106 protein-coding genes, 1 tRNA gene and 9 pseudogenes (2 of these 116 running past the window's edge) are annotated in these 114,959 nt (G+C 57.5%); 56 read left to right on the forward strand and 60 right to left on the reverse strand.

The genetic code is table 11. The features are described from left to right. On the reverse strand, positions 1-1,465 hold the 5' portion of the coding sequence (locus ACZ1GU_RS13865; RefSeq protein ID WP_472648541.1) for a DUF305 domain-containing protein. It extends 659 nt beyond the left edge of the window; only the first 1,465 of its 2,124 coding nucleotides appear in the window; the start codon lies at positions 1,463-1,465; the stop codon falls past the left edge of the window. Positions 1,466-1,827: 362 nt separating this feature from the next. Between ACZ1GU_RS13865 and ACZ1GU_RS13870 the strand changes: the two genes are divergently transcribed. Beyond that, positions 1,828-2,847 (forward strand): serine hydrolase, encoded by a 1,020-nt coding sequence (locus ACZ1GU_RS13870; RefSeq protein WP_472648542.1) that lies wholly within the window; start codon positions 1,828-1,830, stop codon positions 2,845-2,847. 94 nt (positions 2,848-2,941) lie between these two features. On the opposite strand, the gene ACZ1GU_RS13875 is transcribed toward ACZ1GU_RS13870, so the two are convergent. Next, on the reverse strand, positions 2,942-3,223 hold the full coding sequence (locus ACZ1GU_RS13875; protein WP_472648543.1) for a hypothetical protein: 282 nt from the start codon (positions 3,221-3,223) through the stop codon (positions 2,942-2,944). A 259-nt stretch (positions 3,224-3,482) separates the two neighbouring features. Between ACZ1GU_RS13875 and polA the strand changes: the two genes are divergently transcribed. Both polA and ACZ1GU_RS13885 read left to right on the forward strand, forming a co-directional pair. Continuing rightward, entirely contained in the window at positions 3,483-6,326 is a 2,844-nt protein-coding gene (gene polA / locus ACZ1GU_RS13880) for a DNA polymerase I (protein WP_472648544.1), read from the forward strand. Between the two features lie 63 nt (positions 6,327-6,389). Then, positions 6,390-7,478 (forward strand): mechanosensitive ion channel family protein, encoded by a 1,089-nt coding sequence (locus ACZ1GU_RS13885; protein ID WP_472648545.1) that lies wholly within the window; start codon positions 6,390-6,392, stop codon positions 7,476-7,478. A gap of 6 nt (positions 7,479-7,484) precedes the next feature. Here ACZ1GU_RS13885 and ACZ1GU_RS13890 read toward each other — a convergent pair whose 3' ends face one another. Then, complete coding sequence (locus ACZ1GU_RS13890) at positions 7,485-9,791, reverse strand: CDC48 family AAA ATPase (RefSeq protein WP_472648546.1); 2,307 nt, start codon at positions 9,789-9,791, stop codon at positions 7,485-7,487. Between the two features lie 56 nt (positions 9,792-9,847). Between ACZ1GU_RS13890 and ACZ1GU_RS13895 the strand changes: the two genes are divergently transcribed. The 4 genes from ACZ1GU_RS13895 to ACZ1GU_RS13910 all read left to right on the forward strand — a co-directional run bounded on the left by ACZ1GU_RS13895 (position 9,848) and on the right by ACZ1GU_RS13910 (position 12,563). Beyond that, on the forward strand, positions 9,848-10,096 hold the full coding sequence (locus tag ACZ1GU_RS13895; RefSeq protein ID WP_472648547.1) for a hypothetical protein: 249 nt from the start codon (positions 9,848-9,850) through the stop codon (positions 10,094-10,096). A 210-nt stretch (positions 10,097-10,306) separates the two neighbouring features. Further along, a complete protein-coding gene (locus ACZ1GU_RS13900; RefSeq protein WP_472648548.1) occupies positions 10,307-11,029 on the forward strand; it encodes a CoA transferase subunit A in 723 nt (240 codons plus the stop codon). An 11-nt stretch (positions 11,030-11,040) separates the two neighbouring features. Next, entirely contained in the window at positions 11,041-11,892 is an 852-nt protein-coding gene (locus tag ACZ1GU_RS13905; RefSeq protein ID WP_472648549.1) for a hypothetical protein, read from the forward strand. A gap of 11 nt (positions 11,893-11,903) precedes the next feature. Next, the gene (locus tag ACZ1GU_RS13910) at positions 11,904-12,563 is read left to right on the forward strand and encodes a CoA transferase subunit B (RefSeq protein WP_472648550.1); all 660 of its coding nucleotides are present in this window, start codon (positions 11,904-11,906) and stop codon (positions 12,561-12,563) included. 4 nt (positions 12,564-12,567) lie between these two features. On the opposite strand, the gene metK is transcribed toward ACZ1GU_RS13910, so the two are convergent. From metK to hisS, 7 genes and pseudogenes are all read right to left on the reverse strand, one after another. After that, positions 12,568-13,785: a methionine adenosyltransferase gene (gene metK, locus ACZ1GU_RS13915; protein ID WP_472648551.1), complete on the reverse strand. Its 1,218-nt coding sequence runs from the start codon at positions 13,783-13,785 to the stop codon at positions 12,568-12,570. 58 nt (positions 13,786-13,843) lie between these two features. Further along, a complete protein-coding gene (lnt, locus tag ACZ1GU_RS13920) occupies positions 13,844-15,454 on the reverse strand; it encodes an apolipoprotein N-acyltransferase (RefSeq protein WP_472648552.1) in 1,611 nt (536 codons plus the stop codon). A 40-nt stretch (positions 15,455-15,494) separates the two neighbouring features. Continuing rightward, the gene (locus ACZ1GU_RS13925; protein ID WP_472648553.1) at positions 15,495-16,115 is read right to left on the reverse strand and encodes a DUF4167 domain-containing protein; all 621 of its coding nucleotides are present in this window, start codon (positions 16,113-16,115) and stop codon (positions 15,495-15,497) included. Between the two features lie 211 nt (positions 16,116-16,326). After that, a complete protein-coding gene (gene prmC, locus ACZ1GU_RS13930) occupies positions 16,327-17,166 on the reverse strand; it encodes a peptide chain release factor N(5)-glutamine methyltransferase (protein WP_472648554.1) in 840 nt (279 codons plus the stop codon). Beyond that, positions 17,163-18,230, reverse strand: coding sequence for a peptide chain release factor 1 (prfA, locus tag ACZ1GU_RS13935; protein WP_472648555.1), 1,068 nt, complete (start codon positions 18,228-18,230; stop codon positions 17,163-17,165). The genes prmC and prfA overlap by 4 nt, the downstream gene beginning before the upstream one ends. Next, positions 18,230-18,472, reverse strand: a complete 243-nt coding sequence (locus ACZ1GU_RS13940) for a hypothetical protein (RefSeq protein WP_472648802.1) — start codon at positions 18,470-18,472, stop codon at positions 18,230-18,232. Before ACZ1GU_RS13940 ends, prfA begins: the two co-directional genes overlap by 1 nt. Before the next feature lie 36 nt (positions 18,473-18,508). After that, a pseudogene (gene hisS / locus ACZ1GU_RS13945) lies at positions 18,509-19,478 on the reverse strand (histidine--tRNA ligase); the annotation flags it as partial. Between the two features lie 106 nt (positions 19,479-19,584). Between hisS and ppa the strand changes: the two are divergent. Next, positions 19,585-20,112, forward strand: coding sequence for an inorganic diphosphatase (ppa, locus tag ACZ1GU_RS13950; RefSeq protein WP_472648556.1), 528 nt, complete (start codon positions 19,585-19,587; stop codon positions 20,110-20,112). On the opposite strand, the gene ACZ1GU_RS13955 is transcribed toward ppa, so the two are convergent. Then, on the reverse strand, positions 20,113-21,489 hold the full coding sequence (locus ACZ1GU_RS13955) for a mechanosensitive ion channel domain-containing protein (protein ID WP_472648557.1): 1,377 nt from the start codon (positions 21,487-21,489) through the stop codon (positions 20,113-20,115). A gap of 130 nt (positions 21,490-21,619) precedes the next feature. Further along, positions 21,620-21,973, reverse strand: coding sequence for a hypothetical protein (locus tag ACZ1GU_RS13960; RefSeq protein ID WP_472648558.1), 354 nt, complete (start codon positions 21,971-21,973; stop codon positions 21,620-21,622). Positions 21,974-22,209: 236 nt separating this feature from the next. Here ACZ1GU_RS13960 and lptB point away from each other — a divergent pair, with 236 nt between their 5' ends. The 7 genes and pseudogenes from lptB (at position 22,210) to ACZ1GU_RS13995 (ending at position 28,564) form a co-directional block, all read left to right on the forward strand. Beyond that, positions 22,210-23,001, forward strand: coding sequence for an LPS export ABC transporter ATP-binding protein (gene lptB / locus ACZ1GU_RS13965; RefSeq protein ID WP_472648559.1), 792 nt, complete (start codon positions 22,210-22,212; stop codon positions 22,999-23,001). A 20-nt stretch (positions 23,002-23,021) separates the two neighbouring features. Beyond that, positions 23,022-24,528: pseudogene (gene rpoN, locus ACZ1GU_RS13970) on the forward strand (RNA polymerase factor sigma-54). Positions 24,529-24,734: 206 nt separating this feature from the next. Further along, the gene (gene ctrA, locus ACZ1GU_RS13975) at positions 24,735-25,430 is read left to right on the forward strand and encodes a response regulator transcription factor CtrA (protein ID WP_472648560.1); all 696 of its coding nucleotides are present in this window, start codon (positions 24,735-24,737) and stop codon (positions 25,428-25,430) included. A 172-nt stretch (positions 25,431-25,602) separates the two neighbouring features. Then, a complete protein-coding gene (locus tag ACZ1GU_RS13980) occupies positions 25,603-26,124 on the forward strand; it encodes a LysM peptidoglycan-binding domain-containing protein (RefSeq protein ID WP_472648561.1) in 522 nt (173 codons plus the stop codon). 453 nt (positions 26,125-26,577) lie between these two features. After that, a complete protein-coding gene (gene trmB / locus ACZ1GU_RS13985; RefSeq protein ID WP_472648562.1) occupies positions 26,578-27,279 on the forward strand; it encodes a tRNA (guanine(46)-N(7))-methyltransferase TrmB in 702 nt (233 codons plus the stop codon). 53 nt (positions 27,280-27,332) lie between these two features. Beyond that, a pseudogene (locus tag ACZ1GU_RS13990) lies at positions 27,333-27,956 on the forward strand (S-methyl thiohydantoin desulfurase domain-containing protein); the annotation flags it as partial. A gap of 161 nt (positions 27,957-28,117) precedes the next feature. After that, a complete protein-coding gene (locus ACZ1GU_RS13995; protein WP_472648788.1) occupies positions 28,118-28,564 on the forward strand; it encodes an S-methyl thiohydantoin desulfurase domain-containing protein in 447 nt (148 codons plus the stop codon). Here the strand turns inward: ACZ1GU_RS13995 and ACZ1GU_RS14000 are convergent. Further along, positions 28,565-30,827, reverse strand: a pseudogene (locus ACZ1GU_RS14000) (NADP-dependent malic enzyme). 137 nt (positions 30,828-30,964) lie between these two features. Here ACZ1GU_RS14000 and mutS point away from each other — a divergent pair. After that, on the forward strand, positions 30,965-33,571 hold the full coding sequence (gene mutS, locus ACZ1GU_RS14005) for a DNA mismatch repair protein MutS (RefSeq protein ID WP_472648563.1): 2,607 nt from the start codon (positions 30,965-30,967) through the stop codon (positions 33,569-33,571). 26 nt (positions 33,572-33,597) lie between these two features. Beyond that, positions 33,598-34,083 (forward strand): hypothetical protein, encoded by a 486-nt coding sequence (locus tag ACZ1GU_RS14010; protein ID WP_472648564.1) that lies wholly within the window; start codon positions 33,598-33,600, stop codon positions 34,081-34,083. A gap of 1 nt (position 34,084) precedes the next feature. Here ACZ1GU_RS14010 and ACZ1GU_RS14015 read toward each other — a convergent pair whose 3' ends face one another. Genes ACZ1GU_RS14015 through gluQRS form a run of 4 tightly spaced genes read right to left on the reverse strand, consistent with a single transcriptional unit; the run spans position 34,085 to position 36,666 of the window. Continuing rightward, entirely contained in the window at positions 34,085-34,954 is an 870-nt protein-coding gene (locus ACZ1GU_RS14015) for a 3-hydroxyacyl-CoA dehydrogenase NAD-binding domain-containing protein (RefSeq protein WP_472648565.1), read from the reverse strand. A gap of 59 nt (positions 34,955-35,013) precedes the next feature. Next, positions 35,014-35,589 carry a cob(I)yrinic acid a,c-diamide adenosyltransferase gene (locus ACZ1GU_RS14020; protein WP_472648566.1) on the reverse strand — a complete coding sequence of 192 codons (576 nt, stop codon included), beginning with the start codon at positions 35,587-35,589 and terminating at the stop codon, positions 35,014-35,016. 6 nt (positions 35,590-35,595) lie between these two features. Then, a complete protein-coding gene (locus ACZ1GU_RS14025; RefSeq protein WP_472648567.1) occupies positions 35,596-35,826 on the reverse strand; it encodes a hypothetical protein in 231 nt (76 codons plus the stop codon). 9 nt (positions 35,827-35,835) lie between these two features. Beyond that, a complete protein-coding gene (gluQRS, locus tag ACZ1GU_RS14030) occupies positions 35,836-36,666 on the reverse strand; it encodes a tRNA glutamyl-Q(34) synthetase GluQRS (protein WP_472648568.1) in 831 nt (276 codons plus the stop codon). A 131-nt stretch (positions 36,667-36,797) separates the two neighbouring features. Between gluQRS and ACZ1GU_RS14035 the strand changes: the two genes are divergently transcribed. After that, on the forward strand, positions 36,798-37,406 hold the full coding sequence (locus tag ACZ1GU_RS14035) for an HNH endonuclease (RefSeq protein WP_472648569.1): 609 nt from the start codon (positions 36,798-36,800) through the stop codon (positions 37,404-37,406). A 20-nt stretch (positions 37,407-37,426) separates the two neighbouring features. Here ACZ1GU_RS14035 and ACZ1GU_RS14040 read toward each other — a convergent pair whose 3' ends face one another. From ACZ1GU_RS14040 to dksA, 4 genes are all read right to left on the reverse strand, one after another. Continuing rightward, positions 37,427-37,843, reverse strand: a complete 417-nt coding sequence (locus ACZ1GU_RS14040) for a DUF4112 domain-containing protein (protein WP_472648570.1) — start codon at positions 37,841-37,843, stop codon at positions 37,427-37,429. Positions 37,844-37,861: 18 nt separating this feature from the next. After that, positions 37,862-39,226, reverse strand: a complete 1,365-nt coding sequence (locus ACZ1GU_RS14045) for an ABC transporter substrate-binding protein (RefSeq protein ID WP_472648571.1) — start codon at positions 39,224-39,226, stop codon at positions 37,862-37,864. Positions 39,227-39,387: 161 nt separating this feature from the next. Continuing rightward, on the reverse strand, positions 39,388-39,801 hold the full coding sequence (locus ACZ1GU_RS14050; RefSeq protein WP_472648572.1) for a PilZ domain-containing protein: 414 nt from the start codon (positions 39,799-39,801) through the stop codon (positions 39,388-39,390). Positions 39,802-39,945: 144 nt separating this feature from the next. After that, positions 39,946-40,404: an RNA polymerase-binding protein DksA gene (gene dksA / locus ACZ1GU_RS14055; RefSeq protein ID WP_472648573.1), complete on the reverse strand. Its 459-nt coding sequence runs from the start codon at positions 40,402-40,404 to the stop codon at positions 39,946-39,948. A 314-nt stretch (positions 40,405-40,718) separates the two neighbouring features. Here dksA and ACZ1GU_RS14060 point away from each other — a divergent pair, with 314 nt between their 5' ends. Next, positions 40,719-41,048 carry an SEL1-like repeat protein gene (locus ACZ1GU_RS14060; protein WP_472648574.1) on the forward strand — a complete coding sequence of 110 codons (330 nt, stop codon included), beginning with the start codon at positions 40,719-40,721 and terminating at the stop codon, positions 41,046-41,048. On the opposite strand, the gene ACZ1GU_RS14065 is transcribed toward ACZ1GU_RS14060, so the two are convergent. The 5 genes from ACZ1GU_RS14065 to ACZ1GU_RS14085 are packed head-to-tail and all read right to left on the reverse strand — an operon-like array spanning position 41,045 to position 44,211. Beyond that, a complete protein-coding gene (locus ACZ1GU_RS14065) occupies positions 41,045-42,178 on the reverse strand; it encodes a GNAT family N-acetyltransferase (RefSeq protein WP_472648575.1) in 1,134 nt (377 codons plus the stop codon). The two genes, ACZ1GU_RS14060 and ACZ1GU_RS14065, sit on opposite strands and share 4 nt — an antisense overlap. Next, positions 42,175-42,903, reverse strand: coding sequence for a glycerophosphodiester phosphodiesterase family protein (locus ACZ1GU_RS14070; protein WP_472648576.1), 729 nt, complete (start codon positions 42,901-42,903; stop codon positions 42,175-42,177). The genes ACZ1GU_RS14065 and ACZ1GU_RS14070 overlap by 4 nt, the downstream gene beginning before the upstream one ends. Continuing rightward, positions 42,900-43,355 (reverse strand): RidA family protein, encoded by a 456-nt coding sequence (locus tag ACZ1GU_RS14075; protein ID WP_472648577.1) that lies wholly within the window; start codon positions 43,353-43,355, stop codon positions 42,900-42,902. The genes ACZ1GU_RS14070 and ACZ1GU_RS14075 overlap by 4 nt, the downstream gene beginning before the upstream one ends. After that, positions 43,352-43,981: an HAD family hydrolase gene (locus ACZ1GU_RS14080; RefSeq protein WP_472648578.1), complete on the reverse strand. Its 630-nt coding sequence runs from the start codon at positions 43,979-43,981 to the stop codon at positions 43,352-43,354. Before ACZ1GU_RS14080 ends, ACZ1GU_RS14075 begins: the two co-directional genes overlap by 4 nt. Beyond that, on the reverse strand, positions 43,978-44,211 hold the full coding sequence (locus tag ACZ1GU_RS14085; protein WP_472648579.1) for a DUF3572 domain-containing protein: 234 nt from the start codon (positions 44,209-44,211) through the stop codon (positions 43,978-43,980). Before ACZ1GU_RS14085 ends, ACZ1GU_RS14080 begins: the two co-directional genes overlap by 4 nt. A gap of 109 nt (positions 44,212-44,320) precedes the next feature. Here ACZ1GU_RS14085 and ACZ1GU_RS14090 point away from each other — a divergent pair, with 109 nt between their 5' ends. From ACZ1GU_RS14090 to spt, 3 genes are all read left to right on the forward strand, one after another. Then, positions 44,321-44,683, forward strand: coding sequence for a response regulator (locus ACZ1GU_RS14090; protein ID WP_472648580.1), 363 nt, complete (start codon positions 44,321-44,323; stop codon positions 44,681-44,683). Positions 44,684-44,806: 123 nt separating this feature from the next. Further along, entirely contained in the window at positions 44,807-45,049 is a 243-nt protein-coding gene (locus tag ACZ1GU_RS14095; protein ID WP_472648581.1) for an acyl carrier protein, read from the forward strand. A 14-nt stretch (positions 45,050-45,063) separates the two neighbouring features. Beyond that, a complete protein-coding gene (gene spt / locus ACZ1GU_RS14100) occupies positions 45,064-46,296 on the forward strand; it encodes a serine palmitoyltransferase (RefSeq protein WP_472648582.1) in 1,233 nt (410 codons plus the stop codon). Between the two features lie 39 nt (positions 46,297-46,335). Here spt and ACZ1GU_RS14105 read toward each other — a convergent pair whose 3' ends face one another. Further along, the gene (locus ACZ1GU_RS14105; RefSeq protein WP_472648789.1) at positions 46,336-46,947 is read right to left on the reverse strand and encodes a YqaA family protein; all 612 of its coding nucleotides are present in this window, start codon (positions 46,945-46,947) and stop codon (positions 46,336-46,338) included. 403 nt (positions 46,948-47,350) lie between these two features. On the opposite strand from ACZ1GU_RS14105, the gene ACZ1GU_RS14110 reads away from it, so the two are divergent. The 17 genes from ACZ1GU_RS14110 (at position 47,351) to ACZ1GU_RS14190 (ending at position 62,054) form a co-directional block, all read left to right on the forward strand. Then, entirely contained in the window at positions 47,351-47,668 is a 318-nt protein-coding gene (locus tag ACZ1GU_RS14110; RefSeq protein WP_472648583.1) for a hypothetical protein, read from the forward strand. Beyond that, positions 47,662-48,990 (forward strand): DNA-packaging protein, encoded by a 1,329-nt coding sequence (locus ACZ1GU_RS14115; RefSeq protein ID WP_472648790.1) that lies wholly within the window; start codon positions 47,662-47,664, stop codon positions 48,988-48,990. Before ACZ1GU_RS14110 ends, ACZ1GU_RS14115 begins: the two co-directional genes overlap by 7 nt. Positions 48,991-49,010: 20 nt before the next feature. After that, complete coding sequence (locus ACZ1GU_RS14120) at positions 49,011-50,168, forward strand: phage portal protein (RefSeq protein ID WP_472648584.1); 1,158 nt, start codon at positions 49,011-49,013, stop codon at positions 50,166-50,168. Beyond that, entirely contained in the window at positions 50,165-50,569 is a 405-nt protein-coding gene (locus ACZ1GU_RS14125) for an HK97 family phage prohead protease (RefSeq protein ID WP_472648585.1), read from the forward strand. Before ACZ1GU_RS14120 ends, ACZ1GU_RS14125 begins: the two co-directional genes overlap by 4 nt. A 76-nt stretch (positions 50,570-50,645) precedes the next feature. Continuing rightward, positions 50,646-51,794 carry a phage major capsid protein gene (locus ACZ1GU_RS14130; protein ID WP_472648586.1) on the forward strand — a complete coding sequence of 383 codons (1,149 nt, stop codon included), beginning with the start codon at positions 50,646-50,648 and terminating at the stop codon, positions 51,792-51,794. A gap of 139 nt (positions 51,795-51,933) precedes the next feature. Then, on the forward strand, positions 51,934-52,482 hold the full coding sequence (locus ACZ1GU_RS14135) for a head-tail connector protein (protein WP_472648587.1): 549 nt from the start codon (positions 51,934-51,936) through the stop codon (positions 52,480-52,482). A gap of 169 nt (positions 52,483-52,651) precedes the next feature. Further along, positions 52,652-53,038, forward strand: a complete 387-nt coding sequence (locus ACZ1GU_RS14140) for a DUF3168 domain-containing protein (protein ID WP_472648588.1) — start codon at positions 52,652-52,654, stop codon at positions 53,036-53,038. Between the two features lie 14 nt (positions 53,039-53,052). Next, positions 53,053-53,460, forward strand: a complete 408-nt coding sequence (locus tag ACZ1GU_RS14145; protein WP_472648589.1) for a phage tail tube protein — start codon at positions 53,053-53,055, stop codon at positions 53,458-53,460. Continuing rightward, positions 53,457-53,765, forward strand: a complete 309-nt coding sequence (locus tag ACZ1GU_RS14150) for a gene transfer agent family protein (RefSeq protein WP_472648590.1) — start codon at positions 53,457-53,459, stop codon at positions 53,763-53,765. The genes ACZ1GU_RS14145 and ACZ1GU_RS14150 overlap by 4 nt, the downstream gene beginning before the upstream one ends. After that, positions 53,762-53,959 (forward strand): phage tail assembly chaperone, encoded by a 198-nt coding sequence (locus tag ACZ1GU_RS14155; RefSeq protein WP_472648591.1) that lies wholly within the window; start codon positions 53,762-53,764, stop codon positions 53,957-53,959. Before ACZ1GU_RS14150 ends, ACZ1GU_RS14155 begins: the two co-directional genes overlap by 4 nt. Next, a complete protein-coding gene (locus ACZ1GU_RS14160) occupies positions 53,952-54,527 on the forward strand; it encodes a tail tape measure protein (RefSeq protein WP_472648592.1) in 576 nt (191 codons plus the stop codon). The genes ACZ1GU_RS14155 and ACZ1GU_RS14160 overlap by 8 nt, the downstream gene beginning before the upstream one ends. A gap of 17 nt (positions 54,528-54,544) precedes the next feature. Next, entirely contained in the window at positions 54,545-56,869 is a 2,325-nt protein-coding gene (locus ACZ1GU_RS14165; protein ID WP_472648593.1) for a DUF2460 domain-containing protein, read from the forward strand. Continuing rightward, positions 56,869-57,126 carry a baseplate hub domain-containing protein gene (locus ACZ1GU_RS14170; protein ID WP_472648594.1) on the forward strand — a complete coding sequence of 86 codons (258 nt, stop codon included), beginning with the start codon at positions 56,869-56,871 and terminating at the stop codon, positions 57,124-57,126. Before ACZ1GU_RS14165 ends, ACZ1GU_RS14170 begins: the two co-directional genes overlap by 1 nt. Positions 57,127-57,142: 16 nt before the next feature. Next, complete coding sequence (locus ACZ1GU_RS14175; protein ID WP_472648791.1) at positions 57,143-57,685, forward strand: DUF2163 domain-containing protein; 543 nt, start codon at positions 57,143-57,145, stop codon at positions 57,683-57,685. A 590-nt stretch (positions 57,686-58,275) separates the two neighbouring features. After that, complete coding sequence (locus ACZ1GU_RS14180; protein WP_472648595.1) at positions 58,276-60,279, forward strand: GTA baseplate fiber-binding domain-containing protein; 2,004 nt, start codon at positions 58,276-58,278, stop codon at positions 60,277-60,279. A 16-nt stretch (positions 60,280-60,295) separates the two neighbouring features. Beyond that, the gene (locus ACZ1GU_RS14185) at positions 60,296-60,748 is read left to right on the forward strand and encodes a DUF2793 domain-containing protein (protein WP_472648596.1); all 453 of its coding nucleotides are present in this window, start codon (positions 60,296-60,298) and stop codon (positions 60,746-60,748) included. Between the two features lie 187 nt (positions 60,749-60,935). Beyond that, positions 60,936-62,054, forward strand: coding sequence for an OmpA family protein (locus tag ACZ1GU_RS14190; RefSeq protein ID WP_472648597.1), 1,119 nt, complete (start codon positions 60,936-60,938; stop codon positions 62,052-62,054). Positions 62,055-62,409: 355 nt separating this feature from the next. Here the strand turns inward: ACZ1GU_RS14190 and ACZ1GU_RS14195 are convergent, their stop codons facing one another. From ACZ1GU_RS14195 to ACZ1GU_RS14225, 7 genes and pseudogenes are all read right to left on the reverse strand, one after another. Then, positions 62,410-63,990: a spinster family MFS transporter gene (locus ACZ1GU_RS14195; protein WP_472648792.1), complete on the reverse strand. Its 1,581-nt coding sequence runs from the start codon at positions 63,988-63,990 to the stop codon at positions 62,410-62,412. Between the two features lie 26 nt (positions 63,991-64,016). Next, a complete protein-coding gene (gene queC, locus ACZ1GU_RS14200; RefSeq protein WP_472648598.1) occupies positions 64,017-64,712 on the reverse strand; it encodes a 7-cyano-7-deazaguanine synthase QueC in 696 nt (231 codons plus the stop codon). A 56-nt stretch (positions 64,713-64,768) separates the two neighbouring features. Beyond that, complete coding sequence (locus ACZ1GU_RS14205; protein WP_472648599.1) at positions 64,769-65,161, reverse strand: DUF3617 domain-containing protein; 393 nt, start codon at positions 65,159-65,161, stop codon at positions 64,769-64,771. Positions 65,162-65,267: 106 nt separating this feature from the next. Continuing rightward, positions 65,268-66,176, reverse strand: a complete 909-nt coding sequence (gene hslO, locus ACZ1GU_RS14210) for an Hsp33 family molecular chaperone HslO (RefSeq protein ID WP_472648600.1) — start codon at positions 66,174-66,176, stop codon at positions 65,268-65,270. A 56-nt stretch (positions 66,177-66,232) separates the two neighbouring features. Next, on the reverse strand, positions 66,233-67,165 hold the full coding sequence (gene argF / locus ACZ1GU_RS14215; RefSeq protein WP_472648601.1) for an ornithine carbamoyltransferase: 933 nt from the start codon (positions 67,163-67,165) through the stop codon (positions 66,233-66,235). Next, positions 67,165-68,364: an acetylornithine transaminase gene (locus tag ACZ1GU_RS14220; RefSeq protein ID WP_472648602.1), complete on the reverse strand. Its 1,200-nt coding sequence runs from the start codon at positions 68,362-68,364 to the stop codon at positions 67,165-67,167. Before ACZ1GU_RS14220 ends, argF begins: the two co-directional genes overlap by 1 nt. Positions 68,365-68,494: 130 nt before the next feature. After that, positions 68,495-69,260, reverse strand: a pseudogene (locus ACZ1GU_RS14225) (cold-shock protein). 289 nt (positions 69,261-69,549) lie between these two features. Between ACZ1GU_RS14225 and ACZ1GU_RS14230 the strand changes: the two are divergent. After that, positions 69,550-69,990 carry a protein tyrosine phosphatase family protein gene (locus ACZ1GU_RS14230; protein WP_472648603.1) on the forward strand — a complete coding sequence of 147 codons (441 nt, stop codon included), beginning with the start codon at positions 69,550-69,552 and terminating at the stop codon, positions 69,988-69,990. 9 nt (positions 69,991-69,999) lie between these two features. Here ACZ1GU_RS14230 and ACZ1GU_RS14235 read toward each other — a convergent pair whose 3' ends face one another. Then, the gene (locus tag ACZ1GU_RS14235; protein WP_472648604.1) at positions 70,000-71,355 is read right to left on the reverse strand and encodes an amidohydrolase; all 1,356 of its coding nucleotides are present in this window, start codon (positions 71,353-71,355) and stop codon (positions 70,000-70,002) included. A gap of 111 nt (positions 71,356-71,466) precedes the next feature. Here ACZ1GU_RS14235 and ACZ1GU_RS14240 point away from each other — a divergent pair, with 111 nt between their 5' ends. Genes ACZ1GU_RS14240 through ACZ1GU_RS14250 form a run of 3 tightly spaced genes read left to right on the forward strand, consistent with a single transcriptional unit; the run spans position 71,467 to position 74,470 of the window. After that, on the forward strand, positions 71,467-71,901 hold the full coding sequence (locus tag ACZ1GU_RS14240; protein WP_472648605.1) for a hypothetical protein: 435 nt from the start codon (positions 71,467-71,469) through the stop codon (positions 71,899-71,901). Next, on the forward strand, positions 71,894-72,859 hold the full coding sequence (locus ACZ1GU_RS14245; RefSeq protein ID WP_472648606.1) for a sterol desaturase family protein: 966 nt from the start codon (positions 71,894-71,896) through the stop codon (positions 72,857-72,859). The genes ACZ1GU_RS14240 and ACZ1GU_RS14245 overlap by 8 nt, the downstream gene beginning before the upstream one ends. Before the next feature lie 24 nt (positions 72,860-72,883). Then, positions 72,884-74,470 carry a GMC family oxidoreductase gene (locus ACZ1GU_RS14250; protein ID WP_472648607.1) on the forward strand — a complete coding sequence of 529 codons (1,587 nt, stop codon included), beginning with the start codon at positions 72,884-72,886 and terminating at the stop codon, positions 74,468-74,470. A 63-nt stretch (positions 74,471-74,533) separates the two neighbouring features. Here the strand turns inward: ACZ1GU_RS14250 and ACZ1GU_RS14255 are convergent, their stop codons facing one another. From ACZ1GU_RS14255 to hisN, 13 genes and pseudogenes are all read right to left on the reverse strand, one after another. Then, positions 74,534-76,936 (reverse strand): TonB-dependent receptor, encoded by a 2,403-nt coding sequence (locus ACZ1GU_RS14255; RefSeq protein ID WP_472648608.1) that lies wholly within the window; start codon positions 76,934-76,936, stop codon positions 74,534-74,536. 321 nt (positions 76,937-77,257) lie between these two features. After that, a complete protein-coding gene (locus ACZ1GU_RS14260) occupies positions 77,258-78,553 on the reverse strand; it encodes an ammonium transporter (RefSeq protein WP_472648793.1) in 1,296 nt (431 codons plus the stop codon). 29 nt (positions 78,554-78,582) lie between these two features. Then, positions 78,583-78,921, reverse strand: a complete 339-nt coding sequence (locus tag ACZ1GU_RS14265; protein ID WP_472648609.1) for a P-II family nitrogen regulator — start codon at positions 78,919-78,921, stop codon at positions 78,583-78,585. Positions 78,922-79,100: 179 nt separating this feature from the next. Further along, positions 79,101-79,658: a pyridoxamine 5'-phosphate oxidase family protein gene (locus ACZ1GU_RS14270; protein WP_472648610.1), complete on the reverse strand. Its 558-nt coding sequence runs from the start codon at positions 79,656-79,658 to the stop codon at positions 79,101-79,103. 20 nt (positions 79,659-79,678) lie between these two features. Further along, positions 79,679-80,560, reverse strand: coding sequence for an alpha/beta fold hydrolase (locus tag ACZ1GU_RS14275; RefSeq protein ID WP_472648611.1), 882 nt, complete (start codon positions 80,558-80,560; stop codon positions 79,679-79,681). Positions 80,561-80,609: 49 nt separating this feature from the next. Continuing rightward, positions 80,610-82,142, reverse strand: a complete 1,533-nt coding sequence (locus tag ACZ1GU_RS14280; RefSeq protein WP_472648612.1) for a peptide chain release factor 3 — start codon at positions 82,140-82,142, stop codon at positions 80,610-80,612. A gap of 20 nt (positions 82,143-82,162) precedes the next feature. Further along, positions 82,163-84,556, reverse strand: a complete 2,394-nt coding sequence (gene pheT, locus ACZ1GU_RS14285; RefSeq protein ID WP_472648613.1) for a phenylalanine--tRNA ligase subunit beta — start codon at positions 84,554-84,556, stop codon at positions 82,163-82,165. After that, positions 84,553-85,710, reverse strand: coding sequence for a phenylalanine--tRNA ligase subunit alpha (gene pheS / locus ACZ1GU_RS14290; protein ID WP_472648614.1), 1,158 nt, complete (start codon positions 85,708-85,710; stop codon positions 84,553-84,555). Before pheS ends, pheT begins: the two co-directional genes overlap by 4 nt. A gap of 126 nt (positions 85,711-85,836) precedes the next feature. Continuing rightward, positions 85,837-86,739: a helix-turn-helix domain-containing protein gene (locus tag ACZ1GU_RS14295; protein ID WP_472648615.1), complete on the reverse strand. Its 903-nt coding sequence runs from the start codon at positions 86,737-86,739 to the stop codon at positions 85,837-85,839. A 179-nt stretch (positions 86,740-86,918) separates the two neighbouring features. Next, the gene (gene rplT / locus ACZ1GU_RS14300) at positions 86,919-87,278 is read right to left on the reverse strand and encodes a 50S ribosomal protein L20 (protein WP_472648616.1); all 360 of its coding nucleotides are present in this window, start codon (positions 87,276-87,278) and stop codon (positions 86,919-86,921) included. A gap of 118 nt (positions 87,279-87,396) precedes the next feature. Further along, positions 87,397-87,600 carry a 50S ribosomal protein L35 gene (rpmI, locus tag ACZ1GU_RS14305; RefSeq protein WP_472648617.1) on the reverse strand — a complete coding sequence of 68 codons (204 nt, stop codon included), beginning with the start codon at positions 87,598-87,600 and terminating at the stop codon, positions 87,397-87,399. 146 nt (positions 87,601-87,746) lie between these two features. Beyond that, complete coding sequence (locus ACZ1GU_RS14310; protein WP_472648618.1) at positions 87,747-88,517, reverse strand: preprotein translocase subunit SecD; 771 nt, start codon at positions 88,515-88,517, stop codon at positions 87,747-87,749. Between the two features lie 62 nt (positions 88,518-88,579). Next, positions 88,580-89,348: pseudogene (gene hisN / locus ACZ1GU_RS14315) on the reverse strand (histidinol-phosphatase). A 200-nt stretch (positions 89,349-89,548) separates the two neighbouring features. On the opposite strand from hisN, the gene ACZ1GU_RS14320 reads away from it, so the two are divergent. Further along, positions 89,549-90,547, forward strand: a complete 999-nt coding sequence (locus tag ACZ1GU_RS14320) for a helix-turn-helix domain-containing protein (RefSeq protein ID WP_472648619.1) — start codon at positions 89,549-89,551, stop codon at positions 90,545-90,547. A gap of 15 nt (positions 90,548-90,562) precedes the next feature. Here the strand turns inward: ACZ1GU_RS14320 and ACZ1GU_RS14325 are convergent, their stop codons facing one another. From ACZ1GU_RS14325 to glpX, 3 genes are all read right to left on the reverse strand, one after another. Continuing rightward, a complete protein-coding gene (locus tag ACZ1GU_RS14325) occupies positions 90,563-90,916 on the reverse strand; it encodes a ribose-phosphate pyrophosphokinase (RefSeq protein ID WP_472648620.1) in 354 nt (117 codons plus the stop codon). A 262-nt stretch (positions 90,917-91,178) separates the two neighbouring features. Then, positions 91,179-92,114, reverse strand: a complete 936-nt coding sequence (locus tag ACZ1GU_RS14330) for a ribose-phosphate pyrophosphokinase (protein WP_472648621.1) — start codon at positions 92,112-92,114, stop codon at positions 91,179-91,181. Positions 92,115-92,206: 92 nt separating this feature from the next. Next, a complete protein-coding gene (gene glpX / locus ACZ1GU_RS14335; protein WP_472648622.1) occupies positions 92,207-93,226 on the reverse strand; it encodes a class II fructose-bisphosphatase in 1,020 nt (339 codons plus the stop codon). A gap of 196 nt (positions 93,227-93,422) precedes the next feature. Between glpX and ACZ1GU_RS14340 the strand changes: the two genes are divergently transcribed. Next, entirely contained in the window at positions 93,423-93,911 is a 489-nt protein-coding gene (locus tag ACZ1GU_RS14340; RefSeq protein ID WP_472648624.1) for a hypothetical protein, read from the forward strand. Between the two features lie 130 nt (positions 93,912-94,041). On the opposite strand, the gene ACZ1GU_RS14345 is transcribed toward ACZ1GU_RS14340, so the two are convergent. Then, positions 94,042-95,367, reverse strand: coding sequence for a homoserine dehydrogenase (locus tag ACZ1GU_RS14345; protein ID WP_472648625.1), 1,326 nt, complete (start codon positions 95,365-95,367; stop codon positions 94,042-94,044). Between the two features lie 143 nt (positions 95,368-95,510). Then, entirely contained in the window at positions 95,511-95,861 is a 351-nt protein-coding gene (locus tag ACZ1GU_RS14350; protein ID WP_472648626.1) for a hypothetical protein, read from the reverse strand. A gap of 873 nt (positions 95,862-96,734) precedes the next feature. On the opposite strand from ACZ1GU_RS14350, the gene ACZ1GU_RS14355 reads away from it, so the two are divergent. The 6 genes from ACZ1GU_RS14355 to ACZ1GU_RS14380 all read left to right on the forward strand — a co-directional run bounded on the left by ACZ1GU_RS14355 (position 96,735) and on the right by ACZ1GU_RS14380 (position 103,125). Further along, positions 96,735-97,388 (forward strand): energy transducer TonB, encoded by a 654-nt coding sequence (locus tag ACZ1GU_RS14355; RefSeq protein WP_472648627.1) that lies wholly within the window; start codon positions 96,735-96,737, stop codon positions 97,386-97,388. A 66-nt stretch (positions 97,389-97,454) separates the two neighbouring features. After that, on the forward strand, positions 97,455-98,237 hold the full coding sequence (locus ACZ1GU_RS14360) for a MotA/TolQ/ExbB proton channel family protein (protein WP_472648628.1): 783 nt from the start codon (positions 97,455-97,457) through the stop codon (positions 98,235-98,237). 112 nt (positions 98,238-98,349) lie between these two features. Further along, positions 98,350-98,877, forward strand: coding sequence for an ExbD/TolR family protein (locus ACZ1GU_RS14365; RefSeq protein ID WP_472648629.1), 528 nt, complete (start codon positions 98,350-98,352; stop codon positions 98,875-98,877). Between the two features lie 27 nt (positions 98,878-98,904). Further along, positions 98,905-99,414, forward strand: coding sequence for an ExbD/TolR family protein (locus ACZ1GU_RS14370; protein ID WP_472648630.1), 510 nt, complete (start codon positions 98,905-98,907; stop codon positions 99,412-99,414). A gap of 481 nt (positions 99,415-99,895) precedes the next feature. Further along, positions 99,896-100,333, forward strand: a complete 438-nt coding sequence (locus ACZ1GU_RS14375; protein WP_472648632.1) for an ExbD/TolR family protein — start codon at positions 99,896-99,898, stop codon at positions 100,331-100,333. 125 nt (positions 100,334-100,458) lie between these two features. Continuing rightward, a complete protein-coding gene (locus tag ACZ1GU_RS14380) occupies positions 100,459-103,125 on the forward strand; it encodes a DEAD/DEAH box helicase family protein (protein ID WP_472648634.1) in 2,667 nt (888 codons plus the stop codon). Positions 103,126-103,150: 25 nt separating this feature from the next. Here ACZ1GU_RS14380 and ACZ1GU_RS14385 read toward each other — a convergent pair whose 3' ends face one another. From ACZ1GU_RS14385 to ACZ1GU_RS14405, 5 genes and pseudogenes are all read right to left on the reverse strand, one after another. Continuing rightward, entirely contained in the window at positions 103,151-105,622 is a 2,472-nt protein-coding gene (locus ACZ1GU_RS14385; protein ID WP_472648635.1) for a ligase-associated DNA damage response DEXH box helicase, read from the reverse strand. Positions 105,623-105,680: 58 nt separating this feature from the next. Beyond that, entirely contained in the window at positions 105,681-106,520 is an 840-nt protein-coding gene (locus ACZ1GU_RS14390; RefSeq protein WP_472648636.1) for a DUF2059 domain-containing protein, read from the reverse strand. Between the two features lie 118 nt (positions 106,521-106,638). Next, a pseudogene (gene pgmG, locus ACZ1GU_RS14395) lies at positions 106,639-108,053 on the reverse strand (phosphoglucomutase/phosphomannomutase PgmG). Between the two features lie 49 nt (positions 108,054-108,102). After that, positions 108,103-108,417, reverse strand: a complete 315-nt coding sequence (locus ACZ1GU_RS14400; protein ID WP_472648637.1) for a J domain-containing protein — start codon at positions 108,415-108,417, stop codon at positions 108,103-108,105. A gap of 3 nt (positions 108,418-108,420) precedes the next feature. Next, positions 108,421-109,235: pseudogene (locus ACZ1GU_RS14405) on the reverse strand (division plane positioning ATPase MipZ). A gap of 96 nt (positions 109,236-109,331) precedes the next feature. On the opposite strand from ACZ1GU_RS14405, the gene panC reads away from it, so the two are divergent. From panC to ACZ1GU_RS14430, 5 genes are all read left to right on the forward strand, one after another. Beyond that, positions 109,332-110,186, forward strand: coding sequence for a pantoate--beta-alanine ligase (gene panC / locus ACZ1GU_RS14410; protein ID WP_472648638.1), 855 nt, complete (start codon positions 109,332-109,334; stop codon positions 110,184-110,186). A 59-nt stretch (positions 110,187-110,245) separates the two neighbouring features. Then, positions 110,246-110,319, forward strand: a tRNA-Gly gene (locus ACZ1GU_RS14415). A gap of 279 nt (positions 110,320-110,598) precedes the next feature. After that, the gene (gene cysD / locus ACZ1GU_RS14420) at positions 110,599-111,501 is read left to right on the forward strand and encodes a sulfate adenylyltransferase subunit CysD (RefSeq protein ID WP_472648640.1); all 903 of its coding nucleotides are present in this window, start codon (positions 110,599-110,601) and stop codon (positions 111,499-111,501) included. Further along, positions 111,501-113,417 carry a sulfate adenylyltransferase subunit CysN gene (gene cysN, locus ACZ1GU_RS14425; protein ID WP_472648641.1) on the forward strand — a complete coding sequence of 639 codons (1,917 nt, stop codon included), beginning with the start codon at positions 111,501-111,503 and terminating at the stop codon, positions 113,415-113,417. The genes cysD and cysN overlap by 1 nt, the downstream gene beginning before the upstream one ends. Before the next feature lie 27 nt (positions 113,418-113,444). Beyond that, positions 113,445-114,185 carry a 3'(2'),5'-bisphosphate nucleotidase CysQ gene (locus ACZ1GU_RS14430; RefSeq protein ID WP_472648794.1) on the forward strand — a complete coding sequence of 247 codons (741 nt, stop codon included), beginning with the start codon at positions 113,445-113,447 and terminating at the stop codon, positions 114,183-114,185. Here the strand turns inward: ACZ1GU_RS14430 and ACZ1GU_RS14435 are convergent. After that, complete coding sequence (locus ACZ1GU_RS14435) at positions 114,182-114,784, reverse strand: OmpA family protein (RefSeq protein WP_472648642.1); 603 nt, start codon at positions 114,782-114,784, stop codon at positions 114,182-114,184. The genes ACZ1GU_RS14430 and ACZ1GU_RS14435 overlap by 4 nt on opposite strands. Before the next feature lie 15 nt (positions 114,785-114,799). Beyond that, positions 114,800-114,959, reverse strand: a pseudogene (locus ACZ1GU_RS14440) (cation:proton antiporter) (it continues 1,746 nt past the right edge of the window).

Below are 114,959 nucleotides of genomic sequence, written 5' to 3' on the forward strand. Positions count from 1 at the left end.
AAATACCGTTGCCAGAGCACGCACCAGCCGCAAGGTTCTTGGACGGGAACACAGTGATGTCGTGGCATTCGTCAGTTGGACGCGTGTCTTGAGCCCCATCCTCGCTTTCGCCGCCCTTCCAGAGGCCCGCGATCTCACCTGTCTCAGCGTCGGCGAACACACGCGGAGAACTAATGATCCGAGATTTCGAAGGATCAGCAAGCGGGATCTCGATCACGTCGATGCTGAACAAGGCCGTGCGCGAATCCGCCGGGTTTTCTACACAGCGAGCGAGCTCTTTCTGATCACGCACGATGGATGTGCCCGAGTTGTAAACGATGAGTTTCTCATCGTCGGCGCTAACGATCGAGTGGGTATGGCTGCCGCGGCAGGTTTGCACCTGGCCAACCTGGCGCGGACGTCTGAGATCGGACACATCGAAAATGCGCAATCCGCGGAAGCGCTCATCGCTGACGTCATCTGCCACGCCTTGTAGACCGCAATCCACCCTACCGCGTGTTTGCTCGACGCTCATAATGAGAATGTCGCCGACAACCGACACGTCACCTTGGCCGCCGGGGCACACTACCGAGCTCAGGAGAGATGGGACGCCATCGTCGCCGAGCTGGTAGATGTTGAAACCGTGATAGCTGCCCGCGACCATGATATCGTCGAAAAAGGCCATGTCGGTAAAGGCGAAGTCGAGCAGCGGAGAACGCTCGGCGAACTCTGTCAGGCTTTCCTCTTCGCCATCTGCAAGTGGCGGCGTCTCGGCCTGTTGCTCTTTTTCATCCTTCGGAACCGGCGGACGCAAATCCGCAGGGTTGGCAGGGTCAAAGAAACCTGCCGGCTTGGCCAGGCTCACAACCTTGCGCAGGTTAAGGATCGCTTCGCCTGCGTTGTCGAAGCCGGCTGCCAGATTAGCCCGCGGGTCAGGTGAAAGGCCCGCAAGCAAGGCGTCCATCCGGTCGATCTCGGATTGCTGATCGTTCTTGATGTCGCTGGCGAAATTAAACAGCACAGGGTCGGCTGCGCTTCCGGGCTGATCAAGCAAGTCTTCGACCATTTCAATCGCACCTTCGTGGTGCGCGATCATCAGCTCAAGAAATTGCTTGTCGAACTCCACACCGCTCAGCGTCGCTAGTTTCGCCATTTGTTCGGGGCTCGCCATTCCGGCCATCATCATATGCGCGTGATGTGCATGCGGGCCCGAAAGCGCAGCGCTTTGTCCGCGCTCGCCAAGCCAGCTTCTCATGAATTTGATTTCGTCCGCCTGGCTCGCTTCGATCCGGCCCGCAATGGTCACGATCTCTTCGCGGTTGGTGCGGTCTTTGACCAATACCGCCATATCCACTGCTTGCTGGTGGTGCGCGATCATGCCTTGCATAAATGAGACATCGGCTGGCGAGTAGGTCGTGCCAGCAATTTGCGTCGCCTCGTCTGAGGAGAGAACCCGCCCGTCTTGACCAGGGGCTCCGGGTTGCACGATCGGAACGCCCTGGGCAAATGCGGCGCTTGCGGAAGCCAGAAGGGAGCTCGAAATTGCGATTTTCGAGGCAAGTGAGCAACCAGATTTCATCGTCATTGAGTTTTCTGCCTTGTTGATATTTCGCGCACACTGCCCTGCACATCCGAACAGTCAAGAGCAGTTTTGTTTCAATCCAGATTCGTAGTCTTGCGTAGGAACCATTGCCCTATCCGGTTTGTTCCTAGGGCGTTGAATGGACGCCTACCTAGAATCCTGCCGCTTGCGGAGAACTGCTTGCCGCACTCGACAAAATCACAGCTTGCGGCACGGAATCACAAACCGTTAAGCCCACGATAACGCCGTTGGAGTACAGTCTCTTCATGATTAAGACACGATTCAAGCCGTTCTTCGCTAGCATCGCGGCCACATTCTTGCTGACCAGCCCAGCCGTAGCCCAAGGCAATGAGCTGCTATCAAGCTTCGATGACGCGCTTGGGACGGATGTTCGTGATCCACAAAGTTTCGAAGCACGCTACGACACCGGCTTCGAACGCCGAATTGCCGATCTGGCAGATGGCGGACAAGGGCGCATTGGCGTAGCTGCTGTAGATCTAGCCACTGGTGACCAGCTCTATGTCTTGGGTGATCAGCTTTTCCCGATGGCGTCGACCAGCAAGATTGCCGTCGCCGCGACTTACCTCGAGCTGGTTGAGCAAGGCCGTTACTCTTTGACGAGCGAGTTTCCTCTCCTGATCCCAGTTCGGTCTGCCAAATTTTCATCGCGCGCGGCGCCGGTGCGCAAAGGCCAATATATGCAAGCGATCGATCTTATTGAGATCATGATCACGCGTTCAAGCAATCCGGCGACCGACGCATTGCTCGCCGCTGTGGGCGGGCCGGAGCGGGTCAATGACTGGGTTCGGCGTCAGGGGATTGAAAACTTCAGCATCGACCGCGACATCGCAACTCTGGTGCGCGATGATGGTGAGTATGATCCAGCTGCATGGATCGACCCGCGTGATTCTGCCACGCCTCGGGCGATGACGCGATTGCTGCAGGGCCTTTATCGCGGTGATTTCCTATCCGATCAAAACAGGCGTGTTCTGCTCGGCGCGATGAGCCGTACGCGCACTGGCAAACGCCGGATTGTCGCGAACATTCCGGCAAGCGCACGGGTAAGCCACAAAACAGGCTCACTCAACAACACTTCAAGCGATGTTGGGATTATCAGATCGCCGGATGGACGCGCAATTGCGGTTGCCATTTATGTTACCGGCCAAGGATCGCGGCTTGCGCGGGAACGCCGGATCGCTGCGATCGCCCGGGCTTTGTATGATGGGTTCGGGGATCGGGCGCGCAACCGTCAGAATTGGACGAATGCAAACCGGAGCGGCGGCTAGAGCCAGCCCAGTCTCGAGCCTAGGGAACTGGAGCACTCAAAGAAAAAGGGCGGCGCCAATGGCACCGCCCTCTTCTTTAGCGTGACTGACCGACTTAGTCGGTAGCAGCTTCTTCTTCGGTCTGACCGGTCAGAGCAGCTTCAGCTTCGGTAGCAGCTGCGTCAGCAGCTTCTGCAGTGTCAGCAGCAGCGCCTTCAACAGCGTCACCGGTTGCTTCGGCAGCGTCGCCAGCAGCTTCGGTGACAGCTTCAGCGTTTGCTTCTGCGTCAGCAGCCATTGCGTCTGCAGTTTCGCCGGCCTTTTCGGCGGTTTCTGAACATGCAGCAAGGCCAAGAGCCGAACCAGCAACAGCGGCAGCAAGAATGATTTTACGCATAGGATTCAATTCCTTAATTAGCGAGTGTATCAAGCACCTCCGGTCCCCCCGGAATATGCCAAAGCCAAGTCTAATTGCCCGGCTTCACAAAAAGAAATAATGGCAATTTTGTGGCAGCGCAAGCCCTAATTGCCTTTTTTGCCTTTTTCGAGCCGCATTTTTCCAACGCATTGCCGCAATCGAGCGAGGTTTCCCCAGAGGTTTTGGCCCTGTCAGCATATCGTCTTACCAGGCGCGCGCGACGCTGCTAGCAGCAGTCATGGCCGATAAACAGCATCTCTATCTCGTCGATGGTTCTTCTTATATTTTTAGGGCTTATCACAGGCTGCCTCCACTGACCGATCCAGAAGGCACACCTGTTGGCGCGGTCTATGGCTACACCACGATGCTTTGGAAGCTCGCGGATGATCTCGATCAGGCGGACGGCCCAACTCACCTTGCGGTCATTCTCGACAAGGACTCAAAGAGTTTTCGCAACGAGATTTACCGCGAATATAAGGCAAATCGTCCCGAGCCACCGGACGATTTGCGACCGCAATTCCCGCTGATACGCGATGCGACCCGGGCCTTCAGCCTGCCGTGTATCGAAGAACAAGGCTTAGAGGCAGATGACCTCATAGCCTCTTATGCACGGGCCGCACAAGATAAAGGCTGGAACGTTACCATCGTCTCATCCGACAAGGATCTGATGCAGCTGGTCGGCGAGAAGGACGGCGCCAATGGAACCGGTCGCATTGACATGCTCGACACGATGAAGAGCGCGCGCATCTACATTGACGAGGTCGAAGAAAAGTTTGGGGTCAAACCCGAATTGGTTGGTGATGTCCTCGCACTGATGGGCGATAGCGTCGACAACATTCCTGGCATTTTTGGCGTTGGCCCCAAAACTGCGAGCAAGCTGATTTCAGAACACGGGTCGCTTACCGCAGCGCTTGATTCTGCGCCCGATATGAAAAAGTCTAAGCTCAAGGAACGTCTGCTCGAAGGTCGGGAAGATGCGGAATTGAGCCGGATCTTGGTCACTCTGAAAGAGGATTGCGAGTTGCCGCAGCCGATTGAAGAGATGGAGCTGACGGCTATCCCGCCCGAACCACTCGCGGCGTTTCTTGAGAAGCACGGCTTCACATCTCTGCTCAAGCGGCTCGGGGCGGGCACGGGCAGCCCTGAACGCGCAAACAATCTCCATCCAGCCAAAGCCGACAAAGCTAGCGATGAGGGCGGCGTCGAAGGCAACCGCCAACCGATCCCCAAAATGCCGAAACTTGATCGCACCGCCTACGAGACGGTGCAGACGATGGGACGGCTCGAGCATTGGATCGAGCGCGCAATTGCCGCGCGAGAAGTGGCCGTCGACACAGAAACATCGTCACTCGATGCCATGCAAGCTGACTTGGTCGGGATCAGCCTCGCGCTTGGTCCAAACGATGCGTGCTATATCCCACTAGCGCATGGCGGTACTGATTTGCTGGCCGAAAAGCCTGATCAAGTAGAGCTCAGCGCCGCTCTAGCCGCCTTGAAACCGATGCTCGAAAGCGATGCGGTTACCAAGATCTTCCAGAACGGCAAGTATGACCTCAACGTGCTTGCCCGCTACGATCTGGATGTCAGCCCGATCGAAGATACGATGGTGATGAGCTTTGATCTCGATGCGGGTCGCGGCGAAGGAATTGGTGGCGGCCACGGGATGGACGAGTTGTCCGAGCGTCACCTTGGCCACACCACACTAGCGTTTAAGGACGTCTGCGGAACCGGCAAGAAGCAGATCCCTTTTGGCGAAGTTCCGCTTGATCGAGCGACTGAATATGCCGCCGAGGATGCTGACGTCACATGGCGGCTTTACCAACATCTAAAGCCCCGCCTCGCTGAAGAAGGCGGCACGCGCATCTATGAACGCGTTGATCGGCCTCTTATCAAAGTGGTCGCGGGAATGGAACGCGAAGGCATCAAAGTCGACCGCGCCCGGCTTGCGAAATTGTCAGAAGAATTTGCGACCACCACCGCAGCGCTCGAAGGAGAAATCCATGAGCTAGCCGGGCAGGAGTTTTCCGTCGGCAGCCCCAAGCAGCTTGGTGAAATCCTGTTCGACAAGATGGGGTTAAAGGGCGGCAAGAAAGGCAAAAGCGGGCAATATTCGACCGATCAATCCACACTCGAAAAACTGGGCGGAGAAGGCGCACCAATCGCCAAAAAGGTGCTCGAATGGCGGCATCTGTCGAAGCTGAAGTCTACCTACACTGACGCTCTCCAATCGCAGATCAATCCGAACACTGGCCGGGTCCATACCAGCTACAGCCTTTCTGGCGCGCAAACAGGACGGCTGTCCTCGACCGATCCAAACCTGCAAAACATTCCAATCCGGACGCCTATCGGCAGGCAAATCCGAGAAGCCTTCGTGCCCGAGGCCGGCAATGTCCTACTCGCGGCTGACTATTCGCAGATCGAACTGCGGCTGGCCGCGCATATGGCGGATGTCGAGACGCTCAAAGAAGCCTTCGCCAATGGCGAAGACATCCACGCTCGCACCGCGAAAGAGATGTTCGGCAAGGTCGATCGCGACACTCGTGCGCAGGCGAAGACGATCAATTTCGCTATCCTCTATGGCATTTCGCGCTGGGGATTAGCAGGCCGTCTTGAAGTTGAGCCCGACGAAGCACAAGCGATGATAGATACCTACTTCAAGCGCTTTCCCGGCATCCAGCGCTACATCCACGAGACGCTCGATACAGTGCGCGAACGCGGCTATTCCGAGACACTGTTCGGACGCAAAACTTGGTTTCCGCGGATCAAGTCGAAAAACCAGGCGGAGCGCCAAGGCTCTGAGCGCGCTGCAATCAATGCCCCGATCCAAGGAACCAGTGCCGATATCATCAAGCGGGCGATGGTACGCATGCTCCCTGCACTGAAAGACGCTGGGCTTCCTGATGTGCGCATGCTCCTGCAAGTTCACGATGAACTGGTGTTTGAATTGCCCGAAGACGATGTCGAGCAGGCGAGCGAAGTTATCAAAACAGTTATGTCGGAAGCCGCCCTTCCCGCTGTCGAGATTGATGTCCCGCTGGACATTGAAATCGGGACGGGCACTTCTTGGGATGCCGCGCATTGATCCAGAGAATTTGGAAATCAACAGGCGATCAAAGCGCCTATTTTGAAAAGCAAGCGACTAGACATGCCTGACACGTTGAACCCTGCCATGTGGAGTATTGACTGGAGCGCGGTTCTGACCGCGCTTATCGTCCTATCTGTCGGCCTTTTGCTCGCCTACCTTCTGTACCGGATTGTTTTCGCAATCGTGGGCCGATTGACCAAAATGTCGGAAACCCAGGTCGATGAGCTCATTGTCGAACGTATCAGGTTGCCCATCAAATGGTCGTTTCTCGCGATCGGGGTGACATTGGCAGCTCAGGCAGACCCTGAACTCGGCCGCTTTTGGGAGCCGCTCGCGCAATTCCTTCGGCCAGCACTACTCGGTTGGATCGCCTACAACTTTGTGAAGGCTTTGACCGCAGTCCTCGAGCTGAGGATGGAGGCCCATGGTGATCCGGTTGCGATGCGCAGCCGCCGCACGCGGATCGCTGTGCTTTCTCGCACTGCTACTTTTGCGATCATAATCATCACTGTCGGACTCATGCTGTTCAGCATTCCGTCGGTTCAGGCAATCGGCACGACGCTTCTTGCGTCTGCAGGTCTCGCTGCTCTAGCCGTTGGTGCCGCCGCCCAACCTGCACTCAAATCGCTTATTGCTGGTCTGCAAGTGGCACTGACTGAACCAATGCGGCTTGGCGATATGGTGAGGGTGGATGGTGAAACCGACCGCGTCGAAGAGATTCACATGAGTTTCGTCAAGGTGCGCACTTGGGATGAACGGGCAGTTATCGTGCCGACCAGCCGGTTCCTCGATGAAAGCTTTGAAAACTGGTCGCGCCGCAGCGAGATGCTAACGGGGCCCGTCTTCCTACATCTCGATCCCGCCACAGAGATTGCGCCAATCAGAGCGGAGTTTGAACGCTTTGTCACATCGCACGAGCTGCATGATGGACGCACCGTTGCGATGCTCATGACCGAAGCCTATCCGGAAAGCGTCGAATTGCGTATGTCGATGAGCGCGGCCACGATCGGCGAGCTGTGGACGCTTCGATGCGAGACCCGGGAGCATATGCTCGATTGGTTGCGGATCAACATGCCCGATGCGCTGATTCGGCATCGGCTAGAGGTGCCGGGCGGCCACCCCAAAGCAGGAGAGGCAGCCGCGCCTTAAGGCCCGTTAGCTGTGCTTCTTCGCCCTCGTGGGTTCCAGCTTTTCAGGTTGCAAGAACCCGATCGGATTAACCTCTGCAGCCCGCTTTTTCAGCTCGCCGCGCATCTTGCGATACTCGGCCTCCATCTTGGTGGTGACGGTTGCGCGCGAGTCTTTTAAAGCTTCCTCAAAATCTATCGCAGCTACTTTATCGACATCACCGCCAAGGCGCTTGAGGGCGTTGAGACCAGCGCGCCGAACGACATCTTCTAGGTCAGCTCCGGTGAACCGCTCGGTTTTCCCCGCCACATCGCCGAGATCAACGTCGTCAGCAAGTGGCATAGCGCCGGTGTGAATTTCAAGAATGTGCTGACGGCCCGCTTTGTCGGGGGTGCCGACATATACAAGCTCGTCAAACCGTCCGGGCCTTAGCAAAGCTGGATCGACCAACGTCGGCCTATTGGTTGCGCCGATAACGACGACCGATTGTAGCTCTTCCATGCCGTCCATTTCGGCAAGGATGGTGTTCACAACCCGGCCCGTGACTTGTGGCTCGCCCTGGCCCGAACCGCGAGCCGGAACAAGACTGTCGATCTCGTCAATGAAGACCACGCATGGCGCGACCGAGCGCGCTCGAGCGAACATGCGCGCAATCTGCTGCTCGCTTTCGCCGTACCATTTGGACAAAAGGTCTGAGCTCTTCATCGAAATGAAGTTGGCTTCAGCCTCTTTCGCCACTGCTTTTGCCAGCAAGGTTTTGCCGGTTCCTGGCGGACCATAGAGAAGGAATCCCTTTGCCGGTCTGATACCCAAGCGCCGGAACGCATCAGGGTTCTTGAGCGGAAGCTCGATTCCTTCTTGCAGCTTCTCGATGGCATCGCCAACACCGCCAATGTCTCTCCACGCGACATTGGGCACCTGCACCATGACTTCGCGCATTGCGCTTGGCTGAATGCGTTTGAGCGCCCCGAGAAAGTCTTCGCGAGTTACGCAGAGATCTTCGAGCACTTCTGGCGGAACCGTGCGCTCATCGAGATCCAGCTTCGGCATGATACGGCGAACAGCATCAATGGCAGCTTCACGCGCTAGCGCAGCAATATCTGCACCGACAAACCCGTGAGTGACGCGCGCCAGTTCTTTAATGTCGACGCCTTCTTCCAATGGCATCCCGCGCATATGGATCGACAGGATCTCGCGGCGTCCCGTTTCATCTGGAACTCCGATCACGATTTCACGGTCAAACCTGCCAGGGCGTCGAAGCGCCTCATCAATCGCATCGGGGCGGTTGGTGGCAGCGATCACGACGAGATTCGCCCTTGCCTCCAACCCATCCATCAGGGTGAGCAATTGGGCGACCAACCGCTTTTCCGCCTCACCAGGCACGCTTTGGCGTTTTGGCGCGATCGAGTCGATTTCGTCGATGAACACAATCGCTGGAGCAGCGCGGGTTGCTTCCTCGAAGACTTCGCGCAGCCGCTTTTCGCTCTCACCATAACCCGAGCCCATGATTTCCGGTCCATTGATGGTGAAGAATTCTGCGTCCGATTCGTTCGCTACGGCCTGTGCGAGCCGGGTCTTGCCGGTTCCGGGAGGGCCATGAAGCAATACACCTTTGGGTGGATCGACGCCAAGACGTGTGAAGAGTTCGGGATAGCGGAGCGGCAGCTCAACCATTTCGCGCAATTGCTGAATGGTTTCGCCCATGCCGCCAACATCGTCATAATTGACACCGGCACGCGCATCGCGAGGTTCTTCGTACTCGGTACGAAGCTCAACCTCGGTATTCTCGTCGATGTGCACGATGCCTTTTGGCGCAGTCGAAGCGACCGAGAGCCGGATTTGCGTGAGCGCGTAAGCGGGCGCGCGTAGCAATTGCCGAACATCTGATGGCATGTTCTGAACTGGCTGCTGGCCGGTTGTTGCGACTAAGTCTCCTGCAACCAACGGGCGCTTGAAGAAATTCCGCTTGAGGGCCTGTGTTGGCCCCTGCAGGCGCATTTCAGGCTGGGCTGGCGCAAATACGACGCGCGTAGCCGGGCGCGATTCTGCGACAGATACTTCGACGTGCTCACCAGATCCTGTATCGGCATTACCGCGCTGCAAGCCATCAAGGCGGACGACATCGAGCGTGTCATCCTCGCTGTAAGCAGCCATCGCGATAGCGGCTGTGCTGCGCTTGCCGACGATCTCCACGACATCACCTTCAGTAATTCCGAGGGTCTGGAAGGCGGACCGTGGCATGCGCGCTATGCCTTGGCCCGATTCCTCTTGGCGAGCTGGTGCAACTTGCAACCTAGCTGTTCGTGTCGTGGAAGCCTGATCGGCATCTGCCATGAATTTTCCTCTCTAAGCCGTCACGCTTTATGATAAGAGCGATAGCTAGGAACCCCATGAACACAATGCAAATTCAGTTTTGGATTTGGATGGGTGTTGCTGCCGCACCAGAATGGCGCACCAGAATGGCGCACCATGAGATGTTCGCCATAAAGAAAAAGCCCGGCACGAAGGCCGGGCTGAATAGTTTGGGAGAGGATGCCTTTAAGGCATGCACAACAAATGCCCTTGTAGACGTCATTGTGCAAGTGCGAAAGGCTCATCTGGAGTTGCGAATTCTGCAACAGCTTACTAAATTCACCTAAACTTCTGCTTTATTTATATTTATTAGTTGCGATTGGCGCATCAAACCTGTTGTGCGAGAGTTATGTTGCGCTGCAGCACAAAGACCGAGCGCAGCCATTTTGATCTTCGCAGGTGCGAAAACTAGCATCGAAGTCGAACGTGACACCTGCACTTTGACTCAGTAATGAGGCGGCATTGCAGCCACCACACTCAAGTGTTCAGGACCCGACATGAGCAAACTCTACCCAGACGCCTCCGCCGCCCTCGATGGAATTCTGTCTGATGACATGCTAATCGCCTCCGGCGGATTTGGCTTATGCGGTCTGCCAGAACGCTTGCTCGACGCCATTCGTGATAGCGGCGTGACTGGTTTGACCTTTGCGAGCAACAACGCTGGCATTGACAATGAAGGAATCGGCAAACTGCTGCGCACCAAGCAGGTCAAAAAGATGATCAGCTCCTACGTTGGCGAGAACAAGGAATTCGAGCGCCAGTTCTTGGCCGGGGAACTCGAAGTGGAATTTTGTCCGCAAGGCACTTTGGCGGAACGGATGCGTGCTGGTGGCGCGGGAATCCCCGGATTCTATACTAAAACCGGGGTGGGAACTCAGGTCGCTGAAGGCAAAGAGCATAAAAAATTTGTGTCGAGAGATGGCATCGAAGAGACCTATATCCTCGAGCAGGGCATCTTTGCCGACTTGTCGATCGTCAAGGCATGGAAAGCGGACGAGACAGGCAATCTTGTGTTTCGCAAGACGGCTCGCAATTTCAATCAACCCGCCGCGACTTGCGGGAAGGTTTGCGTGGTCGAGGTTGAGGAGATCGTTCCCGTCGGAGAGCTCGATCCAGATCAGATCCATCTGCCCGGCGTTTTTGTCCAGCGGCTGATCGTGGGTGCACCATATGAAAAACAGATCGAATTCAGGACCACTCGCGAACGAGAGAATGCTTAGTTAGTTGAGACATGAGACGGTTCGCTGCTCTGCTTGTGCTTGCAACAATGCTGAATGGTTGCGCACTGGCTGCTCTGCCAGTTGTAACCGGCGGCGTCTTGGCAACCCGCGATGTCTTAAACGATAGCAACAACCGCAAGCAGCAAGATAACCAAGAGAGCACTGGCGAACTTTTGAACGAGACGGTCGATGTGCTTCCGTCGTCATCAGGAGATTTGAGCCAATCAGGCCAAGCCGCGCAGTCCTTTAACGGCCAAGCTGTGGCTGTCGGCCTGATGCCCGCCCCCAACTCAAACCCTTACTGGCCCTTGATTTCATATGCTTTGAATAGTGTCTCTGCGACTGGCCCTGATGACATCACAGACGCCAAACCGATTGTTTCTGCCGTTTTGTCCAACCCCAGTTCACTCGACGGTGTTCGCGAGAAATGTGTGGGCAAAGATCCCGTCGTGCTGATTGATCTCGATCCTGATAACAATCTTGCTGGGCGTGACCAACCGGCGCTGCCAAACCCATCGCTCGCAATCGGCCTCCGACAATTGCGCGATATTGGCGTCAAAATAGTCTGGATTTCAGGAACGAATGCGAGCGAAGCGGGCGCACTTCGTAAGTCTCTGACTGAGACAGGCCTGGACCCAGAAGCATCTGATGAACTGCTGCTCATGCGTTATAAGGCTGATCGCAAACAAACCCGCCGCAAGGAACTCGCCGCGCAGAATTGCATCATAGCTATCGCAGGCGGCTCACGCGAAGACTTTGACGAATTGTACGAATATCTGCTGGAGCCAAATTCGGCTTTCGCGCTTGAATCCATCATCAACAATGGTTGGTTTATAACACCAAACGCCCTCACTCAGAACTGAAAGACGCTTCAATGTCAGACAAACAAACAGGCTGGACCCGAGATGAAATGGCCGCGCGCGCCGCGAAGGAGCTAAAGGATGGCTATTACGTCAACCTCGGGATTGGGATTCCAACACTGGTTGCCAATCACATTCCTGAAGGGATGCGCGTCACTCTGCAAAGCGAGAACGGCATGTTGGGTATTGGCCCCTTTCCTTTTGATGACGAAGTCGACCCCGATCTAATCAACGCCGGCAAGCAAACGATCAGCGAACTACCGCATTCAGCGTATTTTGACAGTGCGACCAGCTTTTCGATGATTCGTGGTGGTCACATCGACTTGACTGTCTTGGGAGCAATGGAAGTCGCGCAAAACGGTGATATCGCCAACTGGATGATCCCCGGTAAAATGATCAAAGGCATGGGCGGGGCGATGGATCTGGTCGCCGGCGTCAAGAAGATCATCGTGGTGATGGATCACAACAGCAAGGCAGGTGATCCGAAGTTCATCCCTGAATGCACTTTGCCGCTCACTGGCACGAATGTGGTCGATATGATCATCACCAATTTGGGCGTGTTCCACCGCGCCGACCACAACAGCCCGTTTCGACTGATCGAACTCGCGCCCGGTGTGACTGAAGCAGAAGTCGCGGCGAAGACGTCTGCCGCCTATGAGGTCGCCTTGAGCTAGAACTTTAAGCCAGCGCTGCCTTCAACACTTCAACCAGATCGGTGCGCTCCCACGGGAAGAAATCACCCTCTGGCTCACGGCCAAAGTGCCCATAGGCCGCGCTCTTTAGATAGATCGGCTTGTTGAGGCCCAGATGCGTGCGGATCGCACGCGGCGTCAGTCCACCCAGTGCATCGATACTTTTGATTGCAGCTTCAATGCGGTCGTCGGAAACAGTGCCGGTTCCGTATGTATCGACATAGAGAGATAGCGGCCTAGAGACGCCGATCGCATAGGCAAGCTGGATCGTGCAGCGACTGGCGAGCCCAGCAGCGACAATGTTCTTGGCAAGATAGCGAGTGATATAGGCTGCACTGCGGTCAACCTTGGTAGGATCCTTGCCGCTGAAAGCGCCGCCACCATGAGGGCTCGCGCCGCCATAGGTGTCGACGATAATTTTGCGGCCTGTCAGGCCCGCGTCGCCGTCCGGACCGCCAATTTCGAACGCGCCCGTTGGGTTGATGTGCCACTCGGTCTCATCGCTCAAGAAGCCCGCAGGAAGAATGTCGCTGACGGCTTCGTGAACATAGGACTTGAGCTGCGCCTCTTTTTCGCCCTCGTCGTATCCCGGCGCATGCTGGGTCGAGACAACGAGGGCCGTGCACGCGACGGGCTTTCCGTCCTTGTACCGCAAGGTCACTTGGCTCTTTGCGTCCGGTTCCAGAAACGGAGCAGCTCCAGACTTGCGGTCAGCGGCGAGCCGCTGAAGGATCTTGTGGCTATAATCGAGCGTGGCCGGCATGAGATCAGGCGTCTCATCGCATGCGAAACCGAACATGATGCCTTGGTCGCCAGCGCCTTCATCCTTGTTAGAGCCAGCCTCACCCGCATCTACGCCCATCGCAATTTCTGCTGATTGACCATGGAGGTGATTTTCGAGCGCCAGTGTCTCGTGATGAAACCCCGATTGCTCGTAACCGATTTCCTTGACGGTGCTGCGAACTGTCTGTTCGATCTCATCGAGGGCGCCATCGGCCCACTGTCCGTTCTCGTAAATGCCCTTCGCGCGGATCTCGCCGGCCAGGATTACACGTTGCGTCGTGGTGAGCGTCTCACATGCAACCCGCGCTTCGGGATCTTTAGAGAGGAACAGATCGACAATCGCGTCGGAAATCTGGTCAGAGACCTTGTCTGGATGTCCTTCAGATACGCTTTCGGACGTGAACAGATATTCGCTTCGCATGTGGCCTCAATTGCTCATGAAGGGAGATATAAGGAAATCTTTATGTCTATCGAATGCCCTAGCGAGAGCCCGAGGCGCGCGCAACCAATCTCGGCAAAGCAATTGCAAACAGCGCCAAAATTGCAGCCCAGACAAGTGGAAGCGCATTGCCGAGCTTGGCGAAAAGCGTGGGAGACTTTGCCGACGGCACGAAGCCATCGACCCTCCCAGCCTCTCCAGATGCGATCGAGTGTCGCACAATACCGTCAGCATCGATAACAGCGCTGATCCCGGTGGTTGTTGAACGTAGGACTGGTAGACCTTCCTCAATGGCGCGCAAGCGCGATTGGGCAAGGTGCTGCGGCGGCCCCCATGTGCCGAACCAGCCATCATTCGATGGGTTAAAGATGTAGTCAGGTCGATCATCACGATCGACGGTCTGGCCGGAAAACACGATCTCATAGCAGATTTGGATCCCTGCTCGACCATGCACTCCGAGATCGAGCGTTCGCGGACCCGGGCCGGGCAGATAGTCAATCGAGCCAGCAACAAGGCGCGACAAGCCGAGCGGTTCGAGAATGCCGCGCATAGGCAGATACTCACCGTAGGGGACAAGATGCGCCTTCGCATACTGGTCCTTAATGACGCCCTCGCCAGCCAAAAATATCACTGAATTGCGAGCACTCACGGCTCTGACAAATCCGTTCCGCTCTTCCAGACCAAGATTCACAACCCCTGCGAGCAGCGAGGACTGCGGGCCGATAACTGAGCCGATGCGCCTTCTTGCGAATTCCGGATCACCGGCAGCGGTCATGCGATCATAGTAGCGCTGAGGGTAACCATCCTCGAGATAATCGGGCACCGCGCTTTCGGGCCAAAGGACCAATCGCGATTGCTCACGCCCTGGCAGGGTAAGCCGGGCGATACGTTCGAATTGCTCCTCGAACTTGGTCGGATCATTGATCTCAGTTTGCGGGATTAGCGGTTGTATGAGCGCGTAAGCGACATCACTGTCCTGCTGCTCCACCACACTCGAGAAAGGGAAAAGCATCCCAGCGCTCGTTACAAGAGCTGTGGCGGCCAGTGTAATCCACTTACGATGCATGGCCGCAGCACCCAACAGTGTCGCAATCAGGATCGAAAAGCCTGACAGTGCATAAGTACCAACCCACGGTAGAAGGATCGCGATTCCTGGGCGGCTCCAATCGCCTAGGAGCGTCAAGCCCAGCGGCGGCCAAGGATAGCCGGTGAACACCCAGCTGCGCAGCCACTCAGTGACTATCCATGCCGCGGCAAAGAAGACACCAGTTGTGAGAACTCCGGCTTTTCGTTTCGCAAAATAGGCCAGAACCGCAGCTAGAGCTGGATAGACCGCGAGATAAATGCACAGCAAGGGTACAGCGAGCCAGCCCAAGAATTGCGGCATTTCGGATTGGTATGTGAATGCAGTCGCAATCCAATTATTCGCGAGAGTGAGATGGGCCCAGCCAAACAGCCAACCCATTCCGGCAGAGGCGCGCCAACTCGGTGCGCGCCAAAGCAAAATGATGAAGGCGGCCAAAGCCGCCAGCGATAGAGGCCACCACCCCAGCGGAGGGAAACCTAACGCTGCGACAGCCCCTAGAAAAAGCGATGACCAGTTTGGATGGCGACGGGCAGCTTTCAAGAGCGAAATCAGCTTTTCGCGCATCTGAGGTGCCCTGTCGCCGGTGAGCCTACTGCAGCAGCTTCTAGTTCACCTGCTCCAGATTGTCGCCGCCATCTTCGCTCGACGCATCGTCGGCTCCAATAGCCGGAGGAAGAACAGATGCATCAATTTCGCCTGCATCATCAGCTGCGGCCTTACCGTTGCCGGATTTCTTCGTGCTGCGAGAAGGGCTGCGACCTTCACCGCGAGGCTTGCGAGCGCGACGCTTTGGCTGTTCGTCGTCGTTGCCGCCCTCTTGGGCATCCACGGCCTCAACTTCGTTGCCGCGTTCACCTTCAGCAGATTGGACGTCTGCCTGTTCGTCGCGCCGATTCCGACGGCCGCGACGGCGATTGTCGCCATCGTCGTTGTCGTCGCCATCATTGCCTGACGCATTGCGCTCTTCCTGACGCTTCGCTCGCGCCTCGTCCTGACGAGCCTTATTATCAGCAATCACGCGATGATAGTGATCAGCAAACTGCAGATAATATTCGGCCTGGACACGATCGCCGTTATGCTGCGCATCCTGTGCAAGCTTTTTGTACTTATCGAGCAGCTGCGGCGCGTTTCCGCGCGCTCTGCTGTCAATCCGGTTGAGCTGGTTGCCCCCGCCCTGATTGCGATTGCCGCGGCCACGGCGGCGGTTGTTACGATTGTTGTTCAAGGAGTATCATCCTTATTGGCGGTCCAATGACCCCTCTTCACCTGCGTCGAAATCTCTTCGACGCGCCCCGCGCTGCACAAGCCGAGGGCTAGCCACACGGCAAATCCAAGCGATAATTTGGAGCTGGGCCAAGCGATTTGCAGTCCTTGCCGATCGGTGACCTGATTCGGGGGTAGCGAGACTGGACGCGTTTGCCAAGCCCTCTTGAATTTTAGTCAACTTCCGCGCTGTTGCGTCGAAGCACCACTGCTCGGGGGCGATTGCCCAAATCGCGGTGCAGTTCTGCTTCAAAACCAGCGGCCTGTGCGATAGCATTCACCGAGCCTGCTTGCGCTGAGCCAATTTCAAAAACCGCAATGCCTTCAGGTTCTAAAGAAGCACATATCTGGGGAATCAGCACTTCGTAATCGGCGAGACCTTCTGGCCCCGCAAACAAGGCGGAATGCGGCTCAAAATCGCGCACATCGCGGTCTAACTCGGCGTCCGTCTCTACGTAGGGCGGATTGCAAAGGATCAGGTCGAACAGTCCAAGATCGTCTGCCCAACCCGGCTCATTCCAGTCAGCGAGAATGACTTGTGCTCGGTTGGAGAGATTCAGTCGCTTTGCATTGTCATTGGCGACGCTGATTGCTGCAGGGGACCGATCAACGCCCACACCAACTGCCTGCGTTTCAGCCAAATAGGTCAAAAGTAGCGCCCCGCTGCCCGTACCGAGGTCAAGGACGCGCTCGGCTGGCGTCTTCTCAGCTAAGGCTGCCTCAATGATCGTTTCGCTGTCGGCGCGCGGGATCAAGACATCGCAGGTTACTGCGAATTCGCGGCCATAGAATTCCTGCGCGCCTGTGATGTAGGCGACCGGCTCGCTTGTTGCACGACGCTCGACCATCGCGGCGAAATCGCTCGGCGTCTCGTCTTTCATATGGTGCAGAAGCATCTCTGAGCGGCTGGCGCCAAGTGCGTGCGCCATTAGCAATTCGGCGTCCAATCGTGCCGTATCGCTCGTTTTGTCAATCCGTTCAGCCGCTGCGCGGATCGCGTCTGCAACGGTCATTCGGAAAGTGCGGCGAGGCGCTTGCCTTCATCTTCGGCAATCAGAGCATCGACCAATTCGCCAAGGCCAGGTCCGGCAATGATCTCCGGCAATTTGTGCAAGGTGAGCCCGATGCGGTGATCAGTCACTCGCCCCTGAGGGAAGTTATAAGTGCGAATGCGCTCCGAGCGGTCACCTGAACCGACCATCGCCTTGCGGGCTTCGGCTTCTGCGCCCTGCGCTTCATCGCGCGTTTTCTCGAATAAGCGTGCGCGCAGGACCTGCATCGCCTTTTCGCGATTCTTGTGTTGGCTGCGACCGTCTTGACAGGTCACCACAATGCCGCTCGGCTCGTGTGTGATGCGGATCGCGCTATCGGTTGTGTTTACGTGCTGACCGCCTGCGCCGCTAGCGCGATAGGTGTCGATTTTGAGGTCGCCTGGATCGATTTGAATATCCACATCATCGGGCTCGGGCAGCACAGCCACGGTCGCTGCCGACGTGTGGATGCGCCCGCCGCTTTCCGTTTCGGGCACACGCTGCACGCGGTGCACGCCGCTTTCGAACTTGAGTCGCGCAAACACACCCGAGCCAGTGACATTGGCAACGATTTCCTTGAAACCTCCCACTTCGGAAGCGCTCATGCTGACGGGCTCCACCTTCCAGCCGTTCTCCGCGGCGAAACGCTCATACATGCGGTAGAGATCGCCTGCGAAGAGTGCCGCTTCGTCGCCGCCAGTCCCTGCGCGAATTTCGAGCATAGCCGGTTTGCCGTCGGCAGCGTCACGCGGCAGCAGAGCGACGGCAAGTGCGCGTTCTTTGTCTGGCAAAGCCTCGCGAATTGCTCCGAGCTCTTCCTCAGCCATCGCCTTCATTTCCGGATCGGCAAGCATCTCTTCGAGACTTTCGATCTCGGCCCGCATGCTTTTGACTTTGGCAGCGATCTTTGCGACCGGTTCGAGCTCGGCATAGTCGCGGCTTGCCTTAACGAACTCGTCGCCTTCGAGCGTGCCCGAAGCCATGCGCGCTTCGAGTTCGGCGAAGCGATTGGCGATCTGGTCAAGGCGTTCAGCGGGGATTTGCATCAGTCCGCTTTCACTAATTCTTCGATCGCTTGCGCAATGTTACCACCGTCGCCCATCACCCTGACGGAGACGCCAGCATCGGTGACTGGGAACGATACGATCGCATGCGACGGGAGCTTCTTGGCCTTATCGAAACGCTTCCTAGGGGAACCGCTTGCGAACAATTCCGTAGTAAACCCGGCATTTCGCAGCTCGCCGACAAGTTGCACCGCTTCGAGCATAAGCTGCTCGTTCTCAAGCACAACGACCGCATCGGCGATGGGCTCTTGACGCTCCCCCACCAACATCGCCAGTCGTTCGATCCCGTACCGCCCAACCAACCGCAGGCGTTGCTTGACCTCCGAGGCTTTCCATCAACCCATCGTAGCGACCACCACCAAGCACGGTGCTCTGTGAGCCCAACGCATTGGCAGCTGCCGATCCTTCATCAGGAATGAACTCGAACGCCGTGTGGCGATAATAGTCTAGTCCGCGCACGAGCGCTTCGGCCCGCGTCCATTTGACTCCAGCAGCATCGAGTCCGCTCGTCACGCTTTCGAAGAATTGTCCGGCTTCATCGGATAAAAACTGGTCGATTTTGGGCGCATCAGCGAGGAATGGCTTATCGCGTCGATCCTTGCTGTCCAAAATCCGCAGCGGGTTCTTCTTCAGCCGCTCCTGGCTGTCCTCGCTCAGATCGCCTTTCACCGCGCTGAAATAGTCAATCAACGCCGCTCGCCATGCCTCACGGCTGGAGCCATCACCCAACGTATTGAGATACAGAATAACACCCTCAATGCCCAACTCGTTCAAAAGCTGGTCCGCCATCGCCAGGAGCTCAACATCAGCCTGAGGCTCGGCTGCGCCGATTATCTCTGCATCAATCTGATGGAATTGGCGATAGCGTCCTTTCTGAGGACGTTCGAACCGAAACAGAGGGCCATGCGTCGCGAGCCTGACTGGCGCGTATTGCATCCAGCCGTTGGTGAGATAAGCTCTTGCAATACCTGCGGTAAACTCTGGACGCATCGTCACATTGTCGCGACCTCGGTCCTCAAACGAGTACATTTCTTTGCCGACGACATCGGTCGTCTCGCCAATAGAGCGAGCGAAGACTTCCGTCATTTCAAGCACAGGCATCTCGACCCGGCGAAAGCGGTACAGCTTGCGCACCCGTTCAAAAGTCTCGACCACGAATGCGAAGGCTTCCGCATCGGCGCCGAAAATGTCCTGCGTGCCGCGAATGGCTTTGGGAATGTTTTTTGACATATCTCAGCGCCGATTAGGGCCAACTGCATCTTGCCGCAATAGAGCCGCAGCGCTAGGGGGCACCCGAGCTCAGGGAGAGGGGCGAAAATTCTAGCAGGAGCGCACAATGCGTATCGACAAGATCCCCACCGGCACCAATCCACCTGAAGACCTCAACGTTATTATCGAAGTGCCAACCGGCGGCGAACCGGTAAAATACGAGTTCGACAAGGAAAGCGGCGCGCTTTTCGTCGACCGCATCCTGCATACGCCGATGCGCTATCCCGCTAATTACGGCTTCGTCCCCCACACGCTGAGCCCCGATGGCGATCCGCTCGACGCGCTTGTGATTGCTCGCTCACCTTTCATGGCTGGCTGCGTGGTTCGCGCTCGCCCAATCGGTGTTCTCAACCTCGAAGACGAGCATGGCGGTGATGAAAAGCTCATCTGTGTGCCGGTCGACACGACTTTCCCTTATTACTCGGACGTCGGCGAGACGAAGGATCTGCCCTCAATCATCTTCCAGCAGATCGAGCACTTCTTCACCCACTACAAGGATCTCGAAGCCGAGAAATGGGTGCGGATTGGCAAATGGGGCGATGCAGCCGAAGCGCGCCAAGTCGTTATCGAATCGATTGAGCGCGCGAAGAGCTGATCATTCCTGCGGCTGGTCGGGGTCGAGCAAGTCATTGGCTTGCTCTCCTGTCGTCTGACGCTCTTTGTCGACCATCTCGCTGATCTCATTCTCCGGTCGGACGTCGTCATCCGCAGGTCGATCTGCCTTTGGCTTGGGCGCTTTTTCTGCCTTGGCTTTGGCAGCAGTGGCCGACCGACCAATGGGTAGCGGATCTGTGCGCCCGTCGAACCGGAGGCGATAAATCGGTTCGGGCAGGGCAAATCCAGATTCCTCAAGCGCATCTTTCACTGACGCGATGGCGAGGCTGCGCGATTTTCCCCAATCCGCCTCACGCTGATCGACCCAGCCGAGGAAAGTGACGATGATGTTGGAGTCGCCAACCTGACTAATCAGCGCGCTCGGTTCTGGATCGGCCAGCACGAAATCAAGACTGCCAAGGACGTCCTTGCCGAGCGTCATGGCAGCGCGCGGGTCGTCATCAGCGTCGATCCCCAGCTCAAATTCAAACCGGCGTTGAGGGTTGCGGGTGAAGTTCAAGATAGTCGCTTTAAAGACCTGTCCGTTCGGAATGCGCAGGTGGTTGCCATCGAGCGTCATCATCACGGTCGCGCGGCTAGTAAGCCGGATCACCCTTCCCTCTTTGTCGTCAATCAGGACATGGTCATTTGCGCGGAACGGTTGACGCAGGCTGAGCATGAGAGAGGCGACATAGTTCTCGACCGTATCGCGCATCGCAAAGCCAAGCGCGATCCCGATCACCCCTGCTCCGCCAAGCACAGCGCCAAGCAGTGCGCCGGCACCGAGCATGTCGAGCGCAATGACTACCCCGCCAACGACAAAGACGAAGCGGATTGCACTGCGCACCAGTTCGCTCAGGAAGGAGTTGGGAGTAATGCGATCCCAGAGGAACCCAAGGCCCGCGAGCAAATAACCAATTGTCCCGATTGCAAGGGCTGTTACCGCAGCGACTAGAAGCAATGGCAAGACGGTCACGAAATCGCTGATCAAATCGGACATCTTGCCGAAGACAGATAGATTCTCTTCGACGGAAAGGTCCCGCTCGATCTCATTTTCGACCGTCACGACTCCCGAAACGCGGTCGGCAATATTGGCGGCTCGACCGCGCGCGTCGACACTAGCCACCGTGCCACTTAGCTTTACGACGCCTTCGTTTACCTCAACGGTCACATCGGCAAACTCGGGAAGTTCATCGAATATGCCGCCAATGCGGTCGGCAATGCGCGTGTCGTCGCCAGCGTCCTGAGATTGCTCGATCGGTTGATCGACAGGAGGTGGTGCGTCGCCTGTGTCCGATGATCCGCTCGGCAGAATAGCGCTAGCAGGTGTAGAAAGTAGAAGCGCCAGAAGTGCGAATAAGCGTGTAATGCTAAGCAAAGTTATTCTCACATCAGCTTCCTTGCGCGCAAACGGAAATGTGGGCGCTGCAAATGGGAAGCGCTCGATGCCGCTAAAGGGTTCCAGCGCCGTTTCGAATTAGGAAGTAATAGGCTCGGGCAAGCGAGCGTCAGAATATGGCGAGAACAGCCTTGATGCAGCCGGTCACCAGAAAGGGCAGGCCGATTGCCATCAACCACAGCCCAATGAGATCGCGTTTGAATGAACCCTCAAACGATGGATCGATCGCCTGTTCATCGGTGAGACCGGACCAACGTTTCTCAAACCATCGACAAGCTGGAATGATCGCAGCGACCAGTACCACCAATGCCATTAGGGGCAAAACTGAACCTGATCCGGTCGTCAATGCCTTAACGGTCACGAAGATTTGCAGGCCGGTGTAAACGAGCAACGCGTAGGCAACGTGGTCGCTCATCGACTTGCGCCAATCGCGCGCCGAATGCTCGCTACTGCTTGAAGCCACGCTGCTAGCCTCCGATTGCTCAGCCCAATTTGTCATTCGTACCGCTCCCCAACGACTTCTCTCTCGGGCGATGATTATTCCAAATTGCAGGCCTCCTTGCAAGCGGAGTAACCAAAACGAACTTTTGTTGCGCGCGATGCGCTTTATCGATCGAGATAGAGCGTTAAGCAAAAATCCTGCCAAATCGGCCATAACGCCCCTTTAATATGGGGAATTGGGTGCTAAGGATGAGTGCAATGCCCGATCTTGAGACCATTGTTGAAGAGCAATCTGCAAGTCCTGCGGATGCGACAGCGCCGCTGCCCGACGGCGGGTTGGAAGTGATTTCGATCGCCAAAAGTTACGACAAAAGGTCAGTTCTCTCGGACATCTCATTAACCGTCGCCAAGGGCGAGGTGCTCGGGTTGCTCGGGCCAAACGGGGCAGGCAAGACAACGTGCTTTTATTCGATCATGGGTTTGGTGCGGCCAGATTCTGGTCGCATCCTCATGGACGGCGAAGACGTAACCAAGCTTCCGATGTACCGGCGCGCCATTCTTGGACTCGGATATCTGCCGCAGGAAACCAGCATTTTTCGTGGCATGACTGTCGAGCAGAACATTAACTGCGTGCTCGAAATGGTCGAACCTGACAGGGACACACGAGAACAAGAGCTCGAACGCTTACTCGGGGAATTCGGTCTTACCCGTTTAAGATCGTCGCCTGCGATGGCGCTGTCTGGTGGCGAACGCCGGCGGTGTGAAATCGCACGCGCGCTCGCGGCCAAGCCTTCGATTATGCTGCTGGACGAACCGTTTGCAGGGATCGATCCACTGTCGATCAGCGACATTCGCGATCTTGTGAAGGATCTGAAACGCCGTGGGATCGGGGTGCTCATTACGGATCACAATGTTCGCGAAACTTTGGACATCGTCGACCGCGCCTGCATCATTTACGGCGGCCAAGTGCTGTTTGCCGGCACGCCGCAGGAACTCGTCGCAGATGAGAATGTGAAGCGGCTTTATCTCGGCGAAAGCTTCACGCTGTGATTGGTCGGCGGACATAGATCATGGCACTGGGCCCGAGGCTCGACCTAAGGCAGTCGCAATCGCTGGTGATGACACCGCAATTGCAGCAGGCGATCCGCTTGCTTGCGGCCTCAAATCTCGAAATCGAAACTTACATAAGCGAGGCGCTCGAAGCCAATCCGCTGTTGGAGTCGGGCAGTGTATCGGTGGAAGACAGCGGCCCGTCTGTCGAAAGCGACGATATTCCGCGAGAAGAGTTTACTGCTGACCAATTGATCGGACAAGCGCAGGGTGAGAATGAAGCTCCTCTGGACCTCGACAACAGCGCTCTCGACCGGGACCGCGATACAGGCGACGGAGCGACTGGCCCTGCTGCAGCAGATGCAGAATGGGGTGCAGCGGCTAGCGCAGGCGGCGGCTCCGACATTCTGCCAGACATCGAGCAGACCAGGGAAGCGGAAACTACTCTCGCTGAACACCTTAGCGAGCAAGTGGGTGCGGCCAGCAGTGATGAGAGGCTGATTTTCGTGGCTCGCCACCTAATCGGTTTACTCGATGAGGCCGGATACCTTCCCTTTGATCTGCGTGACGTCGCAACCGATCTGGGTGTTGAGATGATGGTCGCCGAAGAAGCGCTCAAGGTTGTCCAGTCACTCGACCCAAGCGGTGTCGGCGCTCGGACGCTCAGTGAATGTCTGGCCATCCAGGCCCGCGAAGCCGATCGCTATGACCCCTGTATGGCAGCGATGATTGACCATCTGGAATGGGTCGCTCGCGGTGAAATCGCCAAACTGAAACGCATTTGCGGCGTCGACGACGAGGACTTTGCAGACATGCTTGCCGAGCTGCGAAGCTACGATCCAAAGCCCGGCCTCGCATTTGGCAGCAACCTTGCCAGTGCGATCGTGCCCGACGTTTTATTGAGCCCCAAAGGCGCAGGTGGTTGGGACGTGGCAATCAATGAAGACACATTACCACGGCTGGTGGTCAATCGAACATATTATGTTGGACTGAACAATGGGTCTACTCGATCCCGAAGCGCAAAGCTGGCTAAAAGAGAAACTTGCGGACGCACATTGGCTCATCAAGGCGCTCGACCAACGTCAAAAAACGATCCTCAGGACAGCAGCCGAGATCGTCAAGAAACAAGATGGCTTCTTTAGAAACGGTGTCTCAGAGCTCAGACCGCTTACTCTCCGCGAAGTTGCGGAAGAGATCGACATGCACGAAAGCACGGTCAGTCGGGTCACCAGCAACAAATATCTTCAATGCGACCGCGGGACGTTTGAGCTCAAGTATTTCTTCTCAAGCGGAGTGGCGTCCAGCGACGGCGAAGGCGCATCGTCAGAAGCGATCAAGGCACGGATTAAAGCGTTAATCGATGCGGAGGATCCCAAGAAAGTTCTGTCCGACCAGAAGCTGGTCGACACCTTGAAAGGTGAAGGTTTCGATCTGGCCCGCCGCACCGTAGCCAAATATCGGGAAGCCATCGGGATCGGCTCCAGTGCACAACGGAGGCGTCAAAAAAGCTCGAAGGGCTCTGATTAAATTCAGTTATATTCCCTCTCAAATCCTGGCCGCATTGCCAATCAAGTCTCGAATGGCGACGTGTGACTCAAAAGACTCACTAAAAATTAAGGCATCCATTTACGACGCGTTAACCTTTTCCGTTCAGAACTTCTGTGGTTAATACATGGCAACACCTCTTATCGAGGCGTTACCACGAAAGCCTTGGGGCAATTAGGGGACCACAGATGCGAGTGCTTTTGATTGAGGATGAGCCAACAACGGCCAAAGCCATTGAGCTCATGCTTACGACCGAAGGCTTTAATGTCTATTCAACCGATCTCGGCGAAGAGGGATTGGATCTGGGCAAGCTGTATGATTACGACATCATTCTGCTCGACCTGAACCTTCCAGACATGCACGGATACGACGTGCTCAAGAAACTGCGCGTTGCCAAAGTTCAAACGCCTGTTTTGATCCTTTCGGGCATTGCTGAAATGGACAGCAAGATCCGTTCGTTCGGTTTCGGAGCTGACGATTACGTGACCAAGCCGTTCCACCGTGAAGAGCTTGTTGCTCGCATTCACGCTGTTGTGCGTCGTTCAAAAGGTCACAGCCAATCGATTATCCGCACGGGCAAGTTGGCAGTAAACCTCGATGCGAAGACTGTCGAAGTTGATGGCGCCCGCGTGCACCTGACCGGCAAGGAATACGCAATGCTCGAGCTGCTCAGCTTGCGCAAAGGCACGACGCTCACCAAAGAGATGTTCCTCAACCACCTTTATGGCGGAATGGACGAGCCGGAACTCAAGATTATTGATGTTTTCATCTGCAAGCTGCGTAAGAAATTGAGCCTTGCTTGCGGCGGTGAAAACTACATCGAAACCGTCTGGGGCCGCGGCTATGTGCTGCGCGATCCGCAAGACGAAGCGGAAGCTGCTTAAACCCCTCAACGAACTACCCAGTCAACTGGGGCGGGAACAAGACCCCGGGGCGGCAACGCTCCGGGCTTTCTTGCTTCCAACGCTAACTGAGCTCGTTTCACCGTTTTCTCTACGTTTCGTATAGATACAGACCGCCTTCGATGTGAAATCAAAGCACATCGGAGGCGAAACTATGGTCAATTCGGTCAACCACACGATCCAATCGGGCGACACGCTCGGTGCCATCGCGCAGCGCTTTGGCACTGATGTGGCGACCTTGGCCCGCACCAACAATATCGCCGATCCGAACCGGATATTTGCTGGCGACACTTTGGTCATTCCTGGAGCAGCGACCACCACGCATACGGTGAAAAGAGGCGACACGCTGCACGTGATTGCCCGCAATGCCGGCGTATCACTGCGCGAAGTACTTGACGCAAACCCGGCGATCCGAAACCCAGACCTGATCTACCCTGGGCAACAGATCGTCCTGCCCAGAGCGCAACCGCAATCCCCCACAGTTACGCAGTCACCAACCGCAAACCCTGCAATCGATTCCGTTGGCAGCCCCTCACCTGTCACCTCGGTAGGAGAAACCAATTTCAACGGCCAGACATTGAGTTTGTCGCAAGCCGATGTGAACAACATTAAGCGAACCCTCCAAACCGAGTGGGTGCAACCGTACCGGGCCGGAGCAAGCGCATGGCATCATTGACACCATTCTAAACCGGACAGCATCAGGCCGCTGGGGTGACAGCGTTTCCGAAGTGGTGAATGCCCGATATCAATTCTCTGACATCAACGGTCCGGTCTCGTGGCGCGATGGACGCACATCTGTCGAACAGATTCCGATGGCGCAGGTGAGCGCTAGGGTCGATCAACTTGTCGACTCATACCTTGCTCAACGTGCGAACGGCACACCCTCTTCGATTGGCTCTCATCTCAACTATGCCAACCCGCACTATTCAAGCGCCAACAATCTCAGTTGGATTCGCGCGCTCGATGGGCCCGTCCTTGGTCGAGGTGATGCTGTACACCATCACGGCACCACACCAGATCTTGAGCGATATCGACCAGGTACATTTGCGGTCACCCTGCCCTAGCATTGTAAGACCTTTGCCAAAAGCGCATGCTGGACAGCGCCGCACAGGTTTTCTAGCGGGCGTGCATGAGCGCGTATAAAGAAGGTGATCCCACCACACTGAACCGGTTATATGGTCGCAGCCAAGGCAAACCTTTGCGCCCGCGCCAGCAGGGATTGGTCGACAACTTGCTACCCAAGATCAGCGTGCCGGAAGAGGGGCCTGTGACAGCGGAACGGTTGTTCGGACAAGACTGTCCGCTCCACTTTGAAATCGGCTTCGGAAGCGGCGAGCACCTTGCCTATCGCGCGGATTTGCTGCCCGATCACGGCTTAATTGGCGCCGAGCCCTTTATGAACGGAGTAGCCGCAGCTTTAGGCCACGTAGAAGACCAAAGTCTAACCAATGTGCGGTTGCACGCGGGTGACGCAATCGAAGTGCTTAGTCGCATACCCGACGGTGCGCTTACGATGGTCTATCTGCTCCATCCTGACCCTTGGCCTAAAGCGCGCCATGCCAAACGCCGCATGGTCAATGATGGGCCGATTACGATGATCGCTGACAAGCTAAAACCCGGCGGCGAGTTCCGCTTTGGCACCGACCACGCGATCTATTTACGGCATGCGTTGATGGTGATGCAGCGCCATTCTGACCGGCTGGAATGGGTGACAGAGGGCCCTTCAAGCTTTCAGAACCGCCCATCAGGCTGGCCCGAAACGCGCTACGAAAAGAAAGCACGCGATGTGTTCGAGCATGAGGTCTGGTACTTCCGCTATCGTAAGCGCTGATTTGCGAGAGCTGCGAAATTGCTGCATCTCAATGTGAAAGAAGGGGCAGTTTGATGGTAGCAAGACGGCAATTTCTAACTGGGGTGGCCATCGGAGCGGGAGCGCTAGCTGCTTGCAAAGAAATCTCTGATCCAGCTGATGGAAATCGAATTGCTAACGCACTTGATGCTGGCGGGACGCTGCTCGATGCCGAAGCGCTCGAAGATGCTTTGGTCGGCAGCTCTTATCTTGGCACGGGCGGCGGAGGCAGTCTTTCCAAGGCGAGAGAACTCATCTCAGTCGATTTGGCAGATGGTCATCGCTTCGCCTACATCCCGGTGTCAGCTTTAGCGGATGATGATCGCGTGGCCTGTCCCTATGGCCTAGCCAGCCTTGCTCCGACGAGCGAGGAAATGAAGGCTCGCCTCGAGGCGATTGATAGTCAGGTCGAGGAGCCTGTTCAGGCCGCCTTCGAAGCGCTCGAAAAACACATGGGTCAAAAGTTTGCTGGCGTAATCCTTGGTGAAATTGGCCCGCTAAGTCTGGCTGAAGGCCTGTCAATCGCAGCGCGTCTGGGAGTTCCCGCCCTTGATGCCGATACCGTCGGGAGGGCTGTCCCTGAGATCAATCAGCACTCGGTAAAAGTTGCTGGCATCCCGCTGACCCCGATCGGTGCAGCAACGCCGTTCGGAGATGAATTGATCGTTGAAACACTTGGCGATCCCACGCGCGCGGAAGATCTGTTGCGCAGCGTAGCAGTCGTCAGCCGCTCATGTGGGGTCGCTGATTCTCCGATCAGTGGAGCGCAGGCCAAAAAGCCGGCACGCTTGTCACAGATAGCCTTTCACTCGCGATCGCGATCGGCACAGCGGTCCGGAACGCGAAAGCCAAAGGCGGCGATCCAATCGAAGCAGCTCGGGTTGCCGGAGATGGCTATCTGCTCTTCACCGGGCGTGTCACGCAAACGCAGTGGAAAGACGAGGACGGTTTTCTCGTTGGGGAGGTTTCGATCGAAGGCACCGAAGGTTTTGCAGGGCAGGCATTCGAGACAGATGTGAAGAACGAACACTTGGTCGCACGCCGAAATGGTAAAGTAGTAGCCACATGTCCCGACCTGATTTCCATAGTCGACGTGGAAAGTGCCGATGGGATCGTAAATCCCGGATATGAAACTGGACAGCGGGTCGCTGTGGTCGGCTTTCGCTGCGATCCCCTATGGCGGACCGAAGCGGGCCTTGCTGTATTCAGCCCGCGCTATTTCGGATATGATCTCGATTACAAGCCAATCGAGCAACTGCTCAACTAGTCAGCCCACGACGCCAGCACTCGCCAGCACAGCCAGCGTCAGAACGTCCGGCGCAATCGCCGTCATCGGAACGATCTGAACGGGTTTTTCCATACCGATCAACATCGGACCGACAGTCGCATCGCCGCCAAGCTCGCGCAGTAGTTTCGCCGAAAGATTCGCAGATTGGAGCCCCGGCATGATCAAGACATTCGCCGGCGCGGACAAACGGCTGAAGGGATAGAGCTCCATCACCTTTGGATTCAGCGCAGCATCAGGTGCCATCTCGCCCTCATACTCAAAGCCAGGATCTTCACGGTCAAGAATCGCAACGGCATCGCGGATATTGCCGAGCCATTGGCCCGATGGATTGCCAAAGGTTGAATAAGAGAGAAACGCCACGCGTGGCTCATGCCCCATACGTCGAGCGACAGCGGTCGTTTCCTTGGCGATATGCGCTAGCTCTTCAGCACTCGGACGTTCGTTAATCGTCGTATCGGCAAGGAAGGTCGTGTGGTTTTTGCCGATCATCATGTGGACGCCGAAAGGTAGGCTATCAGGTTTTGGATCGAGCACGCGATTTATCTCGCGAGCGGTCTGCGCAAAGGTACGGGTCAGGCCAGATATGATCCCATCGCCATGGCCGAGCGCCACGAGCAGTGCAGCGAAGACGTTCCGCTCCTGATTGACCATGCGGCGAACATCGCGTTCGGTATAGCCTTTGCGCTGGAGGCGTTTGTAGAGATAGTCCACCATCGCAGGGATGTGTTCGGATGTCGCGGAGTTCTGGATTTCAAAACTGCCCGGGTCAGAAACCGACAATTGATGCAGCTTGTCGACCACAGCTTTGGTTCGGCCAACCAAGATCGGAGTGCCGTAGCCAAAGTCTCTGAACTGTGTCGCTGCGCGAAGCACAACTTCCTCTTCGGCTTCCGCAAAGACCATTCTCTTCGGGTTCGCCTTTGCTTCGTTGTACGCTCCAGTCAAAACCGCTGTGGTAGGATTGAGCCGCGATTTCAGCGCATGGCGATAGGCGTCGAGGTCTTCGATGCGTGCTTGTGCGACACCTGAGTCCATAGCAGCCTTGGCAACAGCCGATGACACGACCTCAATCAGACGTGGATCGAACGGCGCAGGTATAATGTAGTCCTTGCCGAATTTCTGGTTCTTACCATAGGCGCTCGCGACTTCTTCGGGCACGCGTTCGCGCGCCAACTCAGCGATTGCCCGAGCTGCCGCGATCTTCATTTCCTCATTGATGGTGGTCGCCTGGACATCGAGCGCTCCACGGAAGATGAAGGGAAAACCAAGCACGTTGTTCACTTGGTTCGGAAAGTCCGAGCGTACCGGTCGCAATGATCGCATCGGGACGTACCTTTTGCGCTTCGTCCGGCATGATTTCTGGCGTCGGATTGGCCATCGCGAAAATGATCGGCTTGTCCGCCATCTTCTTGACCCAATCCGGCTTGAGCGCTCCGGCGGCCGACAGTCCCAAGAAGATGTCAGCACCTTCTAACGCTTCTTCGAGATTGGTCGCTTTGGTTTCAACGGCGTGCGCACTCTTCCATTGGTCGACATTATCGCGGCCAGGAGTGATCGGGCCGCTGCGGTCGCAAACGATGACGTTTTCGTGCGGAATGCCCATCGCCTTGATAAGAGCGGTGCAAGCAAGCGCGGAAGCCCCTGCTCCGTTGACCACCATGCGAGCGTCTTTCAAATCTCGACCGGTCAGGTGGCAGGCATTGATAAGACCGGCTGCGGCAATAATTGCTGTGCCGTGCTGATCATCATGCATTACCGGGATGTTCATCCGTTCGCGCAGAGCCTGCTCGATGATGAAGCATTCGGGTGCCTTGATGTCCTCCAGATTGATGCCGCCGAAGCTTGGCTCCATCAGAGCCACAGCCTCGATGAAAGCATCGGGGTCTTCGGTCGCCAATTCCAGATCGATGGAGTCGACATCGGCGAAACGTTTGAAGAGAACTGCCTTGCCCTCCATCACAGGCTTGGAAGCGAGGGCGCCAAGATTGCCGAGGCCAAGAATAGCCGTACCGTTCGAGATCACCGCAACGAGGTTGGAGCGCGCAGTGTAGCGGGCCGCCAAGCTGGGGTCAGCTGCGATAGCCTCGACCGGAGCGGCTACACCAGGCGAATACGCAAGACTGAGATCGCGTTGCGACGCCATCGGCTTGGACGCGACAATCTCGATTTTACCCGGACGAATGGTCTCATGGTAAAATAGCGCTTCTCTATCGGTAAACGTAACCTGCCGGTCGTCGGCCATCGAGGAACTCCTAATTCAAGTCTTGGCCGTCGCTTAGCCCGCTTGCATTGCAAACGATAGGGGAAAGCATACTCAAACCCGTTCCGAATCATCGCACGCATGTTTAGGCCGTGATGATGTCCTCGAAACCGACACCGATGATGGCACAATTCTTCGCACTTAAAGAAGAGGCCGGGGACTGCCTGCTGTTCTATCGCATGGGAGATTTCTTCGAGCTCTTCTTTGATGATGCCAAGACAGCTGCAAGCGTGTTGGACATCGCGCTTACCACACGCGGAGAGCATGGAGGCGAACCCGTGCCGATGTGCGGCGTGCCGGTACATTCAGCCGAAGGATATCTGGCTCGCTTGATCAAGGCTGGATGCCGGGTGGCGATTGCAGAACAGGTTGAGACACCGGACGAAGCAAAAGCGAGAGCAAAGCGCGAGGGCACGCCAGCATCTAAAGCGCTAGTGAAACGTGACATTGTGCGCTTTGTGACTGCTGGCACATTGACCGAAGATGCGCTTTTAGAGCCACGCAACGCCAATTTCCTCGTTTCTCTCGCAGAAGTGCGCGGGAAAGCCGGTGTCGCATCCTGCGACATATCGACCGGCAAAATGGTGCTCGAGGAATGCACCCCAGACATGCTCGGCGCTACACTTGCCAAGCTCAACCCCAATGAAATCGTCGCCCCAGAAGGCTGGGACCATGGGACCGAGTCGATCATTGAGAGAGCTGCTTCTTCGTTTTCCAGCGATCTCGGCGCAGAGCGGCTGCGTGATATTCACAAGGTCGGCACACTTGATGCATTCGGAGAATTCACGCGCCCGATGCTCGCCGCGGCGAGCGGGCTCATTTCCTATCTTGAGCACGTCGGTCGCGGCTCGTTGCCGATGCTTTTACCACCAGTCGCAAATCAGGTGGGCGACGCGATGGTCATGGATGAGGCAACGCGCAGCAGTCTGGAGATATTGATAGCTCAGGATGGTGGGCGGGCTAGCAGCCTGATTGGCGCCATTGATCGCTGCGTTACAGGCGGAGGGGCGCGGCAACTAGCCGAAGACTTGGCTTCGCCGCTGCTTGATAAAGATGCTATCGAAGCCCGCTTGGCAATGGTCCAGTTTTGGCGCGACCGCCCGATCGAACGGGCTGATCTTCGCGAGATCTTGCGCGCCATCCCCGACCTCGAGCGCGCCCTTGGACGGATCGTCGCTGGTCGCGGCAGTCCTCGTGACCTCGGGCAAATCCGTGATGGGCTTGTCGATGCTCAACGGCTTCATGACACCCTTTCGGTCATGCACGACATGCCTGAGTTACTGATAAAGCTGCTGCCGAAGCTCACGGGACAAAGTGCAATGCACGAAGAGCTCAGTCGCGCGCTCGTCGCTTCACCCGCGACAGAGCGGTCAAACGGGGGCTTTATTGCCGATGGCTATGACGCTGGGCTCGACGAACTGCGGCGAGTGTCCGGCAATGCACGGCGGGCGATTGCTGCGATGGAAGCGCGCTATCGCGAGGAAACCGGCATTGCGTCACTCAAGATCAAACACAATGGCGTCTTGGGCTATTTCATCGAGGTGCCCAGCAGGCATGCCGACTCGCTCATGAAACCCGACAGCGGATTCACGCACCGCCAGACCATGAAAGGGGCGGTCCGTTTCAACTCGGTGTCACTGCACGAAGAGGCAACGCGGATTTCGGAGGCTGGTGGTCGCGCTTTGGCCGCTGAGGAGGCGCATTTCGAAGATTTGACCGGTCAGGTCATCGAGGCCCAACGCGCGATTGCGGCCACTGCCGCTGCGCTAGCGAGAATTGATGTGTCGGCTGGCCAAGCCGAACGCGCAACCGAGGGGGATTGGTGTCTGCCGGTCATTTCTGATGATGCTCGGCTGGACATTTCTGCGGGCCGGCATCCTGTTGTCGAGGCCGCCTTGGCAAAAACGGATGAGCGCTTTGTCGCCAATGATTGCAGTCTGGCCGAGTCTGACCGACTATGGCTGATCGGTGGCCCCAACATGGGCGGCAAGTCCACCTTCCTTCGCCAGAACGCGCTGATTGTTCTCATGGCCCAATCTGGAGGATTTGTCCCTACCGCATCCGCTACAATCGGACTTGTCGATCGCTTGTTTAGCCGCGTCGGGGCTTCCGACAATCTCGCGCGGGGCCGTTCGACCTTTATGGTCGAAATGGTCGAAACCGCCACCATTCTATCCCAAGCGACCGAGCGAAGCTTTGTCATTCTCGATGAAGTTGGGCGCGGCACATCCACCTATGATGGATTGGCGTTGGCCTGGGCGGTCGTCGAAGCGGTGCACTCTGACATCGAATGCCGGTGCCTGTTTGCAACTCACTATCATGAGCTCGCACGGCTCGGTGAAAGTTGCCCTGCCCTGTCATTGCATCATGTTAAAGCGCGCGAATGGAAGGGCGACTTGGTCTTGCTGCACGAATTGGCAGAAGGTTCAGCGGATCGAAGCTACGGCCTCGCAGTGGCGAAGCTCGCAGGGGTGCCAGCTTCGGTTGTTAAGCGTGCTGAGCAAGTTTTGAAGAAACTGGAGGAGGCGCGATCTCAAACTGGCGGCATTGCAGCTGGCCTTGGTGAATTGCCGTTATTTGCAGCAGCTTCATCTGAAGAGATGGCCCAACCATCAGACAGGCTATCGGGTCGGTTGGAAGAAGTCGATCTTGATGCCCTGAGCCCACGAGAAGCGCTTGATTTGCTTTATGAATTAAAGAGCGAGCTAAAGGCTACGAAACATTAACTGTGTTCGGGCTATGACGCATAATTATGTCGATCTCATTGTTCGAAAATCACAAGTCTGCGCTCGCCTTTGCCGGCGTAGTGCTCGTTGGTACCGCGATTTTCGCCGAGTCACAGTCTGGTCGAGACAACTCTGACAGGAGCGGATCGCAACCGGAGGTGATCGCCGAAAGTGAGCCCAAGCGTGCCACAGAAAGCACTGATTCCGCCGAAGACGGCCTGACAGATGAGGAACTCGCTGAAGCTGGCTGGGCGACCGACGACGATTTGATTGACGATGCCGCCGGTTTCACCACTGATCCTGACGTAGAAACTACGCCAGATGTCAGCACTCAGCCCGACAGTGAGCAGGATGCCGAAGTGGTCGTCGAGACCTCTCGCTCTAGCAAGTCGCGCAGCGCCACAAGCCGGACGGGGATTAATGTGGGCTCAAGCGCATCTGATGGCGGCACAGTTATTTCGCTCGGCCCGAACGCGCGCGTAGGCAATGGCAACGAATCCGACACGGAATGAACTAGCGAGTCGGAACGGGTGCCTCGCCGGTGTAGTCGTAAAAGCCACGGCCTGTCTTTCGGCCTAACCAGCCAGCTTCTACATACTTTACCAAAAGCGGCGCCGGACGATACTTTGTGTCGCGCGTGGTTTTGTACAGGACCTTGATGATATCGAGACAGGTATCGAGCCCGACAAAGTCCGCCAATTGAAGAGGCCCCATCGGATGGTTCAGGCCCAATCGGCATCCCTTATCAATATCTTCAATACCGGCGGTTGACTGACCAAGCACGAACACGGCTTCGTTGATCATCGGCAGTAGAATGCGATTAACGACAAAGCCAGGCTCGTCCTGACTTAAGACAACCTCCTTGCCGAGGCCTCTTGCAAATGCGGTGACTTCATCAGTCGTCGATTGAGCCGTCGCCAAGCCAGGGATTACTTCGATCAACCCCATAACAGGAACGGGGTTGAAAAAGTGCAGGCCGATAAACCGCTGTGGATCGGGTGAGTAATTCGCCATGCGAGTTATGGGTATTGAGCTGGTGTTGCTCGCCATGATCGCACTGGAATCAAGAAACTTTCCCGCTGCCTCAAAAATGGCCTGCTTGATTGGTTCTTTTTCGGTTGCTGCTTCGATGATCAGGCCTGCATTTGCCATCTCGGAGTAATCTCCGACAGGGGTAACCTTTGCGAGCAAAGCCTCTGCCTGGTCCGCCTCCAATTTGCCTCGGCCAACAAGTTTGACCAGCGACTTCTCGATTGACGCTTTGCCAGCTTCCGCGCGCACCAAATCAACGTCTGACAAGAGCACGGACATGCCGTGCTGGGCGACCGTCTGAGCAATTCCTGTGCCCATTTGGCCTGCACCTATGACGGCGACTTTCCGCATCAAAAATTCCTTCGCACGTGCAGCAAAGCCGGTGTGTTAGCGAGGAGAGATCGGATTGGCTAGCGATTAGCGCCAGGCACCCACTTCACATCAAGCTTTCCGTCGTCATTTGCAGCTCGGGCGAGCACGAACAGGAAGTCAGAAAGTCGGTTTATGTAAGCAAATGCTGCTGGGTTCACTCGCTCATCATGGGCAAGTTCTGCCATTGCGCGTTCTGCAGTTCGTGCTGATGCCCTGGCGACGTGAATGCGCGCAGCAGCCTCGCTGCCGCCCGGCAAGACGAAACTGGAAAGAGGTTCTAGCCTCTCGTTCAACTTGTCTATCTGACCTTCAAGCCATTCCGTTTGAGCGGGAACTATTCGAAGGACCATTTCAGACGGCTCGAAGTTGCCATCCGCGCTCGGCGTTGCCAAATCGGCTCCAAGATCGAAAAGATCGTTCTGGATCCGCGTCAACATGCTCTTTTGCGCTTGATCGGACAGGGCGCAATTTGCCGAGCCAATGGCGCAGTTGGCTTCATCCACTTTGCCAATCGCTGCAATGCGCGCAGAATGTTTCGCGGCCCGGGAGCCATCGACAAGCCCAGTGGTGCCATCATCTCCGGTGCGCGTGTAAATCTTGTTCAGCTTCACCATCGCGTATCAGCGAGATACAACCAAGATGATAGCGACCACCGCAATTGCCAGCGCCTGATATTTGATACGAGCAAACATGGCCTTGTTCTGAAGCAACTGCATATCGGTCGCGGTCTCGCCCTCGCCTGTTTCAAGGTCGACCTTTGTCGTTTTGAGGAACGCGATCACACCGCGGACCAAAGATACGACGACAAGAATGCACAAAACGGCAAGAACGGCTGCGAGAAAATATGTCATGACGGTTATCTAAGCGCTTTCCAATGAGATACCAGACGGCAAACGTCGCAACCTCAGTTGCTCTGCTAACAACCGTCCATCTTCGCCAGCGTTCCGCAAATCGGCAAGCGACGGAGAATTTCGCCGTTTTGCTAGCTTGAGGCCGTCGGTATCAAGCAAGATTTGGTGATGGCACCAATGCGGAACGGGAAGCCCCAAGAGCTCTTGCAACAATCGGTGCACATGACTCGCAGCAAAAAGATCGGAACCCCTTGTGACATGCGTCACACCATCAACAGCGTCGTCAAGCGTGGCGGCTAGATGATAGCTGGCGGGTTCATCCTTTCGCACCAGAACAACATCACCGAAATCACGAGGGTCGCAAATGACAGAACCAGCTTCCTCGTCCGTCCATATTATCTCGCCGGCTTCTGCTATCGCTCGGTCAAGATCCAGACGTAGAACAGCTGGCAAAGATTCATCCGTTCTTTGGTCTTTGCAAGTGCCAGGATAAAGCGGGCCCTCGGCGCCGCTCTGAATGGCATTCTTGCGGATTTCAGCTCGCGTGCACGTACAGCGATACAGCAAGTCCCTCGCCAAAAGCTGATCAATAGCTGTCTGGTAGCTCGCCAGCCGCGTCGATTGAGCTGGAACCTCGTCCCACGTGAGACCAAGCCATTCAAGGTCGACACGAAACTCATCCGCCAGTTCTGACCGGGACCGCGCCCCATCGATGTCTTCTATACGGAGCAGAAACTTGCCGCTATTCTCTACAGCCAAGTCGTGCGCAACAATGGCCGAAAACGCATGGCCGAGATGAAGATGCCCGTTCGGGCTGGGTGCAAATCGTGTAACGACCATGGCCAACAGTCCATGACATAGCATGAAACTTCATGCGACCCACTAAACAGCTTTGTGGAAAGCTGGGGTGTTATGACTTTGACTCTTCCGACTGCCACGGCATGTTCTGTTCTATCAGGAAGGAACACTGGTTGTTCAAAGCCGAACTGATTGAGAGAGCCGCTCGATTTCGAAGCGCTGATGAGGACCCGACACGGAATCCGTCGGCATGTCCTGCGCTCGTCCTGAACGCTGACTACACGCCTCTATCCTATTATCCTTTGAGCCTTTGGCCTTGGCAGACTGCGATAAAGGCGGTGTTTCTAGATCGCGTTGACATTGTCGCGAGCTACGATCGAGAGGTTCATTCACCCTCGCTCGATATGAAGATTCCGAGTGTAATCGCCCTCAGGCAGTATGTGAAACAGAGCGAGTTTCCCGCTTTCACGCGCTTCAACCTGTTCTTGCGGGACCGCTTTCAATGCCAGTATTGCGGGAGTGGCCAGAACCTGACATTTGATCATGTCATTCCGCGGCGATTGGGGGGCAAAACCAGCTGGGAAAATATTGCTACTGCGTGTGCGCCTTGCAACATGAAGAAAGGCGGTAGAACGCCCCAGCAAGCGCATCTGACACTGAATATGAAACCCATCAGACCGACAAGCTGGCACTTGCAGCAATACGGAAAGATGTTTCCGCCTAACTATCTTCACGAAACCTGGCGCGACTGGCTTTATTGGGATGTCGAGCTTGAAGAGTAGCTTTCCGCAACGAGAACCATCTAACCTTCGATGATTTTTGTTTCCGGATGATGCTTGTCCAAGTGCTTTTTCACAATTTTAAGGTTCTTCGAATTTGATCGATAAAGGAAGTCAGCGGCGTCACCGACAACTGGTACCAGACCCAGCACAGTATCAAACGCAACGTTGCCGCCCATTCGCATCAGCTTCCATTTTGGCATGTTGAGGTTTCGTGCCTCCCAAACGACATAGGCGCCCAAAGCGGTCGTAATCAGATCTCCCAAAACGGGGATCAATCCGACCAACGCGTCCAAACCTATAGGGATATTTGTACCAGGCACTCTAAAACTGCGCTCTAGAAGTAGTTCCATTGCCTCGACCCTTTGCCGAACCGATTGCGGATCGCTTCCGGTTGGCAATCTAAAGTCAAGGTGTTGAAGCTCTTTTGGCCGGTCCATTGGCAACCTCCTGCACGGTTAGATGGTGGGTTGGGACAGCGGGAACAAGGGGTGCAAGCCCCAACGGTTCGCTTCAAATCCTGTAACCGAGCCTCTCACAAGCGACCACCTGACAGGAGAGCCAAGCGGAATAAACACCTCGTCTTCGATCAGCCGCAAGTGTGCCTCATTCAGCAATGCCGCCTTCTCGTCAGGGTCGCGCGCTGAAAGCGATTGCCTAACAAGTGCGTCTGCCTCGTCAGAGCATAGACCAAACCGCAATGCACAATTGAATTGGTTCAAGAACCATCTGGGTGAAGAGTAGCGCGCCAATCTGTCGCGCAAGATGAGATCGGACTTTTCATCTGGTCCCACTCTTACAGTCCGAACCCCTATATCGGCCCAATCTGCCGAGAATTGGCGGAACAAGAGATCGCTTCCCTCACCCTCCGGCAGTGCGATACGAACGGTCGCCTCTTCACCATTTGCAGCTTCCCACCTGCTAACGCGGCTGGTGGCGATTGTCCGAAGCTCTTGCCGAGACAATTCCGGCCACCGACCAAGGTCGTCGTCAATCTCTTCTGACAAAGCAGTCGGCACGATCCATGTCGTCGCCTGCCATCCCCCAAGTGCAAACGGAGAGATCAGAGCATCGCGATCAATCGCCATCGACAGGGCTTCCCGGTTTCCCGGATCTGCCAAAAAACCCGATGCATTCATGATGGAGAAGCCAAAAAGACCAAAAGTCGCATCAAGTCGGACGTTGCCCTGAGAAAGAGGCCCGAGTTGAGCAGCGGGGAAGTTTGTCAGTTGCCCATTCAGAACAACATCAACTTCGCCGCTTGAGAATGCTTCGACAGCCTCTTCGTCTGGCAGTGCTCGGACACTGATATCTTTCGCCAAATCTTGCCAATTCTCGCGAGGAGCCATTCCTCGCAACTCAGGCGGCAAGGCGGAAAGGCTAGCGACTTCTTCTTGGCTTTGGAGCGACAGAGCCATTGGCCCGGCGCCCGCAGCGTCTTTTTCGAAACCCAATTCGGGCTGCGCCAACAGCCGCAGGAATTCGGGCATAGGGCTTGTCAGTCGGATCTCGACGACCCGCCCGGTCATCGCCCGGATTTCGGCGATCTTCTCGAGATCAAGTCCCAGACTTGTTCCCTCAAGTTGGCGCAACCTATCATTGAGAAGTGTGCGGACTTCCGCTGCCGTTATTTCATCTCCGCTTGGCCAATTTGAGTCTCGGAGCCGGAAAATATAGCTCAGGCCGTCGTCATTAACGATCCAGCGTTGCGCAATCGCAGGCACTACCTGACCCGAGGCGTCGAGCGTTACGAGCCCTTCGTTAGTCGCGAGGCGGATATGCTGAGAGACAGGCGAAAGCCGCACCCCCATCGGCAAGGGCATCGGGCTCGCCGATGATTGCGACGTTTACCGCGCCCTCTTCTGACGCCGAACCACATGCGGCCAAAAGCAAGGATATAACTGTTAAAACGGCCAAACGCATGGGAACGATTTAAGCGATCCCATTTCTTTCGCAAGCAGCGCGCCAAGCGCGCGACATCAGATCAAACCTTGCGGAGGCTTTTCGGATCGGGCGGGGAAGGTGGCCTGTGTATCGAGGGTCGTTCGAGAATGTCTGCAGGCGAACCTTGATCCGCTTGGATCGGTTTGCGCGCGGCTTGAGCGTCGATTTCCTCGTCGAAAGCGATACCAAAGCGGTCGTCTTGAATCCACGCGACGGAGCCCGAGACTTCACCGACATTCCGCAACGTGATTTTTAGGCGGTTGCCGCGTTTGACAGACAAATTGCCCTCGCCCATCATTCCACCATCAGATAGGTTCCGGACACGCACCCGATGCGTTTCTGCTGCCGATTCCACACGGATGTCAGCCAATAGAAAAAGGCTGTCGCGTGATACGCTGCGCGTTTCAACGCCGGTCATTTCACCGTACTCCTGCTCAACGATTGTGCGACCCACGGCACAACTCTTAATTATGGTGCAAGCCAAGCTTCATCGATGCACTCGCAACATTTAGAGCGTCAGTCATAGCGAATTTTCGTTAACGCTATGTTGGACATGGTCGCAAATTGACCAGCGTCCCAGATTGATACGGATTTCAAATCAGTCGTCGCGAGATATTTTTTCTCGCCGCTCGTGAGCTTCTTGCGCTTCGACCGTCATGGTTGCGACTGGCCGCGCAATCAGGCGCTTCAGACCGATCGGATCGCCTGTTACTTCGCAATAGCCGTACTCGCCCGCATCAATGCGGCGCAAAGCAGATTCAATTTTTGATACAAGCTTTCGTTGGCGGTCCCGGGTCCGCAGTTCGATTCCCCAATCCGTCTCGCTCGATGCACGATCGTTCAAATCGGCTTCGCGAATGGGACCGTCTTGCAAGGATTGCAGCGTCTGATCGGCGGCGTCATGAATCGAGCGTTTCCATTCAATCAGCAGCATTCTGAAATAGTTCTGCTGCTGCTCGCTCATATACTCTTCGTCCTCGCTCGGCACATAGCCGGGCTCAAGCATACGTTTCGCCTTAGCTAGGACATCAATATCGTCAGTCGCGGCACTTGCCATATGGTCCTCATCACCCAATCAATTCCCGCGAGACACCCCAAGAATTCGAGCCTGGATTTTTCCGTAGCTGCGCCGACCCCCCAATCAGTCAACGCGTCGACCGGGCCTATAGGCGCGCGCTCAACTGCGCACAAGTCGCTTTGCCACGTAGCCACCGGTCCTGGCCGCGATGAGAGGGTACTCGGGGGCAAGGCGTTGCTTCTCGATGAAAATTTTTGTCGCTGTTAACCAATTGTTGACCATGATTGGCGAGTTCTTGGTCAAGCGATCCAGCCGGGGGGCATCAGGATCGCCCAAAAATGGGGGTTATGGAAATGGAACTGAAGCCAATCAACGGCGTCGAAGCGACACCGATCGACAAAAAAGAGTGCGACGCAATTCTCGCGCAATACATTGCAGCTGCTTCGCATGGAGATTTGTCCGCCTATTTCGACCTAGGCGTAGCTTATTCGACTGGAAGCAATAGTGTGGATTGCGACCTCGTTGAAGCGCATAAGTGGTTCAACCTCGCGGCAGCCCAAGGCCATGAAGAAGCAGCCTGGTGCCGTGCCGATGTTTCCGAAGAAATGACCGCACGCGAAATCGCTGAGGCGCAAAGGCGCGCCCGACAATGGCTCGCCGAGGGTCATCGCAAGGTCGCCTAACTGCCTTTGAAAGGCGCTCTTTCTCTCAGAAAGATCTGATCAGTCGACACACCTTTGCGCTCTTGCTCGAGGAAATCTTCGACTGCAGAGCGAAAGCCGGGATTGGCGATCCAATGCGCTGACCATGTCTTTACCGGTTCGTAGCCGCGAGCAAGCTTGTGGCCGCCCTGTGCGCCCGCCTCAACTCGGTCTAGCCCCAGTCTGATCGCCAGATCAATCGCTTGATAATAGCACAGTTCAAAATGGAGAAAGCGCACATCGCGCGTGCATCCCCAATACCGACCGTAGAGTGCATCGCGCCCCACAAAGTTGAGTGCTCCAGCGATTGGCACGCCATCGTCATACGCCATGATCAATATCAGCTTTTCGCCCATGCGTTCGCCGAAAAGGGTGAAAGCATCTCGCGTCAAGTACGGCGTTCCCCATTTGCGCGCGCCCGTATCTTGATAAAAATTCCAGAAAGCATCCCAGTGTTGCGGTTTAATTTCGTCGCCTGAAAGGAAGACAATTTCGACGTCTTTTTGCGCGGCAGCTCGCTCTTTTTTTAGGTTCTTGCGCTTGCGCGAAGAGAGAGCGCCAAGAAAATCATCAAACGATTCGTAGCCGCGATTGACCCAGTGAAACTGAATGTCGTTGCGCATCAGCCAACCAGCTTCCTCAAAGAATCTCAGCTGATCTTGATCAATGAAGGTCGCGTGGGCAGAGGAAAAACCGTTCTGCTCACATACTATCTCGGCACCCCTCAATAGAGGAGCGCTTAGCTCGGGGTTCGAAAGCAAAAGACGCGGACCAGTTGCGGGCGTGAATGGCGCAGCGATTTGGAGTTTGGGATAATAGTCCCCTCCAGCACGCTGGAATGCGTCAGCCCATGAGTGATCGAACACATATTCGCCTTGGCTATGGCCTTTGGCGTAGCTGGGCATAGCGGCCAGCAACTTGTTGTCCGCGTCGGTGACCAGAATCGGAGCGGGTTCCCAGCCAGTGCCAGGACCAACACTGCCGGAGTCTTCTAAAGCGGTCAGAAATTCATGGCTGACAAAGGGGTTCTTCGCTGGGTTCAGCGCGTTCCAATCATCCGCACCAACCGACCCTACACCTGGTGCCAAGCGAACGGTTAGATCGCTCCTCACGCCAGCCCTTCTCCTTCGCTGATGAGAGCATCAGCGCATTGCAACGCGCTGTCACGGGTTTCGGGTGAATTGACTGTCCAGGCCAGAATTGGGAGGCCCGCTGCGCGAAGCTCAGCGATCCAAGGGCTTGGCAGCGCAGCGATGTGATAAGCAAGAAAGTCAGGATCTGCTTCGGTCAGAGCTGCTTCGCGCTTTTCGTGAGTTTGCGTGTGACCATATTCGTCCTCGCGCATCACGAGTCCGCAGCAAAGGTTTGGCGCGTTGACCCTAACCCATGCTGCCACGCGCGGGTCGAAACTCATAACCGCGCAGTCACCTCGATAATCCTCAAGTCTATGCGCAATAGCATCGCAGGTTCGCTCGACGTCATATCCAGGCTTCGACTTCACCTCGATGAGGAGCGGGACTTGCCCGTCGATCAGATTGAGCAACTTCTCTAAAGAAACCGGGCGTTCCACGCTGTTCGTGTATGTCAGCTCAGACAATGCTTCTTCTGTGAGATCACCGGTGTCACGCTCAAACCCAGTCAGTCGGCTGGTCTCCCAATCGTGAAAGACCATCGGCTTACCGTCTTTGGTGCGCTGAATGTCGCATTCGATTCCCATGCCAACCGCGATGGCGGCGGCGGCGCCAGCAAGCGAATTCTCGGGCACGCCCGATCCGTGGAGGCCGCGATGCGCATATTCCCATGTCGTCAGCCATTTGGGGGCGAAGCGCTTGCTCACTCGCTGACCGCGATCACCGCATCAACTTCAACCGCGGCGCCCAATGGCAAAACTGGCACTCCAACCGCAGCGCGCGCATGGCGCCCAATTTCTCCGAAAACCTCAAACATTAGGTCGGATGCACCGTTGGCTACCTTTGGCTGGTCGGTAAAGTCAGCGGTCGAATTGATGAATGCGCCCAGTTTGACGACGCGCTCGACATTCTCGAGCAAGCCGGCCGCCTTCAATTGCGCGCAAATCATCAGGCCACAGGCCCTCGCCGCTTTCACCCCGTCATCTAGGGATACGTCCTCACCGAGACGTCCGGACACGAGCTGTCCATCAACAAATGGGAGTTGGCCCGAGATATGGGCCATTCCGCCATGCACGACCAGTGGAACATAACTCGCCACGGGTGCCGCCGCTTCCGGCAATGTGATTCCGAGCTCTTCGAGCCGTGCTTCAATTGTCATCGTGCGCTCTCCTTTAATTGCTTGATAAGCCAAGGCAATGCGTCGGCCCAGCGATCTATTCGTGCATCGGCATGGCCTGCCTTGTGCGCGCAATCAATATGGCCTGCGATCATCGGTTCTCCGCATAGATGAAGGCGTGTGGTCGCTGGGACGATCTCTGACGCAGATCGATGATGCTGTGCCAGATCGTCGATGAAAACCGCTTTGCTCGGTGCATATTCCTCGATGATGGCTTTGAGTGCAGGACCCTTAGGACCTTGGTTCGTGAAGACTCGGGCGTGAATTCCGAATCCGGCCAGTTGTTCGGCGCGGCGATCGCGTCTTTCGTCAACAAGGTTGGTGAGGATTACGACGTCTGCCTCTTCAGCCAGCCGATTGATCCCATCAACGGCGCCAGCAATCGGGACCTGTTGATCCATCTCCGTGTCAAAGAACTTACCAAGAAAGCGCCAGATCTCGTTCTGCTCAAGCGGTTCGCCCGATTGCTGCCATCTAAGAGCGTTGGAAAAGTTATTTCCCTCAAGTTGGAAATTTACCCCCTGACTCGCCTCAAGCCACTCCTTGAAGTGCGCAACCATGTGGAGGATTACTTCGTCGCAATCGCTAATAATGAGCGGGCGGCTCATTGACCGATCGCCCCGTGAGCAGCGACCAGTTCCTCGGGCGTTACGGCGAGAGCCTCTGCCGCACGCATAAGATCTGGCTCATGATTGACGAGAAATTCAAGAACTGAGCCGAGCATCGCCGGATCATCCAGTCCTTGCCGCAATGTATCGGCATCAAGCCCAGTTAGGGTTAGATATCGTTCAGCGCGATCATCGTCGCTCATGATCCATCCAAGCGCCGCAAGCGCCAATGTTTCGCTGCTGAGTCGCTTTTCTGCCGTACCTTGGTGTGCGTCTTTTTGAATTGTCGTAACCTCTTGCTCAAGCTAATCCCCCTTCTGAGAGGGAGCGGAGTGGTCAGTGGCAAAGCGAATCTTGGTTGTCGAGGATAATGACCTCAATCGGAAATTGTTCTGCGATGTTCTCACGGCGAATGGTTTCGAAGTGGAACCTGTCGCGGACGGCGGCCAAGTTTTGGAAACTGCCCGCTCAACCACACCAGACCTGATTATAATGGACATCCAACTGCCGGGCGTTTCGGGCGTCGATTTGATCGAAGCGGCAAAGCGCGACACAATATTGGCCGAGATCCCCGTGCTTGCCGTTACCGCATTTGCTGGGAAAGGAGATGAAGAGCGCATCCGCTCAGCAGGAGCTGCCGGTTATCTCGCGAAACCTGTTTCAATCATGCCATTCATGAATGCGGTCAAACAGCTGGTCTAATCGCCGAGCTGAACCAAGAATCAATAATCATTCGCGGCAGACGATCGATCAACGTGGATTCGCGCCGGAAATGCGGCTAATGCCTGCGCAACACATCAATTCTGAGAAGTGAGAAACTATATCATGGATACTGCGCAGATAGATGAACGCATCCGCGTGATTATCGAGCCTTTCAACAAGAAAGACGTGACAATCGAGGACTCCACCACGTTTGCGAACGACCTGGAATTCGACAGTCTAACAGTCATGGATTTTGTAGCAGAGATTGAAGACGAGTTCGACATCATCATCAGCATGAACCAGCAAGCCGAAATCGAGAATTATGGCCAGCTGGTAAGTGCAGTGCACAAGATGCAGGATAGCTGATATAGGCCCCGTCCATGACTGATGCGATGACTGATACGGCGCCTAAGGGTGACCTGTTTTCAAAGTTCGATGAGCTTATTCAAACGCGAGAAACCCTGCTCGCAAGCGGCGTCGAAGATCCATTCAACCTTGTGATGGAAAAGGTGCTCTCGCCCACCACTGCAATTTGCAATGGACGCGAGACGATCTTGCTCGGCACCTACAATTACATGGGCATGACGTTCGATCCAGACGTCATTGACGCAGGTAAGCAAGCCCTGGCCGACTACGGTTCTGGCACGACAGGGAGCCGTGTCCTGAACGGCACATATCAAGGCCACCGCGAGTGCGAGGATGCACTTCGCGAGTTCTACGATATGGACCACGCAATGGTCTTCTCGACCGGATACCAGGCCAACCTGGGGATTATCTCAACGATCGCCGGCAAGGGCGACTACATTATTCTCGATATCGATAGTCATGCGTCGATCTGGGATGGCTGCGCGATGGGTAATGCTGAAGTCGTGCCGTTCAAGCATAACGACATTGAGGCGATGGAGAAACGACTGCGCCGCGTGCCCGAGGACGCGGGCAAGCTCGTTATTCTCGAAGGTGTGTACTCCATGCTTGGAGACGTTGCACCGCTCAAAGAAATGGTCGCCATCGCCAAGAAATACGGAGCTATGGTGCTCGTCGATGAGGCACACTCAATGGGCTTCATCGGCGAGAATGGCCGAGGTGTTTGTGAAGAACAGGGTATCATCGATGATGTAGATTTCATCATCGGCACCTTCTCGAAGAGCGTCGGCACGGTCGGCGGCTTTTGTGTGTCCAACCACCCGAAGTTCGACATTATGCGGCTCGTATGTCGGCCATACGTTTTCACGGCGAGCTTGCCTCCTAGCGTTGTCGCGACTGCCGCGACTTCGATCCGCAAGTTGATGCATGGCTCGAACAAGCGCGCGCATCTCTGGGAAAACTCCAAGCGCCTCCATCAGGGCCTGACTGAGCTGGGTTTTGAGCTGGGGACCACCGAGCCGCAAAGCGCCATCGTAGCTGTAATCATGCCGGATCTGGAGCGCGGTGCGGGAATGTGGGAGGCGCTCTTGAAGGAAGGCCTTTACGTAAACCTAGCGCGGCCTCCGGCGACACCAGCAAATATGACCCTGTTGCGTTGTTCTTTGTGCGCAGAACACTCCTCGGAAGAGGTTGAAACAATTCTCTCGATGTTCGAAAGGGCTGGCAAGGCGACCGGGATTATCAGCTAGTTGCGAGATTATGCGGCGTGGCTCGTGCAGACAGGCGTCTCAGATTCCCCGAATCTCGGTAGCTGCGTCACACTTGTCGGCGATCTCTTCGTCTGAGCTCGAGAACTGCGTGATGGCGATGAAACCGCCGACGACCAGGACGATAAAGGCGGTTGTCACCAAGCCGAGATATTTGTCGATCATGCGTTTGATCGGCGCGCCGAAAATTCGGAACAAGATGCCGACTGTCATGAAGATAAGCGCGCGAGCGACGAGGCTTGCGAGCACAAACGGCACAAGCGCCATTTCAATGAACCCGGCGGTAATGGTCAGCAATTTGAACGGAACCGGAGTTGCGCCAGCAATTAGGATCGCTTCGACATCGTATTCGCGCAAATAGCACGCCGCGACCGGGAAACTTTCGCTGAGCCCCAACAAAGCCAGAAGGGGCTCACCAACCGGCTCGTACAAACCCCAGCCAATCGCATATCCCAGTAACGCGCCAGCAACTGAGCTGAGAGTGGCGACCAAGGCGAAACGGATCGCCTTGTGTGGTTCTGCAAGGCACATGAGGCCCAGCAGCGGATGCGGCGGGATGGGGAAAAAGCTCGACTCGATGAAGCAGAAGAATGCCAACCACCAAACGGCATGCGGATGAGAGGCCTTGTCCATTGTCCAATTGTAAAGACCACGAAGCCAAGCCAAATTCTGCTCTCCATCATCTCATGCTATGCCGTGGGCAACACATTGCAGCGACGCCGCCTAATGCACCAGAACCGAGGGCGCAACTCCTAATAATTCACCTATTTGGCACTTTTTTATTGACATTGTCACGCTCTTTGGTTAAGTAGAGAGAACATCGCGATAGTGTGAGTCGTTTAGGCAGCACGCGCCGCATCAAACAATCACAAGATATGACATGGAGAGCGTTATGGCCGACGAGGCGCCAACTCTCGCTCTCGCCATTTCACGGCCCGAACGCTTGAGTCCGCATTGGCGTAAGCATTTTCTGGAAAAACTTGCAGCTACTTCGGACGTCACAACATCCGCTCAATCTGTAGGGGCGTCGCACAGTATGATTTATCGCGCTCTCGCCTCGGAGGCAGACTTTGCGGCAGGATGGAAGGCAGCTCTTGAGCAAGGATATCGAGAGCTTGAAATGGAATTGCTGAGGCGGCTTAGGTCGGGTGACATGAGCGCTCAGGCAAATGCAAAGTTCGACTTCGCCAATGCCATCCGATTTCTGTCATGCCATCGAGAAAAGGCAACTTCGAAGCAAAGCCAAGATCGTTTTGTGAGCGCGGCAGAGGTTCGCGCCTCGATTGACCGAAAGATTGAGGACATCAAACTCCGATCCGAGCAATTCAAACAGACAGATCGGTGCTCATCTTGAGAGAGCGCCTTGAATGGCTTGCATCAGCGCCACCGCTAGCGCGGGACGATGTGGTTTCAGCCCTCGACGACAAAGAGCGTGCCGATTTCGACTACCACTGGCCACTCTTCGCCCGCCAATCACAACTTGCCCCTGAAGGAGATTGGCGTGTCTGGCTGATTCTGGCGGGGAGAGGATTTGGTAAAACCCGCGCAGGGTCAGAATGGGTAAGAGCAACAGCGGAGAGTAACGCCGAGGCACGCATAGCAATCGTCTCGAGCTCTTTGAATGAGGCGCGTGCAGTGATGGTAGAAGGCGAAAGCGGCATTATCGCGTGCTTTCCACCCGAGCAAAGGCCTCTGTTTGAGCCATCATTGCGTCGCCTGACTTTCGCAAATGGAGCTCAGGCTCAGCTGTTCTCTGCCGCTGAACCAGAGTCGCTGCGCGGACCTCAACATTCGCACGCCTGGTGTGACGAGGTTGGCAAATGGCCAACTGCGCATGAACGTGCCTCACGGTGCTGGGACAATTTATTGATGGGGCTGCGCCTAGGCACTGCCCCCCGCATTGCAGTGACGACCACACCAAGAAGCGTGCCACTTGTCCGCCGTCTACTTGAAAAGGAGCAAGACGGCGCGACTATAGTGACGCGCGGTACCACATACGACAACTCGGCCAATTTGCCGGATCGTTTCTTGGCCGCAATCGAAGACGAATTTGGCGGGACGCAATTGGCCAGGCAGGAGCTCGGCGGAGAATTGCTGACTGATGTTGAAGGCGCCCTGTGGACCCGACGGATGCTTGAGGAATCAAGAGTCCAAACGGCACCTGACCAATTGCGGCGCATAGTGGTTGCGGTCGACCCGCCCGCAACATCAAATGGCGACGCTTGTGGGATCATCGTCGCTGCGCTCGGACAGGATGGCAAAGCATATGTCCTCGCAGACTGTAGCGCGGAGAACGCCAGCCCCGAAAAATGGGCCAACCAAGTGGCCATGGCTGCTGAAGAATGGAAGGCTGATCGCGTCATCGCAGAAGCCAATCAGGGCGGTGCAATGGTTGAGAGCGTGCTGAGGGCGGCTGGCGCAAACATGCCGGTCAAGTTAGTTCATGCAAGCCGCGGCAAAGTCGCTCGTGCCGAACCGGTGACCGCAATTTATGAAAGTGGGCGCGCGAAACACTGCGGCCAGTTTGCAAAACTAGAAGATCAAATGTGCGGCCTGAAGGCAGGCGGTGACTACGTCGGTCCGGGCCGCAGCCCCGATCGCGCAGACGCTCTTGTCTGGGCGCTTACCGAATTAATGCTCGGCAAGACAGTCAGCCCTCGTGTGCTAACCGTCTGACTACAAAGGAAATTAGCTCAATGGCATTGCTGGAAACCCTGTCCGCCGCTTTCAAAGGCGGCAAAAATTCGCGCGTGCCGTTGGCACCGGGCTATTTGCCCGCTTGGGCCGCCTCGTTTGCAGGCGCAAATAGCAGGCAAAGCTATGACTATGGACAAGCTGTCCGTGATGGCTTTCTGACCAATCCAATCGCACAACGAGCTGTTCGGATCGTAGCCGAGGGCGTTGGTCAAGCTCCAATCACCATAACCGATCCGAAACTGAAGAGCCTGGTTATGACCACAAGCGCGGGCCAATCGCTGATCGAGACAATCGCAGCGCATGTCCTTTTGCACGGGAACAGTTTCGTCCAGATCATGAAGGATGGGCTTGGGCAACCGATCGAACTCTTTGCGCTCCGCCCAGACCGTGTCGAGATAATTGCCGGTTCGGACGGCTGGCCCACTGCCTATGAGTATGGTCCCGGCCACGAACGCGCACGGTTCTCGTTAGAAGATGATAATGGCTGGCCGAATATCATCCATATCAAAGCCATGCACCCAATCGAGGATATGTACGGTGCTGGTGCACTGGCGGCCGCCAATGAAGCAATTGCGATCCACAATGCGGCAGCAGAATGGAACCGGACACTGCTTGAAAATGCCGCGCGACCTTCAGGAGCGCTCGTCTACGATTCCGATGATGGTCTCGCGCTTTCGGCTGAGCAATTCGACCGCCTTAAGGATGAGCTCGCAACAGCTTTCACCGGATCCGCCAACGCGGGGCGCCCTATGTTATTGGACGGCGGATTGAAGTGGCAGAGCATCGCGCTTTCTCCAGCCGATATGGACTTTGCCACACTGAAAAGTGCGGCAGCGCGAGATATCTCGCTGGCTTTCGGGGTGCCGCCAATGCTGCTGGGTCTGCCCGGCGACAATACCTATTCGAATTACCGCGAAGCCAATCGCGCCCTATGGCGGCTAACCCTTCTACCTCTTGCCGAGAAGGTTTTTGCAGCCTTACGGGAGGGCTTGGCGCCATGGTTCAAAAATGCCGATATTGGGATCGACTTAGATCGAGTGCCGGCTTTATCGGAAGACCGCGAGCGGCTTTGGAAGCAAGTGTCTGACGCCGATTTCTTGTCGGACGAGGAAAAACGTAGCCTTCTAGGCATTGCCGTCGAAGGGGCACAATCGTGACGAGTCCGACCATCCGATTTGCAGGATATGCAAGCTTGTTCGACGTGGCCGACGCAGCGCAAGATATTGTACGACGCGGCGCATTTACGTCCGCAATCGAAAATCGCGAAGTGCCTATTCCGCTGCTTTGGCAACATCAACCTAATCAAAAGATTGGGGAGATTGAACGCATCGCTGAAGATGCAAGAGGGTTGCGGGTGATCGGCAGAATCGATGCGACGAAGTCGCGTGCTGCCACATCACTACAATCGGGCGAAGTTGATGGCCTCAGTTTCGGATATCGAGCCCGCGATTATGAGCACACACCAGATGGCCGCGAATTGATTGCTGTTGACCTGTTCGAAGTGAGCTTGGTCACACACCCGTTACAACATGGCGCGCGCGTTCATTTCGTAAACTGAAGCGCGCTCATTAGATGTCCAACCGGCCGCCAACGGGGCGGCCATTTTTATGCCCAACAGAAAGGTTGCATGCCCCATGGAAACCACTCCCGTCACCACTCCAATATCTAATGATCAGCTTGATGAGAGCTTCGACATTGTCGCCCGACAGGACAAGGCTGAAGCTGAAATCGTCGGTCTGCGCACCGATGTCGATGAGGTCAAAGCGCGTCTCGACAAGGTATCCCGTGCTGCCTCGCGTCCAGTAATGGGGGGCTCTGAGCCTTCAAGCGAGATGAAAGGCTTCGTCGATGGCTATTTGCGTCGCGGCAAAGAAAGTGAAATTAAATCGATCAGCGGCGCTGTCCCTTCGGATGGTGGCTACGCGGTTCCGCGACAGATTGATGCCCTAATCGCGTCGGAACTGGCCGAGATCAGCCCAATTCGCAGCATCGCACAAGTCGTGCAGACAGGCAGCGCAGGCTACCGAAAGCTCGTTTCAACAGGCGGCACGGCATCTGGCTGGGTTAGCGAGACCGCTGGTCGCCCTGAAACTGATGCACCGGAATTTGCTGAAATTGCGCCACCGACAGGCGATCTCTACGCCAACCCTGCGGCGAGCCAATCCATGCTTGATGATGCCGGTTTCGGCCTTGAAAGCTGGCTCGCGAGCGAAATTGCAAGCGAGTTTGCACGAGCTGAAGGCGCCGCTTTTGTGTCTGGAACAGGTACAGATCAGCCCGAAGGCTTCCTTACTGCGCCAAACGGAACCGGGGAAGACGGTGTGCGTGCGTTTGGCACCCTGCAATATGTCGGTTCAGGCGATGCCAACGGCTTTGACAGCGCACCTGACGCGAAGCTTATCGATCTCATCCACACGATGAAGTCTGGCCATCGTCAGGGCGCAAGTTTCGTTATGAATTCGGCGACCCTCGCCGAAGTGCGCAAATTGAAAACGGCAGATGGTGCCTTTCTTTGGCAGCCAGGCCTGATCGACGGCCAGCCCGACCGCTTGCTCGGTTATCCCGTAGTCGAAGCAGAAGACATGCCCGACATTACATCAGGCGCATTTCCGATCGCGTTCGGAAACTTCCGTCATGGCTATCTGATCGCAGAGCGTAGCGCGACCCAAGTTTTGCGCGATCCTTTCACCAACAAGCCGTTTGTGCACTTCTACGCCACCAAGCGCGTTGGCGGCAAAGTGCTCGATAGTAATGCGATCAAACTGCTGAAAATCGAAGCTTAGTCGCACTTTATCCCGATGGGGTTGAGTTCGCCCCTTCTCCTCCATCGGCTCACCGCGCCCGCGCCGCCGACAGCGACCCTCCACGCCGTTCGCGCTGCGCGGGTGCACCCTGATTGCCATATCATTTTTGGAGACCGCAATGCGGAGAACCAATGTAAATCCTGCAGACTTAGCCGGCCTCCCTCTTGACGAGCTTAAAGCCTGGCTGAGCATCTCTCGCGAAGCTGAAGATGACGCCCTCCTAGCATTGCTCCAGACAAGCCTCGAAATGTGCGAAGCTTACACCGGACTCGTACCGCTGTACGCGACGGTTCAAGAACGCTTGGCGGCAAAGGCTGGGATAAGTCGCTTGCTCTCGCGCCCCGTGCGCGCAGTCAACTCGGCATCGGCGGTCACAACCGATGGGACCAGGCAGATCATCGATCAAGCTCTTTATGAGGTCGATGTTGATTCAGATGGTCGAGCCTGCGTGGAGATAAGGTTCGTGGCTTCGGGATCTACTTCTGTGATTGTCGAAGTTCTCGCCGGACTTTCCAGTGATTGGAGCGGTCTCGCTGCCTCTCTTCGGCAGGGCATCATCCGGCTAGCAGCCTATCTCTATCGCGATCGGGACCAGACGGAAGCGATTGAAATCCCGGCAAGTGTTACCGCACTATGGCAGCCTTGGCGCCAAGTGAGCCTAGCATGATCACTTCATCCCCAAGCTCATTGAGCCACCTGATACAGAGACTTGAGGACCACGCGAAATCTCGCGCTGTCCAAGCCGCGCAAGCCGCAAAAAGCAGCTCATCGACCAACTCCCATTTCTGGCGATCAGCACAAGCTCTCTGGCCCAAGTTCACCGGGAGATAGGACCTATGGAAAACCTCTTGCGATCCGCACTGATCAATTGGTTGCGGGACGATCCAGCGCTGGCTTCGATCAACGCGATTGAGGAGGAAAGTCCGCTGCGTACTAGTCCACCCTGGCTTGGAATAGCGGCGAGCGCGTCTGCTGATTGGGGCACCAAGGATCGCAAAGGCAAAGAAATTCGCATTGCATTCGAGCTCGAGAGCCGAAGCGATGAACCTGGAGCAGACGCGGAGCTTGTCGAACTGATCGAGCAGCGGATTTCGGATTTGCCGAGAGACCTAGGCACGTTCGAACTTGCCGCCACTCGTTTCCTTCGCGCCCGTAGCGAGCGCCGGCCAAACAATCTTCGCGGAACTCTGATTGAATATCGCTTCCGCATTCTCGAAATTTAAACGGAGTAAGCATTATGCCAGCACAAACAGGCTCTGCCTTTTTGCTCAAGATCAGCGATGGAGGCTCTCCGATTGCGTACGAAACCGTTGCTGGTTTGCGCACCACGCAAATGAGCATCAACGGGGACACTGTTGTCGTGACCCACAAGGAATCGGATGGTTGGCGCGATCTTCTATCCGGAGCCGGAACGCGTTCCGTTTCAGTCAGCGCAGCTGGTATTTTTCTCGGCAGCACAGCTGAAAACGCTATCCGTGCTCATGCGCTCGCCGGAACCGTCGATGACTACGAATTGTCGTTTGAAGACGGGGAGAAACTGCGGGGCCGCTTCCTCGTTCAGCGGCTTGACTATTCGGGCGACTTTAACGGCGAGCGAAACTACACGCTGCAGCTTGAAAGCTCTGGTCCTGTGGTGCCGGCGTGACCGCTAACGCGATAAGAGGCGAAGCCGAGATCACGATCGAAGGTCAGCGATACGTCCTACGTCCTACTTTCGAAGCTTTGGTCGCCGCTGAAGAAGATCTGGGTTCGCTCTTTGGCCTGGTCGAACGGGCCTCTCAGGGCTCGCTGAGTGTTTCTGAGATCACCACATTGCTCTGGCATTGTCTTCCCAAACAAAATCGACCGCCGCGTGAAATGCTCGGTCAATGTGTAATTTCAATGGGTCTATTGGCGGCGACCACGCCAATACGAACCATTCTTGCGCAGGTTCTTAAGGGCCAGAAATGAAACGGAAATTCGCCGAGCGCACACCGTCGATATACGCAATCGCAGCACAATCGCTGCAATGGCGACCCGACGATTTCTGGGCCTCTACCCCGGAGGAGTTGGCAACTGCGCTGCTCAATCCCGCAGATCAATCAAAGCTGCCATGCAGCCGCGAGCAAATGGACTCGATGATGGAGGCCGAAGAAAATGGATGACACTCTTGAAGAACTGACAATCGAGGTGCGCGCAACAACAGAAGGCTTTGCGAGCGATTTAGATTCCATGCGCGCCGCTCTGGATACATCACTGCTCGATGGCTTTGAGAGGGCTGGGAGCGTGTTAGAACGCGGCCTGCTTTCAGCCCTGAAAAACGGCAGTCTCGGCTTCGATGATCTGAAACGAACGGCTTTTGCCGCGCTTGAAGAGATCGCCAGCTATGCCATCACGCAAGGTATCGGCTCTTTGTTTGGCGGCTCAAGCTCCTCCGGTCTGGGCGACCTACTTGGCAATTCACTTGGCGCACTTCTTGGCCTTCCAGGCCGTGCGACGGGCGGACCGGTGGCCCCTGGCAGTTCGTATCTGGTTGGCGAACGCGGTCCGGAGATCTTCGTACCTACAAGCTCTGGTCGGATTGAAGCAAACAGCAACCTTGTCGGACCCTCCCGCGACGTGAGGGTCGCAATACAACTTGCAACCCCGCGAGGGCAAACCGCACCAACCGCGATGCGCAGGTCTTCTCGGCAGATCGCCAGCGCGGTCAGACGTGCACTTCAAAACGCCTGAATAACAGGAAAAGCACTATGTCATTTTGGTTGGCCAGCGAACTTCGCGGTCAAGAAACAAGCTATATCCGGCGGTTTGATCCGCGGTTTTGGACAGTCGATTTTCCGAGACCGGCGATGGGCTCTATCATCACAACTGGGCCTGACAGCTTTCAGGTTGATGTTGAGCTTCACCATGAAGGCGAGCTGGTTGGCATAATCTGGGAAAGCAATGACACCCTAGATCACCCGTTGCTCGCCTATGAAACCAACCGAGACTACTCGCACACCATCTTGTCATTCCACTGGCAATCAAACGGGGTTGCGACGCTTGACCAGGTGAACGGTCCTACACTCGCAATCGAAGGGCGTGACGATACGGGTCAACAGCGAACTTGGTACGTGAGGCTGTGGAACTACGCATCTGGCTCTCCGACCAATGCGGCAATTACCATTCCATTTTCAGACCTCGGCGGTGGATGGGAGCTGCCCGGTGAACCAGTGCACCCAAATGAAATCGACCGAATGTTCATTTCGGTTGTGGCTCCCAATTTCGCCGCGAATAGTCAGGCGCCGCTTGCCAATCGCCTTAACGGCCAAGTGACCGTTTCGAACATTTCCTGCGACGGTAAGCATGCAATGCTCGAGACGGGTGATGTTTTGTTACCGCCACATGATGAGCGGATGGCGACCGCGTACGACGATGCGTATAGCCAGACACCTGCGCGATTGCTGCGAAACGCTGTTGGGCTCGGCTATAGGACAGAGCTGCTCCACTATGTCGGCATGAGCCATTTCATGCGGCTTGATCAAGATGGCAGCGGTGCGCTCAAAGTCGACGAAAGTGGAGAACTCTGCACCCCTGCGGTCGAGTGGCACAGAAGCTTTTTTCAGCATTGCGTTGCGAATGATTATGAAGCGATCACATCGATTTCATACGAGCTTTTTGATGCCTATTGCCACGATCCGTGGAAGCAGAGGACTGCGAACGGAGCTAAAGCGCTTACGGGTTGGGTTCCGCCGTCAACTTTGCTTTCTCCTGCCAATGCAGAGGCAATGACATGGCTGCAATCAAGCGCAGTCAAATTCATTGAGCTTGTCGAGTTTGAGGGGCTTCCAGCACGATTTCAAATTGGCGAACCGTGGTGGTGGGTCACGCCGGATGACAAAATCTGTTTGTACGATGATGCTGCAATTGTCGCCTTTGGAGGAGCGCCGCCCGCTATCTCCGACATTAAAGGGCCGAAGTCCGCAGCTGAAATCACACTGCTTGATCAAGCCGGTGCGCTTCTGGCTCAATCGACGCAGGCGTTGGCCGATGCTGTCCGCAGCAATGCAGCAGGAACGGCTGAAATACTGCTGCTAGCGTTCACACCGACAATCCTTAACCCTGAAACGCCGGAATTGTATCGCGCCAATCTGCCAATCGGATGGGCGAACCCGGCCTTCGATAGGCTTCAGCTAGAAGACTACGATTGGCTCACGGCCAACGCGCAAGGCGCGCGGCGCGACGCCTATCAGTTCGTCGATGCGCGATTGGGTTACCCGCTCACCCAGCAGGATTATCTCTCCGGTTTTGTCCTGAACGCTGCCGACGCCGAAGAGCTTTGGCCATTGATTGATGTGGGCCTTGATGAAGCCCGGAACCGCGGCGTTTCGCGCCGCTTCGTTTGGGCTTTGCCGCAAGTTTGCCGTGATGGTTACACCCGGCTTCGCCATTTTGAGGAAGACGATATGCAGTCTTTTGATGATGTTTTGTTTCCGCTCCCTCTGGGGCGTGACACGTCCGTCGCCCCAGAGTTTTCTACCTCCGTCCAAGTGACAGTGTCAGGCCATGAACGACGAAACTCGCTATGGAGCGATGCTCGGATCAATTTCGATATTGGGCCGGGCGTGAGATCGGACAACGATCTCGCAACTCTCATTGCCTTCTTTCGTGCACGGAGAGGCGCTGCGCGAGGTTTCCGGATCACAGACCCATATGACTTCAGCTCAAACGGTATGACTGGAACGCCGACAATGTCGGATCAGTTGCTGGGGATTGGTGACGGCTTGTCTTCGGAATTTCAGCTGGTCAAACGATACGGCACCGGCTCGGATCAGCAGGTGCGTGAAATTTCAAGGCCCCGGCAGGAAACCCTCATTATTAGCGTGGATGACATGGTAATCACCGAATGGACATTGGGCGAGAAAGGAAAAATAAATCTCAGCTCCGCTCCAGCGGCGGGCGCGGAAGTTCGTGCGGGCTTTCTATTCGATGTGCCGGTTCGCTTCGCCGAAGATCGAATTGACGTAGCCGGTGTGAATTTCGAATCTGGCGAAGCGCCCAGCGTTCCAGTCGTAGAAATTCGCGAAACGACCTGATGCGCGTTTTCTTTGACCGTGATCTCGACACTGTCGCGACATTTTGGCGCATATACCGCATTGATGGCGCAACACTTGGCTTCACCACTCACGACAAAGACCTGTATTTTTCTGGGATCAGGCATCGCGCTGCTCCAGGAATGATACCTGCCTCAATCAAAAGGACGATAGGTGTGGGCGGCGACAATGCGGAAGTCGAAGGCACGATAAGTCATGACAATATTCGTGAAGAAGACCTGACGGCTAGGACTGTTTGACCGCTCTACAATTGAAATCGGTGCGGTCGATTGGGGAACGCTAGAGCATTCGGTTCTATACTCAGGCCGATTGGGCGAGCTCGAAGACGGACAACAGGGTTTTACCGCAGAATTGAGCTCGGCCAAGTCCATACTTGAGAATGATTTCGTGCCCCGGACGAGCCCGACGTGCAGAGCGGAATTCTGCGGTCGTGGATGCAACCTATCAGCAGTGGCTTTTACCGAGATAGCTGAACTCAGCTCTCTCGATCTCGACAGAAACACTGTAGTCTTTGCGGGCTTGGTCGAGATGAAATATGTCGGAGGAACACTACGGTTTCTCGATGGGCCACAGACCGGCCTGAAATTTGGAATAGTTGCATCTGAAGCAGACGGGCTCTTGCTCGATCGACCCTTGATGGAAGAAGTGCAGTTGGGCTCGCGCGCGCAACTTCGTGAAGGTTGCGACCATACCATCGCGACATGCTCCACACGCTTTGACAACGCTGTCAATTTTCGTGGCGAGGCCCACCTGCCAGGTAATGATTTACTAGCGAGATATGGCAGCCCACAGCCGTGACTTGCGGTCAACTGCTGGCGAACGCGGCAGCAGAATTGCTCGGCACTCCGTTCAAATTGCATGGTCGCAACCACGAATACGGGCTTGATTGTATCGGTCTCGTGAGCGCCTGCTTGAAGTCGATTGGAGCGGAACCAGTGTTGCCTCGTGGCTATCGCCTTCGGAACACAAATATTTCGCATTGGTTGGCGTGCGCCCCAAAATCCGGTTTGCGGCCAGTAAGTGACCGAGAACGGTACGGGAGATATTGGACTGTTTGAGCCATCTCCAAATCAGCACCATCTGATGATCGTTGAAGCGCAGCAGGTTTATATCCACGCTCATGCCGGTCTCAAAATGGTCATTCGCGAGGCAACTCCAACGCCGTACCACTTCGCTCAGAGATGGCGAATTGCGACTGATTTTCAGGACTAACCATTATGGCTACGATTATACTTACCGCCGTCGGCTCTGCCGTAGGCGGACCAATTGGTAGTGCGATTGGCTCATTCATCGGTCAGCAAATAGACCAGGCCGTATTTGGCCCGGGCTCACGCGAAGGACCACGACTTCAAGAATTGGCAGTTACTACATCAAGCTATGGGAGACCAATGCCGCGCATTTTCGGGCAGATGCGTGTTCCGGGATCAATCATCTGGTCAACAGACCTGATCGAAACATCCGAAAAGACCGGTGGAGGCAAGGGCAAGCCGTCAACGACCACATACAACTATTCTGCCTCATTCGCCGTCGCTTTGAGCAGCACTCCAATTTCAGCGTTGGGCCGGATTTGGGCTGATGGTGAGCTTCTTCGCGGGGCGGCGGGCGATTTGAAGGTTGAGGGCAAATTGCGAACGTATCGAGGCCACGGCGATGATATCGTTGACCCGACATTAGCAGCCTCGATCGGCGGAGGCGCCACTGGATTTCGAGATTGCGCTTACGTGGTTTTCGAAGACCTGAGTTTAGGCGATTTTGGAAACCGCATTCCCGCCCTGACATTTGAAATCTTCGGCGAGAAGGGTTCATCCGTTTCTCTTCAAGATATTGTGCCAGATGTGAAAAATTCACCTGCCAAAGAGCCTCTCAGCTACTTGCTCGGCTTTGCAGATCAGGGAGGCTCGATCTCAGGGACTCTCTCAGCTCTTTCTGATGTTTTTCCGATATCTTGCGTTACAACCAAAGATGGTCTGCAAATTAGCGTCGTCGACGAGGCGCCCCCTTCACCAGCACGTCTGGTCGAGAGGCTTCAGGCCCCGCAAAATGCGACCGGCTTTCGTAGCCGCAGCGCGTCGAATGATGCAGAGCCGAACTCCTTGCGATATTACGACTTGTCGAGAGACTATCAGCCGAGTGTGCAGCGCGCGATCGGCGACCGGTCCCGCGGACAAGAGAAGATGGTCGATCTGCCAGCCACTCTCAATGCTGCTGGTGCACAAAAGCTCGCCAATCAAAATAGGATGCGCTCGCATTGGCAGACGCAAAGGATAAATTGGTCATCTCCGCAGATCGATCCCCAGATTGCCCCCGGTGCAATCGTCTTGGTGAACGGGTTCCCAGGCTACTGGCTCGTAGTTGCTTGGGAATGGCTCGACCAAGGCTTGCAGCTTTCATTGGAGCGGACTTCGCCTGCCTCAGTTAGTGAAAACGACAGCGATCCTGGTCAAAGCAGTTTGCCGCCAGATAAGATTGCTGGTCCGACTATATTGCGCGCTTTCGAACTGCCGCCGGAAAGCACAGTTTCCCCGACCGAGCCACTCCTCTTTGCGGCAGCCTCATCACCCACGGGCTCTTGGAGAGGGGCTGCTCTGTTCGTCGAACAAGCTAACGGTCTTGCCTCCATTGGCAATACAGGGAGAGCGCGAACGCCGATTGGACATCTGGCCGAAGAGCTAGCAAGTTCGTCCTGCACTCATTTTGAGCCCGCCGACACGCTCGTTGTCGATCTCGTTGGCGAAGATTTTTCTCTCAGCGAAACGACAATGAACGGATTGGCAATGGGGGCAAATCGCCTCTTAGTTGGTGGCGAGGCAATACAATATTTGGAAGCGGAGCAGATCTCTACTGCAAAGTGGAGGCTAACCGGCTTGTTGCGAGGACGCGGTGGAACAGAATGGCGTGCCGCAAACGCTCACCCGAGCGGCACAGACGTAATTTTCATAGGTGAGAGCCTAATTTCGCTCGATCCTGCCGCAGTCCCGTCTGATCCAGCAACAAAGATTGCAGCATTGGGGATGGGGGACACTCAAACCGTTATTGAGCCGCTTCAACATGCCGGGTTGTCTCGGCAACCTCTGGCACCAGTGCATCCTTTGGCGTCTACGCGTCCAGATGGGTCTCTTGAACTAAGCTGGGTCAGGCGCGGGCGAGGACAATGGCTCTGGAGAGACGTGGTGGACATCCCGCTGGTAGAAGAGAGCGAGGTCTATCAGGTCGGCTACGGAGAGGTAGGCGATCCGCTTGAAAAATGGAACGTCACGGAGCCAAAGCTAGTGCTATCTCAGTCTGAATTGACCGACCTGTACGCTCAGCACGGCTCGAGCGTTTTTTGGGTAGCTCAAGTCGGCACATTCAATACGTCCGCAGCCACCCGAATAATAATCTTCCAAGGATAAGGATTGGAACCTCACAATGACCGGCCCATTTTCATTCGACGACAGAACGGCAAATTTTTCACTTCCTCTTCTTTTCGCAGGGCAGTCGCAGAAAGAATTCTTCGTAAACAGCGCATTTTCAATAATGGACGCTGCCTTAGCAAAATCAGTCATTGCATCTCAGTCGTCCCCTCCGAACGACCCAAACGAGGGCGATAGCTACAGGGTGACGAGCGGCGTTGGTGATTGGACAGGGCGTAATGACTTTTTGGCATGCTATCTTGCCGGCGCATGGCATTTCTACCTGCCCGCGCAAGGTACGATGATCTTCGACCAATCGACCAGCACTTTCACGATCTTCGACACTAATTGGCTAGTCGCACAGACGCTCACAGAACCACAAGGAGGGCAGGTCATCGACACGGAGGCTCGGTTGGCGATTGGCGAGATTATTCAAAGCCTTCAAACCCTAGGATTAGCATCTCAGTGAGATTGAGATTCCCGATTGCCTGAGCAATAGGATCGCTGCCAGCGACCAACGGGACAGTTTTTACGGTGACCTCATGCAATAGCGACTTTATTGCAACAGTTTCGCGCTATTGATTGCTTGCCACGGGTGAGGGGAAAAGTTAGAGAACCAGCAGCTCCAAGAACGCTAAGTAAAGGGGATTATTGGAATGCGCAAACTCGTCATAGGAATGGCGATGGCTTCAACGGCGCTATCGGCGCCTGCACTTGCCCGAGATGGCCAGTGGTACATCCAAGGCGATGGTGGAGCCATGCTGGTTGAAGACATTGGCTTCGACATCAACGGAAACAACGACGCTGTTCAGGCGGACTACGATACTGGATACGATTTCGGTGCAGCTGTCGGCTACGACTTCGGCGCTTTTCGCCTCGAAGCTGAAGCAAGCTATCGTGAAGCTGATTTGAACGACTTGTCCGTCGTGGGCACGCCCGTTCAGGCGTTCACCGGTCCAGTAACGGAAGGCTTGTTCCCGGCAAGCGGTGAAGTAAATGCCCTCAGCTTTATGCTGAATGGCTTGCTGGACTTTGGCGACGATGATGGCATTCAAGGCTTTGTCGGAGCTGGCGTTGGCGTTGCTCGCGTTGATTTGGCAGGAACGATTTCGGCACGTGGCCCAGGTGCCTTCGACGATTCCGATACCGGTCTTGCTTGGCAAGCTCTTGCTGGTCTTCGCGCCCCACTGAACGACCGTTGGGACGTTGGTATCAAGTATCGTTACTTCAACGCTGTCAACGTCGATATTGTTGATACGCTCGGTAACGATTGGGAGACTGATGTCAGCACTCATTCGATCCTTGGCTCGGTGATCTACAATTTCGGCGGCGACGTGGCACCACCACCGCCACCACCGCCTCCACCGCCTCCACCGCCTCCACCGCCTCCACCGCCTCCACCGCCTCCACCGGTAGCGGCGCCATGTAACACCGGTCCCTACATCGTATTCTTCGATTGGGATGAGTCAGCGATTACGCCAGAGGCAGCTACCATTCTGGACAACGCGGTAACTGCGTATGCCGATTGCGGCATGGCTAGCGTTATGCTTGCCGGCCACGCTGACCGCTCGGGCAACGTGGTTTACAACCGTGGCCTTTCTGAGCGCCGCAACGCGTCGGTACGTTCGTACCTCGCAGGTCGTGGTATCCCAGAAGGCCGCATCACCGGTGAAGCGTTTGGCGAATCGCAACCACGTGTGCCGACAGCTGACGGCGTTCGTGAATTGCAGAACCGCCGCGTTGAAGTAACTTACGGTCCAGGTTCGGGCATGTAGGTCAACTTCGCCAATTACAAATTGAGAGGGGCCGGAATTTCCGGCCCCTTTTCTATTGTAGCGCAAGAGCTTTCTGCATTTCTGGTTGGAGTCCAGATTATCGTATCATGGGTCGGCGAGCTGAAATTGGGTCGCCTGGCCAAGCTATTGCCGACCGCTCAATAGCCAAGTGTCCTCCAAGTTTTAGCCCGAACTTAGCTGGCCATGTTTCGCATGCCTCTGACGACGTCGAGAGGCGGTCGGTAATTCAAAGCCAAGCGGCGATAGGGGTTGCCTCAAACATCGGCCCAATCTTGGACTTCTGCGGGACAGCGAGACTAATCGTGTCTTTCGAAGACGTTCCCCTACAAGCCAATCAAATACCTTCTCCCGCTGACTTAGCCCGTTCCAAGAGCGATTCTTCAGCGAGTGGCACTGAGCGATAAGCAAAGATCAAGAGAACTAGCCCGATCGGAACTGCGATCAACAAGCTCAATCCTCCGGTCGAGAGGCTATTGGTCATCGTCGACACTTGGCCAGCCATGTACGGACCAAGGGCGAGGCCGACGAGTGTTGTAGCCAAAAAGAATGTCGCAGTTGCAGTACCGCGCATGCGCGGGAGGACGAGGTCTTGTGTTGTTGCTGCCGCCCCGCCCAACGCAGAGCTTCCAAAGAGGGACTGCAAGAATGCACAAACGTAGAAGGTTGTTGGGTCTGTTGTAGTGAACATCACGAACAGGAAGGGTGCTGCACCCACAAGGCCAAAAGCGACGACGATTAGTCGACCTGCTGGATTGCGCTCTCTTAGCCAATCAGCTGCCCGCCCACCGAGGATCACCCCCAGAAAGCCACCTAAAGCTCCCGGGCCACCGATCCACCAACCAGCAATAGATGGCGCTTCGCCAAGAATTCGGATTGCGTAAGGTGCGGCCCAGAAAGACGCTGCGTAGGACATAAATGCGACCATCCCGTATCCCAGAATGGTCGTCAGAAAGGCCGGCGTTCCCCAAATAAGTGTAAAGGCAGGCGCATCGCGTCGCTTGAGTGTCGAGGCCCACGAGAAGATAGCATAATAGCCAATACCGACAGCGCCCCATTGCACGTAATTGTCTGTCAATCTGGCGAGCACATAAGCGACCCCGCCAATAAACAACGCTCCTGCAAGATTAATCGCAATCCCACGCCCGCCCGCTCGTGCTGCACCGATCAAAGTGAATGGAGGAATGACCGCAATCAGCTCTTGGAAAAATCCGCGAAAAGGATCCTTGGGTGGCGGTGTAAAAATTCCTTCGCTTTGGCCACGCAAGGGCTCACGCAATGTGAAGACAAGGCACGCGAGTAAAATTCCCGGCAAGCCAACTATGATGAATGCTGCTTGCCATCCTGCGAGACCAAGAGGCGCGTCGGTTGGATAAGCAGCGTTCCAACGCTCTACGATCGCGCCGCCGATCAGCAGTGACACCCCTCCGCCGATATACAAACCGGACGAGTAGATCGCGAGCGCAGTCGCCCGCATCTTTTTTGGAAACCAATCCGAAATAAGCGAGTATGCGCTTGGACTGGCAGTCGCTTCACCAACGCCAACACCGATTCTTGCAACGCTCAGCGCAGAGAAATTCTTGGCGAAACCCGAAAGCGCTGTGAACGCCGACCAAATTGCGAGACCAGCCGACATAAGTCGAACACGATGCCAACTGTCGGCTAGCTTGCCGAGAGGAATCCCAAAGAGCGCATAGAACACGCCGAACGCTGTTCCATACAAAAATCCAATTTGGTCATCACGGAGCCCGAGATCAGCTTTAATATCTTCTGCAAGAATCGAAATAATGTTTCGATCGACAAAGTTCAGAACATAAACAACGACTAAGACGCCCAGCGCGTACCAGCTGTAAGCCGGTACGCTCTCGCGCGCATCGCTTTGAACGCTATTTTCGACCGCGCTGGTTTCGTTGTTCAAAATTTGTTCCTCTCCGAAGCCGCCATTCAAGCAGCGTATCTTGTTTTGTCGACCAAATCCGCTTCAGCGAAACCTTTGCGTCGCAATCGGCATGAATCGCATCTGCCGCAGGCCTCCCCGTGATCAGCGGGATCGTAGCACGACCAACTCCACGCAGGGTCCAGATTTAGACGCCCGCATTCCGCCGCAATGTCGGCTTTTGTCATGTGCTGAAGCGGGGCATGAATCTGAAAAGGCTCGCCTTCAACTCCCGCCTTTGTCCCAAGCCTCGCCGTTTCGGCGAAGCTCGTGATGAATTCTGGACGGCAGTCTGGATAGCCGGAGTAATCGAGCGCATTCACCCCAATAAACACATCACTAGATCCGGTCGATTCCGCGAATGCAACTGTCAGCGCGAGGAAGACCAGATTACGTGCTGGCACATACGTTACCGGAATGTCGTTCCCCACACCCGACTTGGGCACTTCGATGTCATCAGTGAGTGCCGATCCGCCAAAGGCTCGCAAATCCAGCGAGAGTTCGACTTGTCTCTCAAGACCAAGTTTCTCAGCAATAAGCTGTGCGGATCGCAACTCGCGAACGTGGCGCTGGCCGTAATTGATTGTCAGAGCATGGACAGAGAAGCCGCGCTCTCGAGCAATTGCCGCCGTAACCATCGAGTCCAACCCACCGGACAATAGCACCACTGCCGTGGGTCGACCTTGCAAAGCGTCAGCATTCATCTCTGCAGACTTAACGCGCTTCCAGCATTAAGCAATGGGATCTGAGCGTCTAGATTTCAGCAAGTACCGGTCCGCCGTGCCTCGGCTGTAACCTCAAATGGAAGCCCGTCTGCAATCCCTCGGCTTTCAATCTGGACCAACGAACTAGTCTCACGGCGAATACTGGTCCGCCCGTATCCGTTGCCAGGACAGGTGTATTGAACGCTGACTTCGGCCGACCCATCCTCGACGACAAAGCGGCTGCAATTCGGCTGGCTATGCCGCACCTGGATAAGCTCAGGGCCAGATCTTACGCAGATTTTGCGGATCTGCCGCCCATCTCGGGACGTGACTGTCCACTCCCCTTTGGTCAATCCGGTTAGCATCGATAGTGCGTCAGATTGCGCGGCAAGCGGCAAACCAAGCACGCCAATAGCAGCAACCGCCGTCGTAGCGAGCACAGCGCGCATTCTCTTTCTCCGCTTTTCCATTCGGGCACCTCGCCACATAATTGCTACAACGCATTGTATGTTATGGCCACAGGGCGATGAGCCGTTCATTAACAGCGGCGAACTGTTAAAGAGCCAAGGCAAATTTCTTCGAGCAAAACTGGCAATCAACCACGATCTGCCCATCGTCATTGCGCATTTCTGCGCGTTCGACCTCGGGGAAACGAGCCAAAACTTCACCATAATGCTCTGCGCTGCAACGACAGCCTCGACTGATCGAAGACCCCGGCTGGATACGGATTTGTTCCTCCTCGTGGAATAGGCGCCAAATTATCCCTTCCATTGAGAGAGATTCATCCAGCAATTCCTCGTGACTGATCGTGGCTCCAAGTGCGACGATATGTTCCCAGTCCGGATGGTCGAGCCTGACATGAAGGCGCTCGCGCCCTTCCTCACCGTCAGCCAAATGCTGGATCAAAATACCTGCGGCTTCATGCCCCGCCGGGCCGGACCTACTCGCAATGCGAATGAGCGTCGGCACCTGTTCTGACTGAACGAAATAGCTCTCGCAGGCTTCCGCCAAAGTGTCGCCCTCTAGCGGAACGATACCCTGGTACCGTTGCCCGCCATCAGTTTCAAAGGTGATGGCGAGGTACCCCTCCCCGAACAGAGCAGATAGCGCGGGATTCGCCCCCAAATTGTCGAGCTGATCCGCGTCGAATTCCGCATAGCCGCGCATTTCGCCGGCACGATAGTCACAGACTAGCAATTGCACCGACCCTGACTTGGTCTGCGCCTGCATGGTCAACTGACCTTGCTCGCCTTTCAGCAACCCTCCCATCAAAGCGCCCAAAACCAGGGCTTCGCCCAAAAGGTGCTTGATCGGCGCAGGATAATCATGCGCCGACAGGACTTCATTCAACGTCAGATCGAGCCGCACGACGCGGCCACGAGCGTTTTTGCCTGGCAATGTAAAGCCGAGCAGTTTATCCGCGAATGTTTCGGGGGCGCCCTCGGTGTTCTCAAGTTGGATCATAGCGGGCTATATGGTGCGCGGAGATTCAATGAGAAGCCCTGAGCGAACTGGCGCTCTTAGCCAAGCAGACCAAAGCTCCACATCAAGACAGATTTCTGTGCGTGAATGCGGTTCTCAGCTTCGTCAAAAACCACCGACTGCGACCCTTCGAATACGTCTTCGCTGACCTCTTCACCGACATGTGCAGGGAGGCAGTGCAGAAAGATCGCATCCGGCTTCGCTTGTCGCATGAGGTCCGAATTGACTTGGTAAGGCTCCATTGCCATGCGTTTTTCATCAGCGTCGGGTTGACCCATCGATATCCAAGTGTCTGTGATGAAAACGTCAGCTCCACGAGCCGCTGCTTGTGCATCTTGAGTCAGCGTCACTGTCGCGCCGCCCGCACGCGCCATTTCGACGAATTCGGCTTCGGGTTCATACCCGGCTGGTGTCGCCACGCGCACATTAAACTTCATCAGACCCGCTGCTTCCAGAATCGAATGCAGCACGTTGTTGCCGTCACCAAACCAGGCAACCTCAAGCCCCGGCAATGACTTTCCATGCTCGATCACGGTCAGCAGGTCCGCTGCGATCTGGCAGGGGTGCGAGCGATCGGTGAGGCCGTTGATGACAGGCACGCTGGCATGGCGAGCCATCTCTTCGATCTTCGCATGATCGTCCGTCCGCAGCATGATGGCATCGACCATCCGGCTGAGCACTCGCGCAGTGTCAGCAATAGTTTCGCCGCGCCCCAATTGGCTCGATGCGCTGTCGAGGATCAGCACACTCCCGCCCAGCTGCCGCATCGCGATATCGAAGCTGACGCGCGTGCGGGTCGAGTTTTTCTCAAACACCAGCGCAAGCACTTTGCCTGCAAGCGGAGCATCTGCGTCTGGCGCTCCCTTCCCCAAGCCTTTTCGCGCCGCCTTACGGTCGATCGCGTCCGCGATCATCGCCGCAATTGCATCTGCCCCGGCATCGCTCAGGTCGAGAAAGTGCTGGTGCGACATCAGGCAGGCTCGGGTATTTTATAGCTGGCCGCACCGGCAGACAGCTTTTCAAAGAATTCTTCGATCTCTGCATCGCCAATCACCAAGGGCGGCAGCACGCGCAAGGTGTTGTCACCCGCCGCGACCGTCAGCAATTGATGATGGTCGCGCAGGTGCACAAAGAACGGGCGGCTTTCGACCTTCATCTTGATGCCGAGCATCAGGCCCTTGCCGCGAACCAGCTCAAACAAATCGGGATAGTTGCCGATGAACTGTTCGAGCCGCGCGCGAATACGCTCGCCCTTCTCGCGGACTGACGCGAGGAAATCTTCATTCGCCACCGCGTCCATCACTGCGCAACCAGCCGCCATCGCGAGTGGGTTGCCGCCATAGGTCGATCCATGCGTACCGAACGTCATGCCGCGCGCGGCTTTCTCAGTGGCGAGACATGCACCGAATGGGAAGCCCCCGCCAATACCCTTGGCCGTTGCAACGATATCAGGCGTGATGCCATATTGTTCATAAGCGTAGAGCGTGCCGGTGCGCGCCACGCCGCATTGCACTTCGTCAAGAACAAGCATCAGGTCGTGTTCGTCAGCAAGTGCGCGAAGCCCTTGCATGAATTCTTGCGACGCAGGGCGAATGCCGCCCTCGCCTTGGATCGGCTCAACCAGAAAGCCAGCAGTATTTGGCCCCATCAGAGCCTTGGCGGATTCCAGATCATCGAATTCAGCGTATTTGAAACCTTCGAGCATCGGCGCGAAGCCGTGGTGCATCTTGGTCTGGTTCGATGCACTGATCGTCGCCATCGTCCGTCCGTGGAACGCGTTTGAAAACGTGATCAATTCAAACTTGTCCTTATCGCCCTCATCACCGGCGTTCTGGTGATAGGCACGCGCAGTCTTGATTGCAGTTTCCACCGCTTCAGCACCCGAATTGGTAAAGAAGACTGTGTCGGCAAAGGTGTTGTCGACCAGCTTCTGCGCCAGCTTCTCACCTTGCGGACTGCCGTAAAGGTTCGACACATGCATCAAGGTCGCAGCCTGCTCCTGGATCGCGCCGATCAAGCCTTCGTGCGAATGACCCAGCAAGTTGACGGCAATCCCGCTGGCAAAATCGAGATAACGCGTGCCGTCTTCGTCGATCAGGTGGCAGTGCTCTCCGCGAACAGGCCGCACGCCGCAGCGGGGATAGACAGGCATCAAAGGTGTGATCGACATCGGCAGATCCTCGGAAAATTCAAACTCGGGAAAGGAAATGGCGGCCTGTTGAAAGCCGCCATCTCCGGAATATTCATGGGATAGGGCCGCTCTCGTGTCCGGTCAAACGGCCCTCATATGATGCTCGGGATTATCCCTGCGCAGGCACCAGATTGACCGCAGAGTGCTTGCCTCGTCGATCGACCTCGAGGTCGAACTCATAGCGCTCGCCCTCGTTGAGGCCTTGGAGGCCGGAACGCTCGACTGCACTAATGTGCACAAAGGCATCCGGCTGGCCATCATCGCGTACCAAAAAGCCGAAGCCCTTCATCGAATTGAAGAATTTGACTGTGCCGGTCGCTTTTTCGCCGGTCAGTTCGCGCTGAGGCGCAGCTGGCTTCGATCTCGACAGCAATCACGTCGCCGACAACCTGCAGGTCCTGAGCAGAAATCTTCCCGCCGCGATCCACAAGATTAAACTCGAGCTCCTGTCCTTCGGCCAAACCTTCGAGACCAGCACGCTCAACCGCACTGATATGCACGAACACGTCTTCACCGCCGCCTTCTTGCGCGACGAAGCCAAAGCCTTTTTGACTGTTGAAGAACTTCACCGTGCCTTTACCGGTTCCAACGACCTGAGCTGGCATGCGATTGAAACCGCCGCCACCGCCGCCGCCGCCACCACCACGTGGGCCACCGCGATCGCCGCCGCCACCGCCGCCGAAACGGTCACCACCGCCTCCGCCGCCGCCATAACGGTCACCACCACCGAAGCGGTCGCCGCCGCCGCCGTGCCTGTCATTTCCGTAATTGCCAGGAGGCGGGAAATCACCACCGCCGCCAAAAGGATCGTAGCTGTCTTCGCCGAATCCGTCGCGCTTGTCCCAGCCGCGCCGACGGCCTCTATCGTAACCCATAACTTAAAACGTACCTTACCAAACTGCCCTTCCTCCTATGCAAAAGTGCAGGGACAGCTAGCCGCACTTTGCACAGATGAGACCCGAGAAATTCTGAGTCCCACCTCGTAGATTCGCACGCATAGCGCACAAAGGCATGCTTTGCGAACGATTTAACCCAACATTTGCCTTATCTCGCATGATTGTGACAATTTCGCGCATGATGCACGCTTGCTTCGCTTGGAACATTTGACCAAGACTTGCACCAGATGGTGCTTCAACTGCGCCAACTTCATCGAGGTGTTTTGCAATGAGTGATTTTCGCCAGTTGTCCGAAACGGTTTTTGCCAGCCCGCAAATCAGCCAAGAGGAGATTGAGGCTGCAGCCGAATTCGGCGTGACGCTTATCATCAACAACCGTCCGGATGGAGAGGAGCCAGCAGCCCCGCAAGGCGACGAGGTAGAAGCGGCGGCGCGGGCGGCTGGAATTGACTATTTGGCGATCCCGATCGGCCATTCAGGCTTCAGCGAGCCACAAATTGCGCAAATGCAAGAAGCCCTGAGCGGAGCTCAAGGCAAAGTGCTGGCCTATTGCCGGTCGGGCACACGTTCGACTTTTCTATGGTCGCTGGCGCAAGCTCGAAGCGGAGGCGAACCCGACGCAATTGTCAGTGCAGCCGCGGTCGCGGGCTATGATGTGACGCCCGTCAGACCGATGCTCGACATGCTGTCAGCTCAAGCCAAAGGCTGAAAGCCAACCTTATTTGCGATAATCAAGCGGCGGCTCGCGGTCGCCGAGCAGCGACTTGTATTCATAGTCTGCGCCACGCGCGGCGTCGAATTCGGCTCTCGCATCCGCTCGCAACTGAGGATTGGTATACAATTCCGCCGCCATCAGGGCCATTGCCTTTGCCGCCACTTGAGCGCCTTTGTGACCAATCGAGTGCCCGCTTGCGGCAACAGCTTGCCAGGTGTGAGCGCTGGTTCCCGGTACCCAGGTTGCGGTGCGCACACCGACTGTCGGGGTCGCATAGGACACGTCACCAACATCGGTTGAGCCATAGCCAAGACTCTTGGAATACTCACCAATCTCGCCTGCGCTTTCGAGCGGCAGGGCCGCATCGCCGAGCGACTTCTGTATCTCTTCGGCCCATGCGCGTTCTTCCGCCGTATACTCGACGCCGCCGACCATGCGCAGCTTCTGGTCCATAACACGAGCAAGTGCTTCGTTGACGAGCAAGGGATTGTTACCGTGGATCACCTCCCACTCGACCTCGGTGCCTGTGCCCATCGCGGCGCCGCGCGCGGCGTTTTCTAGCCGCCCCCAGATCTCCTCAACACCGTCAGGATCAGGATGACGGACGTAGTAGAACACCTCAGCGAAGTCGGGGACGACGTTTGGAGCGTTGCCACCTGACGTGATGACGTAATGCATGCGTGCATCCTGCGGCATGTGTTCGTGCAGCATATTGGCCATCATGTTCATCGCCTCAGCGCCATCGAGTGCGCTACGTCCGCGCTCTGGAGCGCCAGCAGCGTGAGCGGAGATACCAGTAAAGCGAAATTTGGCTGAGCGGTTGGCAAGACTCGTGCGAGCCGCCGCGCTGTTTTCGTCATCGGCATGCCAGTGGATCGCGATGTCGACATCGTCGAACATGCCAGCGCGCGTCATGTAGACCTTGCCCGAGCCGCCTTCCTCTGCCGGCGTACCATAAAGCCGGATGCGGCCCGGCGTTCCTGTTGCGTCGAGCCATTGCTTGACTGCAATCGCAGCCGTCAGCGAAGCGGCGCCGAAGAGATTATGCCCGCAAGCGTGACCAGCATGCTTGCCAGCGACCGGATCGCGCGTAGCAGCAGCAGACTGATTGATACCGGGGAGCGCATCCATCTCTGCGAGGATAGCGATCACTGGTCCGCCCTCGCCCCATTCGGCCACAAAGGCGGTCGGAATCTCGGCGATGCCGGGCGTGACCTCAAAGCCCTCTCTCGCCAGTTCGGTTTGCAAAAGAGCAGTGGTCTGCGTTTCGAGATAGCCCACCTCGGCCAAATCCCACAATTCCTGTGCGACCCGTTCAGTGCGATCCTTCTGCGCAGCGACGAGTTCGAGCCGGGTCATGATTGTCAGCGGCCAACGGGGCCGAACCAAGCGCAAAAGCACACAGGGCAGTGCGGGCGAGAAATTTCATAGCAATCTCCTTGCAGCCCTGCTTGCCGCAAAGAAACGCTCATGCCAATCCTGCTCATCATGGAAATTGACCCGCAACTTTTGATCTACGGTGGATCGCTCGTCGCAATCCTTTTTGTCGCAGGGCTTACGCTAGCGCTTGGATTGGGCCGCGGTGCAGTGCTCGCCAATCACAAGCAGGCAGCGCGCGCGGCGAGCGAAGTGCATGATGGCTTTGCGGCGAGCGAAAGCGCTATTGGACACGACGGTAAGACAGCTGTGCTGCGCGACAATGCTGGCCGGTTCGTCGTTCTCAAGGTCCACGGCGCACATTTCGCCGGGCGCGTGCTCGATGCGAATGCGAGCGCGGAGGCGCGGGACGGCGTGCTCACCATCAACGCGAGCGAGACGCGTTTCGGCACGGTCTCGATAGCAACTGACGATGCCAAAGCTTGGGCCGAAGCAATCAATCGGGTAAAGAGGACGTGCGATGCCTGAACTACCCGACTTCTCTGTGACCCAAATTGCCGTGCCGTTCTTCGTCCTCGCGATCCTGATCGAACTCGGATGGGCGCGGCTCCGGGCGCCGGAAAGCTATGAACCCAAGGATACGCTGGTCAGCCTCGCCTTCGGATTGGGTTCGACCATCGCAGGCGCGATATTAGGCGGATTTGCGCTCGCAATCTTCATCGGGGCTTACGAATATCGCCTCTTCGATATTAGCGAGAATTGGTGGAGCCCGCTTTGGGCCTGGCCGGTCGTGTTTGTGCTCGACGATTTCAAATACTACTGGGTGCACCGCGCCGGACATCGCATCCGCTGGATGTGGGCCGCGCATGTCAATCACCACTCAAGCCAGCACTACAATCTGTCGACCGCACTCAGGCAGACGTGGACAGGATCCTTTACCTTTGGCTTCCTCTTCGCATTGCCGCTGGTCCTGATCGGCTTCCATCCGGGTATGATCGCGGTGTGTGGCGGGATCAATCTGGTCTACCAGTTTTGGATCCATACCGAGGCGATCGACAAAATGCCGCGCTGGTTCGAAGCGGTGATGAACACGCCGAGCCACCACCGCGTCCACCACGCCACCAATCCGCGCTATCTGGACCGCAACTATGCCGGCGTCTTCATCGTCTGGGACAAGATGTTTCGTACGTTCGAGCCCGAACGCGATGATGAAAAGATCCGCTATGGAATCGTCAAACAACTTGGCAGCTTCAACCTCTTATGGGCTGTTTTCCATGAGTGGATCGGGATGATTAGTGATATCTGGCGCGCTCCGTGGCGCCACAAACTCTCTTATCTCCTGCGCGAGCCCGGCTGGACGCATGATGGCAGCCGCGAGACATCCGATATGATCCGCGCGCGCTGGCTTGATCGCACTGGCCAAATCGAGCCCGCAGTTCCGGTGGCGGATCGAAACCCGATTGCGGGAACCAATAAGGCCGCCTAATCATCTCTCCCTAGAGGAGAGATCATGGAAAGTTTCGATTACATCGTCATTGGCGGCGGAAGCGGCGGCAGCGCGGCAGCGGGTCGACTTGCGGTCGACGGCACCAAGCGTGTGTGCCTGGTCGAAGCCGGCGGGCGCAACGACAATGTGTTGATCAAGACGCCGGGCTTCATGCCCTTCATCCGCAATTCCTCGAATTATAAATTCGACACCGTCCCGCAAAAGGGGCTGAACGACCGCATCGGCTACCAACCGCGCGGCAAGGGTCTGGGCGGATCGTCGGCCATCAACGCAATGGTATACATTCGCGGCAACGCCTGGGACTATGACAATTGGGCGGCGTTGGGCTGCACCGGTTGGGCCTATGAAGACGTACTGCCCTATTTCAAAAAGGCCGAAGCGAACGAGCGCGGCGCGGACGAATATCACGGCGATGGCGGCCCGCTTTTCGTGTCTGACCTCATCTCCCCCAATCCAACAAGCCACGCATTCGTGGAAGCGGCGAACGAAATGCAGCTGCGCCGTAACGATGATTTCAACGATGAAACCCAGGAAGGTTTCGGCCTCTATCAAGTTACGCAGCGCAATGGCGAGCGTTGGTCCGCCGCCCGCGCCTATGTCGAACCCATTCGCGAGCAAGGCAATTTCGCGATCCGCACGAACACGCTGGTTGAAAAACTGGTTATCGAGCAGGGGCGCGTTACAGGAGTGCTGGTCAAAAAGGGCCGCCGCAGCGAAATGCTCTACGCGCGCCACGGAGTGATCCTCGCGGCGGGCGCTTTCAACAGTCCGCAAATCCTGATGCTCTCGGGCGTAGGCCCAGCTGAGCATCTCAAGGAGCATGGCATTGATGTCGCGCTGGATCGCCCGGCGGTCGGGTCGCACCTGCAAGACCATCTCGACTACGTCTCGGCATGGGAGACGGAAAGCGACGTGCCGATTGGCGGCACGCTTAAAGGCACCCTGCGGATGGCCGCCGCCATGCTCGAACACCGTCGCAACCGCACCGGCGCGATGACCACCTGCTATGCCGAGGCGGGCGGTTTTTGGACTGTAATGCCAGATTCCCCGGCACCAGATGTGCAATGGCACTTTGTGCCCGCGGTGCTCGAAGATCATGGCCGTGAAAAGGTGAAAGAACATGGCTTCTCGCTCCACGCCTGCGTGCTCCGGCCAGAGAGCCGAGGCACTGTGCGACTTGGATCGAAGGACGCAGCCGCTCCCCCAGTGATCGACCCCAATTTCCTCGATGATGAGCGCGATCTCGCAGTGCTGCGCGCAGGTATCCGCTTGTCACATCGCATCGTCGAGGCGCCAGCTCTGCAGGAATACGGGCCGACCGACCGCTATCCGATCGACCTCAATGACGATGATGCGCTGGACGAATTGATCCGAAGCCGCGCGGACACTGTCTATCACCCGGTCGGCACCTGCCGCATGGGCGCAGATGATGACAGCGTGGTCGATCCGACCTTGAAGGTGCGCGGGCTCGAAGGGCTCTGGATCGCGGATGCCAGCATCATGCCAAAGATCGTGAGCGGCAACACCAACGCGCCGAGCATTATGATCGGCGAACGCTGCGCTGAGTTCGTGAAAGCCGCGACTGCTTGATCACAGACAATAGAAAAGGGGCCGAAGCCGAAGCTCCAGCCCCTCTCAATTTTTAGCCCAAGCTTAGAACGACTGGCGCGCAGTCACTCCGAACGTGCGCGGCTGACCGATGCGATAGCCAAGGCGTGCGCGGCCTCCGCGCTCACGGTCGAATGAAAGCAATGCGTTCTCGTCAAACACATTGTTGACGTATGCCACCAGGCTCAAACCGTTGTCGAAATCGACACCTGCGCTCAGGTTTACAAGTTGATAGTCATCGAGCAACAGGTTCACTGTCGTCGCTGCATCAGCTGGCGCGCCGCCGAACGGCAGGCCATGCACGAAAGTGCGCGGGTTGTTTTCCTGGTCAGCAGGCTGCGTGAAGCGCGATCCCACATGCGTCACCGACGCGGAGATATACGCCTCGGCATTGTCCGACACAGGGAATTCGTAGCTGCCGCTCGCGGCGAACTGGAACTCCGGAACCGACGGCAGGCGATTGCCTTCGCGGATGCCGGTCGCTTCAGCCAATGCGCCAGGAAGCGTGGTATCGAATTCCGCTTCGATCCAGCTGCCCGAAATGTTTAAGTTCAGGCCTTCAACGGGGCTGAAGCCAAGCTCAGCCTCGACGCCCAACGTATGCGCATCGGGGACGTTAAAGACGATCCGCGATGAGCAGCTGCCGGCATCCAGCGTAACCTGAAGGTCGCTGATGTCATTGTAGAAGCCAGCAGCGTTGAAAGTGAAACCATTGCCCTGCGCCTTCACGCCCAGCTCATAGTTCCACAGCGTCTCGTCATCGTAATCCTGAAAGCCGCCGAACAAAGCGAGATCTTCCGCATTACAGAGCGGGGTGTTGAGCGGATCGTTCACCCCGCCAAGCCGGAAGCCTTGCGATGCCTGCGCATTGATCGTCAGGTCAGGATTGATCTCGTAGCTGAGCAGGAAGCGCGGCGTAAAGCCATCGGACGATGTCTCATCAACCACACCCGCATCGCCATTGGCGAAAAGACCGCCCGTGGTGATCGTGCGGGTTTCCTCGAAATCATAATAGCGACCGCCAGCCGTGAAGGTCAGCGCGTCGGTGATTTCCCAGTTTGCTTCACCGAAGATCGCGAGTTGCTCAATGGTGTAGGGCAAATCCGAGTTGAACGGGGAATCGAGGTTCGGGAAGCCATTGGCAACTGCTGCCGATGTACCCGCACCCAAAGTTGCGTCTGTCGCCGCGGCGTAGCCCGGTGTGGGCAAACGCTGGCGATAGAAGCGATCGGTTTCCGAATAGAAGCCGCCGATCACCCACTGGATCGGCCCGTCGTAATCCGAGGCGAACCGAAGTTCCTGCGTCAGCGATTGAACATCGGTCGTGTCGCGCAGGTTCGATGGCAGAAGAACCGCCGCCTCAGGGTAACCAAGGTCGACCGAGACCGAGCCCGTAAGAGCGCTGGCGTCGCGGCTGACGAGAATTTCACGGTCCGTGAACGAGCTAACCGATGTCATCGTGACCGGGCCGAGGTCCGCTTCGACGACGAGGTCAGCGATCAGCGTTTCATCCTCGAATTCCTCGCGCAGCAGCAGGAACTGCTCGCGTTCGCCCAGTTGATTGGGGACGGTGAGGAACTCGTTTGCGAAAAGGCTGAAGAATTCTTGGCGGTTGAAGCCGTCGGCCTTCACTTTTTGATAGACAACGCGCGGCGTGATGCTGAAACCTTCGCCGGTATCGACCCGCAAGGCTACCCGGCCACCATAGCGCTCACCGCTGTTGACGTCCTCGCCTCCAGCGGGTCCTTGTGCATTAATGAAGCCACCATATTCGGTGTAATAACCGACCGCGCGGACGGCGGTGTTATCGCTGAGCGGCAGGTTGACTGCACCCTTAAGATGCCAGCCGAGATCATCGCCATCGACAAGATTGACGTTGCCTTCCACCAGGCCTTCTACACCGTCAGTCGTCGGTTGGTTGGTAATGTAGCGGATTGTGCCGCCGACCGAGCCTGAGCCGAACAGAGTGCCTTGCGGGCCGCGCAGGGTCTCAACGCGATTGAGATCAAACAGGTCGAGGTCAGGCGTGAACAGCGAGAGCGAGATGACGGACTCGTCAAGATAGACGCCGACCTGCTCTTTCACGCCCGGTTGGTCACGAACGACCTGACCGGCGGAAACACCGCGGACCGAGACTTGGCTCTGACCCGGCCCCAAGTTTTGAACCGAGAGGCCCGCAACATTGCGCGAGAGATCTTCCAGCGTCACTGCACCGGAACGCTGAATGTCTTCCTGCGTCTGCGCGTTGATGGAGAACGGAACGTCTTGAATGGTAGTGTTCCGTTTTGTCGCGGTCACGACGATGACGTTTCCGCCAGTCTGCGTGTCAGCGCTTTCTTCGCTATTAGAATCTTGCGCATATGCGGGTGTGGCTGCGAGCGAAATTGCGCAGCCTGCCATCAGAGCGGTGCGTAGACTTGTCGGTGAAAAGTGCTTGGGGGATCGCATCAGTTCTCTCCTATTGCTTCGGTATTTTCTCCGAATGGGGTAAATCAGCGCCCAGATTGAATGAAATGCAAGAGTCCGTCGTTTCATCGATTCGAGATTTGCTGCACCTGTAACCCACTGGCCACACGTCCAATTCGCGAAAAAAGAGGCCGGAACGCAGATCGCGTTCCGGCCTTGGTGAGAGTTGTTGTTCGCAGGAGGAACAAGGGTTAGCGGGGAGAGAGGGAGAGGAGAGAGCTCCCCCGCTAATCTGGGTATTCTTTGTCTGGTCGCATCGCGGAAAGCGAAAACCGGTTTCCACTCTCCGTGCGATGCTGACCCCTAATTGTAGGCGCGCTCCCCATGTTCGGAGATGTCGAGCCCGTCGACTTCGGTTTCTTCGTCGACCCGCAGACCGATGATCGCCTTCACAATCATGGCAGCGATAAATGTACCGGCTGCAGCCCAGGCGATCGTTACAAGGACGCCAAATGTCTGTATCCAGAGCTGCGAGCCCAAGGCGACCGATCCGTCGCCAGGTCCGCCAATGAAGGGCTGGTAGACGAGGCCCGTGCCGATTGCGCCGACTATGCCGCCGATGCCGTGGATGCCGAATGCGTCAAGTGAGTCGTCATAACCGAACTTGGCTTTGACCTTCGCAACGAAGAAGTAGCAGACTGCTGACGATGCGATACCGAGCAGGATCGCTCCGAATGGACCGCTGTTGCCTGCTGCTGGTGTCACTGCGACGAGGCCAGCGATCACACCCGAGCAGAAGCCAAGGGCCGATCCCTTATGGCCAGCTGCGCGTTCGATCACCATCCAGGTCAATGCACCTGCTGCCGTTGCAACAAAAGTGTTGATCATGGCGAGACCAGCCGAGGCGTCCGCTTCGAGCGCGGAACCGGCGTTGAACCCAAACCAACCGACCCAAAGCAAACCTGTGCCGACCATAGTCATGGTGAGGCTGTGCGGTGGCATTGGCTCATTCGGATACCCGCGACGCTTGCCAAGCAGGTAAGCAAGCACAAGGCCGGAAACACCCGCGTTGATGTGAACCACAGTGCCGCCTGCAAAATCGAGCGCGCCGTCTTCAAACAGCAGCCCGCCACCAGCCCAGACCATGTGAGCAATCGGGAAATAGACGATTGTCAGCCAGATCGGTACGAATGCCATGACCGCGTTGAACTTCATCCTTTCAGCCGTCGCGCCGAGGATCAGTGCTGCAGTGATCGCCGCGAAGGTCATCTGGAAGCTGATGAAGACAAACTCGGAAATCACTTCATCGGTGAAAGTAGCAGCAGTGCTTGATGCATCTATGCCTGCGAGAAACGGCACGCCCCAGCTGAAGAAGGCATTCCCTTCAGGACCAAAGGCGGTCGAGTACCCCCACATCACCCAAATCAGCATCGCGAGCGAGGCGGTCGCGCCGATCTGCGTCATAGTGGAAAGCATGTTCTTGGAACGGGTCAGTCCGCCATAGAAGAGCGCGAGACCCGGTAGGATCATCAGCATGACGAGGACTGTTGCGGTCATCATCCAGGCATTGTTGCCGGGATTGGGTACAGGTGCAGGCGTTGCCGCAAGCGCGGGCTGAGCCAGAACCAATCCGCCCAAAGCAACCGCGCCAAATTTCATCAGTGTTGTTTTCATTGTCTGTGTCCCCGTCAAAGCGCGGTCTCACCGGACTCGCCGGTGCGGATACGAGTTGCCGATGCGAGATCGAGCACGAATATCTTGCCGTCACCGATCGCTTCGGTGTTGGCTGTCTGTTGGATGGTCTCGACCACCTGCGCGGCGATCTCGTCGCTCGCAGCAATTTCGAGCTTCACTTTCGGCAGCATGTTGGTTGAGTATTCCGCGCCGCGGTAAATCTCGGTCTGACCCTTTTGGCGGCCAAATCCTTTGACCTCAGATACGGTCATTCCAGCGACACCGATCGCGCCCAGCGCTTCGCGGACTTCATCGAGTTTAAATGGCTTTATGATGGCGATGATGAATTTCATCCGTGCCCCCTTTTATCCGCCGGTCAGCTCCGGCGAACAAAGAACAGCAAAAGGCGTGCCAGATTTGCGAACACGCGAAAACGGTCGGATTCCGCGATTCATTTCGCAACTGCGGAATAATACCTGCCTAAAAATTAACCTCTTGCTCGGTTTTTAAGCAACTCGACAGATTTGGTGGTTCATTCGCCCGCGATGTAGCGGTCCGTTGGCCGGGTCGGCAGGCCATCGATGCTCGCAATTCGTGTCGCCATCTTCGCCTCCCACTCGGCGGGATCAGTCTGCCGGTGCGCTTTCTTGAGTGTCTCGCGCTCCGCCTCCAGCGTCATCAGAGGGACGCCCCAACCGCAACTTGTCTGCACGCTTTCGATATCGATCACGAAAATCTGGCGCGTGCCGGGCAGAAGAGTGAAGTGCTCGGCGAGGCTCTCCCAACCATCGTCCTGCGGCAGGACCGGCACGCCGCGACCATAAATGCGCAGGATGTTTGCAGGCTGCTGGAAATTGCAGAACATGATCGTGATGCGCCCATCGGCACCCAGATGGGCATGTGTCTCATTGCCCGAGCCGCCGAGATCCAAGTAAGCGACGCGCTTGGGACTGAGTATTCGGAAAGCGTCATATCCCTTGGGGCTGAGATTGATCCGACCTATCGGCGCGGAGGTCGCGACGAAGAACACCGGCTGTTTTTCGATCATCGCGATATGCTTGTCATTCAGCGTGTCGAAAAATTCAGCCATTGTCGGACTCCTTTAAGGGATCAGAGGAACTCTCTTAGCACATCCATAAATCGGTCGAACTTGTCATGGTGCAGCCAGTGGCCGGCCTCCTCAAATTCGATCACCTTCGCGGTATTGAAGTGCCCCAGCCGACCGTCTTTTTCTGGGTTGGAGGCCCAGCTGTCCGCGCCATAGAGCAGCAATGTCGGGCACGTGATCGCCGCCCAGGTCTGTTCGACGAACTCGTCCGCGACATCCTCGACACCCCATACATTGAGGTGTGGGTCGAATTTCCAGCTGTAGGTGCCATCCTCATTGCGGTTTACGCCGTGGACGGTCAGGTGCCGCGCTTGCTCTTCGGTCAGGTACGAGTTTTCCTCGATCATCCGGGCAAAGGCGGTTTCGATGGACTCATACTTGCGCGGGGTTCGGCCAGCCGCCTTGCGCTTCTTCTCGATCCACTCTGCCATGCGCTGCGGGTAAGGCGTTTTGCGCTGCTCGGCTTTCCAATCGGGGCTCGGCCCCAAGCCTTCGATCGCCACCAGTTTGGTGACCATATCAGGGAACATGCCGGTGTAGCGAAGCGCGACATTGCCGCCCATAGAATGGCTGACAATCGTCACCGGTCCGCGCCCGAGCTGATGGATCAGCTGCGCAAGATCATAGACCATGTCGTTCGAATTGTAGTTACCGTCCGACACCCAATCACTGTCGCCGTGACCGCGGTGATCCATCGCGACAACGTGATAGTCGGCGCAAAGCTGCTCGGCTGTCCAATCCCAACTGCGCGCATGGTCGCGCCCGCCATGTACCAGCACCAAGGGCGGTTTCTCACGGTCAGCCTTGGTCTGTGCCCAATCGAAATAATTGAGCTTCAGACGCTGGGAAATAAAGGTTTGGGAGGTCGGGCCGGAAACAGTCATGGGGCTCCCTTGCCGCGAAGCGCGCGGACCCGCAAGCCTGCGTGTGCGGCTAGCGCTCTTTGGTCGCTGAGAAGCTCAGATCCGGGTTCTTTTCCATCTGGTAATTCACATCCCACGGGCTCTTGGCCATGAAGACAAGATCGCCATCGCGGTCTTTTGCAAGGTTCGGGCGGTTGAAACTTTCAAAGTCGGCGAGCGCCTGGCCCTCGCCCTTGATCCAGCGCGCTGTGGCAAACGGCGCAGCTTCCAATGCTGCTTCCACCTTGTACTCCGCCGAAAGCCGCGAGATCAGCACTTCGAGCTGAAGCTGGCCGACGACACCGACAATGTGCTGCGCGCCGAGCTCTGGATAGAAGACCTGAATGACGCCCTCTTCTGAAAGATCATCGAGCGCCTTGCGAAGCTGTTTGGTCTTGGTGGGGTCTTTGAGCTGCACCCGGCGCAAGATCTCCGGCGCGAAGTTGGGCAGGCCAGTGAAGCGGATCGCATCCTTCTCGCTTAGCGTATCACCGACGCGCAAAGTGCCGTGATTGGGGATGCCGATGATATCGCCCGCCTCGGCGGTATCAGCAATCTCACGGTCTTGCGCGAAAAACATGATCGGAGAGTGGATCGCGATCGGTTTGCCGAGGCCCGAAGGTGTTAGCTTCATGCCGCGTTTAAACGTGCCGGAGACCTGCCGCATGAACGCGATCCGGTCACGGTGGTTCGGGTCCATGTTCGCTTGAACCTTGAAGATGAAGCCGGTGACTTCATCGCGCTCGGGTGAGATCTGCTCTTCGCCTGCTGGCTGCGGGCGTGGCGGCGGCGCATGGGTCGCAATTGCGTCGATCAGTTCGGTCACGCCGAAATTCTTGAGCGCAGAGCCGAAATAAACCGGCGTCAGATCGCCATTGCGATATGCCTCGAGATCGAATTCGGGATAGCCGATCCGTGCGAGCTCGATTTCCTCGGCCCATTCCTCGGGGATCGCAGCGTCGGAATCGCGCGTGCCGAGGAACTCCTTTGAGGCGCCTTCGGGTCGGCTGACTTCGCCGCTCGCGAAATCGAGAATGCCTTCGAACTGTCCGCCCATGCCAATCGGCCACATTTGCGGTGAGACATCGAGCGCGAGTTGATCGGCGACTTCATCGAGCAGTTCAAAGCCTGGACGCCCCTCGCGGTCAACCTTGTTGATGAAGGTAATAATGGGCACGCTGCGCAGGCGGCACACTTCGAACAGCTTGCGGGTCTGCGGCTCGATCCCCTTGGCCGCGTCAATCACCATCACCGCGCTGTCGACCGCGGTCAACGTGCGATAGGTGTCTTCTGAGAAATCCTCGTGCCCCGGTGTATCGAGCAGATTAAAGGTGATCGTCTCACCGTCATACTCTTTCTCGAAGGTCATCACAGACGACGTGACCGAGATGCCGCGCTGCTGCTCGATCTTCATCCAGTCTGAGCGCGCCCGACGTGCTTGCCCGCGTGCCTTAACCTCCCCCGCGAGGTGGATCGCGCCGCCTTGCAGCAGCAACTTTTCAGTCAGCGTGGTCTTACCTGCGTCAGGGTGCGAGATGATCGCGAAAGTGCGGCGATTGGACATAGGATATCAGCGCGCGAGGACTAACCGCGCAGCTCTGCTCCCTGCTTGGCTGCACTGGCGACAATCGCATCAGAAATCGCCTTCAGATCGGCATCCTTATAGCTCGCCTCCTGAGGTTGCAGCGTCACCTCCAAAGCAATCGATTTCTTGCCCTCCGGCACGTGTCCGCCGGTGAACACATCGAAGATGCGCGCGGCGACGATATTGGTCTTATCAGCAGATCGGACTGCGCGAAGGAGGTCTGCGGCTGAGGTGCTTGTAGGAACCAGAAACGCGAAGTCGCGGGTCACCGCTTGCATGGCAGGCGGGCTGTAAGAAGCCCGCGCAAATCCAACAGCACCCTTCTTGCGCGGCAGTGCATCCAAGAACAGCTCGACCGCTGCGACCGGCCCGTCGAGGTCGAACGCCTTCAGGGTCGCCGGATGCAGCATCCCGAACCGCGCCAGCACGTTCTTCGGACCCAAACGCAAAGTCCCCGATTGGCCGGGATGAAACTCGCCCCCGGCCTCGCCCATCACCATCAGGTTCCCGGTTGGAGCGCCCGCTGCTTCGAGCAGATGCAAAGCCGCCGCCTTGGCGTCATAGGCATCAAAGCCCTGCGCCTTGCCGTTCGCCCAGCCGCGCCGCAGCTTCTCACCGGCAAGCAAGACACCCAAAGTCGCACGCTCATCGCTCGCGCCATTATCCCCGCGGAAATAGCGCCGCCCTAGCTCGAACAGACGCGTTCCCGCAGCGCCGCGATCCGCATTGCGAGCCGCCGCCATCATCAGGCCCGGCAACAGAGATGGCCGCATCGCCTTCATGTCTTCGCTGATCGGGTTGTCGAGCTGCCACAACTCCTCACCCTCGGCAGCAAAGTGCCGCGCCGCACCTGTCGGCAGGAACGACCATGTCACCGCTTCATCCAAGCCGCTCGCCGCCGCCGCACGGCGCAATTTGCGCTCAAGCACCTGCTCAGGCGAAGCAGTCGGTCGCGCCACGCCATCAAGGCGCGGCAGCGCAACACTTTCAACCCTATCGAGGCCGTGAATCCGCACGATCTCCTCGACCAGATCAGCCGCGCCCTCAATGTCGTGACGGCGCAGCGGACACGTAACATTCCACGAGCTATCAACCGCAAAGTCCAGGCTCTCGAGAATGCGCTTCTGCTCGTCCGCGGGCACATCGACGCCGCCCAAACGCTTGGTCATCGCGGTGTCAAACGCAATCACCTTGGCCTCGGACGGAGGCGAACCAGCATGCACCGCCTCGCTCACCGTGCCGCCGCCCAGCTCTGCGATCATGCCCGCAAGCAGGTCGAGGCCATCGGCCAAAAATGCCGGATCAACCCCGCGCTCAAACCGCGTGCGCGCATCCGATGCCAAGCCCAGCTTGCGTCCGGTCACGCCGATCCGCGCAGGCTCAAAGTAGGCGACCTCGAGCAACACTTCGGTGGTATCATCGGATACGCCGGTTTCCTCGCCGCCCATAATGCCGCCAATGTCATGCGCGCCATTGTCGTCGGCAATCACCACCATGCTGTCATCGAGCGTGTAGGTTTTCTCGTTGAGCGCGGTGATCTCTTCGCCGTTCTTGGCGCGGCGCGCGACAATTGCCCCCTTCAGCTTCGCCACGTCATAGGCGTGAGTGGGGCGGCCAAAGGCCAGCATCAGATAGTTGGTGAGGTCGACCACCAGAGAAATCGGGCGCTGGCCCGCACTCTTCAGCCGCTGCTGAAGCCAGTCGGGTGACTTGCCGTTTTTAACACCTGAAATGACGCGGCCATAGAACGCCGGACAGCCTTCGGGATCGTCCGTGCGGATTTCGACCGGGCACGCGCCCTGCTCTTCAAAGCCTGGGAAGGCGACCGGCTTCAGCCTGCCAAGACCCGCTGCGGCCAAGTCGCGCGCAATCCCGTAAACACCCATGCAATCAGGGCGGTTGGGCGTGATCGCAACGTCGATGATCGGCGATGATCCCTGATAGTCAGCAAAGCTGTGGCCGACGCTCGCATCCTCGGGCAGCTCGATGATGCCATCATGCTCATCACCCAGTTCCAGCTCGCGCACGCTGCACATCATGCCATTGGATTCGACGCCGCGAATGGCGCTTTTCTTAAGCTCCATGCCGTTTGATGGAACCACCGCTCCCGGTAGGCCGAGCACGCCTTTCATCCCGGCGCGCGCATTGGGCGCACCGCACACGACCTGCAAAGGACCGCCTTCACCGGTGTCGACCGTCAGCACTTGCAGCTTGTCGGCATCTGGATGCTTTTCGGCGGTCAAAACCTTGGCGACCTTGAAGCCCGCAAGCTTGTCTGCCGGGTCTTCGACGCCTTCGACCTCGAGGCCAATTGCGTTCAGCGTGTCAGTGATCTCGGCCAGCGACGCATCGGTTTCGAGATGGTCTTTCAGCCATGTGACGGAGAACTTCATGGGCGAGCTCCCACACCAGCGGAAAGGGTCGGCTGATCGAACGGCGAGAAGCCGTAATGTGAAAGCCAGCGCGGATCGCCATCGAAGAAGGCGCGCAGATCATCCATTCCGTATTTGAGCATGGCGAGCCGGTCGACGCCCAGTCCCCAGGCGAAACCCTGCCACTCCTTTGCATCGAACCCGCCCATTTCGAGCACGCGAGGATTGACCATGCCGCTGCCGAGCAGCTCCATCCAGTCATGGCCTTCATCATCACCCGATCCGCCGACCACGCGGCGTCCACCTTCATTGGCATAGCCGACATCGACCTCGACGCTCGGCTCGGTGAAGGGGAAGTAGGATGGGCGCAGGCGCAGCACGATATCCTCGCGCTCAAAAAAGGCCTTTAGGAAGGTCTCGAGCGTCCATTTGAGATGGCCCAGATGAATGCCCTTGTCGATCACCAGACCTTCGATCTGATGGAACATCGGCGTGTGGGTCGCATCGCTGTCTGAGCGGTAAACGCGGCCCGGCGCGATGATGCGCACCGGCGCGCCGCCAGGATTGGCCTTGGCAATTTCCTTCATCGTGCGGATTTGCACGGGGCTGGTGTGCGTCCGCAAAAGCATTTTTTTCGGGCCTACCGCTTCGCTACTTGAGGCCGATTGCTCGCCGCCGTCAGCGCTCTTGTCCGGGAAATAGAACGTGTCGTGCATCGCGCGCGCAGGGTGCGATTCATCCATGTTGAGCGCGGTGAAATTGTGCCAATCGTCCTCAATCTCTGGCCCGGTCGCCACAGCAAAGCCAAGGTCCGCGAAAATCTCCGCCAGCTCGTCCATCACCTGGCTGACAGGATGCACCGATCCGCTCGGCATGTCGGGTGCGGGCAAAGTGAGGTCGATCGTCTCGCTCGCCAGCTGAGCTTCGAGTTCGGCGGCTTCAAGCGCGTCTTTCTTGGCGGCGATAGCGTCAGCGATTTCCGCGCGCACGGCCTGGATCGCCGGCGCAGCTTCGGCCCGCTCCTCGGGGTTCATCCCGCCCAGCGTCTTGAGCGCGAGGCTGACCCAGCCTTTCTTGCCGAGCGCGGCGACGCGCTGCTCGTCGAGCGCTTCCAGCGTCTCAGCGCTATGTATCGCGGCCAGAGCCGCTTCTTTTTGCGATGTCATTTCGGTCATGTCGGAACCTGTTGGATGGAGCGCGTCCGCTAGCGGGATTCGCGCGCGATGGCAAAGTGGGATTTGAGGCTGGGTGAGAACGGCGCGTGGCGTGATGCAAAAGCGCGCCGTTTGGCGCGCCGCTCGTTAGGCTACTGGCTTGTCCAGCGTTTGCGCGGCACTGCCCCAAACGCGGGCGCGCGCTTCCATAAACGAAGCGAGGATCGGGTGATCGAGCGCCGCATATTCGCTCGGGTTCATGGTCATGAATTCGTGGAATTCACGCGTGAACTGCGCCTGATCGTGGTAGTGATCATCCATCGCGTCGGTCCACAGCTTCCTGCCGTGAAGCATCCACGCACTGAGCGTGCGCATAAAGCGCTGGCGCCGCATCAACAGCTTGGGCGTGAAGCCGAAATATCGGCGGCACATCCGCTCAAGCGTGCGCACGCTCATCCCGCTGGCTTTGGCGAGGTCATCGACCGAAGAGAGCGAGGGCTCAACCAGCGCCGTGTGGATACGGATGATCTTGGGCTCGTCGCGATTGGGCCGCATCAGCCGGCTCATATATTGTTCGATCGCCGCCAACTGATCCTCATCGCTGGCATTGGTGTCGCACAACGTATCGGTTAGGCCGGCGAACTTTTCAAAGGCGGGATGGCGCGCGCCTTCGCACACGGTGTTCGCCACGTCGCGCGCGTCCATATCGATGAAGCGCGCCCAGCCGAGCGGCAAGAGCCCGATGCCCCACATCCGCGAGGACTTCAGGCGAAAGTGGCAAGGGCGCGAGCTTGGTCCGGTGGCCGAAAAGCGCACACCCGAAGCGCGAGAGTTTCCGATGCTGGCATCGGGCACTCCGCCTGCAAAGAAGCGAATATTGCCCCACTCAGGCTGAAGATAATCGGCCAGCTCTCCGCCATTCTCGACATCGAGCGTCATGTGATAGAAAGTCGTGAAGCAGCCTTCGAATTGATGCGAGGGCGTGAAGAAACGGCTCCGAACTTGAAAGTTCGCACCGGCATTTGTTTCTTGATCTACGGTCCCCACCATGCGGCGCGTCCTACGCTTCTGGCGCAAATTTACAAGTTTTCTGGCGGAAACTTACAAGGGAAATGTCGCTCAGATACAATAAAGGACGCTCGCCATTTGGCTGAGCGTCCTCTGATTGTGCCGTAATTTGAAGAGCTTGCGGTGAAAGCAATGCGTCCACCCGGCCCCTCAAAATTGAATTACGCTGGCAGCGCGGCTTTCGCCTGGTCGATGATCGACTTGAAGGCAGCGCTTTCGTTCATGGCGAGGTCGGCCATGACTTTGCGGTCCAGCTCGATTCCCGCGAGCTTCACGCCGTGCATGAACTGCGAGTAGGTGAGACCTTCGGCGCGCACCGCTGCGTTAATCCGCTGGATCCAGATCGCGCGGAAACTGCGCTTCTTAACCTTGCGGTCGCGGTAAGCGTACTGGCCAGCCTTTTCGACGGCCTGACGCGCAATGCGAATGGTGTTCTTGCGACGACCGCGATAGCCCTTGGCTTGATCGAGGAGGCGCTTGTGCTTCTGACGTGTGGTCACGCCGCGTTTAATGCGAGGCATATGTAGTATCCTTTGTAGAGTTCTGCGCCAGCCCGCTCTTTCCACCCTTTCACCCCGATGATCGCCCGGTAGGTTCCAGGCGGAGGGGTGGAGGGAGTGGGCGGTCTAGCCCATCAAATCAATCGAGCCCGTAGGGCGCCCATTTCTTCACTGTCTTGGTGTCGGCATCCGACAGCACAGTGGTTCCACGGTTGGTGCGGATATACTTCGCATTGTGGCTGATCAGACGGTGGCGCTTGCCTGCGACGCCGTGCTTGACCTTGCCGGTTGCGGTGATCTTGAAGCGTTTCTTCACACCGCTTTTGGTCTTCAGTTTGGGCATTTTCATCTCCTTCATGCAGAGACACATTGGACCAGCCCTGGCAGCCCTAGTCGCCAGGCCGGACTCGGTATTTGTGTCAGCGAAGCGCGCCACATAGCGATTCCACCCTCGGATGCAAGCATTTTGCGCGTTCGGGCGAGGTCGCTTTATTCCAGTTTCCGCTCGGCCACGACTTCAAAGCCGGTCGGCAAGGCTCCTGAGCGAAGCTTCATCGCAAGCTCTTCGGCCTCTTCGAAGGTAAAGCCGCCTGAAATCTGCACCGACCCGCCCAGGATCGGCTCGTTGACGATCGGCGCGGAAATCACCTCCCCCTCCAGCACAATGGCGAGCGGCTTGCCGACATTCTCGCTGGTCAGCCTGCCAAACTTTCGCGCGCCTTTCTCGTTGAAATCAACATAGATGACCGGCTGCCCGATCTGATCGTCAAATCTCGCCGTCGCATCAGTGAGATGCCGGTTCGACATGCCGCCAACCCGCCTTACAGCAAACGAGCCCGACCCATCAGCCATCGGCAGAACTTCGCTGCCGGGCGGCGCTATCCCGGCGCGCGTATCTTCAGGCAAGGCCGTGTCATCGACCAATTGAATGGTCAGTTTCGGCGTGCGGCCCAGAGCCACATCGAGCTTCTCGCGCATATTTTCGCCCGAGGCCTTCAGAGCGAGGCGATTATCGCCCACCCGCTCAACACTGTGCGCGATCACATCAATGCTGAGCAGGCGTTGACGGATGACAACGATGGATTCGTCAAGCGCATCGCTCTGCGCTTCGCTCGTCGCTGGCGGATCGCTTACCTCATCCGGATCGTATTCGATCAGATATTCGTGCGTTGGCCCGGCGAGGGCTGCGACGTCATTGCACCCCGTCAGTCCCACCAAGCCGAGCGCAACAAGCACGCCCATGCGGAGCGAAGTTTTCAAGCTTTCCATTGTTGCCGCGGTGATGCGACAGCCGCTTTATGATTGCAAGCCACCGTAGCGACCTACCCCATCGCCTCCAGCGCTTCTTCCAGCCGTGCGGGTTCGCCCAGCGCCAGCACCGTTCCATCAGACCCAGCATCGAGAGGGTTGCCCTGCCAGTCGCTCATCATTCCGCCAGCCCCTTCGACAATCGGGACCAGCGCGGCGTAATCGTAGAGCTTCAATCCCGCCTCGCACACGACATCCAAATGCCCGCTTGCGAGCAGGCCGTAATTGTAGCAATCGCCGCCCCACACCACGATCTGCGAGGTTTGCGCCGCCAGCGACATAAAGGCCGCGCCCTGATCGTCGCTGAAATATTGCGGGCCGCTCGAGGCGATCACCGCATCCGACAATTCCTTGCACGAACGCGACTTCACCGGTTTGCCGTTGAACAGCGTTGCTTCGCCGACCCGCCCGACCCAGCGCTCACTCGCAATCGGCTGGTCGATCACGCCCAGCACCGGCCACCCATCCTGCAAGAGCGCGATCAGAGTGCCGAAGATCGAGCCGCCCGGCCATAAAGCTGATCGTGCCGTCAATCGGATCGAGCACCCATTGCCGCCCGGCATTTTCATTATGCGTACCGTATTCTTCGCCGATAATCCCGTCATCGGGACAATGCGCCTCGATCAGCGCGCGCATCGCCGCCTCCGCGGCGCGGTCAGCCTCGGTCACGGGCGAACGATCCGCCTTGCGCTCGTCTTCCCATTCTCCGCGAAAGAACGGGCGAATGGTCGAACCCGCCACATCGGCAAGGCGCTGGGCCAAAGCTACATCTTTGTCAGTCATGGCGGCACCTCTCTCCAATCGCGCCAAGCGCCCTCGCCAGCACAAGATCAATCGTCAAGTGCCTAACGATGCTACCTGAAAATTGCCGGATACATACAATACCGACGACCTTGAACCGCTTAAGTACGTGAAACAAATAATGTAACCAAAAAAGAACTGCAGCCCCGGTGGCATGGCAAAGCAGTTGGTGGGTTGAGGATATGGGTGGCAATCAAAAGTCCCTTGAGCCAAGCGAAATTTGGCGCCGCAACCTTGCTTCCTATTCGGGCGTATCACGAGACGGTCTGCCGCTATCAGCCAATCGCGCGGCGAGCGATGATCTTTCGCCTTGGGTTGCGCGACTGGTTTCGGCCAAGGCTACCAATTCGCCAAACAGCACCATTGCCTGCGGGATGTGCAACGATCTCGCCTATGTACGCAATGTCTTCAACGGACGCTGGACCGCGCTGACTGTCGACGCGCACCAAACGCACGAGAATGAAGTTCTGCTGTTCGGGCAGCATTCCAAGTACATGCCGCTCACCTGCACCGGCGATTTGATGTCGGCAGGATTTGGCATGCGCGCCGGCGCGTTCTACGCACTGACCGGCATCCCGGCGACCGAGATGCTCGATCGAGTGATAAGCAAGGACGTGTTCGGCCTGGCTGAACCCGAGTGCAAGGAGATCCTTTCCGAAGGACACACACCGGAGGAATGGAACCACGCGATCGAGGAATGTCTGCGCCGCTACATTGAAAAGCATGATCCGCCGCCGCCCGATCCGATATCGGTGGCGTTCGAGCTGGCGGCGTTCGCCGATCCGACCCAGTCGCTGGGTGACTTTGCCGAAAGCCACAATATCAGCATTCGCAAATTGCAGCGGATCGTGAAGCGCGATTTCGGGGTGTCACCGCGACTGGTCATGCGCCGTGCGCGCGCGCTCGACCTCGCATCGCAGCTGTGCGGTGTCGCCAATGAGGAAGAAGCGGAAGAAATGCTGATGCGCTTCTTCGATCAGGCGCATCAGATCCGCGAGTTTCAAAGCTTCTTCGGCGTCACCCCGCAAAAGTTTCGCGCCCAGCCCCGCCCGCTGCTGACCATTTCGCTTGAGCAACGCCAGGCACGGCGGCTTGAAGAGTTGCAAAGGCACCAGCCAGGCCAACTGCACAGCTGGCGGGCGGATTGCGACGCGGTGAGCGACAGCACCCCAAAGGGCTGAGGCTCGCCGCCAATATCACTGCCAATAGTCGAACGCCTCGCTCTGGCGCGCTTTCACATAAGCGCGCGCTTGCGGCCCGCAGCCTTCTTTGCCCCAGTCGCTTGGGAAGTTCTCGCTCGCACCCGAGCGCGAAACAAACCAGCCCTGTCCGGGCATTCCATCGCTCTCGCGCACGACCAGCACGGCAAGGCCCGGCTCGCCTTTCGCTCGTCCGTCTTCGTCAATCCGGTCGAGCACCTTGCAAAGCTGACGCATCAGAGGCCGGGTAAAACGGTGGCCGAGCACCATGAGTAGCTGCGAGTAGCTGAGCGTGTTCCGACGCCGCGCCGCATCGATCAGGATGGTGCGGATTTCGGTCTTCTCTAACATGGATGCAAAGTGCCAATCGACCCGAGGGGCCGCAAGCCCAAGCGGGCGCCCTCAGCGGAGTCGCAGACGGCGTGAAACGCCAACCGATCTTCAGATCGCGTGAGCGAGGAAGTCGCAGGCCGGATGACCTGCAGAAAACAAAAAATCAATCGAACAGGTGTGCGTCGGAACCTTGCCAGCCCGCACCCTTCACCCTTCCACCCGGATGGTATCCCGGTAGGCTCCCGGTAGAAGGGTGAAGGGTGCGGGCTGGCAAGGAAAATCAATCAAAAAGCGAGCTAACGCTGCTTTCATCGGCAATGCGGCGGATCGCTTCGCCCACGAGCGGCGCCATGGTCAGCACGCGGATCTTCTCCGATTGCTCGCATGCCTCGGTCGGCAGGATTGAGTCGGTGATCACCAGCTCTTTCAGTTTGGAGCCGTCGATCCGGGCCACCGCGCCGCCGGAAAGCACGCCGTGCGTGATATAGGCCGCGACGCTCTTTGCGCCGTTTTCAAGCAATGCCTCGGCGGCATTGCAGAGCGTTCCGCCGGAATCGACGATGTCGTCGATCATGATGCAGTGCCGCCCTTCGACCTCGCCGATGATGTTCATCACTTCGCTTTCGCCAGGACGATCACGGCGTTTGTCGACGATCGCGAGCGGGGCGTTGTCGAGGCGCTTGGCGAGCGCGCGGGCGCGCACCACGCCGCCGACATCGGGAGAGACGACCATCAGATCCTGATCGCCGTAGCGCGCCTGAATATCGGCGGCCATCACGGGTGCTGCGTAAAGGTTGTCGGTCGGAATATCGAAGAAGCCCTGGATCTGCCCTGCGTGGAGGTCCACAGCCAGCACTCGGTCCGCGCCCGCTTCGGTGATGAGGTTGGCGACCAGCTTGGCTGAAATTGGCGTGCGGGGCCCAGGCTTACGGTCTTGCCGGGCATAACCGAAATAGGGGACCACGGCGGTGATCCGTTTTGCCGAGGCGCGGCGGAGCGCATCCACGCAGATCAAGAGCTCCATGAGATTGTCGTTCGCCGGGAAGCTGGTCGGCTGGACGACAAACACGTCCTCTCCGCGCACATTCTCATGAATCTCGACAAAGATCTCCTCATCGGCGAACCGGCGCACACTGGCATCGGTTAGAGGCATTTCAAGATAGGCGGCAATCGCGCGGGCGAGCGGCAGGTTTGAATTGCCGGACATGATTTTCATGAGTTGCGAATCCTCGGGTGCAGCAGACGCGCAATGCCTAGCCGAGAGTCATGGAGATGCAACAGAGCGGAAGACAGTTTGTCCTCAGATCGTCACCCGATCTTATGCTCGCCTTTGATCCAGCGCACGGTGCCTGAAGACGCGCGCATTACAACGCTGTCGGTCGTCATCACCGTTTCCCCGGTCAGCGTGCGGCGGCGCTTCACGCCATCAAGCAGAGAGCCTTGCGTCACGCCGGTCGCAGCGAAGATGCAGTCGCCGCTCGCCAGCTCTTCCAGCTTGTAGATCTTGTCGAGCTCGGTGATGCCCCATTTGCGCGCGCGCGCCTTTTCATCCTCGTTGCGGAACACCAGCCGTCCGTTGAACTGCCCGCCGACACAGCGCAAAGCCGCCGCTGCAAGCACGCCTTCAGGCGCGCCGCCCTGGCCCATATACATATCAATATTGGTGTCTTCGTCGGTCACCGCGATTACGCCGGCGACATCGCCATCACCGATCAGCACCACGCCGCATCCAAGCGAGCGCAATTCCGCGATCAGATCGGCATGGCGCGGCCGATCGAGCACGCACACAATGATGTCGCCCGGCTCGACGCCCTTGGCCTCGGCCACGGCAGTAACATTCTCGGTCGGAGTCTTGGCGAGATCGATCACGCCTTCGGGATAGCCGGGGCCAACCGCGATCTTGTCCATATAAGTATCGGGCGCGTTCAACATGCAGCCTTTTTCTGCGGCAGCCAGCACCGCCAGAGCGTTAGGCCCGGCCTTGGCTGTAATGGTCGTGCCTTCCAATGGATCGAGCGCGATATCGATCTTCGGGCCCTTGCCCGGAGCGCCGCCTACCTTCTCGCCAATATAAAGCATTGGCGCTTCGTCGCGCTCGCCTTCGCCGATCACCACTGTGCCATCCATGTAGAGTGTGTCGAACGCACGCCGCATCGCTTCAACGGCAGCGGCGTCGGCGGCTTTCTCATCCCCGCGTCCAACCAATTGCGCAGCGGCTACCGCAGCCGCTTCGGTCACGCGCACCATTTCGAGCACCAGCACACGATCGAGCGCGTTTTCCGTGCTCGTATCTTTGCCGGCCAAAACGTCAGTTTGCGGGGTGTTCATGGCGAATTCATTCCTTACAGCGTGAGTGGCCGAGCAACAGGGCCGATTGGCGAAGCGCTTAGACAATAGGAGAGTGGCTTGTCGAGCAACACGGCGAGGAGCGGGGCAAATGCTGTGTGCAAGCTTCTTTTTTGTCTCATGTTCGGCTTTGCTGCTCCGCTGCACGCGCAAGATGACAGCGGCGCGACACCGACCAATGAACCACCCGAAAGCGCTGATCCTGATGAGCCGGTACGAGCCGTTTCGAATTGATCTATCAGTCACTGTCCCGCGCGGCGAAGTGAACGAGAGCAATGTCCGCGCCTGCGAAGACGAAGCGGAAGGTGCGAGTATTTCAGGCGAGATCATCGTCTGCCGCAGAGTCGAGGAAGACAATTCATTCTACTACAGCGGCAGCCGCGACGCCGCCCGCGCGCGCTATGCGACGGAGACGCAGGATCTCAACAATCCGAAAGCGCCCGATTTCATCCTCGACTGCAAGGAGCAAGGCAATCCGCCCGGATGCATCAGCTTTGGTTCGGTCCCGCCGCCTGCGCTGATTATCGATGTTGAGGCATTGCCCGAAGCGCCGCCCGGTTCGGATGCGGATCGGGTCGGGCGTGGGCTCGCACCTAGGGGCCGCGAACTGACCGAGGAGGAAGAGAAGGCGCGGCGCGAAGCCTTGGGCGTTGAGACACCAGATTAGTCTTTTTATTTTGGGCCCTCAATAGCCGGGCGCGACGCATTCGCGCTTGCGGTCTAGCCTACGGCCAGAGCGAACCATTCCCGGCCATTAGCTTGGTTGCAGACGGCCCGCAAACACCAGCCTTCCGAAATCAACTCTTCAAGATCGGCATCACCAATGGCGGGGCGGTCAAGCTGTCTGACCCTTCCAGCAGCTCCAGCGCTTTGCGCACGCAGCGCTCCTGCCCCTCATGCGTGACCATCGCCACCAGCACATCGTCCCCGTGATCGGGTGTGCCTTTTTGAATAAGGCTTTCGATCGATACCCCGCCATCTCGCATGGCGGCGGTGATCTCCGCCAGCACGCCGGGGCGGTCAGCTACAGTGAAGCGCAGATAGGTCCGCTCCATCCGGTGGCCCGGCTCGGTCGCGGGCAGCTTTTTAAGGTCGGCGGTCGGAACGGAGAACGGCGCGCCGGCATCCTCGCGCGCAATGTCGATAAGGTCGGCGACCACCGCGCTGGCGGTTGGCCCGTCGCCCGCGCCAGCGCCCTGAAACAGTAAGCGCCCTGCAAAATTGCTTTCCGCCACGACCGCGTTGGTCGGACCATCGACCGCAGCGAGCGGGTGGGTCTTGGGCACGAGGCAAGGACGAACCCTTTGCAGCAGGTGCGCGCCATCACCGCCGTTGCTCTCCACATCAGCCATCGCGATCAGGCGGATGACAAAGCCGAGTGTGTCGGCCTGCGCGATGTCAGCGCTGCGAACCTGCGTGATGCCGGTGGTGCGGACATTGTCGAAATCGACCTCTGCCCCAAACCCGATCCCGGCAAGTATCGCGAGCTTGTGCGCCGCATCGACGCCTTCGATGTCAAAAGTGGGATCCGCCTCGGCATAGCCAAGCTGCTGCGCCGCGCTCAGCGTTTCGCCAAAATCCGCCCCTGTCGCTTCCATTTCAGAGAGGATATAATTGCAGGTGCCGTTGAGGATGCCGTAAATCCGTGTGAGCGCATTGGCAGCCGCGCCTTCGCGCAGACCCTTCACGACGGGGATACCGCCAGCCACCGCCGCTTCGAACTTGAGCGGCTGGCCTTTGCCTTCAGCCATTTGCGCCAGCGCCATGCCATGATGCGCGATCATCGCCTTGTTCGCGGTGACGAAGCCTTTGGACGCGTCGAGCGAGGCTTTCGCGAGCTCCAGCGCCGGTCCATCCGAACCGCCGATCAGCTCAACCACAACATCGACGCCGGCATTCTCCGCCATCGTCATCATATCATCGGTCCAATTGTAGGCAGAAAGATCAATGCCGCGATCCTTGGAGCGGTCGCGCGCGCTTACGCTGACCACCTCGATCGCCCGGCCAGCGCGCGAAGTGATGAGATCGCGATTGGTTTCAAGCAGCCGGATAACCCCGGCCCCCACCGTGCCAAGGCCAGCAATTGCAATGCGCAGCGGGCGCTTGCCCCCATGTTCGGTCAATGAATTCCTCCTGCCAATACCGTGCGCGCCGATCATAGTTTTTGATGCGTGGGCGCGAACGCGTCGGCAAGCGGCTTACCTGCGTCGCCTCGCACGGCAAGCGCAATTTGCCTTTAGGGCCGTGAAGTTTAGCCTTTGGGCGTCTAGCTGTTGGTGATGCTGCGCTCGCACCGGCCCAGCTGCGATACGACGAAGCCGTAATCCTCGGCAGCAAGTTGGCGGGCGGCTGGATCGCGCGAGAGGTTAGCAGAGCTCGGCAAGCTTTGTGGCAGCGCGCAGGCGAGCCGGTACCATTGGATCGTCTGGCGCGCAGGCGGGCGCGCCGCCGAATCGATGATCTCGCCCCAGGACACACCCCAGACCGGATTCTGGCCCGGGCGGCGCAGCACGCTGATAGAAACGGGCGAGCGATCTTGCGTGCCGAGGAAAATCTGTGTTTCTGATTCGCCGACCAGATTGCCTCGCACGGCCAAAGCGTCGTTCACGCCGGTCACCACCGGCGGAGCATTACTCGCAAGCAATTGCGTGAGGATAGGACGAAGCCGCGCGTCGAGCGCAGGGGTGTAATCGAGCTGCGCGCCCTGACCGACCAGTTGGATCGAACCGGGCTTGCCGCGGACCGGTACCGCGCAAACAGCAGCATTTCGCGCTTTTTCAGCTTGGGCGGCTTACCTTTGGCGTTAAGCGGCACGTCGACCAGATAGTTCAACGATTCGCCAATCGCGTTCGAACCGGACAGCAGGGATAGTGTGCGTGCCTCTATATATAGGCGTGCGAATCCGGGCTGAAGACCAGGCGCTCTTTCGGGTTTGACCTGCGTTTGCCGGCGGATTTCTGCACGAATTACAAGCGTTGACCGGTCGGCCAGGGTCGCAAGATCTGCAAAAGTTGCAGCCTCATTCCCGACCGGCTGCTGGGCCTGAGCGTTCGCCATCGGTGAACAGACTGTTGCAGTACGCGGCAAGAGCCAGAGCGCTGATTTTGTTTGTTAAAAATTGGTTAAACATGACCCTCAGCGATATACCTTTCTTGCCTCAAAGCGCGAGCCAGAAGCGTCAAACTGTTCCAGCATTGAGACACTGAATCACTTCTGAATAGATAAAGCGTTTGATTGCCTCAGCCATGATGTTTAAAGCCTACCGTCACCTTTGGCGAGGATGGGGACATAGTCGCTTCGGGTCACGGATGCGGTATGCGGGAGAAATCATATCGGCATCCATCAGGTGATAAAAAACCTGTTCCCAATGATGGGATGATTTGAGATAACGAGTTTCATTCGCAGTTTGGCTGCGCTTGAGGATCGGGCCGGTTTTTGCCGGTCGAATTGACGGAGAGTAAAAAGCTGGATGGCCTACGCTGACCAAAAAATGAGCAATAATCGTATTATTGCTCTGATCATCGTGGCGATAATTCATGTGGCTGTCGGCTACATGTTGGTGACGGGACTGGCCATTTCTGCGGTCAAGAACATCGCTGAGCGCGTGACGACAATCAACATCGAGGAAGAGCCGCCACCCGAGGAGGAACCGCCTCCCCCGCCACCGCAGGAAGAGGTTCCACCGCCACCGGTCTTCGTACCGGACCAGAATTTGGATCTGAACCAGAACCCGAGCCCGCCGCAGACGGATAATACGCCGCCTCCGCCGCGCGAGGATCCGGATCCGAATGCTGGGCGCGAACCGCCTCCACCGCCGCCTCCACCGCCACCGCCTCCGCCGCCTGACCTTTCGTCACCGGCATCGCCGCGGAACCAGGGTCGCTGGGCTGCGCAGATTCAGCGCAACTACCCGACCCGCGCGATCCGTCGTGAAGAAGAGGGTACCGTTGGTGTTGCGGTTACCGTGGACGCAAACGGTAGAGTATCGTCATGCAGTGTGACACGGCCAAGCGGCTCAAGCGCGCTGGATGACGCGGCGTGTAAGGGAATGCAGCGCTATGCACGCTTCAACCCGGCCAAGGACCGTTCGGGCGCCCCGACATCGGGTCGTTTCTCGACCAGCATCAGGTATCAACTCGACTAAGCATTCAAAGTTTGGGGCACGGCCCGGAAAAACCGGCCCCGGGGATATTAAAGAGGACTTTTCGCAATGATGATTCAACTTCTTACCGCTGCTGGTGAAGCACCGGAAAATCAGTTTGGCTTCGTGAAAGCCATGGAAGAAGGCGGCCCAGTCGCCTGGTTCATTCTTAGTGTGATGATCATTATGAGCGTTGGCTCATTCTACATCCTCATCACCAAGCTGCTTGAGCAGAACAAGGTGATGAAGCAAGCCAAGGGCCTGCAAAACTTCTGGCGCGCAAACTCGCTCAAAGAAGGCGCAACCAAGCTTGAGAAGAACAGCGCATGGCGCCAGGTTGCTGACGACGCGATCACCGCTGAAGAAAAGCACGCCAAGATGACCGACAGCCTCGAAGCGCATGATTACATGCACGGTTCGCTGCAGCGTTCGGAAGATTCGATCAATTCGAAGCTGGCAACGGGTCTCCCGTTCCTCGCATCGGTTGGTGCTACCGCGCCGTTTATCGGTCTGCTCGGTACCGTGATCGGTATTTACCGCGCTCTGATCAACATCGGCATCGCCGGTTCGGCATCGATCGACAAGGTCGCCGGCCCGGTTGGTGAGGCGCTGATCATGACCGCTATCGGTCTGCTTGTGGCTGTGCCTGCTGTGCTTGCCTTTAACTGGCTCCAGTCGCGCAACCGCCGGATCGCTGAGCTGCTCAACAGCTTTTCGACCGACATCCTTGCTTACATCAGCTCGGACGGTGCGGTTAAGCCGAACGTGAGCGCTGCTCCAGCCAAGAAGCCTGCCGCAGCTGCCAAGCCAGCGACGACAACAGGCGGCGTAAAGCCAGCCCCACGCCCGTAATCTGAATTTGCGGGGCGGCTTTTGGGTCGCTCCGCACATTCACCCGGTCGGACATCGGCCAAAATGGTTATCTGCCCGGATGATCGGGCAAAATTACGGATAGGAATTCACAATGGCAATTTCGATGGGAGGGGGCGAAACCCCGATGTCGGACATCAACACCACGCCGCTGGTCGACGTGATGCTGGTGCTTCTGATCATCTTCCTCATCGCAGTTCCGGTTGCGATTCAAACGATCGAAAAACTGGAAATCCCGGTTTTTGAATCGATCGAATCGGAAGACAAGGTTGAAAACCTGCTGCTGACTGTCAGCACCACTGACAGCGCGGGACGCAGTGCCGGCGAGCCCGGTTTTGAAGGCGCTGCTCGCGATGGCGAATGCCGCGTCTACTTCAACAACATCACGCCTGTGACGTCTGACGAATTGTATGACCAATCGTTCAAGCGTCTCGAAGCAATTGTTGAACGTGCCGGCGGCATTGAGCAGATCATGGCTGATCCGGAACTGATCCCGCAGGTGCACATTCGCGGCGACAGCAACGCGCCGTGGCGCTGCGTTGCGGGCTCGATCTTCAACGTGCAGCGCGCCGGTTATCCGACAATCGGCTTCATCTCTAACCCCGTCGAGCCTGGCATTTAAGCCGAGACGCATCAAGGAGAATAACCCATGGGTATGTCCGGAGGTAAACTCGACGGCGAACCGATGATCGATATGAACATGACGCCGCTGATCGACGTCTTGCTCGTGCTGCTGATCATGTTCATCATCACCATCCCGGTGGCAACGCACGCGGTCAATATCGACCTGCCGCCACCGAATCCTGATCCGTCCAACAATGATGTCGACCCGATCAAGAACAAGGTAGTTCTGACCGCGAATGACGAGATCTTATGGAACGGAGAGCCGATCACACCTGGTGGTCTGCGCGCCAACCTAGAAGCTTCTTTGGCTTTGCGGCCTGAGCCAGAGCTTCAGTTCGAACCGGCTTCGCAAGCCAGCTATGACCTGTCAGCTCGCGTTTTGCAGCTGATCAAGGGCGTCGGCGTTACCAAATTCGGTTTTGTCGGGAATGAGCAATATCGCACATTCGGAACCGGAGGACCGGCTAGTTGGTGCAGGCGGCGACCAGTAACAGGTTCGCTAGCGCTCAAAGAATGCCGAAGGGCGGGTTGCTGAACAGCGATCCGCCCTTTTTGTTTTGTTTCAAGCGCCAGAGCCCTTGTGTTCCGCAGCACATCCGTGCTGCGATATCCTCGCTCACGCGCCTTGCAGGCGCATCGCTGCGGACGCCCAGTCGGGCTTGCGAGGCCTTCGGCCTCGACCCATTCCAAACCAGATGGTTGCGGGCAAGGTTCTAGGTGCTCTGATATAGGCTTGGTCGCAGAACTCGGTCCGCCGCAGGACGGACCGCAAGGGCGTTTGCCCGCAGCGGCGCGAGACTTGTCCGCAGGCCGCGAAGAGATCGCGCTCGCGGATGCTAGCGCGGAACGGAAAAAGGTCTTCATTAGGCAACTTATTGGTTATGATATATAATACCAAGCAGGCTCCCGATCATTCCCGGGTCGAGGGCCGTAAAAGACCCGGCTCGGCCCGGCGCTTGGCGATCTGAAACTCTCGCTTGCCGCCGGGCCGAGCCGGGCCAAATAGGAGAGAGACGATGCCAAGAACAGTCCGCCGCCCTGATATGTATGCCAGCCGCAAAAGGCCAATGGGCGAAATGAACGTCACCCCCTTCATCGACATCCTACTGGTATTGGTCATCATGCTGATCCTCGCCGTGCCGGTCGCCAAGCACGCGGTCGTCGTCGAGCTGCCACCGCCGGGGCCAACAGGCGTCGCCAACAGCGACTTCAACACCGTCTTCATCGATGGCTCGGACCGCGTGTTCTGGAATGGTGAGGCTGTCTCTCGCAGCCAACTGCGTGCCAATATCGCCTACGCCAGCTCTTTGCCTGAAGAACCAACCTTACGGTTCGAACCCGCCGCGCTCGCAAGCTATGACACATCCGCGAGGACCATCGCGCTGATCAAGGATTCCGGCGCGAAAAAGTTCGCCTTTATCGGCAATCACGAGTTCGCGAGCTTTAATCGCTAGCAACCAAGAGCACGCCGCCGCACAGGTAGTCGCGCCCGAGCGGCGTGCTCAACCGCAAAGAACCTGATTGAAAGCAGGCAATTGCCTTTGCCGCGGTAGCGCGCGAAGGCGATAGACCGAGCGCCATGCTCGACCGCATGCACTTTTCGGGGACCTGGCGCGATTACCAGGCCCGGGCACTCGAAGAGATGGACCAACATCTTGGCGATGACCGCTTGCACGTAGTCGCTGCTCCCGGAGCGGGCAAAACCGTGCTCGGCCTCGAGATCGTGCGGCGCCTGGGCCGTCCCGCACTAATTTTTGCGCCCAGCCTCGCCATCCGCGACCAATGGCGTGAGCGTCTCACTCCGCTGTTCATGCCCGATCTGCCGTCCGACAAGGAGGTTTCGCGCGACCTCGCGGACCCGCGCACCTTGACACTTTCGACCTATCAATCGCTCGACAGTTTCCGGCGCGGTGATGAGCTCGACGCCCTGATCAAGCGCCTCAATATGCACGGCCCCTTCACCATGGTGCTCGATGAAGCGCACCATTTGCGCAAGGCCTGGTGGGATTGCCTCAATGCGCTCGCAAACCAATTGCACGATGTTCAGATCGTCGCGCTCACCGCCACGCCGCCCTATGATGCGAGCCTTGCCGAATGGAACCGCTATGAGGATCTGTGCGGTCCGATCGATCTCGAAATCGGCATCCCTGAACTGGTGCGCAATGGCGATCTCTGCCCGCATCAAGACCATCTGATCCTTTCAGAACCGACCGAAGAGGCGCTCGCTTTGCTCGACCGGAGGCGCAAGGCGATCAGCGATCTGCAAGTGGACCTATGCGCAGACGATGCGCTGCTCGATTGGCTTGCGGCGCAAAATTGGCTGACCGATCCCGACGCGCATATTGAAGCAATCCTCGATGCCCCCGAAATGCTCTCGGCGGTTCTGGTGATGCTGGGGTCTGCGGGACGAGACCTGCCCAAAGCGCCATTGGAGTTGCTCGGCGTCTCGGCGCGCGAATTACCGCTGCCCTCGCTGTTCTGGCTGGAGCGATTGCTCGACGGGCTGCTGTTCCAGCACAAAGAGGCTTTTCCGCTCGCAAAGGAACGCCGCGACACGCTTGAAAAACGCTTGCAACGCCACGGGCTGATTGAGGGCAAGCGGGTCCGCCTGCGGCACACGCGCTCGGTGTTCCGCCTGCTCGCATCCAGCCTCGGCAAGCTCGAAAGCATAACGGCGATCGCGCGGGCTGAGCAGGAAACGCTGGGCGACGATCTGCGCATGGTTGTGCTGTCGGATCATATCAGAGCGGGCGAGCTGCCGCGCAGCGCAGGCTCCGAGTTCAGTCCAGCCAAGCTCGGCGTGGTGCCGATATTCGAGACCTTGCGTCGCTCAGGCATCGCAGCCGACCGCCTTGCTATCCTGACGGGAAGTCTCGTTTTCGTGCCGCGCGCCGCCGAAGGCGCGCTGGCGCAGGTCATGGCGGAACTGGTCGTGAGCGCCGATGCGATCCGCCAAAAACCCGTCGCCGCCTGCCCCGGTCACCTTGAGCTGCAATCGGTGAGCGGCAACAGCGCTGACCTCACCCGGATCGTCACGGCACTATTCATGCGCGGTGACATCCGCATTCTGATCGGCACGCAGTCTTTGCTGGGTCAGGGATGGGATGCACCAGCGCTCAATAGCCTGATCCTCGCCAGCAACACCGCATCCTTCATGCTATCCAACCAGATGCGTGGGCGCGCGATCCGGATCAATCCGCAGGACGGCCAAAAGGTTTCAAACATCTGGCATCTCGCCACGATTGAGCCCGATCCTGACGGGCTCGCTGAGACTTTGGCGGGCTCGCTCGATTGGGGCGTGCTCAATGATCGGGGCGGCGTAGGCGATACCGATATTGGCGTGGTCGCGCGGCGCTTTCGAGCGTTTGAGTGCATTTCCAACGGAGCTTCCAACCTGATTGAAAGCGGAATTGGTCGGCTCGGCCTACGCCCCGATCTCAGCATTGAGCGGCAAAATGCGCTGGTGTTTGACCTCGCCCGAAACCGGTCTGGCACCGCCGAAAAATGGCAGCGCTCGCTGGGCGATGCGGCGGAGCGAGCGCAGGTGCGCGAGACGGCTGCGCCCAATTACGCGCCGCGAAAGTTGAGCTGGGCCGACACGCTGCAATCACTGGTCTGGACCGCCGGTGGCTCCGCCGCAGTGGCGGGAGCTGATCAGTTGCGCGGTGTCGCTTCGTTCGAAGGCTTGGGTCTGGTGGCGATGGGCGTGGCGGGCGCGGCCACCATCGCGACACTGCCCCGGCTTTTGAAGGCCGCACGCCTGACATGGCGCAACGGCTCGCTCGAAGGGAGCCTTCATGAAGTGGCGCGCACCGTCATAGAAAGCCTAGTGGCGGTCGAATATCTCTCCGAAGAAGAAGCGTCCCACGCTCGGATCGAGGTCAAACATGCGCTCGATGGCCGCAAGGATATCGTCGTCGCAGGGATCAGCCGCGCAGCCGAGCGCAGGGTCATGGAGTCGATCGCCGAGATCCTCGGGCCGGTGCAGAATCCGCGCTATTTGCTGGTGCGCACGTCATGGCTCGGCTTCATCGCGCGCAGCGATCACCATGCCGTGCCGGGCGTGTTTGGCGCGCATAAGGACAAGGCCGAGGCTTTCCACGCAATCTGGCAAAAGCGGATCGGCTCTTCAAAGCTGGTCTTCACCCGCAACAAGGAAGGTCGGCAGATTGTGCTGAGGGCGAGAATGCGGTCATTCGCAGCCGGATTTCAGCGTTCGGTGGATCGCAGGTCCGCGTGGCTATAGGCCGTTTGGGTCTAAGGCTGGCGCTCTAATCCACCTCGTCCAGCGGCGGTTCGACCCGCATCGCTTCGCCAGCAAGGCTCTCGGCCTCCAGCAGCAGCTCATCATCGACCGCGCCCTGCGGCACTGCCTCGCGCCCGATCATCGTCATCACCGGCACAGCGAGCGGAGACACCCGGTCGAGCTCGACATGCACCAGCTCGCGCTCCGAGCGTTCGAGCAAGTCTGCCAGCCGACCCACATCAGTCATCCGCGCGCGGGCATCGGCCCATGCCGCCTCGAGCAACACATGGTCAGGCTCGTATTTCTTGAGCACATCGTAAATGAGGTCGGTCGAAAAGGTGACCTGCTTGCCCGTCTTACGCTTGCCAGGATGCTGGCGTTCGACAAGCCCGCTGATCACCGCGACCTCGCGAAAAGCGCGGCGCAAAAGGTGCGATTCCTGCACCCATTCGACGAATTCGTGCGTCAATATGTCGGGCGACAGCAGCGGCGCAGGGTCTTTCACCGGACGCAGCCCCCACACGCCGAGCGAGTAATCGTTCGCGACAAAACCACCGGGTGCGAGGCCCAGCTCCTCCATCCGCCGCGTGATCAGCATGCCGAGCGATTGGTTCGCGTTCCACCCTTCGAACGTGTAATAGACGCTGTAATGCTTCTTCGCATGCGGGAAGCTTTCGACCAGCAGCTTGCCCGGCCCCGGCAATTCGCTGCGATAGTCCTGCACTTCGAGCCATTCGCGCACATCATCGGGAAAACGGCCCCAGCCCGCGCGGTCGGTCAGCAGCTCTTGCACCCGGCTGGCGAGATGCGTGGTGAGCGGTAGGCGCAAGCCGCCATAGCTCGGGATCGTGGCCGAGGATTTGGACGCGCGCACGATCAGGTCCATGTCCTTGAGGCTCTCAACCTCCAGGCTCATGCCAGCAAAGAAGAACGTGTCGCCAGGGGAAAGCTGGGCGGCAAACCGCTCTTCCACCTTGCCGAGCTGACGCCCGTTCTTGAAGCGCACCATCAGCATTTCAGCGTCGACGATGATCCCGGCATTCATCCGGTGGCGCTGCGCGTGCTGCGGATGCGTTAGCCGCCAGGTGCCGTCTTTGTCGCGCGTGATCCGCTTGAACTTGTCATAGGCCTTGAGCGCATATCCGCCGTTTTCGACGAAGCCCAGCACGCGCTGAAACGCGGTTTCATCGACCCAGGCGTAGGCGAGCGATGAGCGGATTTCAGCAAGCAAGTCATCCTCGCGAAATGGCCCGGCGCAGGCGCACGCCATAACATGTTGGGCGAGCACATCGAGCCCGCCTTCACGGAAATCCTCGCCGTCGCGCATGCCCTCATCGACCGCATCCTTGGCCGCGGTCGCTTCTAGGAATTCAAAGCGATTGCCGGGCACGAGCATGGCGCGGCTGGGCAGGTCGAGCCGGTGATTGGCGCGGCCAATGCGCTGGAGAAGCCGCGAGGAACCCTTGGGCGCGCCCATCTGCACCACGCAGTCGATATCGCCCCAATCGACGCCAAGATCCAAACTCGCGGTGCAAACCAGCCCGCGTAGCTCGCCCGCCGCCATCGCGCTTTCGACCTTGCGGCGCGCCTCTTTGGAAAGGCTGCCGTGATGCACGCCGATGGGCAGATTGTCCTCGTTCACCTCCCACAGGCATTGGAAAATGAACTCGGCGAGAAAGCGGGTGTTGGTAAAGACCAGGGTCGTGCGATTGGCCTTGATCTCCTCATAGAGCTGATCGACCGCCCAGCGTCCCGCATGCCCGCCCCACGGCACGCGCGCATCGACGGGGAGCAGGATCTCGACCTCGGCAGGCGCGCCCTCCTCGCCCAGCACCAGCTCGGCAGCCGCGATCTCACCCGTTCCATCCGCCGCTTGCGGCGCAAGCCATTCGCGGAACGCCAGCGGGTTGGCGAGCGTCGCCGAGAGAGCGACCCTCTGCATATCGGGCGCAAGTTTTTGCAACCGCGCGAGCGCGAGTGCGAGCAGATCGCCGCGCTTGCCGGTGGCGAAGGCGTGCACCTCGTCGATCACGACGCGCTTCAGGGTCGAGAACAGTTCAAAGCTCTCCGGATAAGAGAGCAGTAGCGAGAGGCTTTCGGGCGTCGTCAGCAGGATATGCGGCGGCTTGGTCCGCTGCCGCTTCTTGGCATCGGAGGATGTGTCGCCGCTGCGCGTCTCGACCCGCACATCCAGCCCGATCTCGTCAATCGGGGTGAGCAGGTTGCGCTTCACATCATGCGCGAGCGCCTTGAGCGGTGAGACATAGAGCGTGTGGAGGCCATCATGCGGCTCGGCCCCGTCCAACTTTGACGGCGCGAAGTCAGCCAGCGTCGGGAGAAACCCGGCGAGCGTCTTACCTGCGCCGGTATCGGCAACCAGCAGAGCGTGATTGCCCGCCTCGGCCTGTGCCAGCATATCGAGCTGGTGCCGACGCACACGCCAGCCGCGCGCATCGAACCATGCTTGGATTTCAGGGGGAAGTTCAGGCGTCGTCACACCTCATCAGATGGCGATTGCAACACGATGCTGCAACCAAGGCCCGATCGCGCACCGCCTACTGCGCGTCGTCCTCAATGACTTCATATGTATCGTTGTATTCACCGGCGGGCTGGTTCGCTTGCAGATCTTGCGTGCTTACGCCCAACAGGTCAGCCAAGCGCGATTGCTCTGCTTCGCTCAGCTCGGAGAACTTGCGGCCTTGGGGATATTGCTCGACGATTTGCTGGATGCTGCCCATCATGTCGGGCATGCGCTCCATCATCGCGGGCATCATCTCGTTCATCGCTGCCATCACTTGCGGATCCGCATAGATCAGGAAGCTTTCCGCCGCGTATTTGCTGCCCACCGGGGTTGAGAAATAAGCGTTCATGTCGGCCAGCTCAGCTTGCGTGAAGCGCACCGCATAGGCGCGGGCGAGGCCGGCGCGATAGGACGGTTCGATCTCAGCAACGATTTCCGTGATGAGGTTGATCGTCATGTCACCGACCGCCTTGTTGCGCTCGGCACCGTTTGGATCAAGCAATTGCGCAGCTTCGGTCAACTTGGCGTCGTCGACACCTGCTAGATCAAAAGGACTAAGGCCGGTCGCCTGGCCCACTGTCATCGCCGGGCCTCCAAGCGCGCCACCAAACATGCTTTCGAACATCGGACGCATCGTCTCGTCCATCATCTTAGCGTAGGTGCCCTCAGGAAACAGCTTGGTCACGACGAGTTTGGCTGCGGGAACGCGCGCTTCCTGCTCGGCGGTCAGCGGATCGACCGCGCCAAACATGTCACCGAACATATTGCCCAAAGCTTCGAACTCAGCCGCGCTTGGCTCATCCTGCGCAGTGGCAGGAGCGGCGGTGAAAGCGAGCGCAATACCCGATGCGGCGGCGATCAAAGTCTTTTTCATGGTGAGGGTCCCCTTGAATTTCATAAACTGGATGATGGTCTATCCGCCTGCGCCTTGCCAGTCCTTTAACTGCTGCAAATCGGGGCAGGGGCAGGATGGAGGCTGCACATGCTTGGGCTTAGTGACCAACGCTTTCCCCGCGTTCGAGTCCTGACAGGGCAAGCTGCTCGTCAATTTGCGCGATCAGCCGCTCGAGCCCTTCTTCAGTGTCGCTTTCCGCGCGCGCGACCAGCACATCCTGCGTGTTCGAAGCGCGCAGCAGCCACCAGCCATCCTTCGTGTTCACGCGTACGCCGTCGGTCGCATTGACCCCATCAACGCCGGGGCCGGGATTGGTCGTCATCCGCTCGCTAATTTCGGTCATCGCGGGGAACTTGCGCGCCTCATCGACCTGAAACCGCATTTCCGGCGTGTTGAGCATATCGGGCATCGCGCTGCGCAATTCGGTCACAGATTTTCCGAGTCGCGCAGAGGCCGCGATCAGGCGAATTCCAGCATACAGAGCGTCATCGAAACCGTAATATGTGTCGGCGAAGAAGACATGACCGCTCATTTCTCCGGCCAATGGCGAGCCTGTTTCCTTCATTTTGGACTTAATCAGCGAGTGCCCGGTCTTCCACATCAGCGGCTCGCCGCCATGCGCTGCCACATGATCGAACAAAGCGCGGCTCGCTTTCACGTCGGCGATAATCGTCGCATTCGGGTGTGTTTTCAGCACATCTTCGGCATAGATCATCAGCAATTGATCGCCCCAGATCACCCGGCCTTCACCGTCAATCGCGCCGATCCGGTCGCCATCTCCGTCGAAAGCCACTCCAAAATCGAGGTTCTTTGCCGCGACCAGCTCGCGCAAATCGGCCAGGTTGGCTTCAACGGTTGGATCGGGATGGTGGTTTGGAAAATGTCCATCGACTTCAGTGAAAAGCAGGTGATGCTCCCCCGGCAGCTGCGCGGTCAGCGCCTCGAGCGCGGGCCCGGCTGCTCCATTTCCTGCGTCCCATCCAACCTTGAGGTCAGCGAGGGCTCCCCCTCAATCTCGGTGAGATCAGCGAGCATCCGCTCGACATACTCGCCGAGGATATCGCGCTTGCTGACCTCCCCGTTTCCGTCCGCCCATTGTCCGGCGGCAGCTCTTTTGCCGAGCGCCTGGATGTCCTCCCCGAAGAAGGGACGTCCCTGGAATACCATCTTGAAGCCGTTGTAATTGGCGGGATTGTGGCTGCCAGTTATCTGTATGCCGCCGTCAATCTCTTCGCTTGAGGCTTCGGCGTAATAGAGCATCGGCGTCGCGCTCATGCCGATGGTCACGACATCGCAGCCACTGGCGGTAAGTCCTTCGACCAAAGCGTGTTCGAGCATGGGTGAGCTGACCCGACCGTCATAACCGACCGCGACCGTCTTCCCGCCAGCCTCGCGCAGCATGCTGCCGAAACTGCGCCCGATGGCGCGCGCATCATCCGCCCCCAAAGTCTCGCCGATAATGCCGCGAATATCGTATTCGCGCAGGACTGTCGGATCGAATTGGTGGTTCATCGTGTTTGCCTCGTTTCGGTGGGGGCTGAGCCGCACCGGCATGAAAGTCTTACTCGCTGGGCGGATCGTCTTGCTTGGTGACAGGCTCGGGCAGCTCTTCAAACAAAAGATCGCGCGCGGCATCTGCTTCGTGCACCTGTTGCGCAGTCCCACCCCGGTCGGGATGGACCTTGGCAAGCTGGCGTTTGTGCGCGGCGGAAATCTCTTCGCGGGTCGCGTTCTCGCGCACGCTCAAGAGTTTGCGCGCCTTGAAGATCGCCTGAGCGCGCGTCGTCGGCCCCTTGGCCAGATCCCACGGCCATTTGCCAAACGCCCAGCGGAACATGACACACAGGATCACCAGCAGGATCACAATTTTCAGCATGGATCAGGCAAACTCCAGATTGGATTGACCGCGCTCGAAGTCTGGCAGATTCAGCGATTTAAGCAAGGATCGCAGCTCTTGCCGCGCGACCAGATGGCTGGTGCCGAGCTCGCCCAGATGCCCCTTGTCGAGCAGGGTCAGGCCAGACGGGAACAATTCGCGGTAGATCACCCTTTCAGAAAGCCCTTGTGCAACCCGAAAGCCGACCCGTTTGGACATCTCTTTGAGCGCGCCCTCGATCCGCGCCATATTGCGCGCTTCGACATGGCCGGTGCGGTTGCGCACCACCACCCAGTCCATCTCGGGCCGCTTGCCTGCCAGTGTTGCGCGGCTGCGCTTCAATCGCGCTTCCCAGATCAGCTCGGCAAAGAACGACAGTTTCTTCACCTTGAACGTCTCGGAATCGACCTGCCCGATGAGGTCGAAATCGACGAAGCTGTCATTCATCGGTGTCACAAGCGTATCGGCGTTCTCCGCCGCCGCACGCGCCAGCGGATCATCGCGGCCCGGATTGTCGATCACCAAAAAATCGCAGTCCTTTTCCAGCCGGTCTATCGCGACCAGTAAAGAGGAATCGCTGCGCCCCTTGAACACTTCGCAAGCCGGCGTGGGCAGGTTGACACCGCGCCGCTCTGTACCGTCGCCCGCCGGTTTTCCAGATAGCGGTCCATCGTGCGCTGGCGCGGATCGAGATCAATCGCGGTCACGCGCGCGCCAAGATAAGACAGCGCCACCGCGATATGCACCGCCGTGGTCGACTTGCCCGTCCCGCCTTTTTCATTGGCAAAAACGATGCGATGTGCCGTTTTTTCCGCCATTCGCTTAGTCTATCCCCATTACCGCCGGTTGCGCTACTGTGGCATGTCAGCCAGCGGCTAATCATACACCATCGCGCATACCGAAAGGGCAAAGACGTGCAAACCGCAACAACGCTCGATATGTTGAGAAAATCACTCGCAGGGCTGCGCCATGATGGGTCGCGGATCGCGATGGTGCCGACCATGGGCGCCTTGCACGAAGGACATCTGACCCTGATGCGCGCCGCGCGCGATCAGTGCGATCACGTGGTCGCGTCGATTTTTGTGAATCCGACACAATTTGGCGAGGGCGAGGACCTGGATGCCTATCCGCGCCAATTGGCGGAGGATTCGGCCATGCTGGAGGCTGAAGGTGTGGCGCTGTTATGGGCACCAACAGTCGAGGCGATGTATCCCAGCGGTTTCGCCAGCAGCATCTCTGTCAGCGGCGTGAGCCAAGGGTTTTGCGGCGCGGACCGTCCGGGCCATTTTGACGGCGTGGCCACCGTCGTTTGCAAGCTGTTCAACCAGGTTCAGCCCGACATGGCGTTCTTTGGCGAGAAAGACTGGCAGCAGCTCGCCGTTATTCGCACCATGGCGCGCGATCTCGATCTCACCGCGCCGCATGTGGAGCAGATCATCGGAGTGCCGACCGTGCGAGAAGCTGATGGCTTGGCGATGTCGAGCCGCAATCGCTATCTCTCCGAAGAGAACCGCACCGCTGCCGCCACGCTTCCCCGCGCGATGAAGGAGGCGATCGCGCGGATCGAAGACGGGCAGGAAGCCGGACCGACACTCGCCGCGTTGGAGGACGAATTGCTCGGCGCCGGTTTTTCAAGCGTGGATTATGCCGCGCTTGCCGATGCCATGTCGCTTGCCCAGCTTGACGCCTTGGGGGATGCGCCTGCCCGGCTGCTTGTAGCCGCCCGCATCGGCGGTACGCGGCTGATCGACAATATGGCGGTCGGCTGAGTGTTTATTTCACGTTGACCAATGCCCACATATAATGCCAAAGGCGCGTGCCTGAGCGGGCGGGTATAGCATAGTGGTAATGCTCCAGCCTTCCAAGCTGGCTAGAGGGGTTCGATTCCCCTTACCCGCTCCAAAGCTTCTCCATATCGTTGGCCATCTGGCGTAAAGGGGTTCGATTGTCCTCGCTTCGCTCGTTCGTCTGCGACTCCCCCTTACCCGCTCCAGAGATTGTGCTCGCTCACGCCCATTCCCAAGCCACCCGCGCCCTCCACCCTTCCACCCGGATAGTGTCCCGGTAGGCTCCGGGTGGAAGGGTGGAGGGCGCGGGTGGCACGGCACGCAAACGAAACATGCCACCTGCAAAACCAAAACTTTGTGTTTTTTAGGCCGTCCGCGCATTAGCTGGCCCTGCATGCGCACTTTGACTCATCTTGAGCGGCTCGAAGCCGAGAGCATTCATATCTTCCGCGAAGTCGTGGCAGAGACCGAAAACCCGGTCATGCTCTATTCGGTCGGCAAGGATTCGTCCGTAATGCTGCATTTAGCGCGCAAGGCATTTTATCCTGCGCCGCCGCCCTTCCCGATGCTGCATGTCGCGAGCGGATGGGACTTTCAGGCGCTGCTCGATCACCGCGACAAGACGATTAAGGAATATGGGCTTGAGCTTATCGTTGCGCAAAACGAGCAGGCGCAAGAGCAAGGCATCAACCCGTTTGACACTGGCAGCGCGCTCTACAGCCAGGCGCAATTGACCGATCCCTTGAAAGCCGCGCTGACCAAGCATGGCTTCGACGCCGCGTTCGGCGGGGGTCGCCGCGATGAGGAAAAGGCGCGCGCGAAGGAACGCGTGTTCAGCTTCCGCACCGCCTCGCATCGCTGGGACCCAAAGAACCAGCGTCCGGAGCTATGGAACCTGTACAATTCCAAGAAGGCCGATGGAGAGAGCATTCGCGTCTTCCCAATCAGCAATTGGACCGAGCTTGATATCTGGCAATATATCGCGCTCGAAAAGATCGACATCGTGCCGCTTTATTTCTCTACTCCGCGCCCCACGGTTGAGCGCGACGGCATGCTGCTGGTCGTGGATGATGATCGCTTCCGTCTGGAGCCGGGCGAAGAGCCGGTCGAACGCTCGGTTCGTTTCCGCACGCTCGGCTGCTATCCGCTGACCGGAGCCACAGAGAGCGACGCGACAGATATGAACCTGATCATTCAGGAAATGCTGCTTGCCACCGGGTCAGAACGACAGGGGCGCGCGATCGACAAAGGGCAATCGGCTTCGATGGAAGACAAGAAGCAAGAGGGGTACTTCTGATGAATACGCCTCACCCTTCGTTCGAAACCGACGCGCTGATCGCCGAGGATATCGACGCCTATCTCTTGTCGCATCAGCACAAAAGCCTGCTGCGCTTCATCACCTGCGGCAGCGTGGATGATGGCAAATCGACCCTGATCGGGCGGCTGCTTTACGATTCCAAGATGATCTTCGAAGATCAGCTCGCCGCACTCGAAAGCGACAGTGTAAAGCACGGCACACAAGGCGAAGAGATCGACTTTGCTCTGCTGGTCGATGGCCTCGCTGCCGAGCGCGAACAGGGCATCACGATCGACGTCGCTTATCGCTTTTTCACGACCGAAAAACGCAAATTCATCGTCGCCGATACGCCGGGGCACGAGCAATATACGCGCAATATGGTCACAGGTGCGTCGACCGCTGACCTCGCCGTGATCCTGGTCGATGCGCGCAAAGGCGTGCTTGAGCAGACGAGGCGGCACTCGTTCCTCACGCATCTGCTCGGCATCAAGCATTTGGTGCTGGCGGTGAACAAGATGGACCTCGTCGATTACGATCAGGGGCGTTTTGATGAAATCGTCGCGGACTACGAGGCTTTCGCCGAGCAGATCGGCATTGAGCGCTTCACCGCGATTCCGATTTCGGGCTTCAAGGGCGACAACATCACCAACGCCCCGTCGGCCAACACGCCGTGGTACCATGGGCCGTCGCTGATCCATCACCTTGAGTCCGTCGAGCTCGCGAACACCGCCGCGCAGGAGCGTAGCTTCCGCATGCCGGTGCAGTGGGTAAATCGTCCGAACCTGGATTTCCGCGGCTTCACCGGTCAGATCGCGAGCGGGCGCATAAAGTCCGGCGATCCGGTGCGGATCGTCCCTGCGGGCAAGACCAGCACGGTCAAAGAGATTGTGACGTTTGATGGTAATCTCGACGAAGCGGTGGCGGGCCAGTCGGTCACCATTACGCTCACCGACGAGGTGGATTGCAGCCGCGGCGATGTGATCGCGGCAGCGGGCGATCCGCCCGAAGCATCCGACCAATTCGAAACCACATTGGTGTGGATGGACGAGACCGCGCTGAAGCCGGGCCGTGCCTATTGGCTCAAAATCGGCAGCCAGATGGTAAGCGCCACCATCGCTGAGCCGAAATACGAGATTTGCATCAACCGGTTTGAGCATCTCGCGGCCAAAACGCTGGAGCTCAACAGTATTGGCGTGGCCGAGTTGCGCACGGACCGTCCGATCACTTTTGAACCGTATGAAACCAGCCGCGCGCTCGGCGGCTTCATCCTCATCGACAAATTCACCAATGCAACAGTTGGCGCTGGAATGCTGCATTTCAGCCTGCGCCGCGCGCAGAATGTGCATTGGCAGCCGACAACGATCACGCGTGACGATCACGCTGGCCTGAAGAACCAAAAGCCGCGCGTGCTGTGGTTCACTGGACTTTCGGGCTCGGGGAAATCGACGATCGCTAATGAGGTTGAAAAGCGTCTCTCGCTGATGAACCGGCACACCTTCCTGCTCGACGGTGACAATGTGCGCCACGGTCTGAACAAGGATTTGGGTTTTACCGAGGCTGACCGGATCGAGAATATCCGCCGGATCGGCGAGGTTGCGAAGCTGATGGCGGATGCGGGCCTTATCGTGCTCACCGCGTTCATCTCGCCCTTCCGCGCGGAACGACGCATGGTGCGCGAGATGCTGCCCGAGGGTGAGTTCATCGAAATCTTTGTCGACACGCCGCTGGAAGTCGCCGAACAACGCGATGTGAAAGGGCTCTACAAAAAGGCGCGCGAAGGCGAGCTCAAGAACTTCACCGGGATCGACAGCCCCTACGAGGAACCGGAAGCAGCTGAAATCCGCGTCAACACGGTGGAGATGACGGTCGAAGAGGCTGCCGATCACATCATTCAAGCGATTATGCCCCTGAAGTAAGGCAACGCAATGACCGATCCCCAGTCCATGACCGACGGCGAGTTCGCCGCACATCTCGCCGAAGCAGCGGGACGCATCGCGATGCAAGTTCGCGCGGACGGATTGCTTCAGGGCAAAGCCTTGGGCGATGCAGGCGACGCTACTGCCAATCAATTCCTGTGCCATGCGATCCGTTCGGCAAGACCCGATGACGGCCTGCTATCCGAAGAAGAGAGAGACGACACGGCGCGCTGTTCGCAAAGTCGCGTCTGGATCGTCGACCCGGTCGATGGGACGCGCGAGTTTAGCGAAGAGCGCAGCGATTGGGCGGTGCATGTCGGACTATCGGTAGACGGTGTGGCAAAGGTAGGAGCGGTCGCTCTGCCCGATCTTGATGGCGGAACTGTGCTGCGATCAGATCAGGTTTCGCCGCTGCCAGAGCCTGCGACCAAGCCGCGCCTCGTGGTCAGCCGCACGCGGCCAGCAAAGGAAGCGGTCGCGCTCGCTGAAGCCATCGGCGGCGAGCTGATTGGCATGGGCAGCGCCGGGGCCAAGGCGATGGCCGTGGTGCGCGGCGAAGCGGAAATCTATCTGCATTCAGGCGGTCAGTACCAGTGGGACAATTGCGCGCCTGTCGCGGTCGCCGCTGCGCATGGGCTGCATTGCTCGCGGATTGATGGATCGCCGATGGTTTACAACACCGAAGACACCTATTTGCCCGATCTGTTAATTTGCCGCCCCGAATGGGCTGAAAGAGCTTTAGATCTAGTCGCTAGCCTTAAAGACTAGTCTTCGGCGTTCCCTTCATTTCGAGAAACGTTTTCAGCCTCAGTGCCGCCTCGTACATTGACGCGCACTTCGACCCTGCGATTGGCCTCACGGCCCGCTTCATTCGGTTCGCCATTGGGCAGCGCGTTTGGTTCGACCGGGTTCTGTTCGCCAAAGGCGATCACGCGAATGCGGCCTTCGGCAATGCCGTTTTCGACCAGCCAATCGCGCACGGCTTCGGCACGGGCCAGAGATGCGCGTTCGTTTACCGCATCGCTCCCGCCAGCATCGCTATGACCGCCGACCACGATCGGAAGGCCTAGCTTGGTCTGTTCTGCCGCGATCATGCCCTGCAATGCCTCGACAGCCTTAGCGCTGAGATCGCCCCCGCCATCAGGAAAACCGATCGTCACATTGAGCGGTTCCAGTGTCGGCTCTGCAGCCTCTGGCTTTTCAACCTCAGGGCGCAGGATTGAAACGGCTTCCTCGCCATTCTCCCCCTCGCCCTCTGCCGTCGCAGCTTCGGTTGGCTCATCGGCAGGCGCGCTGTCTTGTGCGCCGCTGCACGCTGCCAAAGCGCCCGCAAAAGCCAATGCTACCACACCCGATATCGTCCGCATTCTCATCCTCTAATCTTACGCCGTTTGCGGTCCTGGATTGCGCCCAGCCTCTTTCGCCGCCTCTTTGGCCTTTTCCTTTTCAGCCCGTTTCGCCGCCCGTTCTTCGGGGCTCTTCAATGAAGGCGGGGTGAAGGAAATGATCGTGTCGCCAGCGCGCGGCTCTGGCAGGGCAGCG

It is taken from the genome of Erythrobacter sp. HA7-11 (genome assembly GCF_055693605.1).

Coding starts and splice junctions, on each gene's coding strand:
- glpX (WP_472648622.1), bottom strand. CDS start 93,226: ATGAACACCCCGCAAACTGACGTTTTGGCCGGCAAAGATACGAGCACG.
- argF (WP_472648601.1), bottom strand. CDS start 67,165: ATGTCGCACCAGCACTTTCTCGACCTGAGCGATGCCGGGGCAGATGCA.
- ACZ1GU_RS14220 (WP_472648602.1), bottom strand. CDS start 68,364: ATGTCGATCACACCTTTGATGCCTGTCTATCCCCGCTGCGGCGTGCGG.
- ACZ1GU_RS14010 (WP_472648564.1), top strand. CDS start 33,598: ATGTCGATCTCATTGTTCGAAAATCACAAGTCTGCGCTCGCCTTTGCC.
- ACZ1GU_RS14140 (WP_472648588.1), top strand. CDS start 52,652: ATGGAAAACCTCTTGCGATCCGCACTGATCAATTGGTTGCGGGACGAT.
- mutS (WP_472648563.1), top strand. CDS start 30,965: ATGATGGCACAATTCTTCGCACTTAAAGAAGAGGCCGGGGACTGCCTG.
- ACZ1GU_RS13905 (WP_472648549.1), top strand. CDS start 11,041: ATGAGACGGTTCGCTGCTCTGCTTGTGCTTGCAACAATGCTGAATGGT.
- ACZ1GU_RS14295 (WP_472648615.1), bottom strand. CDS start 86,739: ATGGTGGGGACCGTAGATCAAGAAACAAATGCCGGTGCGAACTTTCAA.
- prfA (WP_472648555.1), bottom strand. CDS start 18,230: ATGCAAATCCCCGCTGAACGCCTTGACCAGATCGCCAATCGCTTCGCC.
- ctrA (WP_472648560.1), top strand. CDS start 24,735: ATGCGAGTGCTTTTGATTGAGGATGAGCCAACAACGGCCAAAGCCATT.
- pheS (WP_472648614.1), bottom strand. CDS start 85,710: ATGACCGAAATGACATCGCAAAAAGAAGCGGCTCTGGCCGCGATACAT.
- ACZ1GU_RS14165 (WP_472648593.1), top strand. CDS start 54,545: ATGTCATTTTGGTTGGCCAGCGAACTTCGCGGTCAAGAAACAAGCTAT.
- ACZ1GU_RS14400 (WP_472648637.1), bottom strand. CDS start 108,417: ATGCTGAAAATTGTGATCCTGCTGGTGATCCTGTGTGTCATGTTCCGC.
- rplT (WP_472648616.1), bottom strand. CDS start 87,278: ATGCCTCGCATTAAACGCGGCGTGACCACACGTCAGAAGCACAAGCGC.
- ACZ1GU_RS14060 (WP_472648574.1), top strand. CDS start 40,719: ATGGAACTGAAGCCAATCAACGGCGTCGAAGCGACACCGATCGACAAA.
- ACZ1GU_RS13900 (WP_472648548.1), top strand. CDS start 10,307: ATGAGCAAACTCTACCCAGACGCCTCCGCCGCCCTCGATGGAATTCTG.
- ACZ1GU_RS14430 (WP_472648794.1), top strand. CDS start 113,445: ATGACCGACGGCGAGTTCGCCGCACATCTCGCCGAAGCAGCGGGACGC.
- ACZ1GU_RS14095 (WP_472648581.1), top strand. CDS start 44,807: ATGGATACTGCGCAGATAGATGAACGCATCCGCGTGATTATCGAGCCT.
- trmB (WP_472648562.1), top strand. CDS start 26,578: ATGAGCGCGTATAAAGAAGGTGATCCCACCACACTGAACCGGTTATAT.
- ACZ1GU_RS14020 (WP_472648566.1), bottom strand. CDS start 35,589: ATGGTGAAGCTGAACAAGATTTACACGCGCACCGGAGATGATGGCACC.
- ACZ1GU_RS13980 (WP_472648561.1), top strand. CDS start 25,603: ATGGTCAATTCGGTCAACCACACGATCCAATCGGGCGACACGCTCGGT.
- ACZ1GU_RS14190 (WP_472648597.1), top strand. CDS start 60,936: ATGCGCAAACTCGTCATAGGAATGGCGATGGCTTCAACGGCGCTATCG.
- ACZ1GU_RS14075 (WP_472648577.1), bottom strand. CDS start 43,355: ATGACAATTGAAGCACGGCTCGAAGAGCTCGGAATCACATTGCCGGAA.
- ACZ1GU_RS14270 (WP_472648610.1), bottom strand. CDS start 79,658: ATGGCTGAATTTTTCGACACGCTGAATGACAAGCATATCGCGATGATC.
- cysD (WP_472648640.1), top strand. CDS start 110,599: ATGCGCACTTTGACTCATCTTGAGCGGCTCGAAGCCGAGAGCATTCAT.
- ACZ1GU_RS13890 (WP_472648546.1), bottom strand. CDS start 9,791: ATGGCAGATGCCGATCAGGCTTCCACGACACGAACAGCTAGGTTGCAA.
- ACZ1GU_RS14015 (WP_472648565.1), bottom strand. CDS start 34,954: ATGCGGAAAGTCGCCGTCATAGGTGCAGGCCAAATGGGCACAGGAATT.
- lnt (WP_472648552.1), bottom strand. CDS start 15,454: ATGCGCGAAAAGCTGATTTCGCTCTTGAAAGCTGCCCGTCGCCATCCA.
- ACZ1GU_RS14275 (WP_472648611.1), bottom strand. CDS start 80,560: ATGACTGTTTCCGGCCCGACCTCCCAAACCTTTATTTCCCAGCGTCTG.
- ACZ1GU_RS14160 (WP_472648592.1), top strand. CDS start 53,952: ATGGATGACACTCTTGAAGAACTGACAATCGAGGTGCGCGCAACAACA.
- ACZ1GU_RS14155 (WP_472648591.1), top strand. CDS start 53,762: ATGAAACGGAAATTCGCCGAGCGCACACCGTCGATATACGCAATCGCA.
- hslO (WP_472648600.1), bottom strand. CDS start 66,176: ATGATCCAACTTGAGAACACCGAGGGCGCCCCCGAAACATTCGCGGAT.
- ACZ1GU_RS14105 (WP_472648789.1), bottom strand. CDS start 46,947: ATGGACAAGGCCTCTCATCCGCATGCCGTTTGGTGGTTGGCATTCTTC.
- ACZ1GU_RS14240 (WP_472648605.1), top strand. CDS start 71,467: ATGCCAATCCTGCTCATCATGGAAATTGACCCGCAACTTTTGATCTAC.
- ACZ1GU_RS14320 (WP_472648619.1), top strand. CDS start 89,549: ATGGGTGGCAATCAAAAGTCCCTTGAGCCAAGCGAAATTTGGCGCCGC.
- ACZ1GU_RS14435 (WP_472648642.1), bottom strand. CDS start 114,784: ATGCGGACGATATCGGGTGTGGTAGCATTGGCTTTTGCGGGCGCTTTG.
- metK (WP_472648551.1), bottom strand. CDS start 13,785: ATGCGAAGCGAATATCTGTTCACGTCCGAAAGCGTATCTGAAGGACAT.
- ACZ1GU_RS13870 (WP_472648542.1), top strand. CDS start 1,828: ATGATTAAGACACGATTCAAGCCGTTCTTCGCTAGCATCGCGGCCACA.
- ACZ1GU_RS14205 (WP_472648599.1), bottom strand. CDS start 65,161: ATGCGCGCTGTGCTCGCTACGACGGCGGTTGCTGCTATTGGCGTGCTT.
- ACZ1GU_RS13910 (WP_472648550.1), top strand. CDS start 11,904: ATGTCAGACAAACAAACAGGCTGGACCCGAGATGAAATGGCCGCGCGC.
- ACZ1GU_RS14280 (WP_472648612.1), bottom strand. CDS start 82,142: ATGTCCAATCGCCGCACTTTCGCGATCATCTCGCACCCTGACGCAGGT.
- ACZ1GU_RS14170 (WP_472648594.1), top strand. CDS start 56,869: ATGCGCGTTTTCTTTGACCGTGATCTCGACACTGTCGCGACATTTTGG.
- spt (WP_472648582.1), top strand. CDS start 45,064: ATGACTGATGCGATGACTGATACGGCGCCTAAGGGTGACCTGTTTTCA.
- ACZ1GU_RS14355 (WP_472648627.1), top strand. CDS start 96,735: ATGAGCAATAATCGTATTATTGCTCTGATCATCGTGGCGATAATTCAT.
- ACZ1GU_RS14135 (WP_472648587.1), top strand. CDS start 51,934: ATGCGGAGAACCAATGTAAATCCTGCAGACTTAGCCGGCCTCCCTCTT.
- ACZ1GU_RS14130 (WP_472648586.1), top strand. CDS start 50,646: ATGGAAACCACTCCCGTCACCACTCCAATATCTAATGATCAGCTTGAT.
- ACZ1GU_RS14110 (WP_472648583.1), top strand. CDS start 47,351: ATGATTTATCGCGCTCTCGCCTCGGAGGCAGACTTTGCGGCAGGATGG.
- ACZ1GU_RS14250 (WP_472648607.1), top strand. CDS start 72,884: ATGGAAAGTTTCGATTACATCGTCATTGGCGGCGGAAGCGGCGGCAGC.
- lptB (WP_472648559.1), top strand. CDS start 22,210: ATGCCCGATCTTGAGACCATTGTTGAAGAGCAATCTGCAAGTCCTGCG.
- ACZ1GU_RS14145 (WP_472648589.1), top strand. CDS start 53,053: ATGCCAGCACAAACAGGCTCTGCCTTTTTGCTCAAGATCAGCGATGGA.
- ACZ1GU_RS14360 (WP_472648628.1), top strand. CDS start 97,455: ATGATGATTCAACTTCTTACCGCTGCTGGTGAAGCACCGGAAAATCAG.
- ACZ1GU_RS14375 (WP_472648632.1), top strand. CDS start 99,896: ATGCCAAGAACAGTCCGCCGCCCTGATATGTATGCCAGCCGCAAAAGG.
- ACZ1GU_RS14040 (WP_472648570.1), bottom strand. CDS start 37,843: ATGGACCGGCCAAAAGAGCTTCAACACCTTGACTTTAGATTGCCAACC.
- ACZ1GU_RS14390 (WP_472648636.1), bottom strand. CDS start 106,520: ATGAAAAAGACTTTGATCGCCGCCGCATCGGGTATTGCGCTCGCTTTC.
- ACZ1GU_RS14340 (WP_472648624.1), top strand. CDS start 93,423: ATGAACCACCCGAAAGCGCTGATCCTGATGAGCCGGTACGAGCCGTTT.
- ACZ1GU_RS14255 (WP_472648608.1), bottom strand. CDS start 76,936: ATGCGATCCCCCAAGCACTTTTCACCGACAAGTCTACGCACCGCTCTG.
- ACZ1GU_RS14330 (WP_472648621.1), bottom strand. CDS start 92,114: ATGAAAATCATGTCCGGCAATTCAAACCTGCCGCTCGCCCGCGCGATT.
- ACZ1GU_RS14325 (WP_472648620.1), bottom strand. CDS start 90,916: ATGTTAGAGAAGACCGAAATCCGCACCATCCTGATCGATGCGGCGCGG.
- ppa (WP_472648556.1), top strand. CDS start 19,585: ATGCGTATCGACAAGATCCCCACCGGCACCAATCCACCTGAAGACCTC.
- ACZ1GU_RS14235 (WP_472648604.1), bottom strand. CDS start 71,355: ATGACCCGGCTCGAACTCGTCGCTGCGCAGAAGGATCGCACTGAACGG.
- pheT (WP_472648613.1), bottom strand. CDS start 84,556: ATGAAGTTCTCCGTCACATGGCTGAAAGACCATCTCGAAACCGATGCG.
- queC (WP_472648598.1), bottom strand. CDS start 64,712: ATGAATGCTGACGCTTTGCAAGGTCGACCCACGGCAGTGGTGCTATTG.
- ACZ1GU_RS14080 (WP_472648578.1), bottom strand. CDS start 43,981: ATGAGCCGCCCGCTCATTATTAGCGATTGCGACGAAGTAATCCTCCAC.
- ACZ1GU_RS14045 (WP_472648571.1), bottom strand. CDS start 39,226: ATGCCCTTGCCGATGGGGGTGCGGCTTTCGCCTGTCTCTCAGCATATC.
- ACZ1GU_RS14260 (WP_472648793.1), bottom strand. CDS start 78,553: ATGAAATTTGGCGCGGTTGCTTTGGGCGGATTGGTTCTGGCTCAGCCC.
- dksA (WP_472648573.1), bottom strand. CDS start 40,404: ATGGCAAGTGCCGCGACTGACGATATTGATGTCCTAGCTAAGGCGAAA.
- ACZ1GU_RS14380 (WP_472648634.1), top strand. CDS start 100,459: ATGCTCGACCGCATGCACTTTTCGGGGACCTGGCGCGATTACCAGGCC.
- ACZ1GU_RS14025 (WP_472648567.1), bottom strand. CDS start 35,826: ATGACATATTTTCTCGCAGCCGTTCTTGCCGTTTTGTGCATTCTTGTC.
- polA (WP_472648544.1), top strand. CDS start 3,483: ATGGCCGATAAACAGCATCTCTATCTCGTCGATGGTTCTTCTTATATT.
- prmC (WP_472648554.1), bottom strand. CDS start 17,166: ATGACCGTTGCAGACGCGATCCGCGCAGCGGCTGAACGGATTGACAAA.
- gluQRS (WP_472648568.1), bottom strand. CDS start 36,666: ATGGTCGTTACACGATTTGCACCCAGCCCGAACGGGCATCTTCATCTC.
- ACZ1GU_RS14230 (WP_472648603.1), top strand. CDS start 69,550: ATGAGTGATTTTCGCCAGTTGTCCGAAACGGTTTTTGCCAGCCCGCAA.
- ACZ1GU_RS14265 (WP_472648609.1), bottom strand. CDS start 78,921: ATGAAATTCATCATCGCCATCATAAAGCCATTTAAACTCGATGAAGTC.
- ACZ1GU_RS13885 (WP_472648545.1), top strand. CDS start 6,390: ATGCCTGACACGTTGAACCCTGCCATGTGGAGTATTGACTGGAGCGCG.
- ACZ1GU_RS14180 (WP_472648595.1), top strand. CDS start 58,276: ATGCCGCGCATTTTCGGGCAGATGCGTGTTCCGGGATCAATCATCTGG.
- rpmI (WP_472648617.1), bottom strand. CDS start 87,600: ATGCCCAAACTGAAGACCAAAAGCGGTGTGAAGAAACGCTTCAAGATC.
- ACZ1GU_RS14245 (WP_472648606.1), top strand. CDS start 71,894: ATGCCTGAACTACCCGACTTCTCTGTGACCCAAATTGCCGTGCCGTTC.
- ACZ1GU_RS14120 (WP_472648584.1), top strand. CDS start 49,011: ATGGCATTGCTGGAAACCCTGTCCGCCGCTTTCAAAGGCGGCAAAAAT.
- ACZ1GU_RS14185 (WP_472648596.1), top strand. CDS start 60,296: ATGACCGGCCCATTTTCATTCGACGACAGAACGGCAAATTTTTCACTT.
- cysN (WP_472648641.1), top strand. CDS start 111,501: ATGAATACGCCTCACCCTTCGTTCGAAACCGACGCGCTGATCGCCGAG.
- ACZ1GU_RS13895 (WP_472648547.1), top strand. CDS start 9,848: ATGAACACAATGCAAATTCAGTTTTGGATTTGGATGGGTGTTGCTGCC.
- ACZ1GU_RS13875 (WP_472648543.1), bottom strand. CDS start 3,223: ATGCGTAAAATCATTCTTGCTGCCGCTGTTGCTGGTTCGGCTCTTGGC.
- ACZ1GU_RS14365 (WP_472648629.1), top strand. CDS start 98,350: ATGGCAATTTCGATGGGAGGGGGCGAAACCCCGATGTCGGACATCAAC.
- ACZ1GU_RS14370 (WP_472648630.1), top strand. CDS start 98,905: ATGGGTATGTCCGGAGGTAAACTCGACGGCGAACCGATGATCGATATG.